General features: G+C 56.4%; 115 protein-coding genes and 1 pseudogene (2 of these 116 only partly in view). 53 read left to right on the plus strand and 63 right to left on the minus strand.

Features of this window, described 5'->3' with window-relative positions; translation table 11 throughout:
* The 3 genes in view from C7H08_RS11170 to C7H08_RS11180 are tightly spaced (at most 10 nt apart) and all read right to left on the minus strand, a layout consistent with a single transcriptional unit that may run on beyond the window.
* Positions 1-423, minus strand: the 5' portion of a protein-coding gene (locus C7H08_RS11170) for a mechanosensitive ion channel family protein (RefSeq protein ID WP_106671832.1). It extends 381 nt beyond the left edge of the window; the window shows 423 of its 804 coding nt (coding positions 1-423); the start codon lies at positions 421-423; its stop codon lies beyond the left edge, outside the window.
* Between the two features lie 9 nt (positions 424-432).
* Entirely contained in the window at positions 433-1,653 is a 1,221-nt protein-coding gene (locus tag C7H08_RS11175) for a hypothetical protein (protein WP_227663113.1), read from the minus strand.
* A gap of 10 nt (positions 1,654-1,663) precedes the next feature.
* Positions 1,664-2,503 (minus strand): 23S rRNA (adenine(2030)-N(6))-methyltransferase RlmJ, encoded by an 840-nt coding sequence (locus tag C7H08_RS11180; RefSeq protein WP_106671834.1) that lies wholly within the window; start codon positions 2,501-2,503, stop codon positions 1,664-1,666.
* Between the two features lie 156 nt (positions 2,504-2,659).
* Between C7H08_RS11180 and C7H08_RS11185 the strand changes: the two genes are divergently transcribed.
* Positions 2,660-3,973: an MFS transporter gene (locus C7H08_RS11185; RefSeq protein WP_227663115.1), complete on the plus strand. Its 1,314-nt coding sequence runs from the start codon at positions 2,660-2,662 to the stop codon at positions 3,971-3,973.
* Positions 3,974-3,996: 23 nt separating this feature from the next.
* On the opposite strand, the gene C7H08_RS11190 is transcribed toward C7H08_RS11185, so the two are convergent.
* Positions 3,997-5,637, minus strand: a complete 1,641-nt coding sequence (locus C7H08_RS11190) for a methyl-accepting chemotaxis protein (RefSeq protein WP_106671838.1) — start codon at positions 5,635-5,637, stop codon at positions 3,997-3,999.
* 144 nt (positions 5,638-5,781) lie between these two features.
* Between C7H08_RS11190 and C7H08_RS11195 the strand changes: the two genes are divergently transcribed.
* The gene (locus tag C7H08_RS11195; protein ID WP_243411433.1) at positions 5,782-8,178 is read left to right on the plus strand and encodes a PhoX family protein; all 2,397 of its coding nucleotides are present in this window, start codon (positions 5,782-5,784) and stop codon (positions 8,176-8,178) included.
* Between the two features lie 120 nt (positions 8,179-8,298).
* Here C7H08_RS11195 and C7H08_RS11200 read toward each other — a convergent pair whose 3' ends face one another.
* Entirely contained in the window at positions 8,299-8,592 is a 294-nt protein-coding gene (locus C7H08_RS11200; RefSeq protein WP_106671842.1) for a hypothetical protein, read from the minus strand.
* 79 nt (positions 8,593-8,671) lie between these two features.
* Entirely contained in the window at positions 8,672-8,923 is a 252-nt protein-coding gene (locus C7H08_RS11205; protein ID WP_106671843.1) for a hypothetical protein, read from the minus strand.
* 252 nt (positions 8,924-9,175) lie between these two features.
* On the opposite strand from C7H08_RS11205, the gene C7H08_RS11210 reads away from it, so the two are divergent.
* Positions 9,176-10,468, plus strand: a complete 1,293-nt coding sequence (locus C7H08_RS11210; RefSeq protein WP_106671845.1) for an alkane 1-monooxygenase — start codon at positions 9,176-9,178, stop codon at positions 10,466-10,468.
* 67 nt (positions 10,469-10,535) lie between these two features.
* Here the strand turns inward: C7H08_RS11210 and C7H08_RS11215 are convergent, their stop codons facing one another.
* Positions 10,536-11,315, minus strand: coding sequence for a crotonase/enoyl-CoA hydratase family protein (locus tag C7H08_RS11215; protein WP_106671847.1), 780 nt, complete (start codon positions 11,313-11,315; stop codon positions 10,536-10,538).
* 423 nt (positions 11,316-11,738) lie between these two features.
* The gene (locus C7H08_RS11220; RefSeq protein ID WP_106671848.1) at positions 11,739-13,541 is read right to left on the minus strand and encodes an acyl-CoA dehydrogenase; all 1,803 of its coding nucleotides are present in this window, start codon (positions 13,539-13,541) and stop codon (positions 11,739-11,741) included.
* A gap of 95 nt (positions 13,542-13,636) precedes the next feature.
* Here C7H08_RS11220 and C7H08_RS11225 point away from each other — a divergent pair, with 95 nt between their 5' ends.
* Positions 13,637-14,629, plus strand: a complete 993-nt coding sequence (locus tag C7H08_RS11225; protein ID WP_106671849.1) for a GlxA family transcriptional regulator — start codon at positions 13,637-13,639, stop codon at positions 14,627-14,629.
* 110 nt (positions 14,630-14,739) lie between these two features.
* Positions 14,740-14,904 carry a hypothetical protein gene (locus tag C7H08_RS18185; protein ID WP_165793956.1) on the plus strand — a complete coding sequence of 55 codons (165 nt, stop codon included), beginning with the start codon at positions 14,740-14,742 and terminating at the stop codon, positions 14,902-14,904.
* A gap of 63 nt (positions 14,905-14,967) precedes the next feature.
* On the opposite strand, the gene C7H08_RS11230 is transcribed toward C7H08_RS18185, so the two are convergent.
* On the minus strand, positions 14,968-17,022 hold the full coding sequence (locus C7H08_RS11230) for an NADPH-dependent 2,4-dienoyl-CoA reductase (protein ID WP_106671851.1): 2,055 nt from the start codon (positions 17,020-17,022) through the stop codon (positions 14,968-14,970).
* Positions 17,023-17,282: 260 nt separating this feature from the next.
* Here C7H08_RS11230 and C7H08_RS11235 point away from each other — a divergent pair, with 260 nt between their 5' ends.
* The 8 genes from C7H08_RS11235 to C7H08_RS11270 are packed head-to-tail and all read left to right on the plus strand — an operon-like array spanning position 17,283 to position 24,760.
* Positions 17,283-19,586, plus strand: coding sequence for a putative monovalent cation/H+ antiporter subunit A (locus tag C7H08_RS11235; protein ID WP_106671852.1), 2,304 nt, complete (start codon positions 17,283-17,285; stop codon positions 19,584-19,586).
* Positions 19,583-20,008: a Na+/H+ antiporter subunit B gene (locus C7H08_RS11240; protein WP_106671854.1), complete on the plus strand. Its 426-nt coding sequence runs from the start codon at positions 19,583-19,585 to the stop codon at positions 20,006-20,008. Before C7H08_RS11235 ends, C7H08_RS11240 begins: the two co-directional genes overlap by 4 nt.
* A gap of 34 nt (positions 20,009-20,042) precedes the next feature.
* On the plus strand, positions 20,043-20,390 hold the full coding sequence (locus C7H08_RS11245; RefSeq protein ID WP_106671856.1) for a Na+/H+ antiporter subunit C: 348 nt from the start codon (positions 20,043-20,045) through the stop codon (positions 20,388-20,390).
* Positions 20,387-21,901 (plus strand): Na+/H+ antiporter subunit D, encoded by a 1,515-nt coding sequence (locus C7H08_RS11250; RefSeq protein WP_106671858.1) that lies wholly within the window; start codon positions 20,387-20,389, stop codon positions 21,899-21,901. Before C7H08_RS11245 ends, C7H08_RS11250 begins: the two co-directional genes overlap by 4 nt.
* A complete protein-coding gene (locus tag C7H08_RS11255) occupies positions 21,898-22,371 on the plus strand; it encodes a Na+/H+ antiporter subunit E (RefSeq protein ID WP_106671860.1) in 474 nt (157 codons plus the stop codon). The genes C7H08_RS11250 and C7H08_RS11255 overlap by 4 nt, the downstream gene beginning before the upstream one ends.
* 11 nt (positions 22,372-22,382) lie before the next feature.
* Entirely contained in the window at positions 22,383-22,655 is a 273-nt protein-coding gene (locus C7H08_RS11260) for an MrpF/PhaF family protein (protein ID WP_106671862.1), read from the plus strand.
* Positions 22,648-23,067 (plus strand): monovalent cation/H(+) antiporter subunit G, encoded by a 420-nt coding sequence (gene mnhG / locus C7H08_RS11265; protein ID WP_106671863.1) that lies wholly within the window; start codon positions 22,648-22,650, stop codon positions 23,065-23,067. The genes C7H08_RS11260 and mnhG overlap by 8 nt, the downstream gene beginning before the upstream one ends.
* A 46-nt stretch (positions 23,068-23,113) precedes the next feature.
* Entirely contained in the window at positions 23,114-24,760 is a 1,647-nt protein-coding gene (locus C7H08_RS11270; protein ID WP_106671865.1) for a fatty acid--CoA ligase, read from the plus strand.
* Between the two features lie 58 nt (positions 24,761-24,818).
* Here the strand turns inward: C7H08_RS11270 and C7H08_RS11275 are convergent, their stop codons facing one another.
* The 4 genes from C7H08_RS11275 to C7H08_RS11290 form a co-directional block, all read right to left on the minus strand.
* Positions 24,819-26,072, minus strand: a complete 1,254-nt coding sequence (locus C7H08_RS11275; protein ID WP_106671867.1) for a D-amino acid dehydrogenase — start codon at positions 26,070-26,072, stop codon at positions 24,819-24,821.
* Positions 26,073-26,108: 36 nt separating this feature from the next.
* On the minus strand, positions 26,109-26,468 hold the full coding sequence (locus tag C7H08_RS11280; RefSeq protein WP_106671868.1) for a translation initiation factor Sui1: 360 nt from the start codon (positions 26,466-26,468) through the stop codon (positions 26,109-26,111).
* Between the two features lie 21 nt (positions 26,469-26,489).
* Positions 26,490-27,017, minus strand: coding sequence for a DUF4136 domain-containing protein (locus tag C7H08_RS11285; RefSeq protein WP_106671870.1), 528 nt, complete (start codon positions 27,015-27,017; stop codon positions 26,490-26,492).
* Positions 27,018-27,090: 73 nt separating this feature from the next.
* Positions 27,091-27,696, minus strand: a complete 606-nt coding sequence (locus C7H08_RS11290) for an IMPACT family protein (protein ID WP_106671871.1) — start codon at positions 27,694-27,696, stop codon at positions 27,091-27,093.
* Positions 27,697-27,706: 10 nt separating this feature from the next.
* Here C7H08_RS11290 and C7H08_RS11295 point away from each other — a divergent pair, with 10 nt between their 5' ends.
* Entirely contained in the window at positions 27,707-27,922 is a 216-nt protein-coding gene (locus tag C7H08_RS11295; protein WP_106671873.1) for a hypothetical protein, read from the plus strand.
* On the opposite strand, the gene C7H08_RS11300 is transcribed toward C7H08_RS11295, so the two are convergent.
* The gene (locus C7H08_RS11300; RefSeq protein WP_106671875.1) at positions 27,899-29,215 is read right to left on the minus strand and encodes a sensor histidine kinase; all 1,317 of its coding nucleotides are present in this window, start codon (positions 29,213-29,215) and stop codon (positions 27,899-27,901) included. The genes C7H08_RS11295 and C7H08_RS11300 overlap by 24 nt on opposite strands.
* Complete coding sequence (locus tag C7H08_RS11305; RefSeq protein ID WP_106671876.1) at positions 29,212-29,901, minus strand: response regulator transcription factor; 690 nt, start codon at positions 29,899-29,901, stop codon at positions 29,212-29,214. Before C7H08_RS11305 ends, C7H08_RS11300 begins: the two co-directional genes overlap by 4 nt.
* Positions 29,902-30,082: 181 nt before the next feature.
* Here C7H08_RS11305 and C7H08_RS11310 point away from each other — a divergent pair, with 181 nt between their 5' ends.
* The 3 genes from C7H08_RS11310 to C7H08_RS11320 are packed head-to-tail and all read left to right on the plus strand — an operon-like array spanning position 30,083 to position 32,372.
* Positions 30,083-30,430, plus strand: a complete 348-nt coding sequence (locus C7H08_RS11310) for a hypothetical protein (RefSeq protein ID WP_106671878.1) — start codon at positions 30,083-30,085, stop codon at positions 30,428-30,430.
* A gap of 58 nt (positions 30,431-30,488) precedes the next feature.
* The gene (locus C7H08_RS11315) at positions 30,489-31,655 is read left to right on the plus strand and encodes a GNAT family N-acetyltransferase (RefSeq protein WP_106671880.1); all 1,167 of its coding nucleotides are present in this window, start codon (positions 30,489-30,491) and stop codon (positions 31,653-31,655) included.
* A 48-nt stretch (positions 31,656-31,703) separates the two neighbouring features.
* Positions 31,704-32,372: a hypothetical protein gene (locus C7H08_RS11320; protein WP_106671882.1), complete on the plus strand. Its 669-nt coding sequence runs from the start codon at positions 31,704-31,706 to the stop codon at positions 32,370-32,372.
* Positions 32,373-32,433: 61 nt separating this feature from the next.
* Here the strand turns inward: C7H08_RS11320 and C7H08_RS11325 are convergent, their stop codons facing one another.
* The 4 genes from C7H08_RS11325 to C7H08_RS11340 all read right to left on the minus strand — a co-directional run bounded on the left by C7H08_RS11325 (position 32,434) and on the right by C7H08_RS11340 (position 34,415).
* Entirely contained in the window at positions 32,434-32,649 is a 216-nt protein-coding gene (locus tag C7H08_RS11325; protein ID WP_106671884.1) for a dodecin, read from the minus strand.
* A 189-nt stretch (positions 32,650-32,838) separates the two neighbouring features.
* Positions 32,839-33,228: a hypothetical protein gene (locus C7H08_RS11330; RefSeq protein ID WP_188445160.1), complete on the minus strand. Its 390-nt coding sequence runs from the start codon at positions 33,226-33,228 to the stop codon at positions 32,839-32,841.
* Positions 33,229-33,370: 142 nt separating this feature from the next.
* Entirely contained in the window at positions 33,371-33,682 is a 312-nt protein-coding gene (locus C7H08_RS11335) for an AzlD family protein (protein ID WP_106672101.1), read from the minus strand.
* A complete protein-coding gene (locus C7H08_RS11340; protein ID WP_207768311.1) occupies positions 33,672-34,415 on the minus strand; it encodes an AzlC family ABC transporter permease in 744 nt (247 codons plus the stop codon). Before C7H08_RS11340 ends, C7H08_RS11335 begins: the two co-directional genes overlap by 11 nt.
* A gap of 300 nt (positions 34,416-34,715) precedes the next feature.
* Between C7H08_RS11340 and C7H08_RS11345 the strand changes: the two genes are divergently transcribed.
* The 4 genes from C7H08_RS11345 (at position 34,716) to C7H08_RS11360 (ending at position 41,946) form a co-directional block, all read left to right on the plus strand.
* Complete coding sequence (locus tag C7H08_RS11345; protein WP_106671890.1) at positions 34,716-38,228, plus strand: indolepyruvate ferredoxin oxidoreductase family protein; 3,513 nt, start codon at positions 34,716-34,718, stop codon at positions 38,226-38,228.
* Positions 38,229-38,336: 108 nt separating this feature from the next.
* Positions 38,337-39,437: a Glu/Leu/Phe/Val family dehydrogenase gene (locus tag C7H08_RS11350; RefSeq protein WP_106671892.1), complete on the plus strand. Its 1,101-nt coding sequence runs from the start codon at positions 38,337-38,339 to the stop codon at positions 39,435-39,437.
* 90 nt (positions 39,438-39,527) lie between these two features.
* Entirely contained in the window at positions 39,528-40,940 is a 1,413-nt protein-coding gene (locus C7H08_RS11355) for a sodium-dependent transporter (RefSeq protein WP_106671894.1), read from the plus strand.
* Positions 40,941-41,118: 178 nt separating this feature from the next.
* Positions 41,119-41,946: a metal-dependent hydrolase gene (locus tag C7H08_RS11360; protein ID WP_106671896.1), complete on the plus strand. Its 828-nt coding sequence runs from the start codon at positions 41,119-41,121 to the stop codon at positions 41,944-41,946.
* An 82-nt stretch (positions 41,947-42,028) separates the two neighbouring features.
* Here C7H08_RS11360 and C7H08_RS11365 read toward each other — a convergent pair whose 3' ends face one another.
* From C7H08_RS11365 to C7H08_RS11375, 3 genes are all read right to left on the minus strand, one after another.
* Positions 42,029-42,760, minus strand: a complete 732-nt coding sequence (locus tag C7H08_RS11365) for a polyamine aminopropyltransferase (protein WP_106671898.1) — start codon at positions 42,758-42,760, stop codon at positions 42,029-42,031.
* Positions 42,761-42,767: 7 nt separating this feature from the next.
* Positions 42,768-43,331 (minus strand): DUF1415 domain-containing protein, encoded by a 564-nt coding sequence (locus C7H08_RS11370; protein ID WP_106671899.1) that lies wholly within the window; start codon positions 43,329-43,331, stop codon positions 42,768-42,770.
* A gap of 65 nt (positions 43,332-43,396) precedes the next feature.
* Positions 43,397-44,983 (minus strand): ABC-F family ATPase, encoded by a 1,587-nt coding sequence (locus C7H08_RS11375; protein WP_106671901.1) that lies wholly within the window; start codon positions 44,981-44,983, stop codon positions 43,397-43,399.
* Between the two features lie 195 nt (positions 44,984-45,178).
* On the opposite strand from C7H08_RS11375, the gene C7H08_RS11380 reads away from it, so the two are divergent.
* Complete coding sequence (locus C7H08_RS11380; RefSeq protein ID WP_106671903.1) at positions 45,179-45,457, plus strand: peptidylprolyl isomerase; 279 nt, start codon at positions 45,179-45,181, stop codon at positions 45,455-45,457.
* A gap of 98 nt (positions 45,458-45,555) precedes the next feature.
* Here C7H08_RS11380 and C7H08_RS11385 read toward each other — a convergent pair whose 3' ends face one another.
* The 3 genes from C7H08_RS11385 to C7H08_RS11395 all read right to left on the minus strand — a co-directional run bounded on the left by C7H08_RS11385 (position 45,556) and on the right by C7H08_RS11395 (position 50,591).
* Positions 45,556-48,606, minus strand: a complete 3,051-nt coding sequence (locus C7H08_RS11385) for an efflux RND transporter permease subunit (protein WP_106671905.1) — start codon at positions 48,604-48,606, stop codon at positions 45,556-45,558.
* A complete protein-coding gene (locus C7H08_RS11390; protein ID WP_188445162.1) occupies positions 48,603-49,634 on the minus strand; it encodes an efflux RND transporter periplasmic adaptor subunit in 1,032 nt (343 codons plus the stop codon). The genes C7H08_RS11385 and C7H08_RS11390 overlap by 4 nt, the downstream gene beginning before the upstream one ends.
* A gap of 213 nt (positions 49,635-49,847) precedes the next feature.
* The gene (locus C7H08_RS11395; RefSeq protein ID WP_227663118.1) at positions 49,848-50,591 is read right to left on the minus strand and encodes a DUF2059 domain-containing protein; all 744 of its coding nucleotides are present in this window, start codon (positions 50,589-50,591) and stop codon (positions 49,848-49,850) included.
* 186 nt (positions 50,592-50,777) lie between these two features.
* Between C7H08_RS11395 and C7H08_RS11400 the strand changes: the two genes are divergently transcribed.
* Complete coding sequence (locus C7H08_RS11400; protein WP_106671910.1) at positions 50,778-51,497, plus strand: transglycosylase SLT domain-containing protein; 720 nt, start codon at positions 50,778-50,780, stop codon at positions 51,495-51,497.
* Positions 51,498-51,499: 2 nt separating this feature from the next.
* On the opposite strand, the gene C7H08_RS11405 is transcribed toward C7H08_RS11400, so the two are convergent.
* Complete coding sequence (locus C7H08_RS11405) at positions 51,500-52,399, minus strand: LysR family transcriptional regulator (protein WP_106671912.1); 900 nt, start codon at positions 52,397-52,399, stop codon at positions 51,500-51,502.
* A 128-nt stretch (positions 52,400-52,527) separates the two neighbouring features.
* Here C7H08_RS11405 and C7H08_RS11410 point away from each other — a divergent pair, with 128 nt between their 5' ends.
* Positions 52,528-52,722 (plus strand): hypothetical protein, encoded by a 195-nt coding sequence (locus C7H08_RS11410; RefSeq protein ID WP_106671914.1) that lies wholly within the window; start codon positions 52,528-52,530, stop codon positions 52,720-52,722.
* Positions 52,723-52,807: 85 nt separating this feature from the next.
* On the opposite strand, the gene C7H08_RS11415 is transcribed toward C7H08_RS11410, so the two are convergent.
* A complete protein-coding gene (locus C7H08_RS11415; protein ID WP_106671915.1) occupies positions 52,808-54,490 on the minus strand; it encodes an AMP-binding protein in 1,683 nt (560 codons plus the stop codon).
* A 350-nt stretch (positions 54,491-54,840) separates the two neighbouring features.
* Entirely contained in the window at positions 54,841-55,500 is a 660-nt protein-coding gene (locus C7H08_RS11420) for a protein-L-isoaspartate(D-aspartate) O-methyltransferase (protein WP_106671917.1), read from the minus strand.
* A 173-nt stretch (positions 55,501-55,673) separates the two neighbouring features.
* Here C7H08_RS11420 and C7H08_RS11425 point away from each other — a divergent pair, with 173 nt between their 5' ends.
* From C7H08_RS11425 to C7H08_RS11435, 3 genes are all read left to right on the plus strand, one after another.
* The gene (locus tag C7H08_RS11425) at positions 55,674-56,339 is read left to right on the plus strand and encodes an AbiTii domain-containing protein (RefSeq protein WP_106671918.1); all 666 of its coding nucleotides are present in this window, start codon (positions 55,674-55,676) and stop codon (positions 56,337-56,339) included.
* A 71-nt stretch (positions 56,340-56,410) separates the two neighbouring features.
* Positions 56,411-56,680: a hypothetical protein gene (locus C7H08_RS11430; RefSeq protein WP_106671920.1), complete on the plus strand. Its 270-nt coding sequence runs from the start codon at positions 56,411-56,413 to the stop codon at positions 56,678-56,680.
* On the plus strand, positions 56,677-57,126 hold the full coding sequence (locus tag C7H08_RS11435) for a hypothetical protein (protein ID WP_106671922.1): 450 nt from the start codon (positions 56,677-56,679) through the stop codon (positions 57,124-57,126). The genes C7H08_RS11430 and C7H08_RS11435 overlap by 4 nt, the downstream gene beginning before the upstream one ends.
* 31 nt (positions 57,127-57,157) lie before the next feature.
* Here the strand turns inward: C7H08_RS11435 and C7H08_RS11440 are convergent, their stop codons facing one another.
* The 3 genes from C7H08_RS11440 to C7H08_RS11450 all read right to left on the minus strand — a co-directional run bounded on the left by C7H08_RS11440 (position 57,158) and on the right by C7H08_RS11450 (position 59,352).
* Positions 57,158-57,940 carry a substrate-binding periplasmic protein gene (locus C7H08_RS11440; RefSeq protein ID WP_106671923.1) on the minus strand — a complete coding sequence of 261 codons (783 nt, stop codon included), beginning with the start codon at positions 57,938-57,940 and terminating at the stop codon, positions 57,158-57,160.
* Between the two features lie 176 nt (positions 57,941-58,116).
* A complete protein-coding gene (locus tag C7H08_RS11445) occupies positions 58,117-59,016 on the minus strand; it encodes a DMT family transporter (protein ID WP_106671925.1) in 900 nt (299 codons plus the stop codon).
* 96 nt (positions 59,017-59,112) lie between these two features.
* Positions 59,113-59,352 carry a TIGR02647 family protein gene (locus tag C7H08_RS11450; protein WP_106671927.1) on the minus strand — a complete coding sequence of 80 codons (240 nt, stop codon included), beginning with the start codon at positions 59,350-59,352 and terminating at the stop codon, positions 59,113-59,115.
* Between the two features lie 222 nt (positions 59,353-59,574).
* Here C7H08_RS11450 and C7H08_RS11455 point away from each other — a divergent pair, with 222 nt between their 5' ends.
* The 3 genes from C7H08_RS11455 to C7H08_RS11465 are packed head-to-tail and all read left to right on the plus strand — an operon-like array spanning position 59,575 to position 61,771.
* The gene (locus C7H08_RS11455) at positions 59,575-60,288 is read left to right on the plus strand and encodes a lytic transglycosylase domain-containing protein (protein ID WP_106671928.1); all 714 of its coding nucleotides are present in this window, start codon (positions 59,575-59,577) and stop codon (positions 60,286-60,288) included.
* Complete coding sequence (locus C7H08_RS11460) at positions 60,288-61,070, plus strand: spermidine synthase (protein ID WP_106671930.1); 783 nt, start codon at positions 60,288-60,290, stop codon at positions 61,068-61,070. Before C7H08_RS11455 ends, C7H08_RS11460 begins: the two co-directional genes overlap by 1 nt.
* Positions 61,071-61,075: 5 nt before the next feature.
* Complete coding sequence (locus C7H08_RS11465; RefSeq protein ID WP_106671932.1) at positions 61,076-61,771, plus strand: pseudouridine synthase; 696 nt, start codon at positions 61,076-61,078, stop codon at positions 61,769-61,771.
* 16 nt (positions 61,772-61,787) lie between these two features.
* Here the strand turns inward: C7H08_RS11465 and efpL are convergent, their stop codons facing one another.
* The 4 genes from efpL to C7H08_RS11485 all read right to left on the minus strand — a co-directional run bounded on the left by efpL (position 61,788) and on the right by C7H08_RS11485 (position 64,262).
* A complete protein-coding gene (gene efpL, locus C7H08_RS11470) occupies positions 61,788-62,354 on the minus strand; it encodes an elongation factor P-like protein EfpL (protein WP_106671934.1) in 567 nt (188 codons plus the stop codon).
* A gap of 83 nt (positions 62,355-62,437) precedes the next feature.
* Complete coding sequence (locus C7H08_RS11475) at positions 62,438-62,935, minus strand: acyl-CoA thioesterase (RefSeq protein WP_106671936.1); 498 nt, start codon at positions 62,933-62,935, stop codon at positions 62,438-62,440.
* A 150-nt stretch (positions 62,936-63,085) separates the two neighbouring features.
* Positions 63,086-63,784 carry a crotonase/enoyl-CoA hydratase family protein gene (locus C7H08_RS11480; protein WP_106671938.1) on the minus strand — a complete coding sequence of 233 codons (699 nt, stop codon included), beginning with the start codon at positions 63,782-63,784 and terminating at the stop codon, positions 63,086-63,088.
* Positions 63,785-63,884: 100 nt separating this feature from the next.
* Complete coding sequence (locus tag C7H08_RS11485; RefSeq protein WP_106671940.1) at positions 63,885-64,262, minus strand: hypothetical protein; 378 nt, start codon at positions 64,260-64,262, stop codon at positions 63,885-63,887.
* 327 nt (positions 64,263-64,589) lie between these two features.
* Between C7H08_RS11485 and arfB the strand changes: the two genes are divergently transcribed.
* Positions 64,590-65,003, plus strand: a complete 414-nt coding sequence (gene arfB, locus C7H08_RS11490) for an alternative ribosome rescue aminoacyl-tRNA hydrolase ArfB (protein WP_106671942.1) — start codon at positions 64,590-64,592, stop codon at positions 65,001-65,003.
* 88 nt (positions 65,004-65,091) lie between these two features.
* Positions 65,092-65,898: a substrate-binding periplasmic protein gene (locus tag C7H08_RS11495; protein WP_106671944.1), complete on the plus strand. Its 807-nt coding sequence runs from the start codon at positions 65,092-65,094 to the stop codon at positions 65,896-65,898.
* A gap of 14 nt (positions 65,899-65,912) precedes the next feature.
* On the opposite strand, the gene C7H08_RS11500 is transcribed toward C7H08_RS11495, so the two are convergent.
* From C7H08_RS11500 to C7H08_RS11510, 3 genes are all read right to left on the minus strand, one after another.
* Positions 65,913-66,590: a Rossmann-fold NAD(P)-binding domain-containing protein gene (locus C7H08_RS11500; RefSeq protein WP_106671945.1), complete on the minus strand. Its 678-nt coding sequence runs from the start codon at positions 66,588-66,590 to the stop codon at positions 65,913-65,915.
* Positions 66,591-67,263: 673 nt separating this feature from the next.
* Positions 67,264-68,415 (minus strand): ice-binding family protein, encoded by a 1,152-nt coding sequence (locus C7H08_RS11505; protein WP_106671947.1) that lies wholly within the window; start codon positions 68,413-68,415, stop codon positions 67,264-67,266.
* A gap of 466 nt (positions 68,416-68,881) precedes the next feature.
* Entirely contained in the window at positions 68,882-69,205 is a 324-nt protein-coding gene (locus C7H08_RS11510; RefSeq protein WP_106671949.1) for a hypothetical protein, read from the minus strand.
* Positions 69,206-69,384: 179 nt separating this feature from the next.
* Between C7H08_RS11510 and C7H08_RS11515 the strand changes: the two genes are divergently transcribed.
* Positions 69,385-69,588, plus strand: a complete 204-nt coding sequence (locus C7H08_RS11515) for a DUF3185 family protein (RefSeq protein ID WP_106671950.1) — start codon at positions 69,385-69,387, stop codon at positions 69,586-69,588.
* Here C7H08_RS11515 and C7H08_RS11520 read toward each other — a convergent pair.
* Positions 69,578-70,036 carry a DUF2784 domain-containing protein gene (locus C7H08_RS11520; RefSeq protein WP_227663119.1) on the minus strand — a complete coding sequence of 153 codons (459 nt, stop codon included), beginning with the start codon at positions 70,034-70,036 and terminating at the stop codon, positions 69,578-69,580. The two genes, C7H08_RS11515 and C7H08_RS11520, sit on opposite strands and share 11 nt — an antisense overlap.
* Before the next feature lie 46 nt (positions 70,037-70,082).
* Between C7H08_RS11520 and C7H08_RS11525 the strand changes: the two genes are divergently transcribed.
* The gene (locus tag C7H08_RS11525) at positions 70,083-70,226 is read left to right on the plus strand and encodes a DUF3096 domain-containing protein (protein ID WP_106671952.1); all 144 of its coding nucleotides are present in this window, start codon (positions 70,083-70,085) and stop codon (positions 70,224-70,226) included.
* Positions 70,227-70,982: 756 nt separating this feature from the next.
* Positions 70,983-72,245 (plus strand): hypothetical protein, encoded by a 1,263-nt coding sequence (locus tag C7H08_RS11530; RefSeq protein WP_227663120.1) that lies wholly within the window; start codon positions 70,983-70,985, stop codon positions 72,243-72,245.
* Positions 72,246-72,326: 81 nt separating this feature from the next.
* On the opposite strand, the gene C7H08_RS11535 is transcribed toward C7H08_RS11530, so the two are convergent.
* Positions 72,327-73,277 carry a homocysteine S-methyltransferase family protein gene (locus C7H08_RS11535; RefSeq protein WP_106671954.1) on the minus strand — a complete coding sequence of 317 codons (951 nt, stop codon included), beginning with the start codon at positions 73,275-73,277 and terminating at the stop codon, positions 72,327-72,329.
* Positions 73,278-73,377: 100 nt separating this feature from the next.
* Between C7H08_RS11535 and C7H08_RS11540 the strand changes: the two are divergent.
* Positions 73,378-73,482 (plus strand): annotated as a pseudogene (locus C7H08_RS11540) (zinc-binding dehydrogenase); the annotation flags it as partial.
* Positions 73,483-73,761: 279 nt separating this feature from the next.
* A complete protein-coding gene (locus C7H08_RS11545) occupies positions 73,762-73,953 on the plus strand; it encodes a CsbD family protein (RefSeq protein WP_106671956.1) in 192 nt (63 codons plus the stop codon).
* A gap of 51 nt (positions 73,954-74,004) precedes the next feature.
* Here the strand turns inward: C7H08_RS11545 and C7H08_RS11550 are convergent, their stop codons facing one another.
* The 3 genes from C7H08_RS11550 to C7H08_RS11560 are packed head-to-tail and all read right to left on the minus strand — an operon-like array spanning position 74,005 to position 77,182.
* Positions 74,005-76,098 (minus strand): FUSC family protein, encoded by a 2,094-nt coding sequence (locus C7H08_RS11550; RefSeq protein ID WP_106671957.1) that lies wholly within the window; start codon positions 76,096-76,098, stop codon positions 74,005-74,007.
* 13 nt (positions 76,099-76,111) lie between these two features.
* The gene (locus C7H08_RS11555) at positions 76,112-76,972 is read right to left on the minus strand and encodes an efflux RND transporter periplasmic adaptor subunit (RefSeq protein ID WP_106671959.1); all 861 of its coding nucleotides are present in this window, start codon (positions 76,970-76,972) and stop codon (positions 76,112-76,114) included.
* 9 nt (positions 76,973-76,981) lie between these two features.
* A complete protein-coding gene (locus C7H08_RS11560) occupies positions 76,982-77,182 on the minus strand; it encodes a DUF1656 domain-containing protein (RefSeq protein WP_106671961.1) in 201 nt (66 codons plus the stop codon).
* Positions 77,183-77,338: 156 nt separating this feature from the next.
* On the opposite strand from C7H08_RS11560, the gene C7H08_RS11565 reads away from it, so the two are divergent.
* From C7H08_RS11565 to tenA, 4 genes are all read left to right on the plus strand, one after another.
* Positions 77,339-77,551 (plus strand): penicillin-binding protein, encoded by a 213-nt coding sequence (locus tag C7H08_RS11565; RefSeq protein ID WP_106671963.1) that lies wholly within the window; start codon positions 77,339-77,341, stop codon positions 77,549-77,551.
* Positions 77,552-77,558: 7 nt separating this feature from the next.
* Positions 77,559-78,095 carry an RNA 2',3'-cyclic phosphodiesterase gene (thpR, locus tag C7H08_RS11570; protein ID WP_106671965.1) on the plus strand — a complete coding sequence of 179 codons (537 nt, stop codon included), beginning with the start codon at positions 77,559-77,561 and terminating at the stop codon, positions 78,093-78,095.
* A 216-nt stretch (positions 78,096-78,311) separates the two neighbouring features.
* Positions 78,312-78,881, plus strand: coding sequence for an NnrU family protein (locus C7H08_RS11575; RefSeq protein WP_106671966.1), 570 nt, complete (start codon positions 78,312-78,314; stop codon positions 78,879-78,881).
* 46 nt (positions 78,882-78,927) lie between these two features.
* Positions 78,928-79,596: a thiaminase II gene (gene tenA, locus C7H08_RS11580; protein WP_106671968.1), complete on the plus strand. Its 669-nt coding sequence runs from the start codon at positions 78,928-78,930 to the stop codon at positions 79,594-79,596.
* Between the two features lie 16 nt (positions 79,597-79,612).
* Here tenA and mtgA read toward each other — a convergent pair whose 3' ends face one another.
* Both mtgA and C7H08_RS11590 read right to left on the minus strand, forming a co-directional pair.
* The gene (gene mtgA, locus C7H08_RS11585; RefSeq protein WP_106671969.1) at positions 79,613-80,308 is read right to left on the minus strand and encodes a monofunctional biosynthetic peptidoglycan transglycosylase; all 696 of its coding nucleotides are present in this window, start codon (positions 80,306-80,308) and stop codon (positions 79,613-79,615) included.
* 128 nt (positions 80,309-80,436) lie between these two features.
* A complete protein-coding gene (locus tag C7H08_RS11590; protein ID WP_106671971.1) occupies positions 80,437-82,176 on the minus strand; it encodes an N-acyl-D-amino-acid deacylase family protein in 1,740 nt (579 codons plus the stop codon).
* Between the two features lie 131 nt (positions 82,177-82,307).
* On the opposite strand from C7H08_RS11590, the gene C7H08_RS11595 reads away from it, so the two are divergent.
* Complete coding sequence (locus C7H08_RS11595; RefSeq protein ID WP_106671973.1) at positions 82,308-83,336, plus strand: AraC family transcriptional regulator; 1,029 nt, start codon at positions 82,308-82,310, stop codon at positions 83,334-83,336.
* On the opposite strand, the gene C7H08_RS11600 is transcribed toward C7H08_RS11595, so the two are convergent.
* The 4 genes from C7H08_RS11600 to C7H08_RS11615 all read right to left on the minus strand — a co-directional run bounded on the left by C7H08_RS11600 (position 83,326) and on the right by C7H08_RS11615 (position 85,013).
* Positions 83,326-83,784 carry a DUF4112 domain-containing protein gene (locus tag C7H08_RS11600; protein ID WP_106671975.1) on the minus strand — a complete coding sequence of 153 codons (459 nt, stop codon included), beginning with the start codon at positions 83,782-83,784 and terminating at the stop codon, positions 83,326-83,328. The genes C7H08_RS11595 and C7H08_RS11600 overlap by 11 nt on opposite strands.
* Positions 83,785-83,820: 36 nt before the next feature.
* Positions 83,821-84,252, minus strand: a complete 432-nt coding sequence (locus C7H08_RS11605) for a DUF3010 family protein (protein ID WP_106672105.1) — start codon at positions 84,250-84,252, stop codon at positions 83,821-83,823.
* A gap of 28 nt (positions 84,253-84,280) precedes the next feature.
* Entirely contained in the window at positions 84,281-84,625 is a 345-nt protein-coding gene (locus C7H08_RS11610) for a PBPRA1643 family SWIM/SEC-C metal-binding motif protein (RefSeq protein ID WP_106671977.1), read from the minus strand.
* A gap of 109 nt (positions 84,626-84,734) precedes the next feature.
* Entirely contained in the window at positions 84,735-85,013 is a 279-nt protein-coding gene (locus tag C7H08_RS11615; protein WP_106671979.1) for an Rdx family protein, read from the minus strand.
* Positions 85,014-85,439: 426 nt separating this feature from the next.
* Here C7H08_RS11615 and C7H08_RS11620 point away from each other — a divergent pair, with 426 nt between their 5' ends.
* Together C7H08_RS11620 and C7H08_RS11625 are read left to right on the plus strand one after the other, a co-directional pair.
* On the plus strand, positions 85,440-85,982 hold the full coding sequence (locus C7H08_RS11620; RefSeq protein WP_106671981.1) for an SGNH/GDSL hydrolase family protein: 543 nt from the start codon (positions 85,440-85,442) through the stop codon (positions 85,980-85,982).
* Positions 85,983-86,066: 84 nt separating this feature from the next.
* Positions 86,067-86,903, plus strand: a complete 837-nt coding sequence (locus C7H08_RS11625; protein WP_106671983.1) for a hypothetical protein — start codon at positions 86,067-86,069, stop codon at positions 86,901-86,903.
* On the opposite strand, the gene C7H08_RS11630 is transcribed toward C7H08_RS11625, so the two are convergent.
* The 5 genes from C7H08_RS11630 to C7H08_RS11650 form a co-directional block, all read right to left on the minus strand.
* Positions 86,881-87,606, minus strand: a complete 726-nt coding sequence (locus C7H08_RS11630) for a DnaJ domain-containing protein (RefSeq protein WP_106671984.1) — start codon at positions 87,604-87,606, stop codon at positions 86,881-86,883. The genes C7H08_RS11625 and C7H08_RS11630 overlap by 23 nt on opposite strands.
* 38 nt (positions 87,607-87,644) lie before the next feature.
* Complete coding sequence (locus C7H08_RS11635; RefSeq protein WP_106671985.1) at positions 87,645-88,340, minus strand: hypothetical protein; 696 nt, start codon at positions 88,338-88,340, stop codon at positions 87,645-87,647.
* Between the two features lie 119 nt (positions 88,341-88,459).
* Positions 88,460-88,948 (minus strand): hypothetical protein, encoded by a 489-nt coding sequence (locus C7H08_RS11640; RefSeq protein WP_207768312.1) that lies wholly within the window; start codon positions 88,946-88,948, stop codon positions 88,460-88,462.
* Positions 88,949-89,139: 191 nt separating this feature from the next.
* A complete protein-coding gene (locus tag C7H08_RS11645; protein WP_106671989.1) occupies positions 89,140-89,778 on the minus strand; it encodes an SDR family oxidoreductase in 639 nt (212 codons plus the stop codon).
* Between the two features lie 171 nt (positions 89,779-89,949).
* Positions 89,950-90,774: an NF038132 family protein gene (locus tag C7H08_RS11650; RefSeq protein WP_106671990.1), complete on the minus strand. Its 825-nt coding sequence runs from the start codon at positions 90,772-90,774 to the stop codon at positions 89,950-89,952.
* Between the two features lie 355 nt (positions 90,775-91,129).
* Here C7H08_RS11650 and fabG point away from each other — a divergent pair, with 355 nt between their 5' ends.
* On the plus strand, positions 91,130-91,873 hold the full coding sequence (fabG, locus tag C7H08_RS11655; RefSeq protein WP_106671992.1) for a 3-oxoacyl-[acyl-carrier-protein] reductase: 744 nt from the start codon (positions 91,130-91,132) through the stop codon (positions 91,871-91,873).
* A gap of 161 nt (positions 91,874-92,034) precedes the next feature.
* Here the strand turns inward: fabG and C7H08_RS11660 are convergent, their stop codons facing one another.
* Together C7H08_RS11660 and C7H08_RS11665 are read right to left on the minus strand one after the other, a co-directional pair.
* Complete coding sequence (locus C7H08_RS11660; protein WP_106671993.1) at positions 92,035-92,580, minus strand: PRC-barrel domain-containing protein; 546 nt, start codon at positions 92,578-92,580, stop codon at positions 92,035-92,037.
* A gap of 185 nt (positions 92,581-92,765) precedes the next feature.
* A complete protein-coding gene (locus C7H08_RS11665; RefSeq protein ID WP_106671995.1) occupies positions 92,766-93,221 on the minus strand; it encodes a GatB/YqeY domain-containing protein in 456 nt (151 codons plus the stop codon).
* A 63-nt stretch (positions 93,222-93,284) separates the two neighbouring features.
* Between C7H08_RS11665 and C7H08_RS11670 the strand changes: the two genes are divergently transcribed.
* Positions 93,285-94,157, plus strand: coding sequence for a patatin-like phospholipase family protein (locus tag C7H08_RS11670; RefSeq protein WP_106671997.1), 873 nt, complete (start codon positions 93,285-93,287; stop codon positions 94,155-94,157).
* 65 nt (positions 94,158-94,222) lie between these two features.
* On the opposite strand, the gene C7H08_RS11675 is transcribed toward C7H08_RS11670, so the two are convergent.
* Positions 94,223-95,518, minus strand: coding sequence for an MFS transporter (locus C7H08_RS11675; protein ID WP_106671999.1), 1,296 nt, complete (start codon positions 95,516-95,518; stop codon positions 94,223-94,225).
* Between the two features lie 163 nt (positions 95,519-95,681).
* Positions 95,682-96,677, minus strand: a complete 996-nt coding sequence (locus tag C7H08_RS11680) for an NADP-dependent oxidoreductase (RefSeq protein ID WP_106672000.1) — start codon at positions 96,675-96,677, stop codon at positions 95,682-95,684.
* Between the two features lie 308 nt (positions 96,678-96,985).
* On the opposite strand from C7H08_RS11680, the gene C7H08_RS11685 reads away from it, so the two are divergent.
* Positions 96,986-97,654, plus strand: coding sequence for a glutathione S-transferase (locus C7H08_RS11685; protein ID WP_106672002.1), 669 nt, complete (start codon positions 96,986-96,988; stop codon positions 97,652-97,654).
* A 179-nt stretch (positions 97,655-97,833) separates the two neighbouring features.
* Here the strand turns inward: C7H08_RS11685 and C7H08_RS11690 are convergent, their stop codons facing one another.
* Positions 97,834-98,268, minus strand: a complete 435-nt coding sequence (locus C7H08_RS11690; RefSeq protein ID WP_106672003.1) for a DUF4399 domain-containing protein — start codon at positions 98,266-98,268, stop codon at positions 97,834-97,836.
* A 160-nt stretch (positions 98,269-98,428) separates the two neighbouring features.
* Here C7H08_RS11690 and C7H08_RS11695 point away from each other — a divergent pair, with 160 nt between their 5' ends.
* Positions 98,429-99,415, plus strand: a complete 987-nt coding sequence (locus tag C7H08_RS11695) for a DUF6635 family protein (RefSeq protein ID WP_227663125.1) — start codon at positions 98,429-98,431, stop codon at positions 99,413-99,415.
* A gap of 251 nt (positions 99,416-99,666) precedes the next feature.
* Complete coding sequence (locus C7H08_RS11700) at positions 99,667-99,873, plus strand: cold-shock protein (RefSeq protein WP_044383919.1); 207 nt, start codon at positions 99,667-99,669, stop codon at positions 99,871-99,873.
* A gap of 179 nt (positions 99,874-100,052) precedes the next feature.
* Here C7H08_RS11700 and C7H08_RS11705 read toward each other — a convergent pair whose 3' ends face one another.
* Positions 100,053-101,345 carry a cyclic di-GMP phosphodiesterase gene (locus C7H08_RS11705; protein WP_106672007.1) on the minus strand — a complete coding sequence of 431 codons (1,293 nt, stop codon included), beginning with the start codon at positions 101,343-101,345 and terminating at the stop codon, positions 100,053-100,055.
* Positions 101,346-101,664: 319 nt separating this feature from the next.
* Between C7H08_RS11705 and C7H08_RS11710 the strand changes: the two genes are divergently transcribed.
* Positions 101,665-103,653, plus strand: coding sequence for a hypothetical protein (locus tag C7H08_RS11710; protein ID WP_106672009.1), 1,989 nt, complete (start codon positions 101,665-101,667; stop codon positions 103,651-103,653).
* Positions 103,654-103,671: 18 nt separating this feature from the next.
* On the opposite strand, the gene trxC is transcribed toward C7H08_RS11710, so the two are convergent.
* Complete coding sequence (trxC, locus tag C7H08_RS11715) at positions 103,672-104,112, minus strand: thioredoxin TrxC (protein ID WP_106672010.1); 441 nt, start codon at positions 104,110-104,112, stop codon at positions 103,672-103,674.
* A gap of 232 nt (positions 104,113-104,344) precedes the next feature.
* Between trxC and C7H08_RS11720 the strand changes: the two genes are divergently transcribed.
* Positions 104,345-104,890 (plus strand): PRC-barrel domain-containing protein, encoded by a 546-nt coding sequence (locus C7H08_RS11720; protein ID WP_106672012.1) that lies wholly within the window; start codon positions 104,345-104,347, stop codon positions 104,888-104,890.
* A gap of 186 nt (positions 104,891-105,076) precedes the next feature.
* On the opposite strand, the gene C7H08_RS11725 is transcribed toward C7H08_RS11720, so the two are convergent.
* Positions 105,077-106,342: a glycerophosphodiester phosphodiesterase family protein gene (locus C7H08_RS11725; RefSeq protein WP_106672013.1), complete on the minus strand. Its 1,266-nt coding sequence runs from the start codon at positions 106,340-106,342 to the stop codon at positions 105,077-105,079.
* A 198-nt stretch (positions 106,343-106,540) separates the two neighbouring features.
* Positions 106,541-108,325, minus strand: a complete 1,785-nt coding sequence (radD, locus tag C7H08_RS11730) for a DNA repair helicase RadD (RefSeq protein WP_106672015.1) — start codon at positions 108,323-108,325, stop codon at positions 106,541-106,543.
* A 250-nt stretch (positions 108,326-108,575) separates the two neighbouring features.
* Here radD and C7H08_RS11735 point away from each other — a divergent pair, with 250 nt between their 5' ends.
* Together C7H08_RS11735 and C7H08_RS11740 are read left to right on the plus strand one after the other, a co-directional pair.
* Entirely contained in the window at positions 108,576-109,145 is a 570-nt protein-coding gene (locus C7H08_RS11735) for a hypothetical protein (protein ID WP_106672017.1), read from the plus strand.
* A gap of 115 nt (positions 109,146-109,260) precedes the next feature.
* Positions 109,261-109,861, plus strand: the 5' portion of a protein-coding gene (locus tag C7H08_RS11740; protein ID WP_106672018.1) for a hypothetical protein. It continues 182 nt past the right edge of the window; 601 of the gene's 783 nt are visible here — the first part of the coding sequence; its start codon is at positions 109,261-109,263; the stop codon falls past the right edge of the window.

Genomic DNA, 109,861 nt, shown 5'->3' on the forward strand with positions numbered 1-109,861 from the left:
AGCGCGAGTGCCGATCGACCGAACCTCACCGTACTGGCCATTCACTTCAATCCAATCTCCCGGACGGTAGGGCATTTCATAGAGTGTCACAATCCCGGCAATCAAGCTATTGGCGTAGTCTTTGAAGGCAAATCCCAAGGCCAGGCCAAGCGCCCCAAACACCGCCACCATGTTTTCAAACGACGGTTCCACCAAAATTGGCACCACCGTCACGATGGTCAACACAATAATCAACAGGCGCAGCAGTGGCACCGACGCCAACAGATATAGCCGGATCTTGCCACCCACTTTGCCAGCAAATGCCGGTATCAACCTCTGCATCAGCATGATCAGAAAAGAAGCTGCAACAACAACAATCAAGGCCTCAAGCAAGGCCTCCGAGGTTATCGATGAAAACGTATCTTTGAAACCAAAGTCGCCCATTGTGTTCTCCTAAAAACCATCCACCGGATAGCCTCGGGCCTGAAGGTTCTTGCGCACGGCCGGGTATCCCAGTGGTGTGACCCGATACACTCCGAACTCCCTATCCAGGCTCACCAGCTCCGCCCGCATCATCTTGGCAAGACTCAGGCGGACCTCCTGTTCGGGCATTCCCGTGACCAGGTGCAATTGCTCCGTGGTCAGGCCACTGTGCAATAGCAAGGCATGCAGAATGTGACTCGGCTGACGACCGGCAGTGTGGGACAACGACGGCAGACTAAGCTGGTCAAGTGGCACCACCCAACATTGCCGCCCTGCGACTACAGCAGGCTCCTTTCCTTCGAGTTCATTCTGATTCTCGGGTCGGGCTCTGAGAGCACGCTGCCAAATTGCCAGGGCAACGCCCCGGTTGCCCCGTGCCAGCGTAGCCAGATCCCGGGTGAAGCTGCTGTATTTATGGCGGGATTGTTCTTCTGGCTTCGGTAACACATATAGCCCGTCTTGGGTCATTCGCGCGACCATCTGCTGATCGCCCTTGCCCGACGCCAGATAATCAAACCAGCGAGTCATTTGTCCACCCGAGAGCGGAGCAAGCGTGTATGGCTCGAGGCTCAATTCCGGCAGATACTGGATCCAGAACTGCCAACACCAACTGGAACAGCCGACAAGGCCATTACAAGTATCATCAAGTGCGATTCGGGCAAAAAACTCCCGCAGTAGATTCAGCCCGGATTGATGGCGCAGCCAAAAGTCCGCCAACTGCGGCACCACCCAATCATCGATCGACAACTGCTCCTCCCACCAAACTGCTGCGTCCTGCTCTGACATGAACAAGTTGTCGGGCGGTGTCAATATTCGCCGGTGCGTATGACGCAACGCCTCTGACACACCTGAAAAAGGCGGTGTCACAATAAAACTGACGTTTCTACGGTGAGCTCCAGCCTGCTTGAGCTGATTAAGCTGACTCTGAAGCGTTTCTGCCAGTAACCCAGAATCCGGCTCTGGCGCAAATTCACGAAGCCTGTCACCGGCAAGCACGGGCAAATCATCCAAGCTCCGGAACGCCTGACCTTCAGGGCTGATTCCGACGCGCAGCTGTTCGAAGATGTCATTCAGAGCACCTCGAACGGTTTTCTGCACCGACGTCTCGGGGGTTTGCCACTGCTCCAGCGGTATCAACCCGCCAGGCAGGTACGGATGATCCTGTACAACTTCGTCAATCAATGCTGCCACTCCCACCCGTTCATTCCGGAACCAGCCAGGTCTTGGATGCCGTCAGGCCAAGCCTGGCACTGCCTTGCAGGTCATTCATCATGGCCTCAAGACGTTGCTCAAAACCCCAAGGCGGATTAACTATCAACATGCCAGAGCCCACCATACCGCGCTCAGGTGGCTCATCCAGCATCACCTCGCAACGCAGTATCTTGCGAACGGGACCGTTTTCAAGCGCTTCGACCAGCCGTTTCTCAAGGCCATTGGTCAGGACCGGATACCAGACAAGATAAACCCCATGACGGCATTTCTGCCATGCCCGGGTCAGCGTATCTGCCACCTGGGCGTAGTCGTCCTTGATTTCATAGGAGGGGTCGATCAGGGTCAGCAGCCGGGGCTGGGTTGGTGGCAATCGCTTCAACAGGCCGCTCAGACCATCCTGCTGCATTACCCGAACTCCTGCGCCGGTGGCCCAGGTTTCAAGGCTGCGACCTTCCGTGGGATGCAGCTCGAATGCGGTGACGGAATCCCCCGGCCGGGCAAACTCGGCGAACCAGGCCGGGGACCCGGGATAACTGCGCATCTGGTCAGTGCTGCCTGTGTGCCGGCTCAGGATATCCAGCATGGGCTGCCAGTCTGCCGACGCCAGGCTCTGCCGAAACGGCCACAGCCGATGAATACCGCTATCGGCCTCGGCGGTTTTTCTGGCGCGTTCGCTGGTCAGGTCATAGAGCGCGCTACCGGCGTGGGTGTCAAAACAGGCGATCGGTGAGGATTTCGCCTGCATCATGGTCAGTGCCAGGGTCAGCGCAGCGTGTTTTTGTACATCGGCAAAGTTGCCGGCGTGGAAGGCATGAAGGTAACTCAGCATATCGGGCTCCTGATCTCAGGCGCTCATTAAGCACCAGTCATTCCAGACAGGCAACCTCAGCAGAGGCGTCTTGAGCCATGGTCTCAGGTATTGGTGCGATGATTAACCGCCAGCCGACCTGCTATGCTAGCGCTCGAGACACAAGGAGGACGCACGTTGCCCAGCCAGAACCAAACCAGAATCGACCAACTTTACGGCCTGATTGCCAACGAAGAAGACGCCAGAATCTGCAAAGACATCCCCGAAGAAGCCTGCCGGGAGGTGCCGAAGAACTTTTTCCTGATTCTTGCCGCTAATGTGCTGACCAAACTCGGCGACCTGCTGATCAGCCCAAAAACAGTTCTGGCCTGGATGATGAGCGCGGTGGGCGCGCCGGCACTGGTTGCCTGGTTGGTGCCGATCCGGGAATCCGGCTCTATGATTCCGCAAATGATTATCGGTGCCTGGGTGCGTCGTAAAGCCGTTCGCAAATGGTTCTGGACGCTCGGCAGTTTTGGCCAGGCGGTCAGCGTGGTTGGCATGGCCGCAAGCGTGTGGTTTCTGAAGGGCTACGGCGCCGGCCTGGGCATTGTGGCAGGACTGATCGGGTTCTCCCTGGCCCGGGGTTTTTGTTCGGTGGCGATGAAGGATGTCCAGGGTAAATGCATTCCCAAAACCCGCCGGGGCCGACTATCCGGGCTTGCAACTACCCTTGGCGGCGCGCTGACCGTGGTGATGACCGCGCTGTTGTTCTGGGATCGTGGTGATCCAACCCTTGGTTTTTATACTTTGCTGCTGTTGCTGGCGGCGGCACTCTGGGTGATTGCCGGAATACTATTTGCCAATGTGGAAGAGTATTCCGGAGAAACGGGGGGCGGCAATAACGCCATGGCCGAGGCGGTAAAAAGCTTGTCTTTACTTCGTGACGACGCACCGTTCCGGCACTTTGTCATTACCCGTGCGCTGCTGCTTTGCTCTGCCCTGGCTGCGCCCTACTTTGTGGTACTGGCGCAACGGGAGTCCGATGTCGGCTGGATGCTCGGAGTGTTTCTGCTGGCCAGCAGTCTGGCCAGTTCGGTCAGCGCCAGTTTCTGGGGCTGGGCTGCCGATACTTCAAGCCGCCGGGTAATTATCCGGGGTGCCGCCATGGCCAGTCTGGTTTGTCTACTGGTAGGGATTGCTGCCCTGGTGTTCGGGCCCGGTGTGGGCGGCGCCTGGTTCTATCCATTCGCCTTTTTTGTTTTGACCATCGCCCACGCCGGCGTGCGCCTGGGGCGCAAAACCTATCTGGTTGACATGGCGGGCGGTAACAAACGCACAGACTATACCGCAGTCAGCAACACCGTCATCGGCGTTCTGCTACTGATCACCGGCGGCCTGACCGCGGCACTGTCACTGATATCAGACATAGCGGTCATCCTTGTGTTGGGCTTGATGGGCCTGGCGGGCACGATCAGCGCATTGCGACTGAGAGAGGTCACTGAAGACTGACCGGCCATGCCCGGCCGCCGGGTTCAGTGTCCGGAAGGCCGGTAGCCTACCCGGAAGCCGCCCCAGTGCTTGCCATTGACATAGATAGGTACAGACAGGTCGTGCATGATCTCTCCGGTGTCCCGGCGATAGGTCTGCAATAGCATGTCTTCGGTGTGGCTGCCACAGCGAATGCCGGTGCGGTCATTGAACAGGCGTTTGCTTCGGCTCTTCACCAGATCTACGTCGCGATTACCGGTCGGTGGGTGCGCAAAGTCCCGGTTGTGGGTCGGGACGTAGCCATCAGGCGCACAACCAATAGCAAACACAATTGCATCCTGGCTGTTTTTGATGGCCTCCTGCACGGAGGGCAGCACCTGATCGGTATAACGGTCGTAACTGCTGGAATACTGCTGCGGGTCCGTTTTCGGAATGGGCTCGCGTTTCTTGTCAAACAACGCCACTTCCGTCAACTTGCCCTCCAGAATCGCGTTCTCGAACAGCTTGCCGATCTGCCCGGCACCACTGCGGGCCTGATCGAAAAACGTCCGGTGATAGCTTTGTGAGCTATTCAACGCGAAAGCTGCATTGGCTTTTTCGGCCAATTCCATCAGTGTCGATGCCTGATCCGCCAACGACGCAACACTGGTGTCGCTTTCCGCGATGTGATCACGCACCGATTCGATGGCTGAGAACACCTGCTCCAGGCTTTGCTCGTTGTTCTGATCAATCTCGGCAATGCGGGCCACCTGCTGCTGAACCCGATCTGACTGGTCCCTGATCAGATCCAGCTGCACCCCGACACCCTCGACAGACTCCAGGCCCTGCTCTACCGAGCGAGCCAGATCTTCAATGCGGGCCACAATCACGGCGGTATCGCCCTGAATTTCTTCGAGGGTGACGGCCACTTCACTGGTGGCCTGAGCAGTGCGGCCCGCCAATTGGCGAACTTCATCGGCAACCACGGCAAAGCCCCGACCCTGGTCCCCGGCTCGAGCGGCTTCAATGGCAGCGTTCAGTGCCAACAGGTTGGTCTGCTCGGCAATACCCTGAATGGTGGAGGTGACGCCCTGGATCTTGGTGGATTTTTCATTCAAGGCCTGAATCAGGCTCAGATTCTCACCGGATTGTTGATGCACTATCCGGACACTTTCAATCGCCGACGCCAAAGCCTGTCGCCCCTCGATGCTGACTTCACGGTTTTGCAGCGCCATGGTCGCAGCGTTGGTGGCCTGTTCGGACGATTCACGAACCGATTCGGTAATCTGGCCAGCGTAATTCGCCATCTGCGCCGTTTCTTCAACCTGCTGGTCGAGCCGCTTTTTGACCTGGTCCGCCGCAAACGACACTTCCGCAGCCGATATGGCATTTCGGTCGGCGCTGTCAGAAAGAGTTTCTACCAGCGCCTTGCCGGCACGGGCATCGGCCAGTAACTGTTTGCACTGCTGCTGTAACGGATGATTGCTCGGCAGTGTGCCATCGTTCAGCCCGGCTATTCCGCGCTCGACCGGCTCCAGAACACGCACCAGCAGGTAACCGACGGCGACTACCAAACCGATCACCAGGCCGATAAACAGCGAAGCCGCATCCAGCCCTAACAACGGAGCCACCCACGGGCAAATAATGGCGAGCAAAACAGCAATGCCCAGCCCCCAGATAATGGTAGTGCGATCGAGTAAACCCATGGTGCCCTCTTTTTTATCATTGCGTGCGCAAGCATATTGTTATTACAGGCCATGACTGAGAGTAATGAATTGATATGAGTTAATAACTCATACTTTAGTAAATCCCAAGAAGTTATCGGCAGAAGACCAAAAACCTGAATCTTTGTGTTCAACCCTATTCATCACATGCGCCTCATTACTGACATTGTTTTATGTATATTTTTGAGTCGCCAGAATTTGATTTGTAACAGAAGTGCATCAAGCCGGTCACAGGACTGCGCGACTCTATCTCTGGGTGATCTCGTGTCCACGAGTTCGCTGACACCTAAACCAATCTGTTATGAGCATCTGATTCAAGGAGAGATAGAGATGGGGCATCATCCTGTAGAAGATAGCAACAGAAGTAATAACCGGGCTTTTGACGACATTATTCAGGCCAGATTTTCACGTCGCCGCCTCCTTACTGGAACAGCGTCAGCGGCGACTGTCGGGGTCCTGGGCTCGATGGCACTCGTCGGTTGTGGAGGAAGCAGCAACAGCAGTTCAGACGCCATTGTCGAGCCTTCAGATCAAGCCACCATGAATCCGCAGAGTTTGGGATTTGAGGCAGTGCCGGGTGGAATTGAGGACCGGGTCATCCTGCCACCAGGTTACAAAGCAGATGTGCTGTTTGCAAAAGGCGACCCCTTATTCTCCGGGCTGCCCTCCTTCAAGAATGACGGCACCGATATTGACTACGACAGCCGCTCTGGAGACGAACACGACGGAATGCACTTCTTCGGCATGAATTCCGCAGGCCAATTCGATCCCGACGTATCGGATCGCGGAATTCTGGTCTTGAATCACGAGAATCTGGAAGACAACACCCTCCATGAAACACCCACGTCGAAAGCTGATGCCATCAGCAACGGGAATCTTCTGGAGCTGAAGAAAATCGTGGATCGGGAAATGAACGGTCACGGAGTTTCTTGCGTAGAAATCCGCAAACAGAATGGCAAGTGGTCTGTGGTGCTTGACTCCCCTTATAACCGCCGCCTGACGATCTTCACTGAAATGGACATGCGGGGCCCCGTGGCTGGTGAAGATTTCGTCAAAACCAAGCTAACCCCTACCGGCGCCAACCGCTACGGCACCATGAACAACTGCGCCAACGGTCACACCCCATGGGGTACTTACCTTGCAGCCGAAGAAAACTGGTACGCCTACTACACTGTCGGAGATATTGCCGGGCTTTCTGACAAACATCGAGCCTGGATGGAACGTTACGGCATCCGAGGCAATGGCTGGAATTATCGTCAGTGGAACCTGATCCCTGGCGATCAATACGAACGCTTCCGAGTCGAAACAACAGGTGGATCTGCCACAACCGACTTCAGGAATGAACCAAATTTGCACGGTTATATCACCGAAGTCGATCCTTTCCGGCCCACCCAGAAGCCTCGCATAAGGACAACCTTCGGCCGCCTCTCCCATGAGGGAGCCTGGCTAGCGCCAGTGAAGGAAGGCAAGCCGGTTGTTTTTTATTCGGGTGACGATGCTCGCCGTGAATACATGTACAAGTTTGTGTCCAAGCACAACTGGAACGAGGCAGACCGTAATGGAGGCCTGGCCGCTGGCGACCGCTATATGGATGAAGGCAAGCTCTACGTCGCGGTATTCAATGATGACGGCACCGGTGTCTGGAAAGAGTTGTCGCACGACAACATCGAACTTTCTGGCACCCACACCTACACCCGAAATGACAATAGCTGGGACTACACTTTCGACACCGAAGCGGAGGTGCTTGCAAGCGCCAGACTTGCAGCCGATGTCGTTGGCGCCACTCCAATGGACCGCCCCGAATGGGCTACGGTAAACCCTCAGAATGGCGACGTATATCTCGCGCTCACCAATGGCAACACGAGCAATCGCCCAGCCAGTAGCACCGATGGCGCCAACCCTCGCGCAATCAACCAGAATGGTCACATTATTCGCTGGCGTGAGGCGGGTGGCGACCATGCATCGACTACTTTCGACTGGGACATTTTCCTGTTTGGTTCCGATGCTGATGCCTCATCAGACTACAACGTCTCTGGCCTGACTGCCGACAACGAGTTTTCCAGCCCCGACGGTCTGTTCATCGACCCTCGCGGAGTGTTGTGGATTCAGACCGATGACGGCTCATCGGGCATTCGCAGCAAGACCAACAACCAGATGCTGGTCGCCATACCTGGCGAGTACGGAGACGGGGAAAGCGTGACCGTGACTACAGCTGACAGTGATAACCAGGCTTCTATCGAGACCTTCGTCGGACAACCTGCAGAAGCCGTCAAGCTCAAACGCTTCCTGGTTGGCCCCAACGGCTGTGAGATTACCGGCATCAGTATGACCGCAGACGCACGGTCAATGTTCATAAACATCCAGCACCCCGGCGAGGGTGGTTCCAAGGACTCGTTCAATACCAATGTGAGTGTATGGCCGGCCGGCTCAAGAGATGCCACCGCGTTTGGGGAAGGAGGGAACCGACCACGTTCAGCTACAATCGTTATTTATCGCGAAGACGGCGGTGAAATCGCTCTCTGATCCTCAACAACAGAATTCCGTAAAACAAAAGCCTGGCACGTTACACTAGCGGCCAGGCTTTTCAGCTTGTAACGGAGTAAGTTCAGAGAAGATCGGCTGTAACTGCCCGATCAACCATACTTACTGCGTCGCCTCGTTGTAGCCATCTTCGACAGCGTCGCCCGCATCATCGGCGGCTTCGCCCATCTCTTCTCCGGCTTCACCAACACCTTCCTTCGTTTCTTCCCAGGCACTTTGGTTCTGGCCAGTAGCGTCGTCCCAGGTTTCTTCGGTAGCGTCGGCTGCATCGTCCATCATTTCACCGGCGTTTTCGCCAGCCCGCTCAAAATCTGCACCTTCATCGTCCTCGGAGCTGCAGGCCGCGAGGCCCAGAGTGGTGAGTAACGCCAGTGCGCTCAGCGTGAGCTTGTTCATAACATATCCCTCTGTCGATCCATGTTTACAGCGCTTAAAGGGTAGAGCTCATGACAGGGCAATGGCAATTACATGCAGATTACTCTTTGGTAAACCGTTGCCCGTTTATCATGATGACATGCTCTACACCAACCACTTTTCCCCTGCCCAGAACCAAAAAGTCATGACCTGCCCGGCTCAACAGATCCCGGATGACCTCATGGATTTCACAGATCTGACCCGCAGGGTCCTGGTAGACAATCTCAACGATGCGTTGTGAACCCACATACTCCCGAAGCATCTGCTGCACAGACCAGGAAACAGTGGCCGGCGACGGGTTGAAGGCGCTCATAAGGTCTTCCCTGTTGTTTTTGTCTTGAAGAAGTCTGGACCACAAATGCAGGTCTCGCCACCAACCCTGAGCTCTTAACCTGAAAGCCCGTCAAATAGTCCCGTGCGGGAACTAAAGTAAGTTTTCTGGCGACCATCCTCGATTGTCATTTCAGGCCAGAGTCATCTTCACACTTAAACATCTGTTGTATTGCAAGATTGTCCGACATAGATTCAAGGAACAATAACCAGCAAGCACGACGGAGAGTCAGTCATGAATGCCAAAGTGAAAGGGTCCCTGGACTCCCAAAAATTGGACGAGCCAGTCATCAAAGTCACTGAGGACAGTGACCTTACACAAACTACCTGGAAGGATCCCAAGCGCTACCTGTGGCTACTTGGACCCGCTCTGCCTGGCATCGGCCTCGCCGCCCTGACTGGCTATGCGATTGCGCCGAAGAGACTGAAAGCACTGGCCTGGACCGGCCCAGCCCTGGTACACGGCGTGATTCCCGCACTCGACCGTGCCATTGGCGAAGATAAAAGCAATCCGCCCGAATCGGCTGTGAGGTCGCTGGAACAGGATAAATACTACGACCGCATCGTAAAGGCCTTCATTCCGACCCAGTACGCCATGACGGTGCTGGGCGCCTGGCTGGCCAGCCGCAAGAACACGCCCCTTGAAGACAAAATCGGCCTGACGCTGACCGTGGGTGCCATTAACGGGGTGGGCATCAACACCGCCCATGAGCTGGGCCACAAATCGAACAAGTTCAACAAACTGATGGCGATGGCGGCATTGGCGCCGACTGGCTACACCCATTTTGTGGTGGAGCACAATTTTGGCCATCACAAGCGGGTGGCGACACCGGAAGATCCGGCCAGCAGCCGGATGGGCGAGAGTTTCTGGAAGTTTCTGCCACGCACGGTATTTGGTGGCATGAAGTCGTCGGTAAAAATCGAGAAGGCTCGGCTTGAGCGCAAGGGGAAGAGCTTCTGGAGTATGGAAAACGAACTGCTTCAGGGCTGGGCGATGAGCGCCGGGTTCTTTGGCGCGACCACGCTGCTGTGCGGTCCGCGTGCGGTTCCGTTCCTGGCGGCGCAGGCGGTTTACGGCGCCAGTTTGCTGGAGAGTGTGAATTACATCGAGCACTACGGTTTGCTGCGCCAGAAAGACAAGGCTGGTAAATATGAGCGCACTCAGCCCGAGCATAGCTGGAACAGCAATCATGTAGTGACAAATCTGTTTCTCTATCAGCTGCAGCGGCATTCGGACCATCACGCGCATCCGACCCGGAGTTATCAGGCCTTGAGGCATTTTGAAAACGCGCCACAGCTGCCGGGTGGTTATGCGTCGATGTTGTTGCCGGCGTACTTGCCTCAGTGGTGGTATGAGACCATGGATAAGCGGGTAATTGATCACTACGAAGGCGATTTGTCGAAGATCAACTGGGATCCGGATCGCAGGGAGGAGCTGATAGCCAAGTACGCTGACTATGCTGCAGAAGTGGCGGCTGAGGCTGCGTCTCGTCGGGCTGATTCTTCTTCTGAGTCTGAGGCGGCCTAAGCTCTGACGATAGTGATGGTTTGGTTGCCGGCCCCAGCCTTTTGGTTGCGGGGCCGGCGGCCAACCACTATTTCCCTTTGAATACCGCTTCCCTTCTTTCCAGAAACGACTGAATACCTTCTTTGACGTCTTCGCTGGCCATCACCGGTCGCAGATCCGGGAACAGGCGCTGCTTGGCGGCTTCCTGGCCTTCGCTGACGGCGATTTTTGACGACTTCAGGCTGCCGTTAACACCGAGCGGTGCGGCTTTCGCGATTTTCTCGGCGATTTCCAGGGCTTTGCTGAACTGTTCTCCGGGTTCGACCAACTCCTGGATCAGCCCCCATTGGTAGGCTTGTTCGGCGGTCCATTCATCGCCGGTGAGCAGGTAACGCTGGGCGTTGCCCCAGCCGATTTCCCGCTGCAGGCGGATGGTGGCGCCGCCACAGGCAAAGATGCCGCGTTTGACTTCGAGCTGGGCGAAGCGGGTGCCTTTGGCGGCGACGCGGATGTCGGTGTTGAGCATCATTTCGACGCCGCAGGTGAAGCAGATGCCCTGGGCGGCGAAGACGACGGGTTTGGTGAGGCTGTCGCCGGTGATGTCGAAGGGGTCGAGTTCGCCGTCACCGGGTTCGATGCCTTTGCCGTTGGCGAACACGCCGGCCCAGTCGTCCAGTTGCAGGCCGCTGGTGAAGTGGTCGCCTTCGGCATACATCACGGCCACGCGCAGGTCCGGGTCACTCTGGAGCTGATAGTAGGCAGCAGCGATTTCGTGGTACATGGCCCGGTTCATGGCGTTCATTTTTTCCGGGCGGTTCAGGCCGATCAGCAAGATGTGGCCTTGTTTTTCTATGTTTACCAGTGACATTGGGGTTGTCCTCTTTTTTGGGAACCTAGCCTGTCAGGTTTGGAGTTCGCACGATCAACGGGTAAGGCTTTCCGGGACACGCTGTGAATACGTCCCTGTAAGCTTGACTGCAGCATCCCTGCTGCAGACAGTCCCGGAAAGCCTTACCCGTCGCTCGTGCCCCAGTCTTGGCAGCGATACGGAAACCGCACATCGCGACTATTGACCTGTAACACCAAAACAAACTTTGTTTGGCTGCATTTCTGCGCGCCGCACCACGGCTCGGGTGCGCTCGGCTGGTGGGCCTTTCCGGGACCGTTGAGGGCCATGGACGGCCCGAAACGAGCCTACAGGGACGTACTCGTGGGCGTGTCCCGGAAAGGCCACCAGCCGAGCGTGCTAACGCCCAAACCTGCAGGCTACGAACAGAACCAAAGCACCAAATCAGAACCAATCAGCCTTCATGTTCAGGCACGTATCATCCTGATTCCGGAGCAAAACCAGATCCTGGGCGACGGTCGGCAGCTCCCAGTGGAAGAAGTACTGGGCAGCCTGGAGTTTGCCCTGGTAGAAGTTGCGCTCGCTGTCGCTGTTGGCGGAAGCCACGGCATTGGCGGCGGCGTTGGCCTGGCGCAACCACATCCAGGCGACAATGATGTGGCCGAACAGGTGCAGGTAGCAGCTGGCGTTGGCCAGAGTTTTGTCGACTTCGCCGCCCATCAAAGATTTGCCCAGGCTTTGGGTGACTTTCACGGCCTGCTGCAGGGTTTCGCTCAAGGACAGCGCCCACTGCTGGCAGCGATCGGTGGTGGCGGCTTGCAGGTCAACCTGCATTTCCTGCATCAGCAGTTGCAGGCCGTGGCTTTGATCCTGCCAGATTTTGCGGCCGAGCAGGTCCAGGGCCTGGATGCCGTTAGTGCCTTCGTGAATCGGGTTCAGGCGGTTGTCGCGCCAGCATTGTTCGACCGGGTATTCACGGGTGTAGCCAGCGCCACCATAAACCTGGATCGCCAGGTCGTTGGCTTTGGGACCAAATTCGGAGGGCCAGGCTTTGATCACCGGGGTGAGCAGGTCCAGCAGTTTGCCGGCCTCGACACGCTTCTGCTCGTCCGGGTGAGTGTGCTGCTCGTCCATCAGGCGGGCACCATACAGGCACAGGGCCAGGCCGCCTTCGCTGTAGGCTTTCTGGGCCAGCAGCATACGGCGCACATCGGCGTGCTCGATGATCGGCACCTGCGGGCTTTCCGGGTCTTTTTCACTGGCTTTGCGGCCCTGCAGACGGTCTTTGGCGTATTCCAGGCTGTGCATGTAACCGCGGTAGCCGATCACGGCGGCGCCGAAACCAACGCCGATGCGGGCTTCGTTCATCATCTGGAACATGTATTTCAGGCCCTGGTGCGGCTCGCCAACCAGGAAGCCGTGACAAGGGGCGTCGTCGCCGAAACTGAGGGCGGTGGAGGTGGTGCCCCGGTAGCCAAGTTTATGGATCAAACCGGCCAGGCTGACGCCGTTGCGCTCGCCCGGGTTACCGGCGTCATCAACGTGGAACTTGGGGACGATGAACAGGGAGATGCCTTTGACACCGGCCGGCGCGCCTTTGATTTTGGCCAGCACCATGTGAACGATGTTCTCGGTGATGCTCTGTTCACCGCCGGAGATGTAGATTTTGGCGCCTTTGATCAGGTAATGACCATCTTCTGTAGGCGTGGCGGAGGTGCGTATGTCGGCCAGGCTGGAGCCAGCGTGGGGCTCGGTCAGGGCCATGGTGCCACTGAAACGGCCGCTGAGCATGGGCGGCAGAAAGGTGGTTTTCTGCTGGTCGTTGCCGAACACGCGGATGAGGTTGGCAGCCGCCGTGGTCAGGAATGGGTAGCCTGCGGTGCCTGGGTTGGCGGCGGTGAAGAAGCCGTTGCAGGCGGCCATGACCGATTCCGGCAGCTGCATGCCGCCCAGGTCGTAGTCGTAACGTCCGGCGAGGAAGCCAGCTTCGGCATAGGCGTCGAAGGCTTTTTTGACGTCCGGCAGCATGTCGACCTGGCCGTTGACGAATTTCGGCTCGTCTTTGTCGGCGGCGCTGTTGTGATTGGCAAATTTCTCTTTCGCCATTTTGTCAGCGGTTTCGATGACGGCATCGAAGGTCTCTTTGCTGTGTTCGCTGAAGCGCTCACGCTGAGTCAGCGTTTCGGTGTCCAAGACCTCGTACAGTTGGAATTCGAGGTCGCGGCGGTCGATGAGGGTGTCGGTCATTCTTGCTCTCCTGTTTATTGCCCTTAGCCTCTCACAACCACTACACTGGTTGGAATTGTCATTTCTGACTTATTCTTGGTGGAAACCGCCATTTCATGAAAACCGTCACCATCATCGGCTTTGACGGCGCCCTGGCCAGCGCGATCACCGGGGTTATCGACCTGTTCCGGATGGCCGGGGTGACCTGGGCCCGGATTCACGGGGAACCGCCCCATGCCTGGTTCAAGACCCGCCTGCTGACGGAGGCGGGCGAACCCTGTCGGTGCATTAACGGGCTGACGCTGTTGGCAGACGGGTCCTGGCGCGAGGTGGAGGCCTTCGGGGTGGATGACCTGGTAATCATTCCGACGATCGGTGCGCCGATAGATCAAACCTTGGCGGGTAATTCAGAACTGATTCGCTGGTTGGGACAGTTTCAGCACGCCGGTGATGGCGGGGTTCGGGTGGCCAGTAATTGCACCGGGGCGTTTTTGTTGGCAGAGGCGGGGTTGCTGGATGGCCGTGAGGCGACCACGCACTGGGGCTTCAGCAATCCGTTTCGGGAGCGGTTTCCGGCGGTGGATTTGCAGCCGGAGAAACTGGTGACGGTGGATGGGCCGGTGGCCTGTGCCGGCGGCGGGATGGCCTGGTGGGATCTGGGGGTGTATCTGGTGGAACGGTTTGCGGGGGCGCAGGTGGCGCGGGAGTTGGCGAAGGCGTTTGTGATTGACGCCGGCCGCACCAGTCAGGCGCCGTACAGTGCCCTGCAAGCCCGGCGCTATCACTCGGACAGCCCGATTCTGAAGTTGCAGGACTGGCTGGACGCCCACTACCGCCAGCCGGTGACGCTGCCGTCTCTGGCGGCCTTGAGCGGGCTGACGGAACGTTCATTGATTCGCCGGTTCAAGGAGGCGACCGGCGATACTCCGACCAGTTACCTGCAGACGCTGCGTATTGAGGCGGCCCGGCAGCATCTGGAGAACTCGCGAGTGGCGGTGGAGGAAATCACCCGGCTGGTCGGGTACGAGGACGTCAGCTCGTTCAGCCGTCTGTTCCGGAAACACACTGGCATGGCACCGGGTGTTTATCGGTCGAGGTTCGGGCGCTGATCTCCGCCTGGCCGATTTCTGGCGTGGGTTATGCAGTTTATTAACCAGAAGGCCAGGTTTGACCTGCCAACGTAAAGAATACCGACAGTCGTGCCTATGGAGAGATCGCCATGAACGCACCGATCAAACAAAGCCAGGCCAGCATTCTGACCCGCCTGTACGACATGAAGCGCAAGCAGCTTGAGCATGCGCTTCAACAGGGCAACAGCCTGCGTTGCCAGGTACTCGAAGCCGAGGCAGAGGCCATCTCCAACGCTTTAAAAGCCGCCCGGTAGCCACCTGCCTCAATCGGCTATTGAATGCCCTTTTGGGTCACCTGTTGCCGTTTTCTGCGGAGTTCAGATGGCCGCAGCCACTTCGGTACCCTGCCGGATGGCCCGTTTTGCATCCAGCTCTTCTGCCAGATCCGCCCCCCCGATCAAATGCGCTTTGACGCCAGACTCCGAGAGCTGATCATAAAGCTCTCGGAACGACTCCTGGCCGGCACAGATGATCACGTTATCCACCGCCAACACTCTGCTCTCCTGAGCTTTGCCGTTCTTGTCGGTCAGGGTGATGTGCAGGCCCTGATCGTCAATGCGGTCATAACGGCAACCTTTGAGCATTTCAACATCCCGATGCTTCAGGCTGTTCCGGTGCACCCAGCCGGAGGTTTTGCCCAGGCCACCACCGACTTTGCCGGTTTTGCGCTGCATCAGGTAAATCTTGCGTGGCGAGGGGGTCGGTTCGCGTTCCGCCAGGCCACCGGGGCCTTCAAACGTCGGGTTAACGCCCCACTCCGCCTGCCAGTCCGCCACGCTGATCTGCTCGCCTTCCGGGTGCTGGCCGAAGTCATGGGTCAGGAATTCACTGACGTCAAAGCCGATGCCACCGGCGCCGATCACCGCCACGGTCTTGCCGACCGGCTTGTTGTGGCGCAGCACGTCGAGGTAGCCGAGCACTTTCGGATGGTCGATGCCGTCTATTTTTGGTGTTCTTGGCTTTACACCGGTGGCGATGATGACGTCATCAAACCCCTGCCCTACCAGCGCCTTCGAATCGACGCGGGTGTTAAGTTTCAGGTCAATCTGCAACAGCTCGATCTGGCGCTGGAAATAACGCAGGGTTTCGTAGAATTCTTCCTTGCCCGGAATACGCTTGGCGTAGTTGAACTGGCCGCCAATTTGGTCGTCGGCGTCAAACAAGGTCACTTTATGGCCACGTTTGGCTGCGGTTGTGGCTGCCGCCAGGCCGGCAGGCCCTGCGCCAACCACCGCAACCCGCCGCGCCACGGGGGCCACGGTCAGCACCAGTTCCGTTTCGTGACAGGCCCGGGGATTGACCAGACACGAGGCCCGCTTGGCCTGGAATACGTGGTCGAGGCAAGCCTGGTTGCAGGCGATGCAGGTGTTGATCTCGTCGCTGCGGCCCTGCTCAGCCTTGCGCACAAACTCGCTGTCCGCCAGCAACGGCCGGGCCATGGACACCATGTCGGCTTTGCCAGCTGCAAGAATCTCTTCGCCTTTCTCGGGGGTGTTGATGCGATTGGTGGTACAAATCGGAATCGCCACTTCACCGTAGAACTTGGCGGTGACATCGGCAAAACCACCCCGCGGCACCGAGGTCACGATAGTGGGCACTCGGGCTTCGTGCCAGCCAATGCCCGTGTTGATAATGGTGGCACCGGCCTGCTCGATGGCCTTGCCCAGGGTGACGACCTGATCCCAGGTCTGACCACCTTCCACCAGGTCGAGCATAGACAACCGGTAGATGATGATGAACTCAGGCCCCACCGCCTCGCGCATCCGGCGAACAATTTCGACCGGCAGGCGCATGCGGTTTTCGAAAGGGCCACCCCATTTGTCGGTGCGTTTGTTGGTGCGCTCACACAGAAACTGGTTAATGAAATAGCCCTCGGAGCCCATCACCTCAACGCCGTCATAACCCGCAAATTTCGCCAGCTTGGCCGCGTCGACGAAATCATTGATCTGCCGTTCGACACCTTTAGTGGACAGGGCACGGGCCTTGAAAGGACTGATCGGGGCTTTGGTCGCGGAGGCAGACACAATCAGCGGTTGGTATCCGTAACGCCCGGCGTGCAGTAATTGCAGGCAGATTTTGCCGCCGGCCTCATGCACAGCGCCGGTCACATGACGATGCAACAGGGCGGTGCCCCGATTATTCATGGTGGACGACAGCGGAGCCAGTTGCCCGACCAGGTTGGGCGAGTAACCGCCGGTGACCATAAGGCCAACGCCACCCTCAGCCCGCTCTGCAAAATACCGGGCGAACTTGTGAATATTCCAGAACCGGTCCTCAAGGCCCGTGTGCATGGAACCCATGAGCACCCGATTTTTGAGTTCGGTAAAGCCAAGATCAAGAGGTTTCAACAAGTTAGGATAGGTCGAAGTCATGATGGAAGTCGCCAGAGTCTGGTGGAAGAACAGCTGAAAAGGTTACCACACCCGACTTCGACTAAGGTATGGCATCCCGTATTGTCCGGCTTGAGCGGTCGACACTTAGTGTCGCACGGTTTGCCTTGCCTTTGGTCAATCTGTCAGATAGTCTTTCTGGCACCTTTGAAGGTAGAAACCATAGCTATTGCCTATCAACCAATATCCTGCACCCCCGCGACAGCATATCGCTGAGGTGCCAAAACGGAGCTTTGACGCACATGCTATTGGCTGTGTTATCCGGATTTCTGCTGGCTATTGTCGTGCCCCTTTTACATCGGGTCGCGGGCAAATATATCGGTTGGTTACTGGCGTTGCTGCCGGCGAGCCTCGTTGCTTATTTCAGCACGTTTCTGTCGCAGGTTCAGGGCGGACCACTGCTGCTGGAATATCAATGGCTGCCTGGGCTGGGTATCTCGCTCAACTTTCTGGTTGATGGCCTTTCTCTGACCTTTGCATTACTGATCAGCGGTATCGGAACCTTTATTCTGATCTACGCGGGCTCTTATCTGGCCGGACACAAATACCTGGCACGTTTTTTCGTCATTATGCTAGCGTTCATGGCATCGATGCTCGGTCTGGTGCTGTCCGACAACCTGATCACGCTGTTTGTGTTCTGGGAACTGACCAGCATCACTTCCTACATGCTGATCGGTTTCAATCACGAAGACCTTGAAGCCCGCAAGTGCGCACTCCAGGGATTGTTTGTGACGGTGGCCGGTGGCATGGCTCTGATGGCCGGCCTGATTCTGCTGACGATCATGACGGGCAGCTATTCTATCTCTGCCATCCTGGCTTCTGGTGACCCGATCCATCAGCACGCGTTCTATACCGCCGCTGTGCTGTGCCTGTTGGCTGGCGCGTTTACCAAATCAGCGCAAGTGCCATTCCACTTCTGGCTGCCCAACGCCATGGCGGCACCAACGCCGGTGTCTGCGTTTCTGCACTCGGCTACCATGGTCAAGGCCGGCATTTACCTGATGGCTCGCCTGAACCCGGCTCTGGGTGAAGGCGAATTCTGGAGCATGATGCTGATGGGCTTTGGTGCTGCCACCATGTTGACCGGCGCCTGGTTCGCCTTCAGCAGCACCGGAATCAAAAAAGTTCTGGCCTACTCCACCGTGATGGCGCTGGGTACGCTGACGATGCTGATTGGCGTTGGTACCGAGCTCGCCATGACGGCGTTTATCTGCTTCCTGATCGCTCACTCCTTGTACAAAGGCGCGCTGTTCATGCTCGCAGGCGCTCTGGATCACGAAACCGGCACCAAGGACATCTCCCGCATGGGCGGCCTGCGCAAGGCCATGCCTGTGACTGCCACCATTGCCGTCTTTGCGGCACTGTCACTGGCTGGCCTGCCGCCGCTGTTCGGGTTTATTGCCAAGGAGTTGATGCTGGAGTCTCTGCTTGACGCACCGCTCTGGAGCAACTTGCTGGTGATGGCGGCCGTCGCGTCAGCCATTCTGATCGTGGGCGTGGCCGGGCTGGTCGCGATCAAACCATTTTTTGGGACCCCGGGCGACACCCCGAAAACACCTCATGAAGCCCCTTTTGGCATGCTGATTGGCCCTGCAGTTCTGACCATTATTGCCCTGGCCTTCGGCCTGATGCCGTTCCTGCCAGAAAACGCTCTATTGAAGGCAGCGGTCGCCTCGGTTTATGGGGCACCGGTGGATTTCCACCTGGCACTCTGGCACGGCATCAATGCGCCGCTGTTACTGTCCGCCGTCAGCCTGATTGTGGGCCTTCTGCTGTTCCGTGCCTGGCCGCGAATCCAGCCAACCCTCAATGCGATCAACTATGCGGGTAGCCGTGTCGGGCCGGAGGCTGGCTACTTCAAGATTATGGAGTGGATTACCGTTGTCGCCAGCTGGCAGACCCGGATGTTGCAGAATGGCGTGCTGGGCATCTACATGCTGGTGCTGGTCGCCGTTACCTTCGGGCTGGCCGGCTACACCATGCTCGACAAGTACGGCGTGCACTTCACGCTGAATCTGGCCGACAGTCATTTCTATGAATGGGGCATCGCCCTGTTATTGGTGGCGTCGGCTGTCTTTGCCAGCAGTACCCACTCCCGGCTCGGCTCCGTTGCCTCCATGGGTGTATTGGGTTTCGGTGTGGCCCTGACCTTTATCCTGTTCAGCGCGCCCGACCTCGGCATCACCCAGCTGCTGGTAGAAACCCTGACGGTTATCCTGCTGGTGCTGGTACTGTTCAAATTGCCGGAATTTGTGAACCTGTCAACGCCGTTCCAGCGTTACCGCGATCTCGCCGTGTCGGTGTTTGCCGGCATCACGATCACCCTGATGATGCTGGCCGTCCTCGATATCCAGTACTTCGAGACAATATCGACTTACTACGTTGAGAACAGTGCGCCTTTGGCGTACGGCAGGAACATCGTGAACGTGATACTGGTCGATTTCCGGGCTCTGGATACTCTGGGCGAAATCTTTGTGCTGTCACTTGCGGCACTCGGTGTGCTCTCTATGCTGAAACTGAAAGCGGAGGATCAGCACAAACCATGAAGTCAAATACCATGATTCTGCACACGGCGGCTTTGCTGATTATGCCGCTGCAGTTGATGTTCTCGGTTTTCCTGCTGTTCCGGGGCCACGACGAGCCCGGCGGTGGTTTTATCGGCGGACTGGTCGCTGCCGGTGCCTTCGTACTCTATGCCTTTGCCTTTGGCGCTGAGCCTGCCCGCCGGATTCTTCGGGTAGGCCCCAGAGATCTGCTGGGCGCCGGGCTGTTACTGGGCCTGGCGTCGACGCTGCCAGCCCTGCTTTCCGGGCAGCCCATGCTGACCGCCCACTGGTGGGAACTCCCGCTGCCCGGAGGCGACTATCTGAAACTGTCCACGCCGCTGATCTTCGACATCGGGGTCTACTTTGCAGTGCTGGGCACCATCATGACCTTTGTTATCGGCCTGATGGAAGCAGAAGAATGACCCATTATTCAGAGCAAACACCTGGAGGATCTCTATGGAGAGCCTGATGGCCTATGTGGTGGGCATTATGTTCACTGCCGCCTTTTACATGATGCTCAGGCGCTCGATCGTCAAGCTGGTCATCGGTTTGATGATGCTGAGTAACGCAGCGAACCTGCTGATTTTTGTAGTAGCCGGCATGACCCGCGGTGCACCGCCATTGATTCCGGACGGCGCCAGCGGCCCGGTCGGCATTGTTGCTGACCCGCTGCCTCAGGCATTGATCCTGACAGCCATTGTAATTGCCTTTGGCGTACTGGCCTTCGCTGTGGTGCTTATCCGCCGAGCCTATGAGGTGGTCGGAACCGATGACCTGGACCAAATGAAGGATACGGACACTTGAGCCCGGAACTGATTCTTCCTGTACTGATTCCTCTGACCGCCGGCGCCCTGTCGCTGTCGCTTTGGCGGTCGGTTCGCTACCAACGCATCCTGGCGGTGCTGGCCAATGCCCTGCTGCTGTGGACTGGCATCTGGTTGCTGATGTCGACCACCGAGCATGGCTTTATCACCATGCAAATGGGCAGTTGGCCGGCACCGTTCAGCATTGTCTTTGTATCGGACGTGCTGGCGGCCATCATGATTGTGCTGACCGGCATTATCGGTTTGGCGATTGCCATCTATTCGCTTGCCTCCACCCCGCGCGGGCATGAGAAGTTTGGCTACTACCCACTGATGCATCTGTTGTTGGCGGGTGTGGCTGGCTCCTTCCTGACCGGTGACATCTTCAACCTGTTCGTCTGGTTTGAGGTGATGCTGCTGGCGTCGTTTGCTCTGCTGACCCTGGGTGGCGAGCGGGCGCAGATGGAAGGCGCCATCAAGTACGTCACCCTCAACCTGTTCTCGTCGGCGATCTTCCTGTCTGCCGTGGGTCTGCTCTACGGCATGGTCGGCACCCTGAACATGGCGGATATCGCCCAGAAAGTCAGCCAGGTAGAAGACCCGGGCATGATCACCGTGGTCGCTATGATGTTCATGGTCTCATTCGGCATCAAGGCGGCGGCGTTCCCGTTGTTCTTCTGGCTCCCGGCCTCGTACCACACGCCTCAGGTCGCGGTGTCTGCGCTGTTTGCCGGCCTGCTGACCAAGGTGGGCGTTTATGCCCTGTTCCGGATGTTTACGCTGATCTTTACCCAGGATGTGGATTACACACACAACATCCTGCTGTGGGCCGCAACCGCGACCATGCTCACCGGCGTGCTGGGCGCGGCCGCCCAATTCGAATTCCGGCGTATCCTGTCGTTCCACATCGTCAGCCAGATCGGCTACATGATGCTGGGGCTGGCGTTGTACACGCCGCTGGCCATCATTGGCGGTGTGTTTTACATCATGCACCACATCATTGTTAAGACGAATCTGTTCCTGGTCAGCGGCTTTGTCTATCGGCTGCTCGGCAGCTATGAGCTCAAAGACCTGGGCAGCGTTTACAAATACCGCCCACTGCTGGCGGTGTTATTCCTGATTCCGGCGCTCTCGCTGGCCGGCATTCCACCGCTGTCGGGTTTCTTTGCCAAGTTTGTAATCATCCGCGCAGCACTTGAGGCCGAAGCCTATGTGGTGACCTTTGTCGCTTTGCTGGTGGGCCTGCTCACGCTTTATTCCATGATCAAGATCTGGGCCGAGGTGTTCTGGAAGAAAATTCCGGATCACGTGCACAACACTGAAGAACTCAAGGGCAAGCTGAACGAGAAGCACGCCTGGGCCTATTATGTACCCATGGTTGGCCTGGCGATCTGCACCCTGATCATCGGCCTCTACGGCCAGCCAATTTACGAATTGGCAGAGATGTCGGCCAAGCAGTTGATGAACCCGCAGCTTTACATCGAGGCGGTGTTGGGAGGGAATCAGCCATGATCGGATTCTTCTGGAACGTCACCCTGGCGCTGGCTTGGGTTGCCTTAAGTGGCTCGTTCACCGCCTGGAACCTGCTTGCCGGCTTGATCTTTGGCTATCTGGCACTGATGGTGTTGCAGAAGCATGTCCCGGCGCTCAAAGGGTATTCGCGCCGGCTGCCAAGGCTGGTGTCCTTTTCCCTGTTCTTTATCAAGGAACTTTTCAAGGCGAACTTCCGGGTCGCTTATGACGTCGCCACCCCGGTCTGGTACATGAAGCCCGGTGTGATCGCCTTTGAAATGGAAGCGCACAGTGACGCTGAGATCATGTTCCTGAGCAGCTTCATTTCGCTGACTCCGGGCACCCTGAGCCTGGACGTCTCCGATGATCGGCGGGTGCTCTATATTCACGCCATGTTCCTGCAAGACGAGGAGCAGTTGCGCAAGGATCTCAAGGAGCTTGAGTTCCGGATTCTGAAGATCATGCGCTGAGGAGCTGAAACGTGCTGAATGTTGTGATCAATATTGTATATTTTATGCTGTCGGTGGCGCTGTTGTTCGCGTTTATCCGCCTGACCAAAGGACCATCGCTGCCAGACCGCGTGGTATCACTGGAACTGATCGCCTCCATTGTGGTCGGTTATGTAGGGGTGCATGCCATCGACACCGGGGTCTCCAGCCTGCTGGACGTGGCCATCGTTATTGCGCTGACGGCGTTCCTGACCGCCATAGGTTTTGCCCGCTTCCTGGAGCGAGGAGGACGTAAGAGTGAGTGAATTGATCGTTGCCATACTGCTCCTGACCGGCGCCAGCTTTATGATTCTGGCTTCGGTCGGCATTCTTCGGCTTCCGGACCTGCCCACCCGAATGCACGCCTCCACCAAGGCTGGTGCCATGGGCGCCATGATGACGATGGCCGGCGTGGCCATGCACTTCGGCGATGTGGTGGTGTTCACCCGGGCATTTGCCATCGTGATCTTTATTCTGATCACCGCCCCCATCGCAGCCCATGTGATTGGCAGGGCCGGCTATTTTCTCGGCACACCTCTATGGGAAGGCACGGTAAAGGATGAATTAAAAGACAACTACGATGAAAAAACCCACAGTCTGTACAGCGGTTTTGAACCCGCTCCCGAAAGCGTAATCCCACCCACGCACAAGAAGCGTGACGAGGATGACGAGATTTGAATCGATAAAAACAACCATTCAAAACGACGTCGAAGAGGTGTAAACCATGGCACAAACCCGCATTCTCCCAGCGGCCGATAACGCGCACCAATACCCCCTTCTGATCAAACAGCTCCTGCTGTCTGGGCCCCGCTACAACCCGAACCAGGAAATCGTCTATTCCAACCGCAGCAAGTACACCTACACCGATCTGGTGGATCGCATCCATCGGCTGGCCAATGCCCTGACCGACGCCGGCGTGAAAGCCGGAGATACGGTTGCGGTGATGGATTGGGACACCCCGCGCTACCTGGAGTGTTTCTTTGCGATTCCGATGATTGGCGCCATTCTGCACACCGTTAACGTGCGGCTGTCGCCGGAGCAGATTGTTTACACCATGAACCACGCCGAGGACGACGTTGTGCTGGTGCACGACGACTTTCTGCCGATCATCGAAGGCGTCAAAGACGAGATCAAGACCGTCAAGACCTGGATCCAGCTGACCGACAACGACACCGCAAAAGCGACGTCGGTTGATACTATCGGCGACTACGAAGCCTTGCTGGCGAACGCCAACAACCAGTTCGATTTCCCGGACTTTGACGAGAACAGCATTGCGACCACTTTCTACACCACCGGAACCACCGGCAATCCGAAAGGCGTGTACTTCAGCCACCGGCAGCTGGTGCTGCACACTCTGGTGATGACCGGCACCGTTGCCTCGTTTGATGAGATGCCGTTGCTACGCTCCTCCTCGGTGTACATGCCGCTGACGCCGATGTTCCACGTCCACGCCTGGGGCGTGCCCTATGCGGCCACTATGATGGGCATCAAGCAGGTTTACCCCGGCCGCTATGAGCCTGAAATGCTGGTCGACCTGTTAAAAGAGCACAAAGTTACTTTCTCGCACTGCGTACCCACCATCATGCAGATGATGATGGCCACCGAATCCATCAAAACCGCCGACCTGAACAACTGGCACGTACTGATTGGTGGTAGCGCCCTGACCAAGGGCCTTTGTGACGCCGGAGCCAGGCTCGGTATCAAGATGTACACCGCCTATGGCATGTCTGAAACCTGCCCGCTGCTGAGCGCCTCTCACCTCAAGCCCGAGGATATGGAGCTGCCGCTGGAGCAGCAGACCGCCATCCGGGTAAAAACCGGCATTGCCGCGCCGCTGGTCGAGCTGGAAATTATCGATCCCGATGGCAACCCGGTGCCCCATGACGGCGAAGCCAAGGGCGAAGTGGTTGCGCGCGCACCCTGGCTGACCCAGAGCTACTTCAAGGAGCCCCAGAAAGGCGAGGAGCTGTGGCAAGGCGGCTGGCTGCATACCGGCGACGTCGCCTCTATGGAGCCGAACAACACCCTGACCATCAAGGACCGCATCAAAGATGTGATCAAGACCGGTGGTGAGTGGCTGTCGTCGCTGGATCTGGAAAACCTGATCAGCCAGCACCCGGCCGTCGCCGGTGCTGCCGTGGTCGGTGTGCCAGATGAAAAATGGGGGGAACGGCCCTACGCCCTGGTCACCCTGAAGCCGGGCGAAGACGTGTCGCTGAAGGACATCCAGCAGCACCTGAGCAAGTTCGTCGAGAGTGGCGACATCAACAAGTGGGCCATTCCTGAACAAATCGACTTTGTTGAGGACATTCCGAAGACCAGTGTTGGCAAGATCAACAAGAAGCTGATTCGGGATCAGTTGAAAGACTGATTGTTGAAACAAAAAACCGGCGGCTGTGTCCAGTCGCCGGTTTTTTTATGGCCAGGCATTAAAGCCCCGAGAAGGTAAAATCCACATCTGGGCGACGTCCGTCAACAATGTCGGCCAGCGCCGCCGCCGAGCCGCAGGAGTGAGTCCAACCCAAGGTGCCGTGCCCGGTATTCAGGTACAGATTGGTGAAATGGCTTTTACCGATATACGGCACATTAGACGGGGTGGTCGGCCGCAACCCGGTCCAGAACTCTGCCTGGTCCCACTGGCCGGCTTCGGGCATGACTTCGGCCGCTCTGCGAACGATTGCCCGGCAACGGGTATAGTTCAGATCACGACTGTACCCGTTCAACTCGGCGGTTCCCGCCACGCGTATCCGGTCGCCCAACCGTGAGTAGACTAGTTTGTATTCGTCGTCGGTCAGGCTGACGTTAAACGCGGCGTCCTGATTTTTAACCGGCACGGTAATCGAATAGCCCTTGGCCGGGTAGATGTTCAGGAACAGTCCGATCCTGCGAGCCAGAATGGCGCTGAAGCTGCCCAGACTCAGCACATAACTGTCGGCGCGCAGGGTTTGATGCTTGCCTGCCCTGAGCACCTGGACACCCAGAATACGGTCTCCGGCACGGTCGAAGTCCAGCACGTCGGTGCCGTACAGAAAGGTTACACCCGCCTGTTCACAACGGTGTGCGAGTGCTTGCGTAAACATTCTGGCATCGCCGCTCTCGTCATCGGCGGTGAAGGTCGCGCCGGCGATACGGCGGCGTATCGGCGTCAGAGCCGGCTCCAGTTGCACGGCGCGCTCGGCATCGATCACCTGCCGGTCACAGCCCTGGTCTCGCATAATGCGGGCAGGTTCCAAAGCGGCATCAAACTCAGCCGGGTTGGTGTAAAAATGCAGAATGCCCTTCTCAAGATGGTCATAGTCAAGATTGGCCTCCTGACGCAGTGCCTGCAGGCGCGACCGGCTGTAGGTGCCCAGATTGACCATCTGCCGGATGTTATGGGCGGCCTTGGCAGAGGTGCATTGCGCCAGAAACGACAGTGCCCAGCGCCACTGGTAAGGATCCAGGCGCGGGCGAAACAGAAGGGGAGCATCCTGCTGAAACAGCCACTTCAGGACTTTCAGTGGCGCGGAAGGGTTAGCCCAGGGCTCCGCGTGGGAGACTGAAATCTGGCCACCGTTGGCATAACTGGTTTCGAGGCCCGACAGACTTTGACGGTCGACCACCGTCACCTGATGCCCCTGCGCCTGAAGATACCAGGCCGTAGTAACGCCAACGACCCCGGCTCCCAGTACCACTACATGCATGCCTGACTCCCCTCGAGAATAGTCTTTGACGGAGCTTCAGCCGCCTGATCGTTTGACCGTCCAGCCTTTTTGCTGAAGCAGGGGCACAAGAATATCCCTCTGATCGCCCTGAATCTCCACCACGCCGTCTTTTACCGTACCACCTGTGCCACATTTGGCTTTTAACACTTTGGCGTAGGCCTTCAGTTCTTTGTCATCCAGAGGGACACCGGTAATCAAGGTGACGCCTTTGCCTTTGCGGCCCTTGGTTTCCCGACTGACGCGCACCACACCATCCCCGGAAGGCCGAGACGCTTGCCCACAGGTGCAGTCACTCACCGGGTTTCGGCACTCCGGACACATGCGGCCCTGCTCTGTCGAAAACACCAGTCCACCTTCTCGTTTTCTCATACCCATCAACTCAATCCTGTCTGCTGATCAGTTCAGGCCCGGAGGGTATTTGGAAAACATTTCGGCGACAACCTCGTCAATCAGCTTGCGACGTGTTTCCGGAGACTGGCTTTCATTGAGATAACGGCGGCTGGCCGAACGCCAGATCACCTCGGAATTCCTGCGGTCCGCCAGCTCGATCACCAGCTTACCCTCGGTGATCTCTCTGACCGGTGGCGGAGCAGATACGCCCCAACCAAAATTGCCGCGACCAAAACCGAAGCCAAGCCCCACGCCCACTTGCTCGAGCCGTTCTTCCGGCACAATCTGCCAGCTGATCAACAGGTCCGCCTCAGTGTCCACCACCTGCCTCATAGCTTTCCGGCTGAGCTCCCGCTCAATCGCCGTGCGCACCCTGGCATCGTCCAGTGAGGTGATACCGCTGTTTTTCTGCGAAGGCGCATAGGCCCAGCTGGTGTAATTGCCAAAGACCGTCGCCGAGTTGTAGTCGGTCATCACGTTACTGGCACACCCTGCCAGCAGGGTTACCATGGCAGCAATAAACAGAACACGCATAAGCTTTCTCCCGCAATGGAGGTTCTTGTTTGTAGTATACGCCCAGCGATGATGGTTCGGTTCGCCAGGCTGGTCAGGTTTCAAAACGGTAATCCAGCTTCTGGGCCTCGCAAAACGCGGCAAATTCACTCTGCCTGATGACCGGCAGAGAAACCAGCGCGCTTACCCGGGTACTGTAGTCAATCGCCTCAATGTTGCCTTCGTGCCCTTCACACCAATGCCTCAGGGGTTGTTCATCGGCAAAACCCAACCCCACCTGAGCCTGCACTCGCGCCTGTTGAACCACTCGCCCAACCTCTGAAAGTACACTCTCGGCCGCACCGGCATAAGCACGCACCAAGCCCCCCGCGCCCAGTTTGATACCACCAAAATAACGGATCACGATCACCAGCACATCGCCCATATCTTTGTGCTGAATGACATTCAGAATGGGCTTACCAGCCGTGCCTGACGGCTCACCATCGTCATTCATCGCCGCCTCTGCCGCCGAACCCGGGCGGCCGATCTGGTAGCCCCAGCAAACATGCCGGGCATCCGGGTAGTCCTGATGCGCTGAGGCAACACGCTCCCGCACTTCGTCGCGGGTGCTGACCGGATACACCCGGGCAATAAAACGGCTTTTTTTCACTTCCGTTTCACGCTCAAGGTATCCTGATGGTACCGGGTAATCTTTGCTCATGAGGCAACCTATGACATCCGACGACAGTAATAGCAGCCAGCCGGGCACCGCCAGACCGGCAAAAATCCGCAAGGCCGCCTGCGGTATTCGTTACGATGAAGACGAATTACAGGAAGGTATCGACTTTTCATCGGCCGTTCACCTGAAACCCGATGACGATGAGGCCAAGCAAGCTCCGGCAACACCGCCAGCGAAGAGTAAGTCAGCCCCCAAAAAAAATCGGTAGCTGGATCGTTACCTGCAAGCCGCCATCCGGCCGATTGTGTGCCGCGATGGTGCCATCGTGCGCACCAATAATGTCCCGGGCGATAGCCAGGCCAAGACCCCAGCCTGTCCCGCCCCGGGACTTGTCCGCACGGAAGAACGGCTCAAACAAATGTGGCAACAGGTCATCCGGCGCACCCGGGCCATCATCCGCAATGGCCACCTCGATACGTCCCTGCACTACCACCAAAGACACGTTGATAGACTTACCCGGTGGCGTGTGGTCAAGAGCGTTCTGCAACACGTTATCAAAGGCGCGCTGCAACAGCCCGGCATCGCCCAGCACTGACACCGCCTTGGTGTCATCACTTGCGATCAATGTACAGTCTACGCCCTGATGCTCGGCATAATCGGCCGCATCCCCCAGCACCCGGTTGATCATCGCCAGCGGCTTGACCGGTTCTCGCTCGATAGAGCCGCCGCTCTCCGAGACCCTATACAGGGTGAGAATCTGACCGGTCATGGTTTCCAGCCGTTCATTCTGGCGCAAAATGCTGTCCATCAGGGCGACATCCGCACCGGCATCGCTGGCCAGCTCGATCGCCACTCGTTGTCGTGCCAGAGGCGTTCTCAAATCGTGGGAAATGTCCCGTAACAGGTGGTTTTGGCGGTCCAGCAGCTGGCACAGGCGATCCGTCATGGCGTTGAAAGCGGTGGCCAACTGCCCCACTTCGTCACGACGACCGGCAATCCGATTGGTCACCCGCAATCTGGTATCGCCCTCTGCAATGGCGCGGGCAGTCCCCTCCATATTACGAAGCGGCCCGGACACCAGCCGGGCAATCCACCAACAGGCCAATGAAATCAGGATAAACGCCAACCCGAGCTCGACAAATCGGAAAAACCGGGGGTCCAGCCAACCGTCGCCCCCCATTCGGGGCCAGGCCACCAGCTGGTAGCCTTCATTCAGATCAATCACCGCCGGTTTGTTCGGGTACCAGCCGGACTGAATGCGTTCGCGAATGTTATGAGGCAGGCGATGCTCGCCCTGCTCTTTTTCAATCAGCATCAGGTGCAGTTCAAGCCGCTCACCCTCAGCTCGCAGGAACCGCCACACATCGCCCCGGCCTCGCTGTTCGCGCAGGGTCACCGCTTCACGGGCCAGCTCATGCAAGCCGACTTGGCGCTCGATGACCTGCCGTTCACGGTCCAGCAGAAAACGCGTAGCCAGGTTGCTGGCAATCACCGTCACCGCCATGGCCAGCCAGATCGACAAAAAGATGCGCCAGAACAGAGGGAACGTAAAACGCTTCATACTGCGGGCACCCGGTAGCTGTAACCCAGCCCTCGTATAGTTTCAATTCTGGGCGGATCATCATTGCCCAGTTTTTTGCGCAGGTTACTGATGTGCATATCCAGAGTGCGGTCGTAGGCTTCAAGCCTTCGGCCCAGCGCCCATTGCATCAAGTCGGTTTTACGAACGACACTGCCGGCGTGAGCCAGCAGCACCTGAAGCACCTCGTACTCGGTTGCAGTAAGTTCAAGGGGCACATTATTCTGATAGATTCGCCGTTGGCCCGGTTCAACCTGAAGGTCACCATAGGCGCGACTGCCTTCTACATCGGTTTTCTGATCCCAGGCAATCCGGCGCAACAACGCCTGCAGGCGAGCAACCAGTTCGCGGGGGTTACAGGGCTTGGGAATGTAATCGTCGGCCCCCACTTCAAAGCCGACAATCCGGTCGGTTTCATCACCGCGGGCAGTCAGCAGAATCACCGGCAGGTGTGTCTGGCTCCTGAGCTCTCGCAGTACATCCAGGCCGTTAATATCGGGCAGCATGATATCCAGAACCACGATGTCGCAATCCTGCCCCAATGCCAGCGCCAGACCATCCTGGCCATTGGCGGCTTCGCGCACGGTAAATCCCTGGTTGGTCAGGTACCTGGCCAGCAGCTCCCTCAACTCGTCATCGTCCTCAACCAACAGTACCCGGTTCTGCATAGTGTTCTCTCGTTCGTTGCCCGACGACAGTCTAACATGGCCAGTAACCCGTCCTGAGCCCGCGATTTTTTTCTTTACCGAACCTTTACAACACCCTGACACCATCTGACGCTGCCCGGGCTTACCATGGCAATCATCGAACAATGCCTGACAAGCAATACAACCCCATGAGGTAAAAACCATGAAAGCAAAAGCATCTCTGTTAACCGCCGGCGTATTGATGGCGTCTCTGCTTGCCGCAAGCCCGGCCGTCCTGGCGGACCATCACGGCAAGAAGCACCACGCCAGCAAAGCGGACAGGCAGGAACTGTGTGAGAACATGCGTGAAGGTAAGGGCCACTATTACAGCGAAGAGCGCCGTGCCGAGATGGAGAAGCATCGCGCAGATATGGCAGCCCGCCTGCAACTGAACGAAGACCAACGTGAAATCTGGAAAGAAATTCACCAGGAGCGCCAGCAAAAGCACGAGGAGCGCATGGGTAAGTGGCAGCAGAAGATGGAAAAGCGTTGCGCTGACATGAGGGAGTGATCACAAGCCGGGTTCTGTCGTATGGTATGAGGACCGTTAACTGAGCCTTCATACCATCATGGCAGAACCTGTTTCACCCAAGATCACCGTGGAAACCTGCGCCAGCATTGCCACGATACCTCAACAGGAGTGGCAACGGCTGGCCGGGTGCAACCACCCGTTTGTGCGCTATGAGTTTCTCCAGGCATTGGAGACCTCCGGCTGTACCGCTCCGAAAACCGGCTGGACGCCCAGCCATCTGGTTTTCCGCCTGAACGGCGATATCTGTGGTGTCGCACCTGCCTACCTGAAAAGCCACTCCATGGGCGAATATGTGTTCGACTGGAGCTGGGCCGATGCCTATCAACGTTATGGCCAACCCTATTATCCAAAATTGTTGATTGCTGTGCCGTTTACGCCCTCCCAGGGACCCAGGCTGCTGCTGACGGCCGAGCTGCGAGCGCTATTAACCCCGCAGCGGCTTGACGACCTGCTAACCAACCTGACCGAACAGCTTGGCGGCCATTCCTGGCACTTATTGTTTCCCGATCAGGCGGACCAGGCACTGCTGCATCATGAACAGGAACTGCACCGCATCGGCTGTCAGTTTCACTGGCACAATCGGGATTACCAGGACTTTGACGACTTTCTGGGGGTACTGACCTCCCGTAAGCGCAAATCCATTCGCAAAGAGCGCCGGCAGATATCCGACCAGGGCATCCGATTTCGCCACTTTCATGGCCGGGACATTTCAGACCAGGTACTGTCGGCATTCTACGTGTTCTACCAGGCCACTTACCTGAAGCGGGGCCGGCCGCCCTACCTGAACCAACCTTTTTTCGAACAATTACGTGAAACCTTGCCGGAACACCTGCATCTGATCATGGCCATACGCGAGGGCGAGATGATAGCCGGCGCCCTGTTCCTGGCGGGGGAAACCACGCTGTATGGCCGCTATTGGGGGTGTCTTGAAGAGTACAACCACCTGCATTTTGAAACCTGTTACTACCAGGGCATTGAACTTGCGCTAACCTTGGGGCTCCAACACTTCGACGCCGGCGCCCAGGGAGAGCACAAGCTGGTGCGCGGATTCGAGCCCATGCTGACCCACTCCTGGCACGGCATTCTGCATCCCGGATTCCGACAGGCTGTCGAAAGCTTCACGCATGAGGAGGCGAGCCATGTGATAAGTTACTTTGACGACGCGCAATCGGCCCTGCCATTCCGACAGCAGGAGCAGGATTAACTTCTATAATGTAACACCAGGAAAGGAAGTCGACGGAGGTCGAACGCCATGGACACAGGCCAGCTTTGGAATCTTTTGGCACTGGATAATCTGCCGCTATTGCTCGCGGCGGCCGCGTTGCTGTTTGCTCTGATTGCCATCCTGCTCAGTATGGGTGCCCGCAGCCGCCACCAGGAACAAATCGTGACCCTGCGGGAGCGTGCCGACTGGCTCTGCCGGGAAGTGGACGATGTCCGGGTGGTGCAGTTTAACCGCGCCAGCGAACCAGGAACGCCTACTCAAGGCTCTTCTGCACTGGACGAAGCCCGCTACCGGGCCGAAAAAGATGCTTACGACAAGATCTGGCCCCAGGTATGGCACCTGTACGAACGCCTGGGCATGTTCCTGAGGGCTGTCGAGGCGGGTGAAGCTGCCGGAGAGTTGCGACTGGACGCCCGGCATGCGGCTCTGGAAGCCCGCAGCTTGTTGAACCGGAATCGCCCTTTCTGCAGTGAAGTCATAGAGGGTTTGACCACCCGACTGATCGACACCGAAATCAAGGCGCACCTGGCCGCCTGCCAGCACCTCGACCTGCTTAAGGACGTCTCTAATGACTCTTCCAGCCACGACCGACGAGTGCTTCAAGACAAATGCCATAGCCTGCACGAGGGCGACGCCCGGGATTTGATCAATCAGCTGGCCTCATCCATCCGCCAGCGGACCATACGAATCTCGTGAAGGTCAGTGGCGAAGACAAATCATTTGCGACTGCCGGCCTTTTGGGCGTCGCCGCTGGCCATCAACTGTCTGCGATCCGGAACCCTATCTTTAGCGCCACCTGATAATGACCCACTTGGCCGTCTGCGATGTGGCCGCGGGTTTCCGTTACTTCAAACCATTCCATATTGCGGATGCTCTTGCGACACTCGGCAAGGGCGTTCTCAATGGCGTCTTCAATGCTCTTGGTGGAAGAGCCAACAATTTCCACTTTCTTGTAAACGTGATGATCAGACATAACCGAACCCCCGTAAAAGTGATTCCTGCTATGTCTGAGCCTAGAAGACAAACCTTGCCCCGGCAATAAACGGTCTGGAGTTGTGGAGCTGTTGGCGTTACGCCATACCAAACCCATTTTTGCTGACTCAGGTGACTGATAGACGGCCAGGGAGTGGGTGAGCCTCCCCAGCCTGCATCGGCATTTCCGTCAGAGTTTAGCGAACTCCAGATAACGACTGGCCGCCTGTTTCTTTTCATCCTGGCTGTTCAGCAGATGCAGACGAAGCCTGTCGATGATGTTGAAATAGTCGTCCATCGGTGATTTCTTTTTGATGTGCCCCTGCGATGCGTCAATGAACTCCTGCTGCTTTTTGCGGATTTCATTCATTTTCTCCAGGGCATTCTGCATGGCTTCGATTTTTGCATTGACCGGGCCATTGCCATCCGCGTTGCCGTTAACATTGTCGCCATGCACGCCGAGCGAAGTCATCGCCGCGGTTGCCTGCCAGGACAACGACAACTTGGTAGCTCCCGCCTGCAATCCCGGCTGGGGTAAAACGCTATTTTGCTGCGTGACGCGCAGCTGGTTGCTGTCCATCGCCGATACCTGGCGGGTGTTGTACTGCAACAGAGAAATCTGACTGGATAGAATCATAGTGTTCGCGCCTCGGCTAACCTTAACGGTTATCGGCAACAACCCGCAAAACTTGAGCGTTTTTTGACCAAGCATAATCAAATAATTAGCCGAGATAGCGCACCAGGGCGGCGGCCATCAAGCCAATGGCAATAGCGGGTAGCGGCTTGCGGATCGCCAGCATCGCCACACCGGTGGCAACCAGTGCAGCTAGCGCACCCAGGTCGCCAGACACCGCCATGGGCACGATGATGGCAATCAGCACTGAACTGGCCATGGTGTTGATGAAGCTCTCGATCCGGGGGCTGATGCGCAGGAACGACATGATGAACACGCCACCAAAGCGGGTCACCAATGTAGTCAGGGTCATAATGGCTATCAGCCCGAGCACGCCCAGCGTTGTGGTTTCAATGGCCATGATCATCGCCCTCCACCGCAGCCTGCTTGTCTCGAGTGCCAGGCTCCAGCCAGAACAACCCGATCACGCCACCGGCGAGCGCGCCGACCACCACGTGCATGTTCGGTGGCAACCACTTCCAGGCCGCCAGGGAGGCGGCCCCGGCAACAAACCAGGCCACCAGTACCCTGGGTGATTTCTTGCCACCCAGGGCCATGGCAAACAGAAAGCAGCCCAGCACCATATCCAGGCCGAATGCCTTGGGATTCTGCAACAGGCCACCGAAGTACACGCCCAGTGCTGTACCCAGAATCCAGGCCAGCCAGAGCACCAGACCACCACCCAGAATTACCTCCAGATTGCGCCGACCACTCTGGTACTCCTGGGCTGACACCGCCCAGTTGGCATCCGTCAGCAGCAACAGCAACCCATAACGACGCCCGGGCGAGACATCTTTCAGCATAGGATAGAGCGACGCGCCCATCAGCAGATGACGGGAATTAATGGCAAACACCACCGCCATCATCGGCAATACAGACACTTCCGTGCCCCACATGTCGACCGCCGCAAACTGGGACGCTCCGGCAAATACTGTGGTGCTCATCAGAAGGGCTTCCAGTGGCGACAAGCCTTTCTGGATGGCCGCCAAACCAAAGGCAGCACCAAACGCCACCACAAACAGCGAGATCGGGAGCAAACGGAAAAACTCGGCGCGCACTTTCCGCGCTTGAAACTGATATGGATAACTATTCATCCACAGAAACTATGCTGGAACACACCAAACGCGAATAAGTAATAACCGTGACCAGATATTTTTTTTGCTTGAGCCTCAGCTGGTTACATGAATTGATCATCTATACGGCGATTTCTGAAGCCTTCCGGCATTGACGTTCACGTAAACTTAATCTAGCTTGTTTTTTGTCCAGCCTCACAAGGGCTTCCCGACCAATCCTTCGGGACGGACAACTGAAATCGACACGCCGACCAAAAATCGGAACGACAAAAACAAGACGAACCTACCGCCGAGATCCGGCCAGGTGGGAGAGGATTTAACATGTCTGATCTTTCACGCACCCCAAAGGGACTGCGTCCCGTCAGCCTTGACGACGTATGGAATAAAGACTCTGGCTCCGTCTACATGAATGGCAGCCAGGCCCTTGCAAGACTCCCGCTGTTACAAGCCCAACTCGACCAGTCTAATGGAGTGAATACCGCCGGTTTCATCTCTGGCTATCGAGGTTCTCCCCTGGGTGGATTCGACAAAGTGCTTTGGAAGGCCCGTGACCACCTCAACAAACGCCACATCCACTTCCTGCCGGGCGTAAACGAAGACCTGGGAGCCACCGCCGTCTGGGGCAGCCAGCAGGTGAATATTTTTGAAGGCGCAAAATACGACGGTGTGTTTGCACTCTGGTACGGCAAAGGGCCGGGCGTTGATCGCACCGGCGACGTGTTCAAGCATGCCAACGCTGCCGGCACCTCCCCGTTGGGCGGCGTGCTTGCAGTAGCCGGCGATGACCATGCCTGCAAATCCTCTACCCTGCCCCACCAGAGCGACTACGCGTTTCTCGACGCCGGCATGCCGGTACTGAGCCCGGCGGGCATTCAGGACATTCTGGATATGGGCCTTTACGGCTGGGCCATGTCCCGCTTCAGCGGCTGCTGGGTAGGCTTCAAGGCACTGGCAGAAAACATGGATTCGTCCATTTCCGCCAACCTCGACCTCAGCCGCATCAACATACGCATTCCCCGGGATTTCCAGATGCCCGAAGGTGGTCTGAATTCCCGCTGGCCGGACAAGCCCATGGCGCAGGAAGAGCGCCTGCACCGCTACAAGCTCGAGGCTGCCAAAGCCTTCTGCCGCGCCAATCGCCTCGACCACACGGTGCTTTCCACCAGTCAGCCAAAATTCGGCATTGTCACCACTGGCAAGGCTTATCTGGACGTGGTTCAGGCCCTTGCCGATCTTGGGCTCGGTGAGGACGAACGCGACGCCATCGGCCTGACTGTGTACAAGGTAGCCATGCCCTGGCCGCTGGAGCCGGAAGGCATTTTCGAATTCGCCACAGGCCTGGAAGAAATCCTGGTAGTAGAAGAAAAGCGCGGTCTGATTGAAGATCAGCTCAAAACCCAGCTCTACAGCTGGCAGGATGGGAAGCGACCCAACGTGATCGGCAAACGGGACGATCACGGCAACGATCTGCTGCCGACCATTGCCGAACTGACCCCCGCCATGGTGGCCCGGGCCATCGCGTCGCGCCTCGACGGTCGCTATTGCAACGACACGCTGCAAAAACGCCTGACCTTCCTCGCCGAAAAAGAAAACAGCCTGGCCAATCCACGGGAGCGCCTGGAGCGCACGCCGCACTTCTGCTCCGGCTGCCCGCACAATACCTCCACGCAGGTGCCGGAAGGCAGTCGCGCCCTTGGCGGCATTGGTTGTCATTACATGGCCACCTGGATGGAACGGGGTACCGATACCTTTACCCAAATGGGTGGCGAAGGGGTGACCTGGCTGGGCCAGGCGCCGTTCACCCATCAGCAGCATGTATTCCAGAATCTCGGCGACGGCACCTACTTCCATTCCGGCGTGCTGGCCATTCGTGCTGCCATCGCCTCCGGCGCCAACATCACCTACAAGATTCTTTACAACGACGCGGTCGCGATGACCGGCGGCCAGCCGGTGGACGGCACACTTAGCGTTCAGCAAATCAGCCACCAACTTTACGGCGAAGGCGTTCGCCGCATTGCGGTGATCAGCGACGACGTCGACAAATACCCCTCACGGGCGGATTTTGCCGACCGCACCACCTTTCACGACCGCAACGACCTGGACACAGTGCAACGGGAATTGCGGGACATCGAGGGCTGCTCGGTGATCATCTATGATCAGACCTGCGCCGCCGAGAAACGCCGCCGGCGCAAACGGGGCACCATGGCCGACCCGGACCAGCGGGTAATGATTCATGCCGACGTGTGCGAAGGCTGCGGAGACTGCGGCATCCAGTCCAACTGCCTGTCAATTCTGCCGAAAGAAACCGACGCCGGCCGCAAGCGCACCATCGATCAATCCTCCTGCAACAAGGATTTTTCCTGCGTGCGGGGTTTCTGCCCCAGCTTTGTGACCGTTAAAGGCGGCAAATTGAAGAAACCTGCTGGCGTGAGCGCCAAGGTGAATTTCCCGGCTCTACCCGACCCCACTCCCGTGGCCGGAAACGACCCTTACGGCATTCTGCTCACGGGCGTGGGCGGCACCGGTGTGGTGACAGTGAGTGCGCTACTGGGAATGGCCGCGCACCTTGAAGGCAAAGGTGTATCGGTGCTGGATCAGACTGGCCTGGCACAAAAGTTTGGCGCCGTAGTGAGCCATATCCGCATCAGCGACCGCCAGGAGAAGATCCACGCCGTGCGCATACCCGCCGGTGAAGCAGACCTGATGCTGGCGTTCGATCTGATGGTGGCCGCCACCGACGATGCTCTGGCGAAACTGGATACGCGTTTCTCCCGTGCGGTCGTCAACGCTGAATCCGCTCTGCCCGCGGCGTTCACCCGGAACCCGGACATCCAGTTCCCAGGTGAATCCATGGAGCAGAGTGTGCGGGAAGCCTGCCGCGCCGACGGCAGTTGGTTCCTGAACGCCGGTGGTCTGGCCAAAGCACTGATGGGCGACGGCATGGCAGTGAACCTCTTTACCGTGGGCTTTGCCTATCAGCAGGGCCTGCTGCCACTGAGCGCAGAATCCATCGAGCGCGCCATCGAACTGAACAACGCGGCCATCGAAAAAAACAAACAGGCTTTCCTCTGGGGCCGCCGGGCCGCCCATAACCTGGATAGGGTCAAGGCGCTGGCGTTCCCGAAACCGAAAGAGCCCGGCGCAAAAACCGTTCAGGTGATGGAAACCATCGATCAGCTGATCGAACGCAACATGTCTCACCTGAGCGAGTACCAGAACGCTGCACTAGCCAGACGGTACGAAAAACGGGTGCGCACTGCCGAGGCAACGATTGCCGCCAAACGGGGCCGCGACCCGATGCTGCTCCGGGCCATTGCCGAGAACTACGCCAAAGTGCTGGCTTACAAAGACGAATACGAAGTAGCCCGACTGTTCAGCAACGGCAGCCTGCGCAAGCAGCTTGAGGAAGAATTCGAGGGCGAGATAGAGCTGGAGTTCAATCTGGCACCGCCGCTGCTGAGCAGGGGCAAGAAAGGGGAGCGTCCGAGAAAGCTCAAGTTCGGCCCCTGGATGGAAACCGTGTTCGCATTGCTGGCAAAGGCGCGAGCACTGAGGGGCACGCCGCTGGATCCATTCGGGTACACCTCCGATCGACGGCTGGAGCGCAGAATCGTCCGTGAGTACGAGGAGGATATAACTTTCCTGCTCAACCATCTGAGCGAGCACCACGCAGATGCCGCCCGCAACCTCGCCACCCTGCCCGCGAAGATCCGGGGCTACGGCCCGGTGAAAGAGCAGGCCTACCAGGCAACTCGCAGGGAACGCAGCCAGCTGCGCGCCGAGCTCAACCCGAATGCCCGGGAACATCAACAGATTGCAAGTGCTGCAGTCTGATTCAGCAACAGGTCAGCCGGCGGTCAACCACCCCGGCCACCCACTCCATAAAGCAGCCACCGCAGGCCCCACAAGGGTAGCGGCGGCATGAACGAGAGGCCAAGCGCCATGAACGTATTTAGCCATCATGAGTTCGACAACCACGAACACCTGTCCTTTATCCGCGACCCGGAAACCGGACTGAAAGCCATTGTGGCCATCCACAACACTTCCCGCGGCCCAGCCCTCGGGGGCTGTCGGATGTTCCCCTACGCGACGGACGAAGAGGCCCTGCGCGACGTGCTGCGACTGTCCCGGGGCATGACTTACAAGTCCGCCCTGGCCAATCTGGATCTGGGCGGTGGTAAATCGGTCATCATTGGCGACCCCCGCCACCATAAAACAGAGGCGCTTATGCAGGCCATGGGCCGGGGCCTGGAGCGCCTGGGCGGCCACTACATTGCTGCCGAGGACTCCGGTACCAGCGTGGCCGACCTCAAGGTGATGGGGCGCTGCACGCAGCACGTAGCCGGCATCGCCGCCCGCACCGGCTTTGACGGCAAACCCAGCAATGGCGACCCCTCGCCGGCCACGGCGTACGGCACCTTTATTGGCCTGCAGGCCGCGGTGAAACACAAACTGGGGCGAAACGACCTCACCGGACTGAAAGTCGCCATTCAGGGCATTGGCAACGTCGGCTTCCGACTGGCGCAGCATTTGAAGGAGGCGGGGGCCGAGTTGTGGGTATACGACATCCACCAAGACAACATGCAGCGGGCGGTGGAGCAATTGGGCGCGAAGCCGGCAACCGCCGACGACATCCTGTTTTTGCCGGTAGACGTGGTCGCGCCCTGCGCCATGGGTGCGGTGCTGAACGATGACAGCATTCCACAGATCAACGCCTCCATCATTGCCGGCGCTGCCAACAACTTGCTGGCCCGCCCGGAGCATGACGCCATGCTGCAAGGCCGGGGCATTCTCTACGCTCCGGACTTTGCCATCAACGCCGGTGGCATTATTGATGTCTTCTACGAGCGCACCCGCGCCACGCCAGCAACGGTACGCGCCCATGTGGACGCCATCGGGGATACCCTGACCGAAATTTTCAACCGTTCCGCTCGTTCGGGGCACCCCACCGGGGCCATCGCCAACGAACTGGCAGAGGAACGGTTCCAAAAGCATACCGCGGGTGCCGGGCTGGCGCCTGAGCGGTTGGCTTGCACCGGGTAACCTGACACCGGTGCATTCTCTTGGGAGTTACGGGCTTCTGTAGCTCCCTTTTTTAGTCCCTGACAACAACAAATACCGCAGGAGATCGACATGTCTGTCACCTCATCAGGTTCGGCCACCCAGTCCGGAGCGCTCGAAGGTTCCAACGCCAAACGCGGCCTCTGGTCTTCGCGTCTCGCATTTGTCCTGGCCGCCACCGGCTCTGCCGTCGGCCTGGGCAATATCTGGAAATTCCCCTATGTAACGGGAGAGAACGGCGGCGGCGCTTTCGTTCTGGTGTATCTGCTATGCATCGCCATCGTCGGCATTCCCATCATGATGGCCGAAGTTATGATTGGCCGACGCGGCGGCCACAGCCCGGTCAACAGCCTGCGACTCATTACCGAGCGCGACGGGCTGAAGCCCGCCTGGAAACTGGTGGGCGCCATCGGTGTCCTGGCAGGCTTTCTGATTCTCTCGTTTTATTCCGTGATTGGCGGCTGGGCCATCAGCTACGTTGGCACCACTGCCAGCGGCCAGCTCGCGGGCCAGTCCGCCGATGCCGTAGGCGCCATTTTTTCCGGGCTTCTGAGCAACCCGACAACGCTGTTAGCCTGGCATACCCTGTTCATGGGGCTGGTCATGCTGGTCGTTGCACGCGGCGTACGCTCCGGCCTGGAGCGAGCCGTTAGCATACTGATGCCAGCCCTGTTCCTGTTGCTGCTGATCGTTGTGGGTTACGCCATGACCACCGGACACTTCGGCCAGGCTGTCGCTTTTTTGTTCCAGCCTGACTTCACGAAACTGACCACTTCCGGTGTACTCGTGGCCCTGGGGCACGCGTTCTTCACCCTGAGCCTGGGTATGGCGGTGATGATGGCTTATGGCTCCTACCTGCCCAAAAACATCTCCATCGCCAAAACCTCGATCACCGTCTCGGTCATCGATACCGGCGTGGCTCTTCTGGCCGGCCTGGCGATTTTCCCGATCGTGTTCGCCAATGGGCTTGAGCCTAGCGCGGGGCCCGGCCTGATCTTCCAGACCCTGCCACTGGCTTTCGGCCAGATGCCAATGGGCACCTTGTTCGGGACCCTTTTCTTCGTGCTGCTTATTTTCGCTGCATGGACGTCGGGGATTTCCCTGCTGGAGCCAATTGTCGAATGGCTGGAAGAGCAGAAAGGCATGAACCGTGCCGTCAGTACCCTGGCGGCCGGCATCGTTTGCTGGACACTTGGTATCGCCTCTATCCTGTCTCTGAATCTCTGGGCCGACTTCGCCCCTCTGGGCTTCATACCGATGCTGGAAGGCAAGACCATCTTCGATCTTCTGGACTTCTTTACGGCCAACATCCTACTGCCTCTGGGCGGCTTGCTGGTTGCCTTGTTTGCAGGTTGGGTCATGTCCCGGCAAGCCATGGAAAACGAACTGTCGCTGTCGCCCGCGATGTTCAATCTATGGTTCGTTACCATCCGCTTCATTGCTCCGATCGCAGTGGCCGTGGTTTTTATCTATAACTTGCTGTAGCCCCACCAAGAGGGGTGGCACCCGCCGCCCCTCTTTCCGCTCCGGAACCGCACTTTTTCGCTCCATCACACATCGTTAAGCAACTGTGACCATATTCTGTCCCTTTATAACCGACCGAATAGGAAGGTAGTTCCGTAAAATCGATCTTGTAGAACAATGAATCACAGAGGGCATAACCATGTCAGCAGTAACTGCTTCGTTTCCCGTACGCCGTCAGAACTTCGGTTTTGAAGACGTGCCCCGGCACTGGGTCGACAGTGACCCCTTTATGACACACCTGTTTAATGCCCTGTCGGCGCTGTTTCCGGACGGTGAACGTTTTTTTGTGGACAGTGTTCGCGCAGTGCGCGATCAGATTAACGATCCCCAACTGCAGAAAGACATCGGCGCGTTCATCGGCCAGGAGGCCATGCACGCAAAAGAGCACGGTCACTTCAATGACGGCGCGATTAACCAGGGTTTTGACATCAAGAAACTGGAACGCTGGACCCGAGGTTTTCTGTCAGCAAAGGATCTGCCCCTGCTCAACAATAAGCGCGTTCACCTGGCGGCCACCGTCGCCCTCGAACACTTTACCGGCATTCTGTCGGCCCAGTTGCTCAAGCGCGAAGACCTGATCAACGCCATTGATCCTTCTATGCGCACGTTGTGGGCATGGCACTGCGTTGAAGAGAACGAACACAAGGCCGTGGCCTTCGACACATACGAAACGCTCTACGACAAGACCGTGGCGGACTATGCCATTCGCATGGGCACCATGGCACTGATCACCGCCCTGATCATGGTCGCCATACACTCTTTTATCGTGGAGCTGATGCGCGAAGACAAGCAATTGCTGAACCTGCGGTCCTGGGCGAAAGGCCTGAACCGGGTGTGGGGTCCGAAGGGTCTTTTCACGGCGATCATTCCGGAATACGTGGACTACTTCAAGCCGGACTTTCACCCCTGGCAGCACGATACCGAATTCCTGCTTCACAAGTGGCGCAAGCAACTAGGCTTTTCCTGAAGCCTTGCTCTGAAGCCAATCAATCAAGACCGCTCCGGCGAGGCCCTCACGGGTCTCGCCAGTGGCCACTCCCTCCGAATGATCAGCCAGGCTTGCGGGCCACGTACACGGTGTTGAACGACTCTTTGTTCTGGAACGGATTGAAGAAGCTTACAATGTGGCAGTCAACATCGGTGAATACATCCCGCAAAACGGCCATAAATTCGTCGTCTTCGCCTTCGTTCGACCACATGGCAAACACGCCCAGTGGCTTGAGCTGCCGCGCCATCAGGCTGAGTTTGTGAGCGGTGTAGAAGCTGGCGCTGGAATCGTGCAGTAAGGCCCGGGGCGAGTGGTCGATATCGAGCAGGATAGCGTCGAACTGCTTGCCCGGTGCACCGGGGTCAAAGCCACCGGTTTCCGGGTCGGCAATGGCGAGATCGAAGAAACTGCCCTGGACGTAGCGGTTACGAGGATCGGCATTGAGGTCTTTGCCCAGTGGCACAAGCTCTTGCTGGTGCCAGCCGATCACTGGCTGCAAGTACTCCACCACAAGCAGTTCGCTCACGCGCTGGTGTTTGAGGGCTGCAACGGCAGTGTAACCCAAGCCCAAGCCGCCAACGACGACGCTCAGGTTGTCGCCTTCGGTTTCACCCAGTCCGATGTCGGAGAGCGCCACTTCGGCATCCACGAACATGCTGGACATAAGAAATTCCTCGCCCAGCTTCACTTCGTAAATATCCCGCTCACCCAGCGCCGGAATCCGCCGGCGGCGCAAGGTAATCTCCCCGATCACCGAGGGCTGGCTGTCAATTTGCTCGAAAAGCAGTCCCATTTACACTCTACTCCCCGGTGGGCTGTGAATTCTTGATACAGCCTGCAAGGATCTGCCTCATCTTCTCGGCACCAAGCTCGTTCATTAAAGCGATGTTGCGATCCGGGATTCCATCCACATCCGGATGGCTATCAATCGCAGCTTCCAGACTCGCTTCCCGCAACAAATGCAGCATAGGGTACGGCGAACGATTGGTGTAGTTCTCCGCCGCACCCGGCTCGGTCTCGGCGAACTGGTAGTCCGGGTGAAAACTGGCGACCTGGTAAATCCCTTCCAGCTCCAGATACGCCACCAGGCCTTCGGCGGTGTCCAGGAACTCGTTGTAGGCATCAAAATCCTGCAAAACACCCGGATGAATCAACAGGGTGGTCTCGATATCCGGCTCGTCCTCAAGCCGCTGCAGTTCGGCATGCAGGGCCTTCAGAAGATCGTCTTCGTTCTCCGCGTCCGTCATCACAAAGCGGACCCGGTCTCTGACCAGTTCCCGCTTCGCAAACGGGCACAGGTTGTAGCCAACCACAACGTCTTCCACCCATTTACGGGTGGCGTTAACAATTTGAGCTTCGCTCATCTTCATGTCCTTAATTCAGTCGAAGCCCACTCCACAGTCGAAGCGGGCGGCACCCAGCTTCGTACTCAGAAGTAACCCTGGCCCCGAAGGTAATCATCATAACTGCCGCTGAAGTCGGTAATGCCATCCGCCTTCAACTCAATGATCCGCGTCGCCAGAGAAGAAACAAACTCCCGATCGTGACTGACGAAAATCAGCGTGCCCGGATAGTTCTCCAGTGCCAGGTTCAGCGCCTCGATGGACTCCATGTCCAGGTGGTTGGTCGGCTCATCCATCAGCATCACGTTCGGGCGCTGCAGAATCAGTTTACCGAACAGCATGCGCCCCTGCTCACCACCCGAAATCACCCGCACCGATTTGCCGATATCATCCCCGGAGAACAACATCCGCCCCAGCGTGCCGCGCACCAGCTGCTCGCCGCCGGTAGTCCACTGCGCCATCCAGTCTGACAGAGTATCGTCGTCTGCAAAGTCAGCGGTATGATCCTGCGCGAAGTAGCCAACTTGCGCACTGTCGGTCCACTTTACTTCACCGCTATCCGGCTCGTAAGCGCCAGCCAGACACTGCAGCAGAGTGGTTTTACCAATACCGTTCGGGCCGATGATCGCCACCCGCTCGCCGGCTTCAACCTGCAGATTCAGATTCTCGAACAACGGCTTCTCATCAAAGCCCTTGCTCATGTTTTTCAGGGTCACCGCTTGACGATGCAGCTTCTTGTCCTGCTCAAAGCGGATAAACGGGCTTATCCGGCTAGAGGGTTTCACTTCTTCCAGCTGGATTTTGTCGATCTGCTTGGCCCGGGAGGTCGCCTGCTTCGCCTTGGAAGCATTCGCGGAGAAGCGGCTGACAAATTGCTGCAGTTCGGAAATTTGGGCTTTCTTCTTGGCGTTGTCTGACAACATACGCTCGCGGGCCTGGGTGGCGGCGGTCATGTATTCGTCGTAGTTGCCCGGGAACAGGCGCAGCTCACCGTAATCCAGATCCGCCATGTGGGTGCACACGCTGTTCAGAAAATGGCGGTCGTGAGAGATGATGATCATGGTGCTGTTTCTAGCCACCAGAATGCTTTCCAGCCAGCGGATGGTGTTGATATCCAGGTGGTTGGTGGGCTCGTCCAGCAGCAGCACGTCCGGGTCTGAGAACAGCGCCTGAGCCAGCAGAACCCGCAGCTTCCAGCCCGGGGCCAGAGCGCTCATGGGGCCGTTGTGCTGGTCCAGGGGAATATCCAGGCCTAGCAGCAGTTCACCGGCGCGGGATTCGGCGGTGTAGCCATCCATTTCGGCAAACTCCACTTCCAGGTCCGCTACCGCCATGCCGTCTTCTTCGCTCATTTCAGGCAGGGAATAGATGCGGTCCCGCTCTTTTTTCACGTGCCACAGGTCTTCATGACCCATGATCACGGTATCGATCACGGTACAATCTTCGAAGGCAAACTGATCCTGGCGCAATTTACCAAGACGGACGTTCGGATCGAGCATGACCTGGCCGGCAGAGGGCTCGAGGTCGCCGCCCAAGATTTTCATCAAGGTGGATTTACCGCAACCGTTCGCCCCGATCAGGCCGTAACGGTTACCGTTGCCAAATTTGGCAGATACGTTTTCAAACAGGGGCTTGGCCCCGAATTGCATGGTGATATTGGCGGTAGAAATCAAGAAAAGAACCTATCAGCGTGAGGGCCGGCGCCGAGCCGGCTAGAGAAAGCCGGCATTGTACAGGTTTACCCGCAGGACTGTGAGGCCGCAGAAACACGGATAAAAAGCGCTTGCCTCTGGCCGGCTGTGCGGGCAGCATTCAGGGTCTGACGGTTTCGTCCGTAAACCTCTCCATCCAACAACAGGATATTGATCATGGCACAAGCAACCGCACGCCACATTCTGGTAGACAGCGAAGCGAAATGTGAAGAACTGAAAAAAGCCATCGAAGGTGGCCAGGATTTCGCCGAAGTGGCCAAGCAACACTCCTCCTGCCCGTCCGGCCGTAACGGCGGCGACCTGGGCTCTTTCGGCCCCGGCCAGATGGTTCCCGAGTTCGACAAGGTAGTCTTCAGCGGCGACCTGAACACTGTGATCGGGCCGGTCAAGACCCAGTTCGGCTACCACCTGCTGGAAGTGACTTCTCGCAGCTGAGGAAAGCCCGCCGTCTGCAGGGCCAGAACCTGCAGACGGCATGGTCATCTAGAGTTCCCCGCCAGTCACCCCGATCACATTAGGTCTTCCTTCAGCAGTTAAACTGCCCGCTTCTGGACCTTGAACAAAAAAGCATAGCCGACCGGCACAAATACCAGGGTAAGCACCACAGACAGACCCAGACCAGCCATGATCGCAATCGCCATGGGCGCCCAGAACGGCCCGGACAATGCCAGCGGCAAGAGGCCCAATACCGTCGTCAGCGTGGTCAGAACAATAGGCCGGACTCTACTGATCGCAGCAGCCACCAACGCCTTGTAATGATCTTGCTGCCTTTGTTGCTCAAGCTCTATCTGCTCGATCATAACCACAGCATTCCGGATGATCATCCCGGACAGGCTCATCGTCCCCAAAAGCGCCATAAAACCAAAGGGCTGATTGAACGCCAGTAAGCCTGCGGTTACCCCAATCACCCCCAGCGGCACGGTCATCATGACCAACAGGGTTTTCCGGTAGCTGTTGAACTGGAACATCAGGACCAGAATCATCAAACCCAGCACCACCGGCACCGGCGCCAGCACACCTGCTCTGGCTTCAGCGGCCTGAGCCACTTCACCATCCCAATAGGTACGGTAACCCGCCGGCAGCTCAAAGCCGGCCATGGCATCGTCAATGCGACCCTGAACGTTCGCGGCGGTTTGGTCGGGATGCAAGTCTGCCTGCAGGGTAACGGCTCGCTCACGATCGTGGCGCCAGATCATACCTGGACCCCACCCAAGACTGACCGTCGCCATTTGCGCCAGAGGCACCGGTGCTCCACCTTCATCCGGCCATACAACCATGGTTCCAATGCGAGAGGGATCTGCCCGTTCACTTAACGGGAATCGCCAAATAATCGGGATACGTTTGTCATCCTCGTGGTATACGCCAATTGCTTGTCCAGCGAACGCGGTATTCAAAGCCTCATTGATAGCCGTTGATGAAACACCGCTGCGCCGAGCCCGGTCCTGATCCACTTCAATGGTAATTCGTGGTCGCGCTTGCCGCCAATCATCCCGCAAATCGGCCACACCCGGCGTTGCAGCCATGATTGCACCCAGTTCCGAAGCAAGGTCTCGAAGCTTCTGCTGATCAGGCCCGGTTACCCTCAACTGCAAGGGGAAACGAACCGGCTCTCCCAGCTGCATGGCGCGCACTCTTGGCTGGGCGTCAGGAAACGCAGATCGTAGCTGTTCTGCAACGGCCTGCATGGTGTCATCCAGCCGGTCTACTGAATCCAGGTTCACCAGAATCTGACCAAATGCCGGGTTCGCCGGCTCCGGAATCATAGGCAGATAGAACCGAGGGGCTCCTTCACCAATAAACGACGTTATGTTGCTGATGCCCGGTTGTTCGAGCAAAAAGGTCTCGATCTCTGACATATCGTTCGCGGTCTGCTCTATCCGGCTTCCCTCCGGCAACCAATAATCAACCAAAAACTGCGCTCGCTGGGCCGGCGGAAAAAATATCTGAGGAATCAGAGTAAACGCCAGCATGGCCGCCAGAAATGCCCCACCAATAACCGTCAGCGTAATCGCTCTGTAAGCCAGAACCCGGTGATACGTTCGCTCGCAAAACTCATAGAAGCGCGCCTGAACACCGTCGCTATCGCCCGAGTCTGCGCCGGCTTTCAAATAGCGGTGGGCCAGCAGAGGAGTGAACGTCATCGCCAGAACCCATGAGATCAACAAACTGGCCGCCACCACCCAGAAAAGTGATCGAGTAAATTCACCGGTCGTTGTTTGTGTCAATACAATCGGAGAAAACGCCAGTATTGCGATCAATGTTGCCGACAACAGGGGCCAAAAGGTTTCAGCTACCGACTGGGTAATGGCCTCGAGCCGGTCGACTCCCTGACGCATCCGGGTCTGAATCAGCTCAGAAACAACAATCGCGTTATCAACCAGCATGCCCAGAACAATCACCAGCGCGCCCAGTGAGACCCGGTGCAGATCGATGTTCATCAAAAACATGCATAAAAACGTTGCCATGATTGTCAGGGGTACACCGACACTGACAATCAATCCGGTCCGGAACCCCAGGGACAGCATCAAAACCCCGATTACGATCAACACGGCGGTCACCAGGCTGGTGACGAACTCGCCAATGGCCTGCTCTACCTGGTCCGCCTGGAGTGCAATGGCGCCGACCTCTACGCCCACCGGTAACCGGTCATTCAACTGGCCCAAGGTAGCCTGAATGCGCTCATTCAAGTCAACGATATTGGCGCCGGTAACAGGAACAACACCCAGTGAAAGTGCTGCCTCGCCATTAAACCGCAACATGGCTTCGGGCGGCTCTGCGTAACCACGGTGCACCTCGGCAAAATCAGACACCCGGATCAACTGACCGGATACCGGGCTGCGAATCGCCAACTCAGCCAGCTCTTCTACCGACAGCAATACGCCCGTTGCGTAGATACCCAGCCGTCGAGGCCCCAGATCCACCATGCCACCGGGTGCGACCACGTTTTGCCGCTGCAGTGCGGCAACCACCAGGTTCGGCGTTAATCCCAGCTCGGCAATTTTTGCTCGACTGGTTTCGAGAAACACACGTTCACCCTGGTCCCCGAATATTTCAACTTTACCGACCTGGTCAACCCGGAGCAGTTCCTGCCTCAAAAAGTCAGTAATGTCTCTGAGCTCGGCATAGCTATAGCCGTCTCCGGTTACCGATAGCAGAGAGCTGTATACGTCACCGAACTCGTCATTAACAAGCGGGCCGCGAACCGTACCCGGCAGTTCAGCCGACGCCCGGAAGACCTTTTTACGGAGCTCATCCCATATCTGTCTGAGCTGCTCACCGCCGTATTGCTCACCAACATGCACATAGATGACAGATACACCTTCCCGGCTAAAAGACTCCAGTTCGTCCAGCTCACCAAGTTGCTGAATCTCCCGTTCGAGCACCTCCGTCACTTCCTGTTCGACCCGATGAGCATCGGCGCCGGGATACTGCGTAATAACCACGGCCGTGCGGATGGTAAACTCCGGATCCTCAAGCTGACCGAGCTTAAATAACGAGAAAAAGCCAATAAGGGCGACAACAAGCACCGTAAAGCCCAGAGCGCGGTGCTTTCGGATCGAGGCCTCTGCAATCACCCGGTTCATGAGCCCACCACTTCGCCGGTGTCGAGTTTACGCACCCGCTGGCCCTCCCGAAGGTGCTGAGCGCCAGCGGTAATCACTCTCATCCCGGTTTCAAGATCGCCTGTCACCCGAACCGCCTCGGGTTCCAAAGACTGCACTTCGACGACTCTGGATGATACTTCTCTGCTATCGGCATCCCATACCCATATCCGGCTCTCACCCTCTCGCTCAAACAGGGATGTTATCGGAACCAGAAAGCTGCCCTCCCAGGCGGTATTGGCTAGGCTGGCCTGGAACGATACCTCAGCAGTCATACCGGGCAGCAGCGCTCGGTCACTGTTTTCAATGGTCACTCTGACCGGGTAGGCCTGACTGTCAGGCGCAACATCCAGCCCGACGCTGCGCACACGAGCGGAGAAAGCAGAATCACTCAGGGCGGGGAAGAAAACATCGACATGATCCAACCGATTACGAAAGCGGATCAGGCTCTCGGGTACCGCAACGGTCACTTCAATTCTGGAGATGTCATCAATTACGAACTGCGGCTGTTGTGGGCTCGCCTGCTCGAACGGCTCCACCATCCGACGATTAACAACACCGGTGAAGGGTGCCGTCAAACGGGTGTCAGCCAGGGCCGCCCGAGCGGTTTCCAGGCCCTCAAGAGCAGCATCCCGCTGCCCTCTTGCACGACGAAAGCTGCCCTCAAGCCGATCAAATTCCGACTGGCTGATGACGCCCCGCTCGACCAGTTCCTCGGCACGACGGTAATTCTTTCCAGCTTCCTCCAGAGCGGCATTGGCAGAGGCCAATTGGGACTCCAGCTCCTGGACCTTAAGCCTGAAATCGCGCGCATCCAGTTCTGCCAGCAAATCGCCATCAACAACCTCATCGCCCACGTCAAAATACACCGCTTCAACCCTGCCCGGCACCCGGAAAGCCAACGCTGAGCGTTCTGCGGCTTCAGCCCGGCCACTGAATCGCCTGGCGGCGATGGAGGATGCTTCGGTCAGCACTGTCATTTTTGCCGGTCTGACGACATCCTCAGCCACGGGAGTGCCTTGATCACACCCAGACACAAACAAGACAAGCAAGAAAAGCGACACGAATGGAATAACGCGGGGGAAATGCTTTCGGACAGACATAGAACTTCCTGTAAGAGAGGTGCAAATACGCCAGAGCTATCGTGACCCTGGCGCAATAGCCTATGGCATTATATTTCCCCGCTCAAGACAAGGTATTGACTGGACGCAATTAAACCAGGGTCAACGAGATTCACCGGCGCCAAAACTCATGAACCGGGTAAGCTGGGAACCGATATTTTCAATCGGCGAAGTAATGGACTCCTGAATACTGTCGGTCACCACGCGCGTAAAGGTTGACCCCGCATCGCTTTCCAGAAAATCCAGATACAGATTCATTTCCTGCAAGTTGATGTCGCGATAGGTGAACAGGTAACTATCGTACACCTGCTGGCCTACCATCCCTTGCAACATCGGTCTCTGATTTTCCAGGCGCGCTCGAATCTGCTCGTAGTGCACTGAATCACTGCTCATTGCCGCCATTGCGGTGGCCAGCCCCAGCTGTACAGCGATGGTGGTATCTACCGTGGCCTCGGTAGCTCGGGAGGCCCTATCAAAACGATCAAACAGCGTTTCACGTGCGGTGCCCTTGCTGGACTCGTTCAGTTCAGCTGCGCGACTGCGCATGTCAGGCCAGGCGGCAGGGGCCGAGGCGGAAATTTCAGCTTGTGCTATTTTTTTCGCTACCGGCGTCCGGTACCAGTCGCTTACTTCCTCAAGTTGCTTACTGGTCATCGATGCCTCAAGACCAGCCACTATTTTCTGCTCGATAGCGTCTGCCCGGTAGCTGCTGTTGACCACGTAACCAATGGTGTCCGCTACCATCGGCGGAACCTGGCCACTTTGCTTGAGACCATCCCGAATGCCCTGGCTCATCATCTCCGGATACTGGCTAACAATGTCATCAATCGGGGACGCCGTCAGCACCTCGCGGGCGCCGGGCGAAGCAAAAACGGCTCCTGATAGCAAAAGCCCGCTGACTAAAAGAGGTTTAACTAGGGAGATCGGTCTCATTTAACTACTATCCAGTTGTTGTAACGGCTTTGTTTATGACACGGCAGGAGGCTTTCCGGCAAGTGTCTCTGGGCCTTCGGAGATGACAGTTTGGTAGGGATGGCTCGCAGAAAAACCCGAAAACACCGGAAAATCCGCGACAAGCGATTTAATGTGTGGCGCTCCCGCCTGCGCTGGTACGGCCTACCATTACTGGGGCTGACTCTCGGAATCTGGGCGATGCTCCGTTTCAGCCTGCTGGCTCCTGAGCCTCCGGCCAACCCTGAGGACATCTGTGACATTTTCCGTGAACACACGGTTTGGTACGACTATGCCCGCGCCTCTGAGGAAAAATGGGGCACACCCATCGCCACGCAACTGGCCTTCGTTTACTACGAATCGTCGTTCCGCAGCCACGCCCGGCCACCGCGCACCAAACTCTGGGGCCGGATTCCCTGGCGACGACCCACCACCGCGCTCGGCTACGCTCAGGCGCTCGACCCTGCGTGGGGCGAATACCTGGTGGCCAATGAGACCACTTGGCGAACCGTGCGCACCGATATGAAATACGCTCTGGATTTCGTCGGCTGGTACAACCACCTTAGCAATCGCCACCTGGGCATTCCGCTAGCTGCGCCCCGCAAGCTTTATCTGGCCTATCACGAGGGCCGGGGCGGGTATGCCCGGCGCTCCTTCGAGCAGAAACCGGCCATCCAGGATCTGGCCCAGCGGGTTCAGATCCGAGCCTTTCGCTACGACAACCAGCTAAAACAATGTGAAGCCGAGTTCCAGTGCTGGCGCTGGTATCAGTTCTGGCCGTTCTGCCGGTCCGGAAACTGAGCTCAGAGCGGGCTACTGATCTCGATGGTGGGCTCCAGGGATTTCAGACGCTCTACCAGAAATTCCATCACGATCCGCACCCGGGCCATCTGTTGGGTATCCTGATTCACGTGCAGCCACAGGTCCACGCTTTCGCCCTCAAGGGGATCAGACAGTCGCCTTAACTCTTTTGCCGCCTCACCCAGATAACATGGCAAGACCGCCAGCCCCGCCCCGGACTTCGCCAGCGCAGCCATGGACTGCAAACTGTTACAGCGAATCACCGACGTCGCATTTTTGAGTTGCTTGCGATACCAGCGCCCTGTCGCCAGGTGACTGAAGCTTTCATCCGGGACAATCCAGGTGCACTCTTCCGGCCGGTTTTCGATATCCATGCTACGATTCCGACGGCAGTATCTGCCGGCGCCATAAACCGCAGACTCAACGGCGGCAATTCGTTCACCCTCCAGCGTAGCCTGGGGCTTGTTTTCAGGCCGCAAGGTAAGATCCGCTTCCCGATGGCTGAGGTTGGCGACGTCGTTGTCTGTGAGTACTTCCAGCTCGATGTCCGGATACTCGTGAACCAGCTCCGCCAGTATCGGACTGAGCAGCTCGTTCATCATGGCATCTTCAGCGGCCACCCTTACCTTGCCGACCGGCGCCGCATCGTCGCCAACCAGCTTGCGCTCCAGGTTTTCCACGTCAATGGCCAGTTTCTGGGCTTCACGGAACACCATTTCGCCCACCGGCGTGAGCTGCAATCCATCCCGGTTACGTTCAAAAAACTGAACGCCTAACGACTCCTCCATCTGATCAAGTCGCCGTAAAACAGTGGTTTGGTGCACCCCCAGCAATTCACCGGCTTTCGCCAGCGTTCCACCTATTGCCAGAGCTCTTATATATCGAAGATAATCCCAGTCCATAGTTACTGCGTATTTGCAACATGAGTACGGATTTTAACGTATTCAAACTGCAAATAAGAACTCCTAGAATAGTCGTTAAATTAAAGATAGATAACTAATCAATCCACCCAATGAAGGAGGAAGGCGCTATGACTCAGAACCATATCGCAACCGTAAACCCGCTGCCGTCCAGTATCCTCCACAACAGTACTGAGGTCAGGCGCCAGTATACTCGTGCTGCTGCCAAGCAGGCGATGCAATTTGTCAGCCGCAAGGTTCGCGTGCTCAATCGCAAAGCGGTTGCTGCAACGCAGGATTTCCCTCAGGTACAGGGTGGTCACTGAGACTTCCGCTCATTGAGCAACGCCAGAGCAAAAAAAAACGCCGACATGGAAACATGCCGGCGTTTTTCATACTTGCCAATTTTGCTCAGAACTCCCAGATAACCTTTCGCTTCTGCGAAAACCAGTCTTCCATTCTCTGGTTGTAGAAATCCTCAATGACGTTTCTTTTGATTTTCATGGTTGGCGTTAGCATGCCGTTTTCCATGGTCCAGGGCTCTTTCACCACGACCACAAAGGCGACTTTCTCGTGCGATTCACTGTTCGCATTAACGGCGTCCAACTCCCGGGTAAGTTCCTGCTCCAGTTCACCACGGTCAGCCCCTCTGTCCAGCTCAACCCTCGCTTCCTCTGACAACAGGATCATCAGGCAAGGCTGCGACTGGTTGGCCCCGGCCACACACACCACTTCGGCTTTCGGATGATTGAACCGGTTTTCGATGGGTACCGGCACCACGTATTTGCCTTTGGAGGTCTTGAAAAGATCTTTCACCCGGCCCGTAATACGCAGGAAGCCATCCTGATCGATCTCGCCCATGTCTCCGGTTTTGAGGAAGCCATCGCCGGTCATATCCTCTCTCGTCTTTTCCTCATTTTTATAATAGCCGAGCATCTGGCCCGGACTTTTCACCTGCACCTCATCGCCCTCGCCAATGCGGTGGGTCACGCCCGGGTTGGTCGTGCCTACGGTGCCGAGCCTAGCTTGGCCTGGCCGGTTGCAGTGGGAATAACCGAAATTCTCAGACATACCGTAAACCTCGAGCAACTCCAGCCCAAGGCCCCGGTACCAGCCAATGATCTCGCCAGACAACGGGGCAGCGCCCGTCAAGGCTGCCCGGCAATGATCGAGCCCTAACTGCTTGAGCACTTTCTTTTTCACCAACGAATTCAGGATCGGAATCTTGAACAGAATCTTCTGCTTTTTTAGTGGCAATTTAGCGTTTACGCCCAGGTAGAACTTCATCCACAAGCGGGGCACCGAGAAGAACAGCGTTGGGCGTGCCCGCTGAAGGTCTTCCTGAAAGGTGTCCAGGGAGTTGGCAAAGTACAGGTGAAAACCGTAGTACAGAGATTGAGTTTCTACCGCTGCCCGCTCCGCGACGTGAGCCAGGGGCAGGTAAGACAGCATGCGCTCGCTGGACGATACCGGGAATAATTGCTGCAACCCGTCCGCCACCGAAATCATGGTGCGGAAGCTGTGCATAACGCCTTTCGGCCTACCGGTGCTGCCAGAGGTGTAAACAATGGTGGCCAATGCATCCGGCTCCGGCAGCCTGGGGTCTGCTGGCGCCTGCTCTATGATGATGTCCTGCCACTTCGGGGTATCGTCTCGTGGCGATAACGGCAGCGACACAATCGGCAGATCCGCCGGAATGTGGTGCTTGATGTCATTCCAACCGTCGGCGGTGCCATCAAGTTTACCAAGAAACAACAGCTTTGCTTCGCTGTGTTCGAGCACATAGGCCGCAGTTTCGCCGTTCAGGGTGGGGTAAAGCGGAACGCTGACGTGGCCTGCGGCCCAAACTGCCAGATCCGCCAGAATCCAGTGGGCGCTGTTCTTGCCCAATATGCCCAGATTGCTGCGTGCCGGCAGCCCAAGACTATTCAGATACGCCGCCATGCGTGAGACCTGGTCCGCCGCTTGTGCCCAGGTAATGTCCTCCACCCTGCCATCCGGGTATGGCTGGGTCAGGTAGACGTTGTCGGGGGTTCGCTCAGCCCAGTAATACAGGCAGTGCAACGACGTCTGTTTCTTGGGGTCTACGGCCATGATGGCTCCTTGTTGTTGTTATCTTTGGAATGTCTGAAATCGCTTTTTGATTATTGGTTTTATACTAGCCAACTTTTCCGAGCTCTCAATAGCAATAACACTCTCAGGCGTTGGCCATTTAGATCGAAGTTGAGATCCAGCTCTCATAAACTTTCGTGACATCCATCAAGTTTGGTCTAGATTCAGTAGTACAGCGTATTGATCACCAATACCAAAGGAGTTTTTTTATGAAAACAGCAACGCGATCTGCTCTTATATTTCCGGCCTGGGCGGTCATTCTGATTGGCTCCGGCGCATTCTTATACACCGCTTATGCAGGTATGCTGGGCGCCTGAACGACGTCCATCGCCTCAGGACCACCCTTGCTCACCCAGCAAGGGTACAAAGCGAACACCACCGTAATCTTGACGCTCAAAATCGGCATCCGATCGCCGGGTAATGCATACAAGCCTCTGCACCGAATGTTCCGGACCCACCGGGATCACCAGACGACCGCCGATAGACAATTGCTGTTTGAGCGTCTCAGGCACCGCTGGCGCACCTGCCGCCACACAAATGGCATCAAACGGCGCCGCCTCCGGCCAGCCCAGAGTGCCGTCACCGCATCGAACGTGTACCTGACTGAAACCCGCTCGGTCCAGATTGTCTCGAGCCTGCTCCGCCAGCTCCGGAATCCGCTCGATACTGAACACTTCAAGTGCGACGGTCGCCAGAACGGCAGCCGCGTATCCAGACCCGGTACCGATGTCCAGCACGCGCTCCCGCCCTTTAAGGGCCATCAGCTGCGCCATCAACGCTACAATGTAAGGCTGAGAAATCGTCTGTCCGCTACCGATTGGTAAGGGGTAGTCTTCATAGGCCTCGTTAGCCAGATGGCTAGGAACAAAGGCATCTCTGGGCACTCGCTGCATGGCCTCGAGCACTTGCTGATCCTCGATCCCGCGCCCGGCGACCTGCTGCCTGACCATGTTCTGACGCAAAACACTGAATTCCGGAACCTGACCGTTCATCTCTGGCTCCCCCATTGCTTACCCGTCGTTACAAAGCAATAACGCTTTTACAACAGCGCAAACGATCATTGCTGGCTATTTTTTAACCACAGGTTACTCCTCCGCCAGGATCAGGAGAACCGAAAAACAAAAATAACTGCAAGGGGTGTGCCCGCATCCTCAGGGAGAAAACCATGTCAACATCCGTCGATCACCTCATGGAGCGGACCCAGGACGCCGGCGATTTGCTCGGTGACATAGTGCCCTCCGCCATCACCCTCGCCACCATGCTCAGGCACCGCCAAATGGCTGCCTGGCTCCGGGTAGAGTTTGATGGCTATGCTGACAAAGACAAAGCGCCACCCTACCGTCTCGACCTGCCAGGACACATTGTTGCCAAATCGCCGCAATATGGCTGGATCCCGGCACCGGTTAACGAACAACAAACCAAAGAGTTCGCCCACCTCGACCTCGCAGAAGGCATCAAGGCGCTGGAACAGACCTGCCTGGGCTGCAAAAAAGGCAATGGCAACCGGGTGGCGCTGGACAAAGATGACCTGGCGAAGTTACAAAAGCAGATCAACCTCAGCGCAGAACTGGCCATCAACCTGAGCCGGGAGGTTTACTGCCGATTGCTCAGAACCGCCAGAGCTGCCATCTACCTGTGGTCTGAGGCGCTTCTGGAAGAAGGCATATCGGGAGATCACAACCATTACACGCCTGAAGAACGCAAGAAAGTAGAGCACCTGGACAGTCCGGAGCGGTTCTGGCGCCAGGCGATGGCCGAGGTAGACACCCTGCCCGTTGCCGATGTCCGCGAACTCGGTTTTCTCGAGCGTGTGTTCGGGCGTGCCGGCTGACCGGCATCAAGCTAAATCAACATCATCAGGATATACTGGGAGGGTGATCAAAGGGCAAGGAGCGAAGAAGCATGCAGGATGCGATTTGCAGGATCGTCAAGCCGTCCTGTCTACCTCTGATTCTGGCTTTACTGGCCGCCGTCCCTGCCCACGGCGAAGACCGCATCATCAACCGGATAGAAGCCCTGCAGGCAGGACATTCGGTTACCGTTCTTGACTCCCCCTTGCGGGCAAAAGAAGCACTGACTCACTTCTACGAATCCAGGAATTCCAGCCTGGCCCGGGGCTGCCAAGACGCTCAAGGCATCTTGATGCCAACACCAAGGAGACAACCGAGATGAGAGCAATCGCTACCCTGCTTTTATTGTGTGGTCTGACGGCCTGTCAGAATTTACCAGACAGGCAGGAAGGTATCGCCGATAACGTCGTGTTTCTGAAAGCACATCATTGCCTGGAAGAATCCGTTGATGATATGAACCGCATCCATTTCGGCCCCTGCCTGAAGGTCATCGACATCAATGGCCAACCACCGCAGGTGCGCGATGACGACTTTATTGAATTGCCCATCAAGCAGCCCCTGACCGTCGGAACCAGTTGCGTATACCGTCATGCCGACGGCACTCCCATTCCGGCCACCATGGAAACCACGGACTTTCAGGTCGGGCCTGACACCTTCACCAACGGCGGACAACGCTGGTATTTACATGCCCACAAAAAAGCCAGACGGGTGATCGGTTGCGAGCCAACCCTGTCACGCTCTTTGAACCCCACAGAGAGCACAAATTGAACCCTTAAACACCGCCTGACATATCTGCCGGCTATTGATAACGAGCGATAATTGCATCCAGCTCACCGGCAGCACGCGCTGCGTCTACCGCGCGTTGCAAGTCGCCAACAATCTCCGGAGCCGTCTCGTTACTCATGGCCAGGTACATGGGCGTCTCGCGAAACACCAGTACCGGCTTAAGGCCAGTAATCCCGTGTTCGTTTTCCGCCACCAACGGGCCAACCAGGCCGTCAGTTACCCACAGGTCGGCCTGGCCAAGCACCAGGCGCCGAGGATTGACATCGCCGGCGGCATTCATGATCACATCAAAACCCTGCTCAACCAGATACTCGGACATGACATCACCCCGGTAACCGGCAATTCTCAGGCCTTTGGCGTCTTCAAGAGATTCCAGTGCAATGCCCGAATCCGGCGCCGCGAACAGTGTCCACTTGATCGGTGCCAGCGGCCCCACCCACTGAAACAGGTTTTCACGCTCGTCGGTGCGCGCGGTGCAGAACAAACCATGATTGACTCGCCCCTGAACCCAGTCATAGGCGTAACTCCATACCCGCATTTTCATCACCACATCATAATCGACACGGTTCAGCACCGCTTTCACCATATCGGTGCAAATGCCGGTAATTTCTTCTTGATTATGGGCAAAGCCCTCGCCAGAGACAGATGCATTGTAAGGTGGGTAGTGTTCGGTAAACAGGTAAAGACGCTCCGCAGCCTGCACCACCGAACTTGTGCCGGCAAGCATTAGCAGGACAAGCGATGCTCTGATAGCTCTCCGCAGGATGACCCTGGCCGATGCAATCCCATAATGCATTTCGTATTCCTTCTGAGCGATGTGGTTGAGGTGGTAGTAAAATGTGCGGACCTGGCACTTTGTGCCAGTTGTTTTGATAGTTTATGCCAGCGAGAAATTATAGTCCCCTTTCTGCACGGAAATTTCGGTGACAGAACGTATCCGGAAGATACGACGACCCCGCCCGGAGGATCCTGTTAGCCAATGGCTTTTCTTGGCCCGGTGACAACCACCAGGGCCACGCCAGCCACCGCAATCAGGCCGCCCGCCATGGCCATCGGCCCCAAACGCTCATCAAACAGAATGAAAGCCTCCAGCGCGGTAACCGGGGGCACCAGATAGAACAGACTGGCCACCTGAGAAGCGGCACCGCGACGAATCAGCCACATCAGAATCAGAATGGCACTGACGGATAATCCGAACACCAGCCATGCCAGCGCGAATTTAAATTGCAAGGTCCATTGCACCTCCCGCGTTTCAAAAGCTAACGCGCCAATGGCGAATAACACGGCGGCAGCGCTGTACTGAATCATGGTGCCGGACACCAGATCCACGGAAGTACCGTAGCGTTTCTGATAGACGGTCCCCAGCGAGATCCCCAACAGTGCAAATCCTGCCCACAGCAAGGTCAGCGCGGAAAGGCTCACCGTGCCCCCGGCGCCCCCGCCAAACTTTTCAGCCATTACCAGGCCGACACCCAGAAGCCCCATCAGCAGTCCAAGCCATTGTCGGCGAGTCACTGTCTCTTTGAGAAAAACAACCGCGGCCACTGCGGTTACCAGGGGTTGTAGCCCGACGATCAATGACACCAGGCCAGAAGACATCCCCTGGTCAATGGCATAGAACACGCCGCCAAGATAACAGCCATGAACCAGAACCCCGGTAATCGCCAGATGGCCAGCTCCACGCCAACCCGGCCAGCGGGTTTTCATTAGCCATGCCAAGACTGCCAACGGCAATAGCGTAAGCAGCATGCGTATAAGCAGCAGAGTGAACGGTTCGGCGAACGGGAGCCCGTACTTGGCACCAATGAAGCCGGTGCTCCAGAGCCAGACAAACAGTGCAGGAACGAAAAAAGAGTAGAAAACCGGTGGCATCGATCAGGCTCGACTGCGGTAAGGAAGGGTGTCGCAACGATAACTAACCATCAGCCGGCCTGACAGGCGCAGACCGGCCTTACACGACTGCGGTCGTCAGCCACCCGCCAGCATCGACTGCAGCTTTTGAGTAAATTCGACCGCCTCGCAGCCCAGCGGCGTCAGATAACCGCCATCCTTCTGGCTGATCAACCCCTTTGTAAAAAGAGCTTCGGCGGCCTCTACCGTTTCCGGTGCTGCTCTGTGAGCATGCACCTTGATGCCTTCCTGAGTCGACATGGAAGGGAACTGCAGCAACAGGTTCAGCTCGGCAAGGTGGTTCGGGGAGAAAGGCATAAGAGCTCCAGATCAGTTGATTTATCTGCAGTTTAGCTCAAATACCCCGGGGCTAAAGAATATTCTCGAACGAATTGATCTGGATGCATCTTTTGTCACGGAAAAGTTTGTGACCCTATCAGCAATCCGTATCATCAAAATACGAAACTCCTACACTTGGGGGCGAATCTGCCGCGATAATAAAGGCAGATTGTTTTGTCAAACCGGAACCTCAGGCCTTTGATGACTTACAGCTGTATCGCTATCCTGACGAAAACCACCGCAGCCCTGGTGACAGGCGTGCTACTGCTGGCGGGCCCTGCCCATGCCAACAGCATTCAACGCATTGTGCACCCAGATGGCCGCGTGGAATTTACCAACGTCAAAAGCCAGAGCCAGCCACGGGCTTCCAGCCGGAACGAGACCGTCTATCGCTACACCGACGAGCATGGTGTGGTCGCCTACAGCAGCCAGCGCCCCAGCGATGCCGACTTCGACGTGATCCGTTTTCACTGTTATGCCTGTGACCCGGGCTCAAAAGTGGACTGGTACAACACGCCCCTGTTTCTCAATCCCTACCGAAATGAAATCCTGACCGCTGCCCGGGAATTTGACGTTGACCCGGCGCTGGTGCGTGCGGTCATCCACGCCGAATCGGCCTTTAATCCCAGTGCAATTTCTCCCGTTGGCGCCCAGGGCCTGATGCAGCTGATGCCCGGCACCGCCAAAGAGCTCGGGGTCGAAAACGCGCTGGAAGTGACCGAAAACATCCGGGGTGGTGTGAACTATCTGGCCAAGATGCTGCAGCGCTTCGGCGGTGACATCCGTCTCGCCACCGCCGCCTACAATGCCGGTCCCGGTGCGGTCGGCCGATACAACGGCATCCCACCGTTCGCAGAGACCAAAGCCTACGTCGAACGCGTGGGCATTCTGCACCAACGCTACGCCGCTAACTGATGGGCACCATCATCAAGCGCCCGGAGATCACCGGCGATATCGTGCATGTGGCTAACGATACGTATGGCAACATACTGGTGATCGATGACCGAAAACACCGGATTCTCAGTTTCGATTCGGTGTTCGAGCAAAGCAAAATGGTGCGTTCGGCGCCCCATGTGCCCGTGCATGAATACAACCGGGCCATGCTGCTGGCAATCGCCTATGACGAACCGGCACGGGTGACGGTATTAGGACTCGGCGGCGGCGTACTGGCCCATGGCCTGCACAAGTTACTGCCCGAAAGCAGGATTCAGGTGTTCGAGTTACGGCAAAAAGTGGCGGATATAGCCCGGGAATGGTTCTCGCTGCCGGAGTCCGAACGGCTCACCATCACCGTCGGCGACGCCCGCCTGGCCATTGACAGCCTGCCAGAAGGCAGCACCGACATGATCCTGACCGACCTCTACAGCGCCGACCGAATGAGCCCGGCCCAGGCTCAACGCCAGTTCATTCAAGCCTGCAGCCAGGCACTGTCTGATACCGGCTGGCTGGTTCTCAACTACCATCGCATGCCGGAACCCGATGGCAACCTGGCGCGGGAGCTCCACCGCCAGTTTCCACTGCTGCTGGTGTTCAAAAGCAAGACTAACAACTGGGTGATTTACGGGCGCAAGCAGGCGTTTGATCCCTGGTCTCTGGAAGCTCGCCGATTGAAAGCCCTGGAGGAGCGCCTGCCCATTGGCTGGCATAAGCTGACCCGGAAGCTCAACCTGCTGGGTCGCGCAGAGAACACTGACTGAACCCCATGAAACTGTCACGTATTCTCAGCAACCAGAACGAGGTCAGCCGCCGCCAGGCCAACCGGCTGCTGGCTGCCGGCCGCGTTTTCATAGATGGCGGTGTTTGCCGGGAAGGCGGCCTGGATGTTTCACGGTTCAGGGAAGTCAGGATTGATCAGGACATCATCCAGTGCGCAGAGCCCGCCCATTACCTGATGCTGCACAAGCCAGCGGGCTATCTCAGCGCCACCCAGGATGAGCAGCACCCAACGGTGATGGAACTGATAGAGTCCGGATTACGGCCACAGCTGCACATCGGCGGGCGGCTGGACCGGGCCAGCACCGGGCTACTGATTCTCAGCAGTGACGGGCTCTGGTCTCGCCGGTTGACCGAACCGAGGATCAAGATCCCCAAGGTCTATCGGGTAAAAACCGCACAACCGATCAGCCCGGAAACCGCAGAACGCTTTGCCGAAGGCATCTGGTTTGATTATGAGCAGTTAACGACCTCTCCCGCCCACCTGGACCAGCTCAGCGACCATGAAGCCCTGCTTACCATATTCGAGGGCCGCTACCACCAGGTTAAGCGCATGTTCCACGCCGTGGGTAACCGGGTTACCTCACTGCACCGGGAAAGCATGGGCGACCTGAAGCTGGACCCCACGCTTGCCGTAGGCGGCTATCGCCACCTCACCACCGACGAGGTCAGCTCCGTCGGTTAACGGAGCTGTCCGAAAGTCAGGCGCGGCTGAGGAACTTACGCTCTTCTACGTTGACCTTGATGCGGTCGCCGGTAGAGATGTGTTCGGGTACCTGCACCATCAGGCCGGTGCTCAGCCTGGCCGGTTTGGTACGAGCCGTCGCAGAGCCACCCTTCACGGACGGATCGGTTTCTTCGATGGCCAGCTCTACCGTCGGAGGCAAATCCAGAGCAACCGGCGTATCAGACACCAGAATAGCCATCACGCCCTGGGTGTCTTCGGTAATAAACAGCAACTCATCTTCAATCGCACTTTTATTCAGCATGTACTGGGTAAAATCTTCGTTATCCATGAAGACATACTCATCGCCATCGGCGTACGAGAAAGTCACTGGCCGGCGCACCAGATCGGCCAGGTTCAGCATATCCGAGTCTTTGAAGGTCTCATCCAGCTTCTGATCCGTCACCACATCGTACATCCGCATGCGGTACAGACTTCCACCGGCTCGGCCTTGCGGCACGGAACGCTCGATATCCTTGACGAAGTAAACCCGCCCTTCGTATTCAACCGCCTGATTTTTTTTGATCTCACTCGCTTTTGGCATAACACCCGTTTCCAGAAAAATTGAACTTTGAAGCCGCTGATATACCACGACTCGCGCGCAGAAGCGATAGTCAACTCACAGCATCAACCATTCGCTTGAGAGAGTTGCTGTCGGGTTTTCAGGCGCCCCTCACGGCGAATCTCGGCATTGGCATGGCGCCGTCTCTGCTCGTCGGTTTCCGGAATCACCGCCGGCACATCAACCGGTTTGTCGTTTTCATCCAGCGCCACAAACGTGAAAAAAGCCGACAGAATGTGACGCGTCTCGCCGGTGTAACTGTTTTCTGCCACGACCTTGGCACCAATCTCCATGGACGAGCCCCAGCTCCGGTTAAGCGACAGGTTGAACAACAAGGTGTCGTTGCCCTTGGCCGGCGCCCGGAAGTGGATAGAATCCACCGCCGCCGTCACACACACGTGGGCCGAGTGGCGCTCTGCCACCACCAGCGCCAGCCGGTCGCATTTAGCCATGATCATGCCGCCGAAGACCGTATTGTGCGCGTTCATGTCGTTGGGAAAAACTTTGTACACATGCTTCTCGATCGCAGAAGCGGAAACGGGCTTGGCCGGTTGCTCAGGCATTTCACTCTGCTCCCTTTTACAGTTACCCACAGATTCTGTGGATAACTTTGTTAGCAAGGCAAGGACATCTCCCTGCAAGCAGCGCCGCTCCTGTGTTTGCGGGCCGTGCAGGGAATTTGATCAGATAAGTGTCGCGCTAACCGGTAAGGATTAACCCATCAGGTCAAAGTGAGCGGCGTCCTGCTCGATGCAGCGATCCAGCAGCGCCAGGTACTCCGCTTTCGCCTTCAGTTTGGTCTGTTTGTGGGCGTTCATGTTCAGCTGCTTCATCTGGGTGGCTACGGCCACTGCCCGCTCCATCAACTGCTCCGGCGCAACCAGCTCATCCAGGAAACCGGCAGCCACCGCACTTTCCGGATTGAAGATTTCCGCGTTAACCACCGACCGGTAGAAGTAAGGCGCCGGCATGCGGTGACGCGCGATTTCGATGCCCGCGTGGTGCATGGTCATGCCGATGGCCACTTCGTTCAGGCCCAGCTTGAAGCTGCCCTGCACGCCAATGCGGTAGTCCACAGACAGCAGCACAAAGGCACCCTTGGCAATGGCATGGCCACTGCAAGCTCCAATCACGGGCAGCGGGAAGGCAGACAGGCGACGGGTCAGGGTTGAACCTACCTTCACCAGCGCCATGGCTTCTTTCGGGCCCTTCTGCATTGCTTTCAGATCGTAGCCACCGGAAAACATGCCCGGCTGGCCCGTCAAAATGACAATGGCTTTGTCCTGCTCGGCACGATCAAGAGCGGCGTTGAGCCCCTCGAAAACCTCATGGCCCAGAGCGTTGGCTTTACCGTTGTTCAGGGCGATGGTGGCGATGCCGTCATTCAGTTCGTAAGTTACGAGTTCAGTCACCTGCGTGTCCTCATCTACTGCCAGATTTAAGTGAGTGTTTGTTAACTTTATAGGGAATGCCAAAAATCAGCAACGCGCCAGGGGCGACCTGACCACAAGGTCAGGGCCGGACGATCCCGGACTGGGGTACAAGGCAATTCATCATGGAGATCGAAACATCCCGGAACAGCGCCTCGGAGTTCACATAGTCAGGAAACCTGTCATACACCGCGCGGCGGCAGCTGGAGGTTCGAGGCTGAGCGCGCTTGATGCATTCTGCCACGGCATCGTCATCATCGGAATCGCCAACCGCCTGCGCACAAATCTGCGGAACCTGTGTGATCGCCCAGTCCACCGCCTCACTGATCTTGACAGGATTGGCCTGTAGATTGGCGAAACGGGCGGGATCGGTGGAATCAGGCTGCTCTCGGGTCTGACCCCAGAACACATAGACAAGGGCAACCGAAACCATGGCAACCGTAACAATGGGGAACTTCATCAACACTTTCCTTGAATGGCTCTAGGCTTTGAGGGTCTGTGGAGTCTGGCGGAAAATCAAGAGATAAAACAGAAAAGGTTACACACAAAATCTGTGGATAACTTTGTGTGTAGCCCAAGGATAGGTGCCGTGAACCCAGTCATAATGGGGGCTCAGCCATTATGACTGGAAAATGACCGGGTTATTTTTTCGCCAACAAACTGACGATGATCCGCTGCGGCGCATGTGCCAGAATAGGCGAAGTAAAACGCCGGTGCTTCCGATAGCCCAGCGTAATCCGGAGGGCCACAGGACCAAGCCGATCATGTCAGAACTAAGTGCCAAGCCATGCTGAAAATCTCCAACGCCATAGAACTCGCCGATTGGGAAATCGAAATCACCCAGATCAGAGCGCAAGGGGCCGGCGGCCAAAACGTCAACAAGGTCGCCTCGGCAGTGCACCTACGCTTCGATATCCTCCGCTCCACGTTGCCACCAGTTTACAAAGAACGCCTAATGGCTTTCTCAGACCAGCGCATCAGCAAAGACGGCATTGTGATCATCAAAGCGCAGTCGTTCCGAACCCTTGAACTGAACAAAGAAGATGCCCTGGCGCGACTGCAGGAGTTGATTCAGGAGGCGGTAAAATTCCAGAAAGCGCGACGAGCAACCAAACCTACCAAAGGCTCGCAACGTCGGCGTGTGGATACCAAGACCCAGAAAGGCAAAACCAAGGCACTCAGAGGAAAGGTGAAACTTTAACTGGCTGGCAAACACTGTTACTTTTTACTGAGCTGAAGTTTTTTTCTGAATTTGACGGGTGTTCACTCGCCGTTCCCGGAGCCTTGATATGAAGCGATACCTGACCATTGCATTGGTATCACTGTTTACATGGATCCAAACAGTAGCAGCAGACGATACCCATAAGCTCAGCATTGCCGTCGGTGACTGGCCGCCTTACTTCGACCAGCAAGCACCCGATCAAGGCATGGTTGCCCAAATGCTTCGCGATGTCTTCGCCGAAGAAGGGTTTGAAGTAACCTACCACTTTCTGCCCTGGAAGCGGGCTTACTATGAGGCAGCAACCGGCAAGCACGATGCCACTGCAGTCTGGATGCACGCGCCGGAACGGGAACAGGAGTTTGTTTACAGTGATCCGGTCCTGAAGGAACGATTCGTTTTTTTTCACTTGAAAGATCAACCCATTAGCTGGTCCAGCGTAGAAGACTTATCCGGCTTGAAACTCGGCGGCAGCATTGGCTACAGCTATGGCCCGGCGTTCGATCACGCTCTTGAAAATAACCAGCTTGAAGTCGAGTGGGTGTCCAGCACCCTGCTCAACTTTCGCCGGTTGCTGTTTGACCGGATCGATGCCTTTCCCGAAGAGATCAACGTAGGTCATCATATCCTTCGGCGGGAAATGCCCGAACGCGAGGCAGCCAAAATCACCTATCACCCACAATCACTCCTGGAAAACGAAAGCTTTGTGCTATTCCCGAAAGTCCGGCCAGACACCGGGCAACTGTTGGCCCGATTCAACCAGCGCCTGCAGGCGTTCCGCGACAGCGGGCAATACGACAACTACTTTGAGCCCTTCTTCTCCGTTTCCAATGTTCACTCCCGTCAACTGCCCAAGAAATCTGACCAACAGCCGTAAAGCAACTCATTAAGTTACCCTCGCTTCGCCAGTCGTACTATATCGCCATACTCCCGCACCTTAACCACAGAACCGGAGCCGGCGCCAATTGTCAGCTTTACAAGGTCATTCACCATGGCTGCGGCCACCGTCTCCGCCTCAATCGCGCGGTACTTGCGCATAGGGCCGAGCAGCGCGCGATTGGCCACCGGCATCATTGCCATTCCGAGCGCCTCCCCGGCGCGCTGCTCCTTCCGGTCCCCCAGCAACAAACTGGGGTGATAGATCGCGAGGCAGGGAAAACCCAGACCCCGAACAGCGTCTTCCAACTCCCCCTTCACGCGGCTGTAAAACACCGATGACCCAGAAGAGGCGCCCACCGCTGACATCAGAATCATCGTTTGGGCACCGCCAATGTGGGCCAACGTTGCGGCCGTCAGAGCGTAGTCATAGTCCACCTTGCGAAACGCCTCCTGGGAGCCGGCTTTTTTGATAGTGGTGCCCAGGCAGCACACCAGTGCGTCAACCTCAAAGATCCCGGCGTGAGCTTCCAGATGATCAAAGTCGATGACCTGCTCCACCAGCTTGGGGTTATCCAGCCCCAATGAACGGCGCACCGGCACCACCACAGACGTGATCTCGGAACGGCCCAATAGCTTTTCCACCACCAACCGACCCGTCAGGCCGGTGGCACCCATCACTAAAACGTTCATCGTGCACTCCGCTGCCAAGGGATTCTTTGTGATTAAATGCATTCTGTCGGTTGATGATAATATCGAGTAGGGTGAGGCGTCATAGCCTCACCCCTCTCACAGAACCGCACATGCGGGCCTCGTTCACGGCTCATATCATTAAAATATCCCGAACTTGGGGACAGTGATGCCGGTTTTAACCTTGGTTAAGTCCATTCGGCTCAGCGCTCGTCTACAAGTGAGCCCCCGCGCACCTACTATGGCCTCGGCTGAGTTCTGGCCTCCCATCCCCACCTCTCGCGGAGTGAGTAGCACAGCGGCAGAGAACCAGACTTCCCAGGGTAAGACGCGAGACCTTCACACTTATACCCTCCGCATTTACGTCCACACCTTCCATGCAAGTACTGGGCTTTGACGATATTAGCCGCCTTACCCGGTGTGACCGCCTAATATGATTCCTGTTCGTCAGGCCAGTGCTTTGCCTGCAGCTTACTTCCGGCCGGCGCTCCGGAGATTCCACCTCGTGATGGACACACTTGCCGGGCCCACAGGGGACTTACACCCCCAAGTCATCCGGCCAGCACCACCTGAACCGGAACAGCGCCCGTCAAGGCGCTACGCGCCATACCTGGCGCACTAACGAGAAAGGACCCCGAAGGGTCCTTTTTATTCTACAGCTTCCGTGCCGCAGGTTTTACTCTTCCGGTTCCGTAACGGTATTCTGCTGCAGGGTTACGGCGGTCTGTGATAACAATCTACCGTTAACCGTTGCTTTAGTTTTGACTGAAACGCCTTTTTCAGCGAGAACGATACCTGCGAAGGTTGCATCGGTACCAATCACTACTCCTTCGCCACCACCGACCTGCCAGAAGACATTTTTCGCTAACGCACCGCCAATTAATGATACCTGGGTATTACTGGCCTGAACTACGTCACCAGCTACCTGAAAGATCCAGACATCGTTCGCGCTACCTGACAGGGTCACAGTCGTGCTGATTAATACGTCTGTACCCCATTTATAGAGACCGGGTGCCAGCGTCTTGTTGCTAATATCGCCCGCATGCTCCTCGGTAAAATCAGGTGTCGTTCTGCCGGCCGCATCGTCGTAGGCTGTTCCCATGTCCAGGACCGCATTGGCAACCAAGGTGTTGTCAGTTGCTGATCCGGCAAAACAGGTTGTGTCAGCGCTACCTGTATACGCATCATTTGAGCCGTAAATGGTGCCAGTCATTTCCGAGCAAGTTACCTCGTCCATAGCCGCCGCTGTGATGGGGCTGGCACCGATATTTCCAGTAATAACGGAAATAGGCACGTTGGTAACACCAGTCTTTGTCAGTATGACAAAATCTCCGGCTGTTCTGAGATTGACAGGTTCCGGGCCGGTCGCGACTACTGTACCGGTCTTAAAGGTCCAGACGAAATCAGCGGCGAGTGCGTTGGCTGCGAGATCGGTGACCGCTGTTGTCAACGTTGCGGTATAGAACGTGTCGGCCTCGAGGTGATTCTCAGGGCTAAAGGTTGCCAGTTTGTCCGAGTAGCTCACGGTACCTGACACCTCGGTTACACCCAGGTCTGCAGTCAGAGTAAAGCTGTCCCGATTTACGGAAGCAGGATCCAGTGACTCACTAAATAAAGCCGTAATGCTTCGGTTGAGCGCAAAACCCGTAGCACTATCGTCCGGGTCAGTGGAGCTTACTGTGGGAGCGGTTGCATCTGCTTCGATGCCGTCTGACTCATCAATACTTTTTTTGGCGTTATTGCTATCAGTGCAAGCTGACAAAGTTAAAGCTAATAAAACAAAAAAGGCACTAAATAAATACTTAGTGATGTTTTGTGTAAATCCCATATTATTTTCCTACTGCTGTATTCCGCCCATATATTTATAGACGGACATGGGAATGAGCAATAAATAACCACATGCTCATTCCGGGATGCCTCATGCATTCGCAGCCATTGTTAACTCGCGAGAACCTGCAGTGAGTGCGCTCTTGGTAAACCTTTGCGGCCTGTTATAAATTAGCCACGGGTTCTTATATTCCTTATCCCGAACATAAGATACATTTAAATTAAATTAATTATTAACTCTATATAAATGAAAGACTAATGCCTTTTAAAAACAGATTTTATTCAGATTGACTTCGTAAATTATTGCAGATTTTAATGCAATCCAGCCGATCCGTTGAGCCTGCACTGCAGGAGAAGGAAATTTTTGGCTGAAAATCCATTATCAAACGCCGCAAAAGGCTCATGAACGCCCGCCAGCCGTAAAACGAGCATCGAACCTTTTACGGGGGTCATCGGTTGGCACACCCTTAGCCAAAATAGTCCTGCACCCAGTCGACCAGCATGCTGGCATTCATGTCGGCAAGTGCCATCTGTTTGAAATCATTACCCACCTCATCCTCCATGGTGACAAACTGATAGAGCAACGCACCGGGCTGCTCATCATGCAGGATGAGTGTGATGCGCCTGCGGGTGCGCAGGCAGTCGATCGTCATCACATCCGCAGGAATGCCGGCATCGCGCATGCCGCGACGCACTTCTACCACCGGATTGATATGCTGATGGGCGGCCTGGATACGGGTGTGGGCCTCGCTGGCCATGTCAGAGAGGGACTTCAGGGGATCTTCATGCATCAGGACCGGCTCGCTCTGGGGCTATGTGATTGACGTAAAAGGGCCATAGTAGCCCAATCGTAACCGCCGATAAAAATCTGCAGGCCAGACACTCCCCTTGCCGCCCAATGCATACGGTGCCAAGCTTGCACAAACAATCAATTCGTTGCGCCAGTTGGCGCGTTACAAGGAATCATCGCATGGGAAGTTCAAAACTTGTCGGTATCGTTTTACTCGTCGTGGGCATTGCCCTGCTGTATTTCGGCTATCAGTCAACACAGTCTGTTGGCAACCAGCTGACCGAGACCGTCACGGGTCGTTTTACCGATGAGACCATGTGGTATTTGATCGGCGGTGCCGCGGCGACTGCAGCGGGTGCGTTCCTCACGTTTTTTAGAAAGTAGGTCTGACCCAAAACCAGCTGGCCAGCACCAGCGCCCCGAACACCGAGTAAACCAGAATAAACACCCAGTCCGGCGCGCTGTAATACAGGATGGATTGCAGCCAATGCTGAATGAACGAGCCGTCGTAGGCGGCATCACCCGCCTTCTCCCGAAGTGTCATTTCCCACACCGTCAGCGGGCAGAGTACGCCCAGCCAGGACTGCAGAACCACGATACCGATCACGATCAAATGGCTCAGCCGAAACCAGAAATTGCGCACCCACCGCCACTTTAGACAATGCCCCATCAAGGTGGCCACAAGGCCTAGAATGACGAACACCACGAGTAGCATGTGCAAGGCCAGGAGCAGGTCTGCCAGTATCAGAAACCATCGGCTATCCATTACCACCCCCCAAGAACCTGTCGCGTAGTCCTTGATGTCCAGCGCACCCAATGCCAAGCTTCCCACGATCTACTCGAACTCTTTCGACCGTAGAACCACAAGAGAATTCAACATGACTCTGCACTTACAACTCGCCCCCATTATCAGCATTGCCGCCGGTATTGGCATCCTGGTGTTTCCCAAGCTGCTTAATTACATTGTGGCTGGTTACCTGATTGTTGTCGGTGTACTTGGCCTGACGGGCGGCTCTTTCTGACCCGAGCCTTCGCACCATGGCAGTGATTTCAGTGCCAAAGCACACCAAAGTAACGCACAACCTGCTCGATCGTTAGTCAAGTTTCACCGCCATTCGCCTTATGAGGTATTGTTGGGCCAACGGCCAGTGCTGGCCTCTGTTCGGGATGGCAGAATACTGGTACGCAGGCAAATCACAGAGCCAGAGACAACATTAACATTCTGACCGCCGGGCGAGAGCCCATTGCGGATACGACTCATTGCATTGAATTGCCCTCAACCCGGGGGCAGTGACAGAACACTGCCCTCGGTATCCCGTTGGCAAAACTGCCGGAGGCCCTCTGCACTCGTTTAAATATGTAATCGCTCACTGTCGCCGCGCCTGACAATCATTCACGCACCATCAGCCTGTCTCAGATAAAAACAATTAAGAACAGCAAGTTAAATAATCATCACCCCCCCTGAACCAGGTTACGCTCAGTCTCAATGTGTATCCCTCCGTAAGCGCCGGTTTCCTGACAGATTCAGCCCGCCAAACCTTGAGCCAGGCCACACATAACCGAAAAACGCCGCTGTATGATTCGCCCGAATTCGTCAAAAAAACTGGTGCGAAACCATGACATATTGCGGCAATAAACTAACGAAGCATGGACTGCTGATCTTACCTGCGGTGGTTCTGCTCTCGGGCTGCGGTCTGGACACGACTTCCGGTGAAAGCACTACAGCAGCACAATCCCAAGGCGCTAACGAGCCGACCGTTGAGATCGCCGGAGCTGCTATGAAAGGCGTCATTCAACAGGGGTTGGTAACCGCCCACCGTCTGATCTCCGACAAAGACGGTATCTATGTTCCGCAACGACAAGCGGCAAAACCTGTACTGACCGCTGACGATGGCAGTTATACCTGGCAATTGCGTGGAAAAGCCGATGGCTGGGCTTTGGTAGAACTTCAGGCAAACGACAACACTCGCATGATCTGCGACGTTGTGCCCAAATGCGATCAGAAAGATGCCGAGCCTGTGGCCTTTGGCCAACCCATGGCGCTGGACCGAGACTTCATTCTGCGCGGAGCCGGCGATCTGCGCATGGAGACCGTCAACCTGACCCCGCTGACCCATCTGGCAGTAACCCTGGCTGAGCGCAGTGTCAACGGGCTTTCTCCCGAGGACCTCTCGGGTAGTTACCAAACGGTAGAGGGCTGGTTCGGCCTGTCAGCCGGCTCCCTGCGACTCACCCCGCCAGATCTGACCCGATTGGATGGAGCGGACGATGTGTCTGCCGATGCCCTGCACGTGGCCATCACCAATGCCGCCTTTTTGGCACTGGTGAACAATAACCCTAAATGGGGCACGATTTCCGATGTACTGAACAACATCGCCTCCCAGGTCGGCGAAACGGGTCAGATCAGTCTGACCGGTGATGACACGAACGTGGCGCTGACAGATCTCATTGCCGCCGCTGCCATCCAGGCCTCCGAGCTTCAGGCCACCGTGGATTCAAGCATCTTCAGTGAGCGACTGAAGGAAGTCGAGGACCGCAACGTCCAGCGCTTCGAGACCCTTGCGGGTGTTTACGGAGACAGCGATACCAACAATGACACCACAGCCGACACCACCAACGAAAATAACGACACAACAGAAAATGCGACCGGGACCGATGGCGACAGCACAGGTGACACTGTCGTTGACTCAGACACAGACAGTGGAACTGGAACCGAAACTGGAAACGAAACCAGCGAACCTCCCGTTACAGAGCCCACCCCGGAAGCAACCATTCCGGCTGATGCAGCCCTGCTGAGCTGGACCGCGCCGTTAACCCGCGAAAACGGTGACAGCCTGGCCATGGGTGAAATCGCCGGCTTTGAAGTCGTCTACGGCACCAGCGCAGAAACTCTGGACCAGAGCCTCGCTATCGGAGATGCCTCCGTCGACGAACTGCTGGTGGATGAGCTAACCCAAGGCACCTGGTATTTTGCTATCCGCACACTGGACACCGATGGCAATCGCAGCCGGCTGTCTGAGGTTGTGCACAAGCAGATCTGAACAAACCTTCGGTGCGGCCAAGGGTGGGAAGAACCTCATTCCCGCCCGCCTGGTCGAGACGGGATGTCGTCTTATTAACGATCAATCACCTTCAAAAGGACTGTAAAAGCCCAACTGCGAAAAGCGAACAACATTGAATTCGCCCGCAAGGGCATCGGCCAGGAAACCGATGTGCCCGGGAGTAATCTCACAACACCCGCCAACAACACGGGCACCATCCGCCAGCCATTGGCGCACCAGCGCTGCATAGGCTTCTGGAGAGATATCCGGCCGCGCCTCCAAAGCATCCACCAAGCCACCGCTGGCCACGGCTTCTACAGATTTAAAGGCATTGGCGTAACCTCCAACAACCGGATACAGATTCACCAGTTCCGGCATGGCGCCAGTAACCAGTTCAGGGTCACAGCAGTTCAACATCACCGCAGCGGGCGAATATCCTTCGACGGCAGCAATCGCTTCCGCCAGGGTTTCACCCGATTTGAGCCGGCCATTCGCTTCAAGTCGAAAGGCCACGCCAAAAGGTTTACCCAGCTCGCTGGCTGCGGCACAGGCCGCCCGGGCTTCCAGCGTGTTGGTCATGGTTTCGATCAGGACTACGTCGGCCCCGGCCTGCAGCCGAATCAGCGTATCGTATTCTTCACGCACGTCCTCAAAAGAACGGGCAGGCTGGCCCTGATAGCTTGCAGTCAAAGGGGGAAGACAAGCGGCAATATCCACCTGCACTCCAGTAGCGTTAATTGCACGCTCGAGAGCCACGAATGCCTGCTGATGAATGACCTTCATCTGCTCTTGCAACCCTTGCTTGCGCAGACGGGTTGGTGTGGCGGCATAGGTATTCAGCGTCAGCGTTTTTGCCCCGGCCCGGATGAAATCCGCATGTACCTCCGTGACAATCTCTGGCTGCTCCAGCATGACTGCTACGGACCATAGCGGCGAACTGACATCACGGGCCCTGCGATAGATTTCCTGGCCAACACCACCGTCAAGAAGTGCAATGGATCGCCGGTTGTCTTTAACTTCTTTAGTAAACATCGAAATCTCCGAGTGAGTGCTGAAAATAGAGCCGAGAGTATCTACAGAGAGTGCTCATAGAGAGTGTCGTCTGTATGGCCGCATTCTGACACCGTTACCATTGCACCCGGTGATAGACCGCTCATTTACGCTGGATGAAATAGCAGATGCGTTCCGCTACGAAGAACCCGGCAAGCACTTTGGCAAGATCTGCCTCGAGTTTTAAGCGAATCGAACGGAACGTCATGACTGCGAAGCCAACAATCCGAATTCGACATTAACCTTTCACCGAATTCTTAAACTTTTATAATCAGACACAGGACTTTATATATTTCAATATCTTGAGCATAACTCAACCAGCTCGCCACGGTTTATGTCAACCCGCCTTATTGTCGGGAATCCTGTTGTGTGGCACGTTGAACGCAGTAGTTACGCAATAGCGAAACGGATTGGCGCTGTTGTGGCATTCAGTTCTTCCCAATCTGACGGAAAAAGGACTACCGAAATGAACAAAGATACTCTGGAAGGCAACTGGAAGCAGTTCAAAGGCAAAGTGAAAGAAAACTGGGGCAAGCTAACCGACGACGAAGTCGATGAGATCAACGGTCGCAAAGAGAACTTTATTGGTAAAATCCAGGAAAAGTACGGCTTGAAAAAAGATGAGGCCGAAAAAGAGTGGGATAAGCTCACTAAGTAATCGTTGTTAACATCTCCTGGCTTGGGGAGTACAGAACCCATTCTGTGCTCCTCAGGCCAGCGGTTCGGGCACTGCAGAAGATAACTTCGGCTGCCCTGTCGCCTCAGCCACTGTTCTGGCGGTTCGCTCCAACGTCAGAGCCAGCCGCTCAAACATACCTTCGATGGTAATCGTTTTCTGGTCCGGGTCTCTTTGGGCACGAATGGCCTCGAGCAGCCTGGCGCTCACTTCACGAAATGCTGGATTCACCGCACCCCGGGCGCTTAACAGGTAGGTTTCGGCCAGGGTCTGCTGCCACTCACTCAGAATCCGATCAACCGCGTAGCCTCGATGGTCCTGAATCATCTTCCGCAGGCGAATGGATACATGTCCTAAATTAAGCCCGGTGAAGCCCAGGTCCGTCATGTAGCGATCGCTACTCTCAGAGCTCTGATCATAATTGGCCAGCCGCAACAGGCGCTCCCCCATACGACCATTGAACCAGTTTTCCGGATTGTCGTGATCGTCAATGGCGGTCAGATCACGAGCCGTTGACCCAAGCAGGCGGCGCTGCATAAACCGGCTGCCCGGCGGGGTGATCAGTTTGAATACCCAATAGAGAATACTGATTCCCACAAACAGGCCCAGTGCAATATTCGCCGCGTTTTCGGCATTGAATGCCATGCTGTTACTGGGCTGAGTGATAATGGTGAAGGGAATACAAAAGCCCAGCCCGTACGGCAGCGTGGGGCGATTGGCAAGGGCCAGCAGGCCAAAGAAAAAAGGTCCAGCCAGAACCAGGATCAGGAGTTCGACATTGCCACTGGCACGGGATAACAAGCCCAACCCATAAATCAGGGCGACGGGAATAGCCACCGTTGCGCCCATCAGAACCCGACGCAGAATAGGCGTCAGTTCAGCCAGCGAGAAACGGGCGAACATCACGGCAAACACCACGGGCATGATCATGATCATCAAGGCCGCCGAGCTTGCCGTCTGGATCCAGATTACCGCTCCGATTGCAAAGATCACGGCCGTGCGAAACCCGTTGATCAGGCCAACCAGAGGGTCCCGATGGGTTTCCAGCATGGGCGCCTTAAGCAACGTCCGGTCATGGCTTTCCAGCGCGTTATAGGCCCGCAAAACCACCACCAGATCACTCACCAGCTCCAGTGCTGTCTTGGTTAGACGCGTCACGATGGCGGACTCATTCCTGAATCCGGTTCGTTGCTCCAGCAAGGACCTCCGCAGCACCTGTGCAAGCCGGTAACCTTCCTGGTAGCTGTCTGCGTCCGCGATTTCCCTGAAGTAATGCCGCATCTGGCTCAACACCTCGCTGAACGCAGGTGACACCAGGTCCCCATGATTTCTCTGAAAGCGCCCCATAATCTGAGATACCGCCAGCAGTGACATCACTTTGTTGCACAACAAGTTAGCGGCCCGGCTCCGACCGGAGCCTTCCGGACCTTCATAGGTCGCAGCACTGGAGTCGTCATTGAGTACCACCAGGGTTTCAAGAATCTCGTCCGCGTGCTGGTGCCGCTGCTCGTGGGAGCTTCCGGGCTCCAGCTCCAGTGTGAGATAGGCCAGGGTTTTGTTGATCACCTTGCGAGCATTCACACGCAAGCCTTCTTTTACGGTCACTGGCCATAACAACTGGCTGACCAGCATGGCGCACACCGCGCCAGTGGCGACCTCGCTGATCCGGGCCTGGGCGATGGCAAAAACCGCCTGACTGTTGGTTGTGCTGGCGTCCGCCATCACCAGAATAACGACCAGCCCGGCCGTCATCCCCGCCATTGCGAACGCGTAGATATAGTTAAGGTTGTGCACCATGGAGGAGGCTGCCGAATTCAGGCCAATCCACAGAGCTAACGAACCCAATGCCAGGAGGGGGTACGGCGTCAGAAGCGCGAGCACCAGAATGCCAAAACCGCCGCCAGCCGCCGAACCCACAATCAGGCAAAGCGCTTTTTCGATCACCAGCCCGCTTTCCGGGCGAATCTGCAGGAAAATCGCCGCAACCATCGCCCAGTAGGGACGGTCCAGCTGCAGGGCCATCGACACAAACAGCGCTAACGACATAGCGACCACACCCTTGATAGCAAAGATCACAGCGTATCGGTTCGGCGTCAGGAGTTGCGCCAAGAGAGGGTGCAGAGACATAAGCGCCGGCCCGCTATTCGGTGTCCAGATTGATCGAAACCGTCATTCCGGCACTCAGATGTATATCCTCCGGCACCGGGTCCAGGGCGATATCCACCGGAATCCGCTGGGCCAGTCGCACCCAGTTGAATGCCTGTTGCACCTGAGGAAGCATCTGGGGGTTGCTGCTGGTGTTGATATCGGCAATCCCCCGGGCAATGCTGACAACGGTGCCCGTCAATTTCCGGTCGCCACCCATCAGTGTCATCCTGGCGGTTTGGCCCACCTGCACCAACTGAATTTTCGTTTCTTCAAAGTACCCGGTGACATAAAACGAGTCGGCTTTCACCTGAGACAATACCGCTGTCCCTTTATTGACGTAATTGCCTTGGCGCAGATGGAGATTGCTGACGGTGCCGTCTGCGGGCGCCACCACTTGTGTGCGCTCCAGATCAATGCGTGCCACCTCCAGCTCCGCTTTGGCGAGTTCATGACCGGCCCTGGCAGACTCCATATTAAAGCGGTAGGTTTCCAGGTCTTCCTCGTTGATGGCCTGAGGGTCAGAAAGCCCTTGTCGGCTCTGGTACCTGTGCCTGGCCAGTTCCAGGGCACTTTGGCTCTGTGCGACCTTCGCTCTGGCTTCCGCAAGCACCGCCTGATAGCGCGTATCGTCAATGGTGAAGAGCAGATCGCCCTGTTTTACAGCCTGATTGTTCTTCACGCTCAGTTGCGTGACCCAGCCTGAAACATCCGGGGCAATCGTGATGACATCGGCCCGAATCCTTCCGTCCCGGGTCCATGGCGAATACAGGTAATGGTTCCAGACCCAGCTACCGGCAACAACCGCTATCGCGACCACCAACAACGTAATACCAACACGCAGTAGCTTTCCCATGAGTCTTCCCTAGTCCCCAAACAGATAAACAATGATCGCCAGGTAGCACACGAACGAGGCGACATCGAACCAGGCTTCCTTCCAGATGAAGCGGCGCAGGTCCAGACGATGCAACGCCAGCCGGGTGGCAGCGCTCAGAATAAACGCCATCGGCACCAGCACCAATAATGGACTGAACAGCATTCCGCCAAAACCCAGTTCGTGAAGCATGCATCCCTTATCGTTGTGTGATCACCTGATAGACAATCATGATCCAATTAGCCTCAGAAAGACTATTTTAACCATAAAGATTAACGAAATAAGGCCTGCCTATACTTGCCTTGTAAAAAAATACGACACAACAAACCTCTGCGAGGTACATTACCCATGACTGACGAAGACACCCTGAATGCCCTGAAAACCGCCTTCACCTTCATGCCACAACCGGTGGAGATCAACCGGTTCGAATACGGCGACGATGCCGATCGAATTCTGGCTCAGGTGAATTTTGTGCGAGAGGTACTGATCGGCCACGGAATTGATCCAGAAGAAGTGGCCGGGGAGATTAATCCGGACGCCTCACCGAACTCCTGTTACTAAGACGACCATGCCAAAACTGTTTTTCGGACTTGAGATTCCAGAGACCATAAAACCGGACCTGCTGCGCGTGCAAAAGCCGGTAGACGGGGCCCGCTGGCAGAACGAACAGCAGTTGCACCTGACCCTGGCTTTTCTTGGTCAGGTGGACGAACACCGGGTAGCCCTCGCCTGTGACCTGGCCCGGAAGGTCACCGCCCCGCCGTGTGAACTGGACGTGCGGGGCGTTGGCTGTTTCGGCTCGCCAGACCATCCGAAAATCCTCTGGGCCGGTGTAACCCCGGAGCAAGCGCTGTCAGAGCTGCAGCAGAGCCTGGCAGCCCAGCTGATCAGTGGCGGGTTCAAGCTCAAGAACCAGCCCTTCAAACCCCACATTACCCTGAGCCGATTCAGAGCCCGAGCGGGTTCCGTGGCGGCGATGCTGAAGGCCCACGAAAACACAGCCTTCGGCACACTACCGGTTAACGACTTCGTGCTTTTTGAGAGCACGCCCAGGCCAGAGGGGTCGGTCTATACCGTGCTTGAGCGGTTTGTTTTGGCCCATTAACTATCTTGCCCTGTCACTTGCGCAGGCAGAATGCCACCACAGGAGAATGCGCAGAGTGCGAAGAACGTTGCACAAAGTGGCGACGCAGCGCGCAATTAAGCTCCTTCAACGGATCCGTTCCTCGAGGAACCTGACTATACTATCCAGGCCAGTTTGACTTAAAGACGTTGATGGACAACGGATAAACAGTTCACAAATGAAAGGAGGCATTGGCAAATGACACTATTGATACTGGGGTTGGTTCTGTTTCTGGGCGTCCATTCCCTATCCATCGCGAACGAATCACTGAGAGACCGACTGCATGCGTCCATGGGCGAGGCTGCATTCAAGGTACTCTACTCTCTCGCCTCCCTCGCCGGCCTGCTGTTAATAATATGGGGCTACGGTGCGGCGCGCCTTGACCCGACGGTTCTGTACATACCGCCCACCTGGCTCCGGCACGTGTCCCTGCTACTGCTGATTCCGGTATTCCCGTTGCTGTTCGCAACTTACTTCCCAGGCCGGATCAAGGCAAAGATCGGTCACCCCATGCTGGCCGCCGTCAAACTCTGGGCGCTGGCCCACCTTCTGGCCAACGGCATGCTGCATGACGTACTGCTGTTTGGCTCTTTTCTTGCCTGGGCGATTGCAGACCGCATTTCGATGAAGCGCAGAACCCAGCGCCCCATCCCCGCACTGCCCGCAAGCAGGGCAAACGATCTCATTGCCATCGCAGGCGGTTTGGCGGTGTATGTTGTGATGGTGATGTGGGCACACCGGTGGTTGTTCGGGGTAGCGCCGATGTAATGTGGCGCAGCCAGACCAAGAAAATCGAAGAGGCCAAGGAGATAACATGCCCTATCAATTCGAAGACCTGAAGCACGCCTGTCAAGCCGAATGGCAGGCGTATATCGAGCATGGTTTCGTGCGGCAACTGGGCGATGGTTCTCTTGCTCCGGAAGCCTTTCAGCACTACCTCAAACAGGACTACCTGTTCCTGATTCAGTTCGCCCGCGCTTATGCCCTGGCCGCCTACAAAAGCCCGACACTGTCTGACCTCAGGCAAGCGAAGGAAGGCTTACAGGCCATCGTGGATGTCGAGCTGGATTTACACATCAGCTACTGCAACGCATGGGGCATTTCAGAAGAGGAGCTTGCCAACCTGCCGGAAGCTCGCGCCACCCTCGCCTACACGCGCTATGTGCTCGACACCGGCAACCGGGGTGATCTGCTCGATCTGCACGTGGCACTGTCACCCTGCATGGTCGGTTACGGCGAGATCGCCAACTGGCTGAACAACCGTGCACAGACGATTCGTGGCGACAGCAACCCCTACGATGCCTGGATCGCCATGTACGAAAGCGACGAGTTCCAGGACGCCATGCAGGCAGAGATCCGCTGGCTCAATGAGCGACTGGGGGATGTGTCACCAACACGATTCGAACAACTCACCCGCGTTTTCCGCGATGCCACCCGGCTTGAGATCGATTTCTGGGATATGGGGCTGCACCTGAGCGATTGATGGCACGGAAACGCGACTAAAGCCCCTCAAGGTACCTAAGCCCGGGCAGCTGATCCATTTGCCGCTGTATCCAGACCACCCGGTCCTGCACATAGGCCGAGGGCGAGTTAACACTCAACACGTTGGGGTTGGGCAACACCGCCGCCAGGCGGGCGGCCTGAGCCTGGGAGAGGTGGCGGGCCGGTTTGCCGAAGTAGGCCTGGCTGGCTGCCTCTACGCCGTAGATGCCGGGCCCGAATTCGGCGATGTTCAGATACACCTCCAGCACCCGTTGTTTGGGCCACAGGCCATTGATGGTCACAGCCAGGCCGGCTTCAATGACCTTGCGGACGAAGCTGCGATCGTTCCAGAGGAAGAGGTTTTTGGCGGTTTGCTGGGTGATGGTGCTGGCACCCCGCAGCCCCTCACCGGCCTTGTATTCCGACACTGCCTTGCGGATGGCATCCACATCCACGCCCCGGTGATGGGGGAATCGCTGATCCTCACTGGCCACCACCGCCAGCGACATCCATGGCGAAATCTCCGACATGGGCACCCACTCGTGTTTCAGCGACTGCCTGGGGCTCTCCATCAGATAGCCCAGCATGAAAGCCGAGGTCGGCGGATTCACAAACCGGAACAGCAGAATCACCAGCAACACCAGCGCAATCAGGCCAACGAACGTCAGCGCAACAACACGCAGGGATTTGCGAACAAGAGACGCTTTGGCCATTGGTGAACACCTACCCCATGCTGGATGGACTTGAACATGCATTGAAAGAACAACACATGTTAGCCGACACAACAGGGTTTGGCGGTTACCATATGGAAAGCAGGCCGCTGCGGGCGCCAGTATTCAGCTTATCGGGCTGGAATAAACGCACCGTAGCCCATCTCCTGCCCCAGAGCCGGCGACAGTTGCTCGTCATCCACCGCCAGCTTGCCGTTGATCAGCACAGTTTTCACAATGCCCGGGTTGCGGTTGACCAGTCGCTGCAGATCAAAGTTTTCCATCTCGCCCCAGGAGACCGCCTCCAGGTTCTGATCAAAGCCTGCCGGGTCCAGCACCACCACATCGGCCCGGTCGCCCTCGCGGATCTTGCCGGCATCAACACCGAACCAGTCGGCCTGATCACCGGTTAACCGGTGCACGGCCTGTTCCATGGTCATCACCGGGTCGCCCTCGTCAATGGATTCATGCACCAGTTTCAGCATGCGCAGCGGCAGGTTATAGAACGCCATATTGCGGATATGGGCCCCGGCGTCACTGAACGTAATCAGTGAGCGCGGGTCTTTGACGATGCGTTTGAGCACCTGCTTACGATGATTGCCTACGGTGGTGTACCAGCGGATCTTCTTGCCAAACTCCACCACCAGATCCAGGAACAGATCCACCACATGAATGCCGCGCGCCCTGGCCACTTCTTCAAAATTCTTGCCGATCAGTGATTCGTCCGGGCAATCGATGATCATGGCGTCGCCAAAGTCCCGCTGCCACACCCGGGGGCTCAGTTTTTCGCCGTAGAATTTGCGGAACTTGCGGCGGTAGGTCTCGTCTTTCAGCAGCTCATTGCGCTCGACGGCGTCTTTCAGGTCCAGCGCCATTTCACCGGCGCCGAACTCCTCGAAGAACACCACGTCGATGCCATCGGCATAGACCGTGAATGGCGTGGGCAACACCTGCCAGCGAAAATCACCGCGTAACGCATTGGTAAAGATGGAGGTCAGTTTGGTGAGGTTGGTCAGATAGGCGCTGCCCTTAAGATCCATCTGGCTGATCAGCGTGGTTTTCAGGGGCCGGCGCAACCAGCCCAGGCACTCCCGCACGTACTGCAGAATCTGCAACGGTGTCGCCGCATTCGGGGCGCCCTGATGCACCCGGCCGTACTGACGCACCAGCTTGTTCAGTTGGGCGATTTCACTCCACCGGGCATAGGTGCTGGGCAGGCTCTTGGACCATTCCCGGTCACCGTCCACTTTGTCCCACTTCAGGCACATGGTCGACAGCCCCAGAAACCCGGCGTTCAGCGCTTCCTTGAGGTGCGCCTCCATGGCCTGCATCTCGTCGTCGCTGGGTTGAATGGCCAGGTCCGTGGCCCGGCTCAGGCCCATCACGCCAACCCGCAGGTCGCTGTGCCCCAGAAAACTGATGACGTTGGGGCCAAGCGGCACTGTCTTTACATGCTCCACCCACTGCTTGGGTGTCGACCAGGTTTTGTGGGCCTTCAGAATCGGCAATACCCGCTCCCGCGGCACCGTCTCTACCCGGGTAAAAATGTCAGAAGCGTCTTCGTAATCGCTGCAAATCATACTCAGGGAACAGCTGCCCACCAGCACCGTGGTTACGCCATGGCGCACTGATTCGGACAGGCTCGGGCTCACCAGCAATTCGGCGTCGTAATGAGTGTGGGTATCCAGAAAGCCCGGCGTAACCCATTTGCCAGTGGCATCAATCACCCGATCGGCCTGGCCATGGTCAATGGGTTCCTCCGTCACCCTGGCGATCCGGCCATCTTTGATCGCCAGATGGCGGATGGAAGACGCAGCGCCGGTGCCGTCGAAGTAGCGGCCACCCTCGATGAGAACGTCGTAGTGAGCCATCGTGTTCGTTCCTTTTCAGATCTTGTTGTTGTGTGGATGCTTGCCAGACTACGACGGACTCCGGGTTCATTCTTGTTATTTCGTGACAGCTCTCTCAGGATAGACCAACACCACTTGGATGGCCTTGTGACATGACGGCGAACATTGAGTACCAGATTCGAACCAGCGCCCTGAAAGGCTTTGATCGGTTGGTCGCAGAGCTGGGCGGCAACCCCGAGCGCCTGCTGGCAGACTTTGGATTGTCCCCTGAGGCCCTGAAAAACGACCTCCAGCTCATGAACATCCGCGACCTGGTGCAACTGCTGGAAACCAGCGCAAGCACGCTCGGTTGCGCGGATTTTGGCTTGCGCCTGGGGGCCAGCCAGGACTTCGGCATCCTCGGCCCGCTGGGGGTGGTACTGCAGCATTGCCGAACGCCGCGGGAGGCACTGCACTCGGCCCGCAGTTTCATGTGTTTCCACAACCAGTCCGAGTACTGGGATTACCACAGCCACGGCGCCGTTACTGCCCTGCAGCGCTACGAAAACTTCTACGACATCACCGATACCCGACAATATCGGGAGCTGGCCCTGAGCGCCTGCTATCAGCTGTGCCGGGTATTGGTCCGGCCGGGTTTCCGCTTTGTCCGGCTGGAGTTCAGCCATGCCCCGCTTTCTCCCCTCGGCACCTACCGCAAGCACTTCAAGACCGACGTCAGCTTCAACCACGAATGCGATGCGCTCTGGCTGGAGACCCGGCTGCTGGACGAACCCCAGAGAAGTCAGAACGACGCCATCAAACGCGCCGCCCTGACCTATCTCAGGGAATTGATTCAAGACAACGAACTGGATGTGGTGCAGCAGGTGAGCCTGCTGATACAGCAAACGCTGGGCATGCAGGAAGCCACGATCGACAACATGGCCAGATTACTGGGGCTGAACAAACGCACCCTGCAACGGCAACTGAAGCAGCACGATGTCACCTTCAAGGAGCTGGTCAACGATCTGCGCATGAAATCGGCCTGCTGGCATCTGCAGTCCAGCGCCATGGACATTACCCTGTTATCCGAGATACTCGGTTACAGTGATGTCAGTGGTTTTTCTCACGCTTTCAGAAAGGCGATGGGAGTTGCGCCGCTGGCCTGGCGCAAGACGGAGACAAGGCAGCAGGTCACCAAATAAGCGCTATCCAGCCAGCCATCACCGCAATGAAAATCGACAAGCCAATCAGCACCTTCCAGGGGAACGGCGGCGGAGTGGGTTCAACCGCAAGCTGTTGCTCCAGATAATTTCTCAGCAAGCCGGTATTACGGGTGTTGGCTTTGTAGATGGCATCAAAGGCATCCCCTACCACGGGCAGCAGGCCACCCAGAAAGTCGATCACCATATTGCGCAGCATGCGCCGTTTGACGGTCTTGCTGGCACCCGCTCGCTGCGCCTCAACCAGCACATAGCTCGACAACACCAGGCCAACAAAGTCGCCCACCACTGGCACCAGGCCGATAATCGCTTCCACCCCGAACTTGAAGCGGGTGAAAGGAACACCAATGCTGCTATCCGTGAAGCGGCTGAATTTCTCGAGCCGTTTTAGCGTTGCCCGTTGCTGGGCTTCGGTGGGTTGCTTCGCCATCTCATCTCCAAACGCAGTTGACCGAATGATTCCCGGTTATTTCGCCATCAGCCCCACATACGCGGCGGTAAAAGCGGTTTCCTGAAAAATCTTTAACCCGGTCTCGGCAAACGGAATCGGCAGCGGGTTGGCCGCCAGCGTGGATTTAATCAGCGCGGGTGGCAGCAACGTCACTTCCAGCTCGGCATCGGCAATCAGCTGAATGGTCGCCTCCAGCTTGAAGCTGATGGCGCCACCGGCAAACTTACCTTTCGGCATCCGCTCCTTGATCGCGACGCTGGTCACCTCGTGCTCCGCCATCAACTCTGCAAACGCCGCCTGGAACTGCTTCAGGTCTTCGCGGGTGTGGTTTTTGCTCAGCGACAGCTTACGCACCTTACACTCCGGCAGGCTGACCTGGCCCCGGTCCAGCTTGAGCAAACACAGCACCGCATCGCTGCCGCTCAGTTCAACTCCACAAATAATCATAGCATTGCTCTCTTTACTCGCCTTGCCTTCAGCCACAGCATTTCTTGAATTTCAGGCCACTGCCGCAACTGCACGGATCGTTGCGAGACGGCAATTTCGTCGTGGTGACGGTCGCGGCTTTGTTCAGAAGCACAGTCAGCTCGGCGATGGATTCAACCGCGCCTTCGCGGGTATCCACCGTAATGTTCGCATGCAGCCCGGCCTCAGCCACTTGGGCTTCGATCTCTTGCTTGCGCGCTTCACTGGTCACCACCAGCGTTAGCGGGAATTTCTTGCTACCACTCTTCTGACTGGCGTTGGTCTTGAAACCGCCATGAGCGGTGTGGTGCTGACGCGCGTCTTGCCGGCCTTTAAAGAAAAATTTGTCTGACATGCTGAAATCCTGATGAACGGAAGAGTACCCGAGCACCCCAAAACACTGGTTACCGCTGGGCGGGGACGTTTTAGCACGCTTACAAGATTTGATATATAGGGATAAGTGTTTAATTCCCCCGATCAGAATGCCCCAGCGAGTGCTCCGGCGCGATCTGGTCGCGAACCAGCTGCTTTAACTGCTTGATATCCGGAAAACCTCCCTGCTCCTTACGGGACCAGATACGGGTGTCGTTCACGTAGACTTCAAAGATACCGCCAGTACCCGGCTTGAGCGTGAGCTCATCGATCATGCCATTAAAGGTGCTCAACAATTCCTGCGCCATCCAGGTGGTCCGGAGCATCCAGTTACAACCGGTGCAGTAGTGAAGCGTTATTCGGGTGTTCATATGGGTTCCTCGTAATCAGTTCATTGCTCGCGACCGCCAAAGCGCAACATTGTCCAGCAAATTTACACACTCATCCGGAATAGCCCGACGTTGTAACGCCACGTTTACGCAACCTCCTGCAAACCCCCGCTAATTCCGTCACTGGTCCCTATCTTGCTCCAACTATATCTCGATACCTTGATAGAACAAAAAACACAAAACACAGAAGGTAAATAACAATGACGACTAAAAACGGTAAGAATCTGGGCGCCTCGCTCATTGTGTCTGCGTCTCTGGCTTTAACGAGTGTCTCCGTTGGCGCCGGCCCACTCAGTTTCAGTGACATCTACGTTTTCGGGGACAGCCTCTCGGATACCGGCAATACCCGAAGCCAGGTACCTTTGGGCTCGTTCGGGCCAATCGCAGCGTTGGCTGGCTACGGGCCGAATGGCCGGTTCAGTAATGGCCCGGTCTGGCATGCTGGGTGGCTTGCTGGACAACGGCGTAACCACCTTATTGGTCCCAAACCTGCCTGATCTTGGCAGCATTCCTGAGTTCCGTACCACCCCGAACAGCACCTCCGGCACCGAGGTTTCGATGGCCTGGAACCAGGGCCTGGAACAGGGGCTGTACGAACTGAACAAAACCACCGATGCGGACATTTTTTATTTCGACGTGTTCGGCCTGTTTAACGATCTGCTTACCGACCCGACTGCCTTCGGGTTCACCAACACCACCGGAGAGTGCCGGTCGGTATTTTTTGGTACGGAGCGCAGCTGCGCCAACCCGGGCGACTTCGTGTTCTGGGACGAAATTCACCCAACCACAGCGGCTCACAGCTACCTGGGCAACCAGGCCTATCAGCTTCTACTGAGCGGCAAGTCCATTGCCAAAGTGCCGGAACCAATGACCCTGACTCTGCTCTTGCTGGGCATCATCGGGTTGTGGGGGCGCCGCTTTGTCGTGAACTCCAAACCGTCGTTGAGCTAACCTGTAAGGGCGGTCACCGCAACGCTGGCCGCCCTCACAGATCGTCAAATTATGAGCAGGTTGTCTTTTTCTCAGGTAATCGACATGCTGTCATTTGCAAAGCTCGCACGCTTTTTAATCCTCGGCTTTATCCTACCGGCTACGCCCGCCATGGCTGAACCACCCATAACCCAGTTAACGATAGAGCAAACCGTTGGTGGCGAGCGCATCAAAACACGCACGATGATTGGCAGTGCATTTGTCGCTTCGGTCTCCGAGAACAACCAACTGAACTCGCTCTATGACTCAGACACCAAAGAATTGTGGTTACTGGACCATGACCGTCAGGTTGCCCAACTCATCAGCCAGACCGAAGTCCATCTTTTTGCAGACCGGCTCGCCAGCGAAGTCGCCAAATTCGAAGCAAGCATTGCCTGTTTACCCGAAGAAGAACGAGACCTCTCCATGCTCCGGTTTGGACAGCTGTTTGCCCGTGCTGGCAAGAAGGCGGTGAGTCATGTGGATGACTTCGTGGCACAAAACATTGATGGCGAGTTTGCCGGGATCAAATGCCAGTGGCACAACCTGATAGCGCATCACAGTGATGGCGACCAATTGCTCGGCACCGCGTGCCTTGCTAACACTGAGGCCTTTGCCCATGGTCCGGTTTTAGCCGCCTTCTTTGCCGAACTTGCCGAGTTTTTTGACATTGTAGAGCAGGCTGACACCGGGCCGATTCCATTTCCGGTCACCGGCAACCCCATGGCGCTGGCTGCACACCAGGGCATGCTGGCGATAAAAGTAATCCCCAACCTTGAGCTCTATAGCTCCGAGGCTTCGATGGAAGTGGTATCTGTATCAACGGAAGCTCACTCAAGGAGCGAGTACCAGATACCCGACAGCTATCGGCGGTCGCGCTTTAGCTCAGCAGGCGCTCTTTAGCTTCATTAACCCGAGCAGCCAGATAATTACTGCCACCACGGTCCGGGTGCATTTTCTGCATCATCCGGCGGTGCGCCTGGATGATCTCTTCCCGGCTGGCGCCGGGCTCCACACCAAGAATATCCTGGGCTTCGCTGTCGGTCAGCGGGCCGCCGGCGTTGGCACTATCGCTGTTGCTGGCACCGGATTCCGCCCGGCCAGCATCCGCCTGATCGTCAGCGCGCCAAGAGTCTCCAAACCGGCGATCAAGATAGGTTTCCAGCAGCCGCGCAGAGTCTTCGTCCTGTTCTCGGCAGTATCGTAGCAGCTCGATGAATTCGCTCTCACCCAGATCCGCCAGTGCCCGGCCAGCCATGGGGCCTTTCAGGATGTTGCCGGTCATGGTTTCGGAGTCATGGTCCAGACTCATCTCGAGAATGTCGCTGGAGACATGAGACTGGTTTCCCGGTTTGGCCTTCGCTCGACCCGCAGTGCCTCCCGACAGTATCGAGGGCAGCACCCGTCGCAACAGCGGGAAAAGGCCCGCCAGCAACGCAACCAGAAAGTGCAACCTGCCGGTCACGGCCAGCACAGCCGCCAACCCGATACCGGCCATCAACGCCAGTTTGATCATCGCCGGCTTGCGTTGACTGGCTGGCTGATTGCGCAGCCAGACCCACGCAACGACCGACAGTACGATAACCAATAAGGTAATTAGTGGCACTTAGAGACCCCGGGCTGATCGATGGATTGTTACAAGCACTAACGGAGTTGTTCAGTCAGGCGCTTGACTGCCGGAGAACTGCGGCTGGAAAAATCCTGCAAAGCCGTGGCTCCCCCGGAAGCATAGACCGCAACCGCAGCCATAAGATCCTTGAGCACTTGCGGGCTGTTGCGATCAAAGGGGGCATAAGCCCCGCCTGACAGCTTACTCACCTGCTGGAACACCGCCCGGGCATGAGCATCGTTACCCTCGTGGAACATGAACACCGGGGTGCGCAGCAAGCCGAGTTCTCCGGCGGTATGACACAGTTCATCCACCGGCTCCTCGCAGCAATCGCCGATAAACACCACGGCTTTGACGGCCTCGGCACGGGTTTCCTTCATGGCGTGTGCCAACACCCGGCTGATTTGGGTGCGGCCCCCCAGGCAGGAAACCCCGTTCATCAGGTTCAGCAGCTGGCCGGTTTCGTTCACAAACTGCGTGGCTTTGAATTCGCCAAAGCCCCGGTAGTAACACAACTGAATGGCCAAGCCGCCCAGATCCCTGGTCGCCATAAACAGCTCACTCTGCAAGTGACACGCCTGGTCCCAGGTCGCCTCCCGGCTTGCGGTGGCGTCCAGCGCAAAAATCAACCGGCCCTGCCCCGCACGCTGCTTGGGTAACGTGCGAACCTGATGAATAAACTGGTCGATCGCCTGTTTATCAGATTTTTTGCGTAACTCTTTATCGGACATAAGCTTCTGAAAACCGCCTGAGCTGGCCAAGGTATAACGACTATCCTAGGGCAACGACAACGCAGTTCACAGGTCCGGCCGGTACCTTGGTGAGATTTTTCCGCATTCCCGGGTTCGGCTCAATCACCCGACGTCTTAAACCAACGGTAAACCCGCATCGGCGGAATGTTCCGCAGTTCCAGCCTACAGCTGGCATGTGCCCCCATGATTGGATCGGTAATTCCGGCCACATCGCGGCGGAACTGATAGGCGATGAAGCGACCACCCTCGACAAGATTATCCTTTACCGCCTGCGCCACGCGGGTAGCAACGGCCTCCGGCATTTTGGAGAACGGAATACCGGATATCACCACATCCGGATGCGCCATATCGTGCGAGGCCAGAATCTCAGCGAGATCCTCGGCACTGCCCAGGTGATTGACGTGGCGAGGGTCTGCGATCTCCCCGAGCAGCTCATGGAAGTACGGGCTAAGTTCGATTGAAAGCAGGCGCGCGTCCTGGCCCAGGTGCTGCAGAAATGTGCGGGTGGTTCCGCCGGTACCTGGCCCCAGTTCCACTACCCGTTTGGCCGCAGACAGATTCGACGCCTCTACGATTCGTTGTTCCAAGAATCGAGAGCTGGGAATAACAGAGCCCACTTGGCCCGGTTCCCGCAAGAATCCGCGAAAGAAGGCCGCGGGACTGGTTCTACGGCTTGAATCAACTTTGGTGCCCCTACTTTCTCCGTCCATAGCACTCTCTCAACCTGATTATCTGGATTGTTAATCGAGTATAGCAGTGAGATCTGTGCGCAAGGGCTTTAGAGGGCTGCCAATGCCTCAGACACCGGCGTGTCGCCCGACACCACCTCGAAGACCCGGTTACTCGCATTATCCAAATCCAGAGCCGCCAGCAGCACGCGGGCAACGTCCTGCCGTGGAATTTTACCGAACGCCTCCTGCCCGGCACTCACTTTAACCTTGCCGGTACCGTCATCGTCGGTTAGCTGCCCCGGACGAACAATGGTGTAATTCAGACCGCTTTGCTTCAGGTGCTCATCGGCGTTGTGCTTGGCCCAAAGGTAATGACGAAGTTTTTCTGGCCCTTTTTCCGGCTCATCAGCACCCATGCTACTCACGATAATAAAACGTTTGATACCCATGGCTTTGGCGGCATCCACCAGCCGGATGGCACCGTCCTGATCGACATCGATGGTTTTATCGGGCCCGGTATGAGGGCCTGAGCCAGCACTAAAAATGACCGCATCGCAGCCTCTCATGGCCTCGCTGCAGTCCTGCTCAAGGTTGCCCAGTACGGTTTCCGTAGCACCCAGTTTCTGCAATTCCGGCCCCTGATCCGGGTGCCGGACAAGAGCCCTTGCTTCATGATCGCTGTCTGACATTTCCCGCAAAAGGTGTTGCCCGATTTGCCCGTTGGCCCCTGCAATAAAGACATGCATAGCAGATCTCCTGGTTAGCTGATTGGCGTGACTGTTCTCTTTAGCTGAGTGCGCTGCCGGCATAATTCAAGGCGTACGGCGAGGTAACAGCGGGGTCAACGACATTGGCACAGATTGAGCCCTCACAAAAAGAGGGGGCAGCAGCCCCCCTCTTGCCAGCTCATAACACGATCAAATCTTGCGGCGACGGGTCGTAACAAGACCTGCGAGACCAAGCGCCAGAAGCGCCAGCGTGCCTGGTTCCGGCACGCCTACAGGACCACCATTCCCTGGATCACCATTGTCAGGATCATCAATCTCAACGCCGCCGATGGTGGCGCCATCGAAAGCAAGGCCGGACTGGAAGGCACTATCGTTCCAGTTGGTCACACCGAACTCGAGGAAATAGTTTGCGCCCGCTGCAATTTCGTATGACGCTTTAACCCAACCCGTATACCCGCAACCTTCATCCCAGCAGGTACCAGAACTTGCGCCGAGCGGTGACCAGTCCGGGCCACCGGCTATAATTGAAACGTTATCCGGGTCCAGAGTTGCGGCAGGGTCAGGCATCGCAAATCCAGGTACCGTATTGCCGCCCGGCGTGGTGCGAGCCGTGAACAGCAGTGCAGCCTCATTCTTGCTTTCATCAAGCAGTCGTGCCCATGCGTAGTCAGCAAAGCCGGCGCCATCCGAGGTTACGTAGTTGAAGTAGAACTCCAGAAGGTCTCCGGAATCGGCACTAAAAGCAGTGGAAGTAATTGCGGAGCCCGTAGTAGGGTTGCCTGAACCACCAACGCCGGGCAAGTTCACGCCGCTCTGTCCGTTATTCGTGGAAACCCAACCATATTGCGTTGAGCCCGGGAAAGGCGACAGCGTCACGTCTCCATTTGCACCGGACACACCAAAGCTACCAACGCCGTCCCAGCCATTTATGGAAATAGCGGAGGCCGTCGAGACAAAGCCAGCAAGCCCCAGCGTAAGTGCCGATCCAATAACTATTCTCTTGAATTTGCTCATGATACCAGTCCTTTGTTTTTTCGAGGATGTAGCTACTGCTTTGATCAACTTCTGAGACTTCTGATCAATTATTGTTCAGCAAAATCCGCGCCATTCATTATTTGGCTTTAGAACCAGAGAGTTATCAGATTTGATTAGCGGACATATGTATCATCTGTAAAGGGTTTCGACAGTCGGTGCATCCGCAAGAACAAATTCCGTCTTCAGTCGCGATTCACGAAGCCGCGATCTCTGCCCAGAAACCTACCGCCTATTTCTTGTTGCTTCAGGAGCGGTCTGCTAGCTTCAAAACAGAGCTTATAAAAGATTAATAAGCTCAAGACCGAACAACAAAAAACATCGCAAGGAGAGTGTCATGCAAGACCTCAAAGGCAAGGTCGCCATTGTCACCGGCGCCTCTCGTGGCATCGGCCGGCACATTGCACTTCAGCTGGCTCAGCGCGGCGCAGATGTCGCTATCAACTACCGTTCACGTCAGTCCGAGGCAGACGAGGTCGTCAAAGAAATTGAGGCGATCGGCGTGCGGGCCCTGGCAATGAAAGCGGATATTTCAAAGATGCCAGCGGCAAGAAGCCTGATACGTCAGGTTCATGATCAATGGGGGCGCGTCGACATCCTGGTCAACAACGCCGGCATCACCCGCGACAAGTCCATGAAAAAACTCACCGACGAAGACTGGAACGACGTGCTCGACACGAACCTCGGGAGTGTTTACGCAACGTGCTCCGAAGTGCTGAAAATCATGATGGACCAGAAGTTCGGTCGCATCATCAACATTACTTCGTTCGTCGGACAGGCCGGCAACTTCGGGCAGGCCAACTACGCTGCCAGCAAGGGCGGTATCATTGCATTTACCAAGACCCTGGCTCTGGAAATGGCCAAATACAACATCACCGTCAATGCCATTGCCCCGGGCTTCACCGAGACCGAGATGCTCGCCCAGGTGCCAGAGAATATTCGCGAGCAGATCATTGCACGCGTGCCGATGGGCCGCTTTGGCCAGCCTGAGGAAATCGCCCGCGCGGTGGTGTTCCTCGCTGCGGAAGGAGACTACATCACCGGCCAGCAGATCAACGTTAACGGCGGTGTGTACATGTAATGTTGCCGGCGATTTTAAGGGAAGGATCTTTGGACAACTCAAGCGCCGTGGTGATACCGGCGGGACTGCCACCGAGGATTATGACATCATAATGACAGCGCTTGAGTTGATTGAGAATCATTGATTCAGCCTTTCCCTGGGCTTCTCAACTTCAGAATAGATCAGTTTTTAACTGCATCCTCTGCGCCATCAGACATACGCTCTGCACCCTGCTTGACGTTCTGCCAGGCGGAGGAGGTAGCCTGTTTGGTGTCCTCCCAGGCACTGCGACTGGTTTCTTTGGTGTTTTCCCAAGCCTGACTCATAGCGTCACTGGTCTGATTCCACCAGCTTTCATCGTATTCCGGCAACGCCTTGACCTCATCCTGGGTCGCTTCCATGTGGACCTGGTAATCCCGATCGTCAAACATGTTGTCGCCGCCTTCTTCTGTTCGCAAGGTAAAGGTTCCGCGTTCGGCTACTACATCACGGCCACCCATGCCCAGAACGTCACCGGTCTTGATCACCAGTGAGTGGACCGACATGTTGTCGTCCATCAGGATGTCCTGCACCTCTCCGATTTCCTCACCGTTGCTGTCGTAGACGTCTGCGTCCATCAAATCATCTGCTGAATACAGTCCCTGGGCCGCATGAGCCGACAGGCCTAAGACCATGGAACCGGCCACCAGAGAAATACCCATCGCCCGAATCATACGTGTGCGATTCATAATAAACTCCTGTATTTGCTGAACTCCTGAGTTACCCCGCACCTTGGGTCCGGGGTATTTGTACGCGATGTAACAGCGATCACGTTATCAATAACGCTAGCAGGGCCTGGATAATTTACCTAATGACGACATGGCAATGGAAAAGAGCAAAAGGCTCCTTATTGGTCGCATGATGCCGACTGACGTTAACCCGCCAACGCCGTTCTCACCTTCTTGCTCAGGTGGCCCATGTCGACCCGACCAAGCACCTGGGGGCGTAATTCGTTCATCACATTGCCCATGTCCTGCATACCCTGGGCGCCCGTTGAACTGATGGCTGCGCGGATCAAGCCGTCCAGATCATCCTCGGTCAGGGCAGCGGGCATGAACTCCTCAATGATCACCATTTCCGCCCTTTCTTTGTCGCCCAGTTCCTGGCGGCCGGCATCATCGTACTGACTGGCGGCATCCCGGCGCTGCTTGAGCATTTTATCCAACACCTTCAAAACGTCCTCGTCTGTCAGGTCGCGGCGTTCATCAATCTCGATCTGTTTAACCGCCGCCTGAGCCATACGCAGGGTGACCAGTCGAACTTTATCCTTGTTCCGCATCGCGTCTTTCACCGCGCTGCTCAGTTGTTCCTTGAGTGTTAGTTCCGCCATACTCCACCTCTTGTTAACATTAATGTTAAGTTTCCCCTTTTTAATATCATCAGGCGCTTGTGCATGAAACTCAATCCCTTTAACACCCGTATCGGCCTGGCTTTGGGGGGCGGTGCTGCCAAGGGCATTGCTCACATCGGCGTTTTGAAGGCCTTCGAGGAAGAGCACATCCGGATTCACTGCATTTCAGGAACCAGCGTAGGGGCACTGGTCGCCAGTTATCACGCCTTCGGTCGTCCGGCAGAGTCCATATTGTCCATTTGTTCCACGCTGAACCTCTCCAAGATCATCAATTTTACCCTGAAGCGCGGTGGCCTGTTCAGCACGGATTCCATACGAGAAATGATCCATCGGGACCTGGGAGATTGCCGGATTGAAGATGCCGACATACCCCTGGCCATTTGCGCAACGGATATCGAAACCGGCGAGCAGCTGATCTTCAGAGAGGGCAACCTGGCGGACGCTGTCTGTGCGTCTATGGCGGTACCCGGCCTGTTTGTGCCGGTGGAAATCGATGGCCGGATTCTGGTTGACGGCGGGTTGGTTGAAAACGTGCCGATCTCGCCGTTGGCAAGCATGGGCGCAGGCATTACCGTGGCCGTTGATCTGAGCCATGTCGGCCGGTATCCGAAACCGGAAGATATACTGGACGTGATCAGCAACGCCATCAATATTGGTATCGATTTCAACACCCGCAAACAGCTGAAAAAGGCCGACATCGCGGTGCCGCTGGATTTAAGCCGTTACAGCCTCACCAACAACGCCGACTGCGTGGAAGAGCTTTACAGGGAAGGCTATCGCCCCATGAAGAAAAAAATTCGTCAGGTACTCTGGTACAAGCGGATGAACGTCGTTATCAGCCTTATAAAAGCAGCCGGGGTATTGCTGCCTTTCAAGATACCCGAGATTCTCAAACAGCTTAAACGCTCAACCTGAAAACCGGCAGACAGCGGGCTCAGTTTAAAGGAAACCCGTCCACAAGAGCCTGGCTTTGAGTGTCATCATTCCTGATTCTCCGCCCTGGAGGTCTCAGCGTGTTCCGTGTCGTAGGTGAACGGCTCACCCTCTTCGTCCTGAAGCTGATAGTTGTACGCTGCCTGCAGGCCGGTCACCTCTTCTGCCGCTACTTCTTCCACAGCCTCCTGGTCTATGTAGCGCGGGTACAGTGGCGAAAGGAGTGCCGCCAGGATGCCAATCGCGGAGAATATGGCAAACGCCTCGCTGTAACCAAAGGCGTTCACCAACAAGCCCACTATAGGTGAGCCGGCCGCCTGACCGAGCGAGACGGCCATAAAAGGCAATACAGGGCCCATCGACAAGCGGCCCGGCAACAGGCGGATGCCTGTCATCAGATACAGCCCCGTCAAACTCATATAAGCCAGACCAAAGACCAGCCCGGAAAACGCGGCAAGCAGCACGTGACCAGGACTGGCCGCCAACAAAGCCAGACTCGCCGCCAGCATCATCAGCATCAGTGCCTGAGTGATGGGCGGATTGTTCCGATCGGCCAGGTCCGCCACCACGGCGCCGCCGAGACCGGCAATACCAACCGCCAGCCAAAGCCACCCGGTTTGGCCTGGGGGCAACTCGCCGAGGGAGACCACGAGATCAGGCGCAAAGATCCAGTAAGCAGCGGAGACGAACCCCATCACAAAGGCAAACAGCGAGAGCCTCAGCAAACGCCACCATTGCAGTGCACTGATGGAGGGCGGCGGGGCGGCATTCGATGGCGCGACCCGGGACACCGAAGGAATAACATACCAGGCGACGAATACCCCGATGATCGCCAGAACCGCAAAAGACAAGTAGGCGTAACGCCAGACACCCGCCATGAACAAAACGGTAGGTACGGCAATCATTACACCAATACTGGTTCCCGCGTTCATCACTGAGCTCACACGCCCGTGCACGGAACGATCCACCAGCACCTGCATGGCGGCGGTAAGCGCGGGCATCATCAGGCCGGTGCAGATGCCGCAAGCAAACACGCCAACGCCGAGCGACAAGGGGCCAGATGCCTGGCTGATCAACGCCAGACCGACAGCGCCGAACCCACCAGACAAGACCGACGTGTTGCGGGCCCCAAGACGATCAGCCGCAAACGGTGCAACCAACGAAGCCAGAACGAAACTGATAAGCGGTAGCGCACCGATGATACCAATCAGATCGGGTGTCAGACTCAGCTCGGCGCGAATAGGCGGGACAAACAGGCCGAAGGCAAAACGCGCGAGACCATAACTGATCGCAATCAGTGATGCGCCGAAAAGAGCAAATCCTGTACTCGATACGGACTTCACGATGTTTTCTCCCTCGGTTTTCCAAAAGGCGTCTATCGAACTCCTCGGAAACGCCTGGCGTTAAAAACCAGGCCCCGGATGGAAAATGAGTCACGCTATTTCATTTGGCGGCTCTTCTGGACGCTGACCGTCGAAACTGACTCTGTTGCAGGTTTTTCTCATTTCAAAGCTTCACCATTAACTTACCCTTGTTTCCACCGGTCAGGAACAGGCCCAGACCGTTCATGGCCGATTCCAACCCTTCCAGAACATGTGCCCGGTATTTGACCTGCCTGTTCTGAACGTAGGGCATGAGCTTGGCGTGCAGCTCTTTCGTCTTATCCTTGTGATCGGGCATGGTGAAGCCGTGGATCGACAGGCGTTTCTTGATGATGCGCATCCAATTCGGGCCGGGACGCGGGTTCGCGGAAGTGTAATCTGCAATCATGCCGCACACCACAATACGACCGTGTGCATTCATCCGCTCGAACACATAGTCCTGGATCGGGCCCCCAGTATTCTCAAAGTAGACGTCGATACCCTCCGGCGCCAATTCATCCAGTTTCGCGCCCAGTTCGTCGGTCTTGTAGTTCACGGCGCCGTCAAAGCCCAAGTCATTAACAATCCAGTCGGCCTTCTCATTGCTGCCAACTACACCGATGACCCGCAAGCCATCGGCCTTGGCCAGCTGCCCCACGATCGAGCCGACAGAGCCGGCTGCACCGGACACCACCAGGGTTTCACCTGCTTTGGGATCACCATAACCATACAACCCTTGGGTGGCAGTCAGCCCTGGCAGCGCAAATACCGACAGTGCCATTTCAGGCGGCAGGCTTTTATCCACCTTGTTCACGCCTGCACCATCCGTCAGCGCCATTTCCTGCCAGCCAAACATCCCCATGACCTGATCCCCGACGGCAAAATCGGGATGATTGGAGGCGACGACCTCGCCAATACCTGACGAACGCATGACGTCGCCCAGTTCCACTCGGGGAATATAGCTATCCGTGTCTGCACTCATCCAGCCCATCATGGCCGGATCGAGGGACATATAAGTCTGCCGAACTAACAATTCGCCGTCGGCCGGCTCCGGAACGGTTTTCTCAATCACTTCGAACAGCTCTGGCCCGATAGTCCCCGCTGGCCGCTTCACAAGGTTGATTGCTTTGTAAGTACTCATGGATGACTATCTCCTGAAGTGATTGAAAGAACCGGTACCAACTATTGATGTGGGGACTGGAGCTCTTTCTTAAAAGGGCACTACCGAATTCCGGCAAAATTTCCGCGACTCGCCGGGCACGGGAAACCGGGAAAGGATCACGGCAGTCGACACACGCCAGTGTCCTCGGTGTGGAGGTGCCGCCCTCCTTTGCCGGATCGGCAATGACAATAAACCCGTAGAATAAGTGGGTTGGTGTTGAACCAAAAAGCCATTTGCACACTACTCTGCTAACCTGCTCAATCTTTTGATGCAAACGGAGTTTCTGAATGATTACAGTTCACCACCTCAACAATTCCCGCTCACAACGCGTTCTCTGGATGCTGGAAGAGCTGGGCGTTCCCTACGAGATTCAACGTTACGAGCGTGATCCCGAAACTATGCTGGCGCCTGCCAGCCTGAAAAAAGTGCACCCGCTGGGTAAATCACCGGTGATCACTGACGGCGACCTGGTGGTGGCAGAGTCCGGCGCCATCATCGAATACCTGGCCCATACCTACGGCAAAGACACCATGCTGCCGGAAAGCGGTGGTCAAGCCTGGCTGGATTACACCTACTGGATGCATTACGCCGAAGGCTCGTTGATGCCGCCACTGGTGATGCGCCTGGTGTTTGAAAAGGTCAAAACCAGCCCAATGCCGTTTTTTGTCAGGCCCGTGGCAAAAGGCATCGCCGACAAAACCAACCAGATTTTCATCGGCCCGATGATCAAAACGCACCTGGATTTTGTCGAAGCCCACCTGGCGAACAACACCTGGTTTCTGGGTGATAACCTCAGCGCCGCCGACATTCAGATGAGCTTTCCTCTGGAAGCCTCTGTAGCGCGGGGCATCGTCGGCAACAGCCGACCTCACATCACCGCCTGGGTGGAACGAATGCACGCCAGACCGGCTTACCAGCAGGCGCTGGAAAAAGGCGGCGAATACGATTTCGCATGAAAACCGGGGTAGGTTGACCAGCCCGTCACCGATTCAAACTTTCAATTGACCCCAGGGCAAGGGCGCAGCGAGTGCTGCGCCCTTGCCCTGGGGAAAGCGGCATCATCCCAATGCGATCGGGCCAGTTTCGTTGCTGCCAAATGCACATGAGCAAGCTGAGAAACACCTGGCCCTCGCGGTTACTTAACCGTGATGGTAATTTTCTCGGACATGACTGGCGGCTTATGGGGGATGTGCAGGTGATCGCCCACCAGTAATTGCAAAGTATGCTCGCCCGGAGTCAATTCAAGGGTGGTTTGGGTTTGTCCACCACCAAAGTGAATGTGGTGCTCATCGGCAGGAATCGGTTGGTCCGATGCCGGTAACTGGTCAACATCCACGAGCAGGTGATGGTGGCCGGTGGCCTCGCGCTCCACGCCCGCCGGGGCTACTCCCAGCCCCTCCAGGCCGAACCTCACCGTAACCGGCGAACTCAAGACCTGACCATCAACTGGCGTCACAAAATACACCCCTGCTCCGTCCGGCGCGGGAGTCGCTCCGTGAACTCCGGAAACCATCGAAGCCACAAGAACAGAGCAAAAGACCAAACGCTGTGCACTATCGATTATGTTCATGACCCATTCCTTGAGTGAGAGAATCATTTTTTAATGGTAGGACAGGTTTCAGGATCTTGCTGACTATCGTCAGTGCCATATGAAATTGCCCTGGAGGGGTTCCGGCACCGAACCAGTGGCCCGGCTTGCTCAATTGAGGTTTAATGCGCCAGACACTCACTTGCCTGCAAACACGCTTGTCACTATGCACACCGTTATATCGCCCCAGCAAAACGTTTCTGAAATCGAGATAGAGCAGGCCATCCGCACAGGCATCGAGCGCTATTTCGACGATTGCCGGGCGCGGGTACCGGCGTTTATCGACCGCCATTTCCATTACCCCGGTGCCATTGCGACCAATCGGATGGCGCTGGGATGGGACATGTTGCGAGCGCCCGTCAATCTGCTGTGGGCGCCCGTGTACGCCCTGGTATGCCTGTTAAAAATTCTGACGCCCAAACGAGCAGGCTTGATGTGGTTGCACAACTTTGCAAGTCGTGTCCCTGCTGGTTTAACCACCCGGGTACAACAACACATCTCGCACCTGATCCTGGTGGACCTGTTGAACGATGGTCAGGAGGGCCCATTGCTGGACCGCTACCTGATTGAGGCGCTGGAGGCAGTCTATGAGCGCCATACCCCCGCTCCGACCGATCACCAGCGGTTTACCAAACTGATTGGACCGTTGGTCGCGGACACGCTCAGTCAGTATCGGGTAACCCGAACGGCGTCTGCCGACATTACCAACAGTATTTCATGCACGGTGTTGGGCGCGTTTGCGTTCCAGAAGTTTACTCCGGGTGGTATCGGGCTCGGGGTGGTGCTCGCATCCATGGTCGCAAAGACCCTCGCCGCCCGGGATTTTATTCTGGGTGAAACCATCGGAAGCTGGTATTACAGCTGGTTTCCCCCAGAGCCGTCACTGATGACAACGGTCAGCGTTATGGTTGCTGTCATGGCCTCCTTGGCGGCGTTTGCTGCTTTGTCCGGTGTTATTTTCGATCCGGTCCAGGCGGCGGTCGGCTTGCATCGTCGGCGCTTACACAAGCTACTGAACCACCTTCAAAGGGACGTTTCCCTCAGCACGCAAAGCAGCTTTCGCCCGAAAGACCAGTTTGTGGCGCGGATTCTGGACACATTCGACATGATCAGATCCGGTTTATTATGAACGGTTTGTCGCGGGCCGAATGGATCTGAGTAAATAATTCAAGACTTTGCTATGCAACGCCATTTAATTAGCGTACTGTCTCGGTCGTTGGAAAGATTTAGCAAAGCATTTCACGAATAAGAACTTTTGTGTTGTCAAACCTCTTGTCCTGTTTCTGATCCTGCACGTTTTTATATTTCCCGCATATCGCTGATCAACGATCACAACGATCTCTTGACGGCACATTATTGATTAAAATCAGGATAATTATTATGTCTACTATTAAAGGCAACGTTAAGTTCTTCAATGAAGCAAAAGGTTTCGGCTTTATTACTCGTGAAGGCGGTGCAGACGTTTTTGTTCATTACAGCTCTATTCAGGGTGGCGGATTCAAGACTTTGGCCGAAGGCCAGGAAGTTGAATTCAGCGTAACTGAAGGCCAGAAAGGCCCACAGGCTGAGAACGTTATTGGTCTGTAAATAACAGCCAATACGTAATGAAAAAAGGCAGCCTTAGGCTGCCTTTTTTATTGGTGTTTGTGTTGTGGATTCACAACAATGTTGTGCCCTCCCCTCCCCTCAGCGTTCGCTACCGCAAAGTTTAGCAAAGCTCAGAGACTTACCCTTAGTGTTAGGCGCCGGATTTCTACCGCAGGAAGCTAGCTGCCGGCAGTAGATGAGAGGTTGGCTTTATTTCGGATGTACTCTGACAGGTTGAAACCCTCAATGGCGTCCGGCAAAGCCTTAGCGATACGGTAAACTTGGCCATCCAGCGTACATGGCTGTTCATTCAGGTTAAAAACTCGCGCCTCACAGGGGTGACCGTTAGCGTCCAGAACCAGTTCTACGACAGGGGTTAGCCTATTCTCAGGACTGGCGGCCAGTACAATGGCCACTTCTCCACTGTTTAGCTCTACCAGGCTGCCGGGAGGGTAGATGCCAATCATTCTTATAAATACTTCTACCAATTCGGCGTCGAACTGGGGACCACTGTTTTTATAAAGCACGCTCAGGGCATTGCTGGCAGGCATGCCTTTTCGATAGACCCGATCGCTGGTCATGGCGTCGTAGGCATCAATTATCGATATAATTCGCGTGAAATGATCGATGGAGTCGGCTTTCAGGCCAGCGGGGTAGCCCTTTCCGTCCAGTCGCTCATGGTGCGATAAAGCAGCTTGACCGATTTCTGGCTCAAGCTGATGCTCGGAGTCCAGCAGCTCAAAGCCCAAATGCGGATGCTGGCGCATGATACGCCACTCTTCATCATCCAGAGCACCCGGTTTGTTTAGAATAGCCGAAGAAACCCGCATCTTGCCCACATCATGAAGCATGCCGCAAAGGCCTATGGTTTCCAGCTGCTCATCGGCCAGGCCAAGATAGCGACCAAACGCAATGGCGAGGATCCCAACCCGGACACAGTGTTCCGCAGTGTAGGCATCCTGGTCACGGACACGAGTTAGCCAAAACATGGCGTTGGCATTATTGGAGATGCTGTCAATGCAGCTGCGTACGATGTTACGCATGCCCGAAAAATTGGCAACTTCGCGGTCAGCTATGTTTTTGAGAAGACCCGCAACATGATTATAGGCTTGACCAAATTGATTGATAGCGTTGGGCAGCTCGATTTCCAGCGGTCTAACTTCCGTAAAAGCGGGTGCTGAACGGGGTGAAACAGACGGCTTGGAACTATCCGTTTCAACCTGGCCAGCTTCTTCACCTGAAGACGCTACGGTAATAGTGCGACAATACCGTTTTAAGATGGCTAGCTGTTCTTCATTCTCAATCACAAAGCTCTGGAACAGTACTGGAACTTCATTCCAAGGCCTGTCCAGGGCAGTGACCCGCATTCCAACCTGAGCCTGAAAGCTTAAAATATCCTTGTCCCGATTAACGTCCAACCGCTTAATTGTCTTTTGTTCAGGCTTAGATTTAGATTTTCGAAAAAGCGGCATATTACATTCCGAGTCGTGTCACCACTGCAGACTCAAGATTACCTGAATAAATGTTCACTGTTCAGTCATAAAATGTAAAACCTTTAGCGTACTCGCTCCAGATCGGGTAAGCCCGCAAGGAGATGGAACTCAATGGCCACCAATCCGCCCTTTTCTCAGGCTTGTGAAAACAACAAATCGCTTATCCTGTAGCAGCTCCACGAGACCTTCGATGCACCAGGGAGAGTATTGGGAGTGGGCACAGCAACCGGTTGCGGGCACTCAGAAGTGTCATCGAGTCCAGTTGACATGTCCTGGCCTTCACTGAAGGATGAACAACATGACTATAAGCAATCAAGAACCCGAAACCCCGAACAACGGCCCGTCAGAACAGCTCCTTGAGCAACTCGACGCGGCCATCAGCCGCCTTGCGGAAGCCAATGCCATTCATGGCGTATCGCCAGTATTCGAGGTGATCGATGCGGTAAAACCCCTGATGTTCAGCCCGGAAGGTCTGGAAGCGCTTTATCAACGCGTGCCTGCCATAGAGTCAGCCAGCTTTTTTGGTGGCAGCGACTGGGACTATCCCCAGACACTGGTACCCTCCCTGGCCGCACGCACGGTTCGCCACGGGGAACCGGCGGCAACATTGGTTGAAAGCCTGAGCCAGATTCGCCTTCTGGCGGTGGCCAAAGGCGATTACACTCACGCGTCTATTTCTGCCGAACACGCCCATCATTTCCTCGCCCAGGTACTGGCGATGAATCTCGATCTGGTGGCCGGCGATCTCCATGAGAGCGACCGGCTCCGGCACGAACAGCTCGGTTACGCCATTCAGAACCTGTATCACTATCTGCTGCAGCATCTTGGTTATGAAAACCTGCTGGAACATCTGATCGCCGAAGTCTGGCGGATTCTGGCGCAGCGCCCTGTCCAGGTCGCAGGTGTTAAACACATGGTGACCCAGATAGCAGTCTGCCTGGAAAAACCGGGCGCGCTGGGAGGCGAAGTCAGCGACGACGCGGTGCGATTGATTAACGCCGTGTTCAGCCCCACCCAAGGTTGCCGCGAAGATCCCGGGTTTGAAGTTTACGCTGAACGATTGGCGGAAATGGACGAAGCCACTCTGTTACAGGAAGCGATTGCCTTTGCCGGGGCCATGCACTCTACCGGCCTGGTGTCGGCTTACATGCCGGTCTTCATACGTTACCTGCGTGGCCGCTGGAACGAACTGATTCCCACAGCCCTGGGGCTGAGCTACACAGGGGCCGACGCGTTTCATTGCTACCCGGCGTTGATTCATCAACTAATCGACGAAGCCCTGTTTCCAGAGACCAGCCAATGCGCCTACGGTCTGGCCATGATGCTCGAGCGGGGCATTCTCTACGCGCCCCCCGTGGCGCCGTCTCTCTGGCGCCAGCTACGCCTGTCGCTCTGCGACGCTGCGGCCAAGAAGATTGTGGCCGTCTTCGGGAGCAGCCGTTCCCCCGAATGTTTCCTACTCGCCGACGTGCTCAATGTGCTCGGGCGCCCGCTGGGCATCGGACAGGGCAACTACCCCACCTGCCAGTCTACGCGCGCTCTGTCTATGTGGGCCTACAACATGCCGTCAGAACTGCTTCGGATCCTGGCGTGGGCGGCGCGGGACGATGAAATCGTGATGCGCTTTGAAGGTAACAACATATCCTCGCGGGAACTCGGTGCTGGCCTCGCGTCGGAGCCGCCGGTGGATGTGGATGCGGTCTCCTTGCTGACTGTGCCGCATCTGGATCGCATCTATTTTGAAATGGGTCGGCGCAGTATTGGCCGTGGAGAAGATCCCCACAAATGGGTCAACGCAGAATTCCACGGCGATCATGTCGGCCACGGATTTCGCATTGCCGTCGACGTTTTCACCGGCAAGCTGAAAGACTTCGACGGTTTTATCCGCGATTTTTATGCGTCCTATCACCCCTTCTACAACGGCAACATCCCGGTCATTAATCCACAACCGGCCGGTATTGCGGTCACCGACAGCGCTACTCGCTTTCTGGGCTGGCACGCCATCACTATCCAAAGGCTGGCGCTGGATGCGGACAAAATCATGCGCGTCTACTTCTTCAACCCCAACAACGACAGCGGGCAGAACTGGGGCCAAGGCATAGTAACCTCTACCCAGGGCCACAACGAACGTTTTGGTGAAGCCTCGTTACCGGTAGCGGAGTTCGTATCACGCCTGTATGTCTTTCACTATGACCCGCTCGAAAAGGGTGAGCCGAGCGATGTTCCAACCGATGAAGTCAATCGGGCCATGGATCTGGCGAAAGGCAGTTGGGCCGCGGGACGTTAAAGAACCGGCTGCTGGCTTTCAACCAATACCTTTCGATTGCAGCCACTGACTGATCTGCGCCTGGTTCATGGCACCGCTCTGGCGGGCCACTTCCCGGCCATTCTGAAACAGGATCAGGGTGGGTATGCTGCGAATACCAAACTGACCAGCCGGCCCAGGGGATTGTTCCGTGTTCAGCTTGGCAAAACGCACTTTACCCCTCCAGGCTTTCGCAGCCTGCTCGAACTGGGGTGCCATCATCTTGCAGGGGCCGCACCAGCTGGCCCAGAAGTCCACCAGCACCGGCACATCACTGCGCCCGGTATGAGCAGCAAAGCTCTGGTCATTCAATTCCAGAACCTGATCCGGCCACAACGGCTGTTTGCAGGCACCGCAATTGCCGCCGTATGACAGTTTATCTGCGGGTACGCGATTTACTTTGTGGCAATGGGGGCACACGAGGTGTCGAATGTTAGTCATGATTGATCCGTCTCTGATTCGCTGGTTGTAGTAATGATCAGGGCAAATGGAGAGAAATCAAGCGGCGAGCCTTAGCGCCATAATGGGTCACGACTACGCTTCGGCACTGGCTCCTTAGTTCACTAGCGCACCGACTGACCAACTCCCTCAGCGTAGGTTAGAAGCTCATCCTGAATGCCAGCTTTCTTGGCTATTCAGTGTTCCTGACACCTCAGACCCGAAAGGGAGTCCTATGAAAAAGCTACATTCACTCCTGTTTTATGCATTGCTCACACCCACCATCACCCTGGGTTCCGGACATTTGCTCGCCGCACAAGGCAGTAGCGAGGATACCGATTTGGGCGAGCAGAGCATGGGCCACGATGCGGACCCCGCAACGCAGAGCCCTGAGCACGACAAAAAGGTTATTAAGTCCAAATACAATACTGCTGAGCCAGCGGGTCAGAACACAGGCGCCCAGGCTGGCACGCAGAACAGGGACAACATGGCATCGCCGCCGGCAAATGGCATAGCGGCGAGCGACTTGATCGGTGCTGAACTCAAAACCACGGGTGACCAGAGTGTGGGCGAGATCAGTGACCTGATCATTGGCCAGGATGGCAAGGTCGCGGCTGTTGTCGTCAACGTCGGCCAATACCTGGGTATGGGTGAGAAACACGTCGCCATCGATTGGAACGCAGTAAAGATGTCCGGCAACCCTGATGATCGGGAGCTGCGGGTCGAGATGACCGGTGAGGAGCTACAATCTGCGCCGAGTTATGAGAAGTCGGAGCGCTAAATCAGTATTCGACGGGCTGCGAGGCATCAACCACCTCGACCACCGCCGGGCGCATGGCCATGTAAGCGAAAAACATACCGCCAACCCAGATCACGGCAGAGAGAAATGCAGCAATGGTTCAAGGTACATCGATGGAGAAAAGTCCCGGCCCGGTTATCCGGGGCCGGCACTTTTCATGCAGACATTTTAGAGGTTCATGCAGCTAGCATAGTAACTTGTCGTGGCTGGCCAGTCGGAAAAAATACCGATAACGCCCACCTCCTTTGCCAGCACATCGATCACCTTAAACGTATCGCCATCATTGTTGATCGCGTCGGTGATGGTCTGGTGATACCAGCCCCCACCTTCTGCCAAAGGACCGCTCCGCTCAACTGTCCAGGCGATGAGATCAAGCCCGGCAGTGTTCGCGTTCTCTGCGTATTCCGATGGCACGATCTCCTGCTGGCCATTCAGGGTCAACATTTTCCAGAGCGCTGGGGCAAGAATGTTCACGCCCTGAGCCGCAAGGCCTTCCATGTAGGCCAAGGAAACGTTTTCTGGATCGTTGGGTTTTTGGTCAAGGAAAACCGCCTGCTCACCGAAAGCTGGCGTTTTGTTTATCCAGTACAGAATGTCGTCCAGTTTGAACGATTGGGGCCAGACGTCTTCCGGTGGTACCCCGGCATTGATGTAGTCCTGAATCATCTGCCGGGCATAATCCTCTTGAGTATACTGTTCCTGGTTTGGACCGGTGAAGGGCATCGGCACCACTGGTGTTTTCAACTCTGGCGTAAACTTCATCCCCAGCTCTTTCAGCAATGAGATGCTTTCCTGATGAGTCATTAAGGTGCCATCAGTGGCGTACAGGTCCGTTCTCCAGGCCGCAGTGCCAGCCATATAATCCTCGACGTTGGTGGCCTTAGGGTTGAAGGCATCCATTTTGCCCCGGAGAGTCTTGAACTCGGCCAGGGTAATGTCACTGGTTCGGCATTCTGCCTGAGCCTGCGTGCCGGAGGCTGCATCGGCAGGAACAAACGGCTGGGTGCACTTCTCGGCCAGTTCTGTGGCGAGAATGTTAGTGGTGGTGTGCAGGTCATTCTGCGCATGCCGGCAGACCAGCTCCAGGTCCTTAGTAAAGGCAACATCACACTCGACGATGCCTGCGCCCATCTTTACAGCGGCAACGTATGACTCTCGGGTATGCTCAGGGAACTGCAAAGGTGCTCCCCTGTGGCCTATGGAAAAAGTGCTGGAACGGAAGGGCCCGCTTTCGCACGCCTGGAGCGTTGATTTCAACTCGCCCTCGTCCATGTCATTAACCAGGTAGAAAGGCCGCGGACCCAGCTGAACTGAATGGTCACCAACTTCCGACTGATCCGGAGAGGTTGTAGGAGATGGCTCGTCATTATTATCGTCATTGCAGCCGGCCAGAAGCGCAAAAACCATTAGAGGCCAGATCAAACGTTGTTTCATTGCGAAAAATCCTTTTAGTCAATGGAGGCGATCTCGGATTACACCAAAGACAATAGGGCAAAGATAAGACGATAATATGACTGTTTCGAGTAGCGGCGCCGGGATAGAAGTAGAACACGTTGCCGAGATGTTCAATGCGTCTGAGGCCTCGGGACGCATTTTGCTGCGAGTGTCTGCGATAACGCCGATTTTTAATGCTTAAGCCTCATTTGCCTTACGATAGTGACCCTGATAATCAAAAAGCCGCTCCCGCACCTGCCAATAATGCTTCTGCTTGCGAGCAATCACAAAATCCGGCGCCGGCAGCAAGGCCTGCACCTCAAGCACCTCATCCGCGCTGCTGAACGCTTTCGGGGCCTGGCTATTGGCGAAGCGCCGCCCGAACAGCTTATTAAAAACGGTGCGTTGTGCCGGTTTGCTAAAATCAAACGACTCGCTGAGTTCCTCGCCCTCTTCACCGTGATAGGTGATCCTCAGTTTGCTACCACCAACACCTAACGTGATCCCGGCGCAGCGAATCACCATGGCATCCTTGAGTTTCAGCGCATCTCTGAGCTGATCATCCGGGTCGATAATGGCTTTTCGGCACTGGAGGCAGTTGCGAGCCGCAATATCATTCTCGCCACCGCAATGCGGGCACTCTTTGAAACGAAAACGGTAATCGCACTGCTGCGGGCGAGGGCGACCACTCTGCACGGCAGGTTTATCGGCTTCCGCAGGTTCCAGCAGCCCCTGACACCGCCGCCCGTAGTGCTCGATCACACGGCCTTCGCTGTCCGTTTTACCCCAGAAAATATTGGCAAACCCACAGCCGGGGCAGAACACCTGTATCGGCTCACTGTCAGGGTTCGGTTTCGGCTCCCCCACTTCCGGATGATGCAGATTCACAGAGTTGTTCGCGTAATCCATCACCAGGCAGTCCTGCTTACCGTCGTCCAGGCGAAGACCGCGGCCCACCATCTGCTGATACAGGCTGACCGACTGGGTAGGGCGAAGAATGGCAATGAAATCCACGTGAGGCGCATCAAAACCCGTGGTGAGCACAGACACGTTCACCAGATACTTCAACTGCCGCTGCTTGAAACGCTGAATCAGCAAGTCCCGATCCTTCAGATCGGTCGCGCCGATCACCAGGGCGGTTTGGTGCTCTGGCAGATAACCGGTGATCTCCCGCGCATGATCCACCGTGGCCGCAAAGATCATCACCCCCTTGCGTTCAGCGGCAAGCGCCACCACCTGTTCGATGATGGCGCGAGTTACACGCTTATGCTTCCCCAGCAGCTGATTAACGTCTTTTTCCGCATACTCACCAAACCGGTCCTGAGCGAGGGCGGAAAAATCGTATTGCGCCACGGCCGCATTGACCAACTCAGGCTTTGTCAGATAACCGCGGTTGATCATGTAACTCAGCGGCAACTCATAGATGCAGTGCACAAACGGCTTGTCCTGCTCGTCACCGGAGCCGCGGACAAAACCCCGGTAGTGATAGCGATAAATCCAACCCATCGCCAGGCGATAGGGGGTGGCGGTCAAACCGAGCACTTTCAGGGAATCATTCTGTTGCCGCAGCAGCTCGATGATCCGTTGATACTGGCTGGTTTCTTCACCGCTGACCCGATGGCACTCATCAATGATGACCAGCGAGTATTCATCCCGGAACTGACCCAGATTTGCCGATACCGACTGCACACTGGCAAAGGTCACCTGATGCAGGTTTTCCTTGCGCTTCAGCCCGGCGGAGAAGATGCCACCCACTAACCCATAACTCTGGAACTTGGCGTGATTCTGCTCCACCAGCTCTTTGACGTGGGTCAGCACCAGAATCTTGCGCCGGGCAAGACGGGCCAACTCGGCGATGACCAGGCTTTTGCCAGCGCCGGTTGGCAGCACGATGACCGCCGATTCGTCGGACTTGCGGAAATGGTTCAGCGTGGCATCGACGGCTTCTTGCTGGTATGGCCGCAGCTTGAAAGGTCTGCTCATTTAGAGGGGCTTAATCATTTAATGGGAACAGAATTCTCTGCGACGGATTCGAGTGCATCATTATACTCCGCAGCGACCTTGACTGCAGGAACGCAAAACTCTGCAACGCAATTGCAAAACCCTGCAAAAACCTCCTCTGGTTCGAGAAAACTCCCTGCAAGCGCAATAAATTACTGATAATCTCCCGAAAAACATGAAACCTGCCGCGACTTTATTGCGCGCATACGGCGCTCCTGCCTGAAGAATAATCATGAAAGTAGCCCTGAAGATCACTGAAAGTATTCTTGCCTGGATTGTCACCCTGATCGTCGTGCTGGCATTTTCTCGTACAGTGCGATTCGATGCGGCCTCCGAAGTCATCATCGACGCTCTAATGTTGCTAGCCCTGCCGTTGGTCTGGGGCGTGAGCTCATTAACCTTCTGGCACCGCGAAGAAACGTCCTTCTCCTATTCCCAAGCGCTCGCCTTTCCTGCGTCAGTGGCATTGGGTGTGATTGTGTCATTGTTGATCGGATTGCTGCCTGGCATCGATCTGTCGTCAATTGAGTACCTGTTGTCTATTGTCGCCTTCGTGCTCATCGCCGAGATCTATATCGAAAAGCGCATAGCGCAAGGTCGGCAACCGGCAGCAGACCCGCTGTCGAAGACGTTCTACGTCGGCGCCTGTACCGTCATGCTGGGAGGACTCGTCGGTCTATTCGGCGCCCTGCTGTATGGCCGCTTACGGATGGAAGGCCTGATCACGGGCTATCCGCTGGCAGATAACATCTCCCTGTTTATTTTCAACGATGCCTACGACTGGTTTTTAAACAATGGTTAGATTACTCATTCTATGCGCCCTTCTCTCGGTCGGGGTTTACAGTTACTCAGCCTCACTGATCAGTGCCGGTCGGCAAATTTTCGAGGCGATTCCGTTCCCCAAAGCGGCAAGAGCCGTGTTCGAACAGGTGCATGAGCTCATCGAACCGACAAAAATCAAATTCCCGGAGACCAGGTTAAAAGATGCCTTGCGCTCCAGTTTGCGAGAAGGGGTTTCGGCGGTAGCCTCCGCCGGGTCCACCAGGGCTTTGGCAAATGCCACTCCTGAGACCCACGAGTTGAGCATAAACACCAATGTCGACAACCCCGATATCAAGATTATGAATATCGGGCCCAAGTATCGAGATGGGATAGAACTGACTCCTGGTGACTATGACATTCTGGTCGAGAAGAATGGCTATCGTTCCAGCCGCTTCTGGGTTGAAATCGAGGACAGCAAAACCAAAGGCAGTAAAGTCGCTCTAGACGTTGTGCTTGATCCACTCGGGTTACCCGGTTGCACAGACAAGCTGATCATCGGCAACCATGCCGGTGCATTCTATGGCGATGGCGGAAACATCGTTCAGTACCAGGTGATGTTTGAGAACGTCGACATGAACGATCTCTATCAGTCGTACGCGAATACGGCCAAAGCAACCGAGTACTACTACGTGTACGACACGGTCGTTTTCTCGGACTATGTCGAGTTTCACATTGCCAGCCCGACAAGCCTGAGCA

The organism is Marinobacter halophilus (assembly GCF_003007685.1).
Classification (GTDB): domain Bacteria; phylum Pseudomonadota; class Gammaproteobacteria; order Pseudomonadales; family Oleiphilaceae; genus Marinobacter; species Marinobacter halophilus.

What these genes read in the sequence shown, in the direction of transcription:
- C7H08_RS11180 (WP_106671834.1), bottom strand. Translation starts at nt 2,503, where the DNA reads ATGCTGAGTTACCTTCATGCCTTCCACGCCGGCAACTTTGCCGATGTA.
- C7H08_RS11190 (WP_106671838.1), bottom strand. Translation starts at nt 5,637, where the DNA reads ATGGGTTTACTCGATCGCACTACCATTATCTGGGGGCTGGGCATTGCT.
- C7H08_RS11200 (WP_106671842.1), bottom strand. Translation starts at nt 8,592, where the DNA reads ATGAACAAGCTCACGCTGAGCGCACTGGCGTTACTCACCACTCTGGGC.
- C7H08_RS11205 (WP_106671843.1), bottom strand. Translation starts at nt 8,923, where the DNA reads ATGAGCGCCTTCAACCCGTCGCCGGCCACTGTTTCCTGGTCTGTGCAG.
- C7H08_RS11210 (WP_106671845.1), top strand. Translation starts at nt 9,176, where the DNA reads ATGAATGCCAAAGTGAAAGGGTCCCTGGACTCCCAAAAATTGGACGAG.
- C7H08_RS11215 (WP_106671847.1), bottom strand. Translation starts at nt 11,315, where the DNA reads ATGTCACTGGTAAACATAGAAAAACAAGGCCACATCTTGCTGATCGGC.
- C7H08_RS11220 (WP_106671848.1), bottom strand. Translation starts at nt 13,541, where the DNA reads ATGACCGACACCCTCATCGACCGCCGCGACCTCGAATTCCAACTGTAC.
- C7H08_RS11225 (WP_106671849.1), top strand. Translation starts at nt 13,637, where the DNA reads ATGAAAACCGTCACCATCATCGGCTTTGACGGCGCCCTGGCCAGCGCG.
- C7H08_RS18185 (WP_165793956.1), top strand. Translation starts at nt 14,740, where the DNA reads ATGAACGCACCGATCAAACAAAGCCAGGCCAGCATTCTGACCCGCCTG.
- C7H08_RS11230 (WP_106671851.1), bottom strand. Translation starts at nt 17,022, where the DNA reads ATGACTTCGACCTATCCTAACTTGTTGAAACCTCTTGATCTTGGCTTT.
- C7H08_RS11235 (WP_106671852.1), top strand. Translation starts at nt 17,283, where the DNA reads ATGCTATTGGCTGTGTTATCCGGATTTCTGCTGGCTATTGTCGTGCCC.
- C7H08_RS11240 (WP_106671854.1), top strand. Translation starts at nt 19,583, where the DNA reads ATGAAGTCAAATACCATGATTCTGCACACGGCGGCTTTGCTGATTATG.
- C7H08_RS11245 (WP_106671856.1), top strand. Translation starts at nt 20,043, where the DNA reads ATGGAGAGCCTGATGGCCTATGTGGTGGGCATTATGTTCACTGCCGCC.
- C7H08_RS11255 (WP_106671860.1), top strand. Translation starts at nt 21,898, where the DNA reads ATGATCGGATTCTTCTGGAACGTCACCCTGGCGCTGGCTTGGGTTGCC.
- C7H08_RS11270 (WP_106671865.1), top strand. Translation starts at nt 23,114, where the DNA reads ATGGCACAAACCCGCATTCTCCCAGCGGCCGATAACGCGCACCAATAC.
- C7H08_RS11275 (WP_106671867.1), bottom strand. Translation starts at nt 26,072, where the DNA reads ATGCATGTAGTGGTACTGGGAGCCGGGGTCGTTGGCGTTACTACGGCC.
- C7H08_RS11280 (WP_106671868.1), bottom strand. Translation starts at nt 26,468, where the DNA reads ATGGGTATGAGAAAACGAGAAGGTGGACTGGTGTTTTCGACAGAGCAG.
- C7H08_RS11285 (WP_106671870.1), bottom strand. Translation starts at nt 27,017, where the DNA reads ATGCGTGTTCTGTTTATTGCTGCCATGGTAACCCTGCTGGCAGGGTGT.
- C7H08_RS11290 (WP_106671871.1), bottom strand. Translation starts at nt 27,696, where the DNA reads ATGAGCAAAGATTACCCGGTACCATCAGGATACCTTGAGCGTGAAACG.
- C7H08_RS11295 (WP_106671873.1), top strand. Translation starts at nt 27,707, where the DNA reads ATGACATCCGACGACAGTAATAGCAGCCAGCCGGGCACCGCCAGACCG.
- C7H08_RS11300 (WP_106671875.1), bottom strand. Translation starts at nt 29,215, where the DNA reads ATGAAGCGTTTTACGTTCCCTCTGTTCTGGCGCATCTTTTTGTCGATC.
- C7H08_RS11305 (WP_106671876.1), bottom strand. Translation starts at nt 29,901, where the DNA reads ATGCAGAACCGGGTACTGTTGGTTGAGGACGATGACGAGTTGAGGGAG.
- C7H08_RS11310 (WP_106671878.1), top strand. Translation starts at nt 30,083, where the DNA reads ATGAAAGCAAAAGCATCTCTGTTAACCGCCGGCGTATTGATGGCGTCT.
- C7H08_RS11315 (WP_106671880.1), top strand. Translation starts at nt 30,489, where the DNA reads ATGGCAGAACCTGTTTCACCCAAGATCACCGTGGAAACCTGCGCCAGC.
- C7H08_RS11320 (WP_106671882.1), top strand. Translation starts at nt 31,704, where the DNA reads ATGGACACAGGCCAGCTTTGGAATCTTTTGGCACTGGATAATCTGCCG.
- C7H08_RS11325 (WP_106671884.1), bottom strand. Translation starts at nt 32,649, where the DNA reads ATGTCTGATCATCACGTTTACAAGAAAGTGGAAATTGTTGGCTCTTCC.
- C7H08_RS11330 (WP_188445160.1), bottom strand. Translation starts at nt 33,228, where the DNA reads ATGGACAGCAACCAGCTGCGCGTCACGCAGCAAAATAGCGTTTTACCC.
- C7H08_RS11335 (WP_106672101.1), bottom strand. Translation starts at nt 33,682, where the DNA reads ATGGCCATTGAAACCACAACGCTGGGCGTGCTCGGGCTGATAGCCATT.
- C7H08_RS11340 (WP_207768311.1), bottom strand. Translation starts at nt 34,415, where the DNA reads ATGAATAGTTATCCATATCAGTTTCAAGCGCGGAAAGTGCGCGCCGAG.
- C7H08_RS11345 (WP_106671890.1), top strand. Translation starts at nt 34,716, where the DNA reads ATGTCTGATCTTTCACGCACCCCAAAGGGACTGCGTCCCGTCAGCCTT.
- C7H08_RS11350 (WP_106671892.1), top strand. Translation starts at nt 38,337, where the DNA reads ATGAACGTATTTAGCCATCATGAGTTCGACAACCACGAACACCTGTCC.
- C7H08_RS11355 (WP_106671894.1), top strand. Translation starts at nt 39,528, where the DNA reads ATGTCTGTCACCTCATCAGGTTCGGCCACCCAGTCCGGAGCGCTCGAA.
- C7H08_RS11360 (WP_106671896.1), top strand. Translation starts at nt 41,119, where the DNA reads ATGTCAGCAGTAACTGCTTCGTTTCCCGTACGCCGTCAGAACTTCGGT.
- C7H08_RS11365 (WP_106671898.1), bottom strand. Translation starts at nt 42,760, where the DNA reads ATGGGACTGCTTTTCGAGCAAATTGACAGCCAGCCCTCGGTGATCGGG.
- C7H08_RS11370 (WP_106671899.1), bottom strand. Translation starts at nt 43,331, where the DNA reads ATGAGCGAAGCTCAAATTGTTAACGCCACCCGTAAATGGGTGGAAGAC.
- C7H08_RS11380 (WP_106671903.1), top strand. Translation starts at nt 45,179, where the DNA reads ATGGCACAAGCAACCGCACGCCACATTCTGGTAGACAGCGAAGCGAAA.
- C7H08_RS11385 (WP_106671905.1), bottom strand. Translation starts at nt 48,606, where the DNA reads ATGAACCGGGTGATTGCAGAGGCCTCGATCCGAAAGCACCGCGCTCTG.
- C7H08_RS11400 (WP_106671910.1), top strand. Translation starts at nt 50,778, where the DNA reads ATGGCTCGCAGAAAAACCCGAAAACACCGGAAAATCCGCGACAAGCGA.
- C7H08_RS11405 (WP_106671912.1), bottom strand. Translation starts at nt 52,399, where the DNA reads ATGGACTGGGATTATCTTCGATATATAAGAGCTCTGGCAATAGGTGGA.
- C7H08_RS11410 (WP_106671914.1), top strand. Translation starts at nt 52,528, where the DNA reads ATGACTCAGAACCATATCGCAACCGTAAACCCGCTGCCGTCCAGTATC.
- C7H08_RS11415 (WP_106671915.1), bottom strand. Translation starts at nt 54,490, where the DNA reads ATGGCCGTAGACCCCAAGAAACAGACGTCGTTGCACTGCCTGTATTAC.
- C7H08_RS11420 (WP_106671917.1), bottom strand. Translation starts at nt 55,500, where the DNA reads ATGAACGGTCAGGTTCCGGAATTCAGTGTTTTGCGTCAGAACATGGTC.
- C7H08_RS11425 (WP_106671918.1), top strand. Translation starts at nt 55,674, where the DNA reads ATGTCAACATCCGTCGATCACCTCATGGAGCGGACCCAGGACGCCGGC.
- C7H08_RS11430 (WP_106671920.1), top strand. Translation starts at nt 56,411, where the DNA reads ATGCAGGATGCGATTTGCAGGATCGTCAAGCCGTCCTGTCTACCTCTG.
- C7H08_RS11435 (WP_106671922.1), top strand. Translation starts at nt 56,677, where the DNA reads ATGAGAGCAATCGCTACCCTGCTTTTATTGTGTGGTCTGACGGCCTGT.
- C7H08_RS11440 (WP_106671923.1), bottom strand. Translation starts at nt 57,940, where the DNA reads ATGCATTATGGGATTGCATCGGCCAGGGTCATCCTGCGGAGAGCTATC.
- C7H08_RS11445 (WP_106671925.1), bottom strand. Translation starts at nt 59,016, where the DNA reads ATGCCACCGGTTTTCTACTCTTTTTTCGTTCCTGCACTGTTTGTCTGG.
- C7H08_RS11450 (WP_106671927.1), bottom strand. Translation starts at nt 59,352, where the DNA reads ATGCCTTTCTCCCCGAACCACCTTGCCGAGCTGAACCTGTTGCTGCAG.
- C7H08_RS11455 (WP_106671928.1), top strand. Translation starts at nt 59,575, where the DNA reads ATGACTTACAGCTGTATCGCTATCCTGACGAAAACCACCGCAGCCCTG.
- C7H08_RS11460 (WP_106671930.1), top strand. Translation starts at nt 60,288, where the DNA reads ATGGGCACCATCATCAAGCGCCCGGAGATCACCGGCGATATCGTGCAT.
- C7H08_RS11465 (WP_106671932.1), top strand. Translation starts at nt 61,076, where the DNA reads ATGAAACTGTCACGTATTCTCAGCAACCAGAACGAGGTCAGCCGCCGC.
- efpL (WP_106671934.1), bottom strand. Translation starts at nt 62,354, where the DNA reads ATGCCAAAAGCGAGTGAGATCAAAAAAAATCAGGCGGTTGAATACGAA.
- C7H08_RS11475 (WP_106671936.1), bottom strand. Translation starts at nt 62,935, where the DNA reads ATGCCTGAGCAACCGGCCAAGCCCGTTTCCGCTTCTGCGATCGAGAAG.
- C7H08_RS11485 (WP_106671940.1), bottom strand. Translation starts at nt 64,262, where the DNA reads ATGAAGTTCCCCATTGTTACGGTTGCCATGGTTTCGGTTGCCCTTGTC.
- arfB (WP_106671942.1), top strand. Translation starts at nt 64,590, where the DNA reads ATGCTGAAAATCTCCAACGCCATAGAACTCGCCGATTGGGAAATCGAA.
- C7H08_RS11495 (WP_106671944.1), top strand. Translation starts at nt 65,092, where the DNA reads ATGAAGCGATACCTGACCATTGCATTGGTATCACTGTTTACATGGATC.
- C7H08_RS11500 (WP_106671945.1), bottom strand. Translation starts at nt 66,590, where the DNA reads ATGAACGTTTTAGTGATGGGTGCCACCGGCCTGACGGGTCGGTTGGTG.
- C7H08_RS11505 (WP_106671947.1), bottom strand. Translation starts at nt 68,415, where the DNA reads ATGGGATTTACACAAAACATCACTAAGTATTTATTTAGTGCCTTTTTT.
- C7H08_RS11510 (WP_106671949.1), bottom strand. Translation starts at nt 69,205, where the DNA reads ATGCATGAAGATCCCCTGAAGTCCCTCTCTGACATGGCCAGCGAGGCC.
- C7H08_RS11515 (WP_106671950.1), top strand. Translation starts at nt 69,385, where the DNA reads ATGGGAAGTTCAAAACTTGTCGGTATCGTTTTACTCGTCGTGGGCATT.
- C7H08_RS11525 (WP_106671952.1), top strand. Translation starts at nt 70,083, where the DNA reads ATGACTCTGCACTTACAACTCGCCCCCATTATCAGCATTGCCGCCGGT.
- C7H08_RS11530 (WP_227663120.1), top strand. Translation starts at nt 70,983, where the DNA reads ATGAAAGGCGTCATTCAACAGGGGTTGGTAACCGCCCACCGTCTGATC.
- C7H08_RS11535 (WP_106671954.1), bottom strand. Translation starts at nt 73,277, where the DNA reads ATGTTTACTAAAGAAGTTAAAGACAACCGGCGATCCATTGCACTTCTT.
- C7H08_RS11545 (WP_106671956.1), top strand. Translation starts at nt 73,762, where the DNA reads ATGAACAAAGATACTCTGGAAGGCAACTGGAAGCAGTTCAAAGGCAAA.
- C7H08_RS11550 (WP_106671957.1), bottom strand. Translation starts at nt 76,098, where the DNA reads ATGTCTCTGCACCCTCTCTTGGCGCAACTCCTGACGCCGAACCGATAC.
- C7H08_RS11555 (WP_106671959.1), bottom strand. Translation starts at nt 76,972, where the DNA reads ATGGGAAAGCTACTGCGTGTTGGTATTACGTTGTTGGTGGTCGCGATA.
- C7H08_RS11560 (WP_106671961.1), bottom strand. Translation starts at nt 77,182, where the DNA reads ATGCTTCACGAACTGGGTTTTGGCGGAATGCTGTTCAGTCCATTATTG.
- C7H08_RS11565 (WP_106671963.1), top strand. Translation starts at nt 77,339, where the DNA reads ATGACTGACGAAGACACCCTGAATGCCCTGAAAACCGCCTTCACCTTC.
- thpR (WP_106671965.1), top strand. Translation starts at nt 77,559, where the DNA reads ATGCCAAAACTGTTTTTCGGACTTGAGATTCCAGAGACCATAAAACCG.
- C7H08_RS11575 (WP_106671966.1), top strand. Translation starts at nt 78,312, where the DNA reads ATGACACTATTGATACTGGGGTTGGTTCTGTTTCTGGGCGTCCATTCC.
- tenA (WP_106671968.1), top strand. Translation starts at nt 78,928, where the DNA reads ATGCCCTATCAATTCGAAGACCTGAAGCACGCCTGTCAAGCCGAATGG.
- mtgA (WP_106671969.1), bottom strand. Translation starts at nt 80,308, where the DNA reads ATGGCCAAAGCGTCTCTTGTTCGCAAATCCCTGCGTGTTGTTGCGCTG.
- C7H08_RS11590 (WP_106671971.1), bottom strand. Translation starts at nt 82,176, where the DNA reads ATGGCTCACTACGACGTTCTCATCGAGGGTGGCCGCTACTTCGACGGC.
- C7H08_RS11595 (WP_106671973.1), top strand. Translation starts at nt 82,308, where the DNA reads ATGACGGCGAACATTGAGTACCAGATTCGAACCAGCGCCCTGAAAGGC.
- C7H08_RS11600 (WP_106671975.1), bottom strand. Translation starts at nt 83,784, where the DNA reads ATGGCGAAGCAACCCACCGAAGCCCAGCAACGGGCAACGCTAAAACGG.
- C7H08_RS11605 (WP_106672105.1), bottom strand. Translation starts at nt 84,252, where the DNA reads ATGATTATTTGTGGAGTTGAACTGAGCGGCAGCGATGCGGTGCTGTGT.
- C7H08_RS11610 (WP_106671977.1), bottom strand. Translation starts at nt 84,625, where the DNA reads ATGTCAGACAAATTTTTCTTTAAAGGCCGGCAAGACGCGCGTCAGCAC.
- C7H08_RS11615 (WP_106671979.1), bottom strand. Translation starts at nt 85,013, where the DNA reads ATGAACACCCGAATAACGCTTCACTACTGCACCGGTTGTAACTGGATG.
- C7H08_RS11620 (WP_106671981.1), top strand. Translation starts at nt 85,440, where the DNA reads ATGGCCGGTTCAGTAATGGCCCGGTCTGGCATGCTGGGTGGCTTGCTG.
- C7H08_RS11625 (WP_106671983.1), top strand. Translation starts at nt 86,067, where the DNA reads ATGCTGTCATTTGCAAAGCTCGCACGCTTTTTAATCCTCGGCTTTATC.
- C7H08_RS11635 (WP_106671985.1), bottom strand. Translation starts at nt 88,340, where the DNA reads ATGTCCGATAAAGAGTTACGCAAAAAATCTGATAAACAGGCGATCGAC.
- C7H08_RS11645 (WP_106671989.1), bottom strand. Translation starts at nt 89,778, where the DNA reads ATGCATGTCTTTATTGCAGGGGCCAACGGGCAAATCGGGCAACACCTT.
- C7H08_RS11650 (WP_106671990.1), bottom strand. Translation starts at nt 90,774, where the DNA reads ATGAGCAAATTCAAGAGAATAGTTATTGGATCGGCACTTACGCTGGGG.
- fabG (WP_106671992.1), top strand. Translation starts at nt 91,130, where the DNA reads ATGCAAGACCTCAAAGGCAAGGTCGCCATTGTCACCGGCGCCTCTCGT.
- C7H08_RS11660 (WP_106671993.1), bottom strand. Translation starts at nt 92,580, where the DNA reads ATGAATCGCACACGTATGATTCGGGCGATGGGTATTTCTCTGGTGGCC.
- C7H08_RS11665 (WP_106671995.1), bottom strand. Translation starts at nt 93,221, where the DNA reads ATGGCGGAACTAACACTCAAGGAACAACTGAGCAGCGCGGTGAAAGAC.
- C7H08_RS11670 (WP_106671997.1), top strand. Translation starts at nt 93,285, where the DNA reads ATGAAACTCAATCCCTTTAACACCCGTATCGGCCTGGCTTTGGGGGGC.
- C7H08_RS11680 (WP_106672000.1), bottom strand. Translation starts at nt 96,677, where the DNA reads ATGAGTACTTACAAAGCAATCAACCTTGTGAAGCGGCCAGCGGGGACT.
- C7H08_RS11685 (WP_106672002.1), top strand. Translation starts at nt 96,986, where the DNA reads ATGATTACAGTTCACCACCTCAACAATTCCCGCTCACAACGCGTTCTC.
- C7H08_RS11690 (WP_106672003.1), bottom strand. Translation starts at nt 98,268, where the DNA reads ATGAACATAATCGATAGTGCACAGCGTTTGGTCTTTTGCTCTGTTCTT.
- C7H08_RS11700 (WP_044383919.1), top strand. Translation starts at nt 99,667, where the DNA reads ATGTCTACTATTAAAGGCAACGTTAAGTTCTTCAATGAAGCAAAAGGT.
- C7H08_RS11705 (WP_106672007.1), bottom strand. Translation starts at nt 101,345, where the DNA reads ATGCCGCTTTTTCGAAAATCTAAATCTAAGCCTGAACAAAAGACAATT.
- C7H08_RS11710 (WP_106672009.1), top strand. Translation starts at nt 101,665, where the DNA reads ATGACTATAAGCAATCAAGAACCCGAAACCCCGAACAACGGCCCGTCA.
- trxC (WP_106672010.1), bottom strand. Translation starts at nt 104,112, where the DNA reads ATGACTAACATTCGACACCTCGTGTGCCCCCATTGCCACAAAGTAAAT.
- C7H08_RS11720 (WP_106672012.1), top strand. Translation starts at nt 104,345, where the DNA reads ATGAAAAAGCTACATTCACTCCTGTTTTATGCATTGCTCACACCCACC.
- C7H08_RS11725 (WP_106672013.1), bottom strand. Translation starts at nt 106,342, where the DNA reads ATGAAACAACGTTTGATCTGGCCTCTAATGGTTTTTGCGCTTCTGGCC.
- radD (WP_106672015.1), bottom strand. Translation starts at nt 108,325, where the DNA reads ATGAGCAGACCTTTCAAGCTGCGGCCATACCAGCAAGAAGCCGTCGAT.
- C7H08_RS11735 (WP_106672017.1), top strand. Translation starts at nt 108,576, where the DNA reads ATGAAAGTAGCCCTGAAGATCACTGAAAGTATTCTTGCCTGGATTGTC.